General features: G+C 68.5%; 106 protein-coding genes and 1 tRNA gene (2 of these 107 cut by a window edge). 52 read left to right on the forward strand and 55 right to left on the reverse strand.

The genetic code is table 11. The features are described 5' to 3' along the window. Positions 1-29 carry the start of a preprotein translocase subunit SecG gene (gene secG, locus BLT45_RS10995; RefSeq protein ID WP_093299497.1) on the reverse strand. It extends 427 nt beyond the left edge of the window, so 29 of the gene's 456 nt are visible here — the first part of the coding sequence; it begins with the start codon at positions 27-29; its stop codon lies beyond the left edge, outside the window. Positions 30-86: 57 nt separating this feature from the next. Beyond that, complete coding sequence (gene tpiA, locus BLT45_RS11000; protein WP_093299500.1) at positions 87-845, reverse strand: triose-phosphate isomerase; 759 nt, start codon at positions 843-845, stop codon at positions 87-89. A gap of 106 nt (positions 846-951) precedes the next feature. On the opposite strand from tpiA, the gene BLT45_RS11005 reads away from it, so the two are divergent. Next, entirely contained in the window at positions 952-1,764 is an 813-nt protein-coding gene (locus BLT45_RS11005) for an SDR family NAD(P)-dependent oxidoreductase (protein ID WP_093299505.1), read from the forward strand. Between the two features lie 68 nt (positions 1,765-1,832). Here BLT45_RS11005 and BLT45_RS11010 read toward each other — a convergent pair whose 3' ends face one another. The 5 genes from BLT45_RS11010 to trpB form a co-directional block, all read right to left on the reverse strand. After that, entirely contained in the window at positions 1,833-2,771 is a 939-nt protein-coding gene (locus BLT45_RS11010; protein WP_093299510.1) for an isopenicillin N synthase family dioxygenase, read from the reverse strand. 76 nt (positions 2,772-2,847) lie between these two features. Beyond that, complete coding sequence (gene glmM, locus BLT45_RS11015) at positions 2,848-4,197, reverse strand: phosphoglucosamine mutase (RefSeq protein WP_093299515.1); 1,350 nt, start codon at positions 4,195-4,197, stop codon at positions 2,848-2,850. Continuing rightward, positions 4,194-5,087, reverse strand: a complete 894-nt coding sequence (gene accD, locus BLT45_RS11020) for an acetyl-CoA carboxylase, carboxyltransferase subunit beta (protein WP_093299519.1) — start codon at positions 5,085-5,087, stop codon at positions 4,194-4,196. The genes glmM and accD overlap by 4 nt, the downstream gene beginning before the upstream one ends. An 86-nt stretch (positions 5,088-5,173) precedes the next feature. After that, positions 5,174-5,971, reverse strand: coding sequence for a tryptophan synthase subunit alpha (gene trpA / locus BLT45_RS11025; RefSeq protein WP_093299523.1), 798 nt, complete (start codon positions 5,969-5,971; stop codon positions 5,174-5,176). Further along, the gene (trpB, locus tag BLT45_RS11030; RefSeq protein WP_093299526.1) at positions 5,968-7,179 is read right to left on the reverse strand and encodes a tryptophan synthase subunit beta; all 1,212 of its coding nucleotides are present in this window, start codon (positions 7,177-7,179) and stop codon (positions 5,968-5,970) included. Before trpB ends, trpA begins: the two co-directional genes overlap by 4 nt. Positions 7,180-7,275: 96 nt before the next feature. Here trpB and BLT45_RS11035 point away from each other — a divergent pair, with 96 nt between their 5' ends. After that, on the forward strand, positions 7,276-8,166 hold the full coding sequence (locus tag BLT45_RS11035; RefSeq protein ID WP_093299530.1) for a LysR family transcriptional regulator: 891 nt from the start codon (positions 7,276-7,278) through the stop codon (positions 8,164-8,166). On the opposite strand, the gene BLT45_RS11040 is transcribed toward BLT45_RS11035, so the two are convergent. The 7 genes from BLT45_RS11040 to prmB form a co-directional block, all read right to left on the reverse strand. Continuing rightward, complete coding sequence (locus tag BLT45_RS11040; RefSeq protein WP_093299535.1) at positions 8,163-8,795, reverse strand: phosphoribosylanthranilate isomerase; 633 nt, start codon at positions 8,793-8,795, stop codon at positions 8,163-8,165. The genes BLT45_RS11035 and BLT45_RS11040 overlap by 4 nt on opposite strands. A 22-nt stretch (positions 8,796-8,817) precedes the next feature. After that, positions 8,818-9,615 carry a tRNA pseudouridine(38-40) synthase TruA gene (gene truA, locus BLT45_RS11045; protein WP_093299539.1) on the reverse strand — a complete coding sequence of 266 codons (798 nt, stop codon included), beginning with the start codon at positions 9,613-9,615 and terminating at the stop codon, positions 8,818-8,820. 15 nt (positions 9,616-9,630) lie between these two features. Beyond that, the gene (locus tag BLT45_RS11050) at positions 9,631-11,334 is read right to left on the reverse strand and encodes a FimV/HubP family polar landmark protein (protein ID WP_093299543.1); all 1,704 of its coding nucleotides are present in this window, start codon (positions 11,332-11,334) and stop codon (positions 9,631-9,633) included. Positions 11,335-11,420: 86 nt separating this feature from the next. Beyond that, positions 11,421-12,446, reverse strand: a complete 1,026-nt coding sequence (locus tag BLT45_RS11055; protein ID WP_093299546.1) for an aspartate-semialdehyde dehydrogenase — start codon at positions 12,444-12,446, stop codon at positions 11,421-11,423. Between the two features lie 72 nt (positions 12,447-12,518). After that, positions 12,519-13,553, reverse strand: coding sequence for a 2-hydroxyacid dehydrogenase (locus BLT45_RS11060; protein WP_093301919.1), 1,035 nt, complete (start codon positions 13,551-13,553; stop codon positions 12,519-12,521). Beyond that, positions 13,546-14,649: a chorismate synthase gene (gene aroC, locus BLT45_RS11065; RefSeq protein WP_093299551.1), complete on the reverse strand. Its 1,104-nt coding sequence runs from the start codon at positions 14,647-14,649 to the stop codon at positions 13,546-13,548. Before aroC ends, BLT45_RS11060 begins: the two co-directional genes overlap by 8 nt. A 139-nt stretch (positions 14,650-14,788) precedes the next feature. Then, positions 14,789-15,718 carry a 50S ribosomal protein L3 N(5)-glutamine methyltransferase gene (gene prmB, locus BLT45_RS11070; RefSeq protein WP_093299556.1) on the reverse strand — a complete coding sequence of 310 codons (930 nt, stop codon included), beginning with the start codon at positions 15,716-15,718 and terminating at the stop codon, positions 14,789-14,791. A 135-nt stretch (positions 15,719-15,853) separates the two neighbouring features. On the opposite strand from prmB, the gene BLT45_RS11075 reads away from it, so the two are divergent. Both BLT45_RS11075 and asd read left to right on the forward strand, forming a co-directional pair. Then, positions 15,854-16,507, forward strand: coding sequence for an SCO family protein (locus BLT45_RS11075; RefSeq protein WP_093299561.1), 654 nt, complete (start codon positions 15,854-15,856; stop codon positions 16,505-16,507). Then, on the forward strand, positions 16,504-17,346 hold the full coding sequence (asd, locus tag BLT45_RS11080) for an archaetidylserine decarboxylase (RefSeq protein ID WP_093299566.1): 843 nt from the start codon (positions 16,504-16,506) through the stop codon (positions 17,344-17,346). The genes BLT45_RS11075 and asd overlap by 4 nt, the downstream gene beginning before the upstream one ends. Here the strand turns inward: asd and BLT45_RS11085 are convergent. Both BLT45_RS11085 and BLT45_RS11090 read right to left on the reverse strand, forming a co-directional pair. Next, complete coding sequence (locus BLT45_RS11085) at positions 17,322-18,017, reverse strand: lysoplasmalogenase (protein ID WP_254771864.1); 696 nt, start codon at positions 18,015-18,017, stop codon at positions 17,322-17,324. The genes asd and BLT45_RS11085 overlap by 25 nt on opposite strands. A 3-nt stretch (positions 18,018-18,020) precedes the next feature. Next, positions 18,021-19,601, reverse strand: a complete 1,581-nt coding sequence (locus tag BLT45_RS11090; protein WP_093301923.1) for a transglycosylase SLT domain-containing protein — start codon at positions 19,599-19,601, stop codon at positions 18,021-18,023. Positions 19,602-19,670: 69 nt separating this feature from the next. Between BLT45_RS11090 and BLT45_RS11095 the strand changes: the two genes are divergently transcribed. From BLT45_RS11095 to greB, 3 genes are read left to right on the forward strand one after another with little or no spacing between them, the layout of a single operon-like run. Beyond that, positions 19,671-21,239 (forward strand): helicase HerA-like domain-containing protein, encoded by a 1,569-nt coding sequence (locus BLT45_RS11095; protein ID WP_139188002.1) that lies wholly within the window; start codon positions 19,671-19,673, stop codon positions 21,237-21,239. Positions 21,240-21,249: 10 nt separating this feature from the next. Beyond that, the gene (locus BLT45_RS11100) at positions 21,250-21,648 is read left to right on the forward strand and encodes a copper resistance protein NlpE N-terminal domain-containing protein (protein ID WP_093299586.1); all 399 of its coding nucleotides are present in this window, start codon (positions 21,250-21,252) and stop codon (positions 21,646-21,648) included. A 1-nt stretch (position 21,649) separates the two neighbouring features. Beyond that, entirely contained in the window at positions 21,650-22,153 is a 504-nt protein-coding gene (greB, locus tag BLT45_RS11105; RefSeq protein ID WP_093299589.1) for a transcription elongation factor GreB, read from the forward strand. 3 nt (positions 22,154-22,156) lie between these two features. Here greB and BLT45_RS11110 read toward each other — a convergent pair whose 3' ends face one another. After that, complete coding sequence (locus BLT45_RS11110) at positions 22,157-22,984, reverse strand: DUF3025 domain-containing protein (RefSeq protein ID WP_093299594.1); 828 nt, start codon at positions 22,982-22,984, stop codon at positions 22,157-22,159. Beyond that, a complete protein-coding gene (gene rimO / locus BLT45_RS11115; RefSeq protein WP_093299600.1) occupies positions 22,981-24,342 on the reverse strand; it encodes a 30S ribosomal protein S12 methylthiotransferase RimO in 1,362 nt (453 codons plus the stop codon). The genes BLT45_RS11110 and rimO overlap by 4 nt, the downstream gene beginning before the upstream one ends. 140 nt (positions 24,343-24,482) lie before the next feature. Between rimO and BLT45_RS11120 the strand changes: the two genes are divergently transcribed. Then, entirely contained in the window at positions 24,483-25,142 is a 660-nt protein-coding gene (locus BLT45_RS11120; protein WP_093299605.1) for a dienelactone hydrolase family protein, read from the forward strand. Continuing rightward, a complete protein-coding gene (locus BLT45_RS11125; protein WP_093299608.1) occupies positions 25,139-25,546 on the forward strand; it encodes an HIT domain-containing protein in 408 nt (135 codons plus the stop codon). Before BLT45_RS11120 ends, BLT45_RS11125 begins: the two co-directional genes overlap by 4 nt. A 4-nt stretch (positions 25,547-25,550) precedes the next feature. On the opposite strand, the gene BLT45_RS11130 is transcribed toward BLT45_RS11125, so the two are convergent. The 3 genes from BLT45_RS11130 to apbC all read right to left on the reverse strand — a co-directional run bounded on the left by BLT45_RS11130 (position 25,551) and on the right by apbC (position 27,689). Continuing rightward, a complete protein-coding gene (locus BLT45_RS11130) occupies positions 25,551-26,087 on the reverse strand; it encodes an RDD family protein (protein WP_093299613.1) in 537 nt (178 codons plus the stop codon). 28 nt (positions 26,088-26,115) lie between these two features. Continuing rightward, complete coding sequence (gene dcd, locus BLT45_RS11135) at positions 26,116-26,688, reverse strand: dCTP deaminase (RefSeq protein ID WP_093299617.1); 573 nt, start codon at positions 26,686-26,688, stop codon at positions 26,116-26,118. 95 nt (positions 26,689-26,783) lie between these two features. Then, a complete protein-coding gene (apbC, locus tag BLT45_RS11140; protein ID WP_093299622.1) occupies positions 26,784-27,689 on the reverse strand; it encodes an iron-sulfur cluster carrier protein ApbC in 906 nt (301 codons plus the stop codon). Between the two features lie 208 nt (positions 27,690-27,897). Here apbC and BLT45_RS11145 point away from each other — a divergent pair, with 208 nt between their 5' ends. The 7 genes from BLT45_RS11145 to rnfB all read left to right on the forward strand — a co-directional run bounded on the left by BLT45_RS11145 (position 27,898) and on the right by rnfB (position 40,214). Further along, complete coding sequence (locus tag BLT45_RS11145) at positions 27,898-30,747, forward strand: TonB-dependent receptor plug domain-containing protein (protein WP_254771865.1); 2,850 nt, start codon at positions 27,898-27,900, stop codon at positions 30,745-30,747. Between the two features lie 335 nt (positions 30,748-31,082). Next, positions 31,083-33,989 carry a TonB-dependent receptor domain-containing protein gene (locus BLT45_RS11150; protein ID WP_093299632.1) on the forward strand — a complete coding sequence of 969 codons (2,907 nt, stop codon included), beginning with the start codon at positions 31,083-31,085 and terminating at the stop codon, positions 33,987-33,989. A 133-nt stretch (positions 33,990-34,122) separates the two neighbouring features. After that, complete coding sequence (locus BLT45_RS11155) at positions 34,123-36,108, forward strand: alpha/beta hydrolase family protein (RefSeq protein ID WP_254771866.1); 1,986 nt, start codon at positions 34,123-34,125, stop codon at positions 36,106-36,108. 251 nt (positions 36,109-36,359) lie between these two features. Beyond that, positions 36,360-37,061: an SEL1-like repeat protein gene (locus BLT45_RS11160; protein WP_093299637.1), complete on the forward strand. Its 702-nt coding sequence runs from the start codon at positions 36,360-36,362 to the stop codon at positions 37,059-37,061. A 93-nt stretch (positions 37,062-37,154) separates the two neighbouring features. After that, a complete protein-coding gene (locus BLT45_RS11165) occupies positions 37,155-37,595 on the forward strand; it encodes a DUF2147 domain-containing protein (RefSeq protein ID WP_093299641.1) in 441 nt (146 codons plus the stop codon). A 119-nt stretch (positions 37,596-37,714) separates the two neighbouring features. Further along, on the forward strand, positions 37,715-39,778 hold the full coding sequence (metG, locus tag BLT45_RS11170; protein WP_093299645.1) for a methionine--tRNA ligase: 2,064 nt from the start codon (positions 37,715-37,717) through the stop codon (positions 39,776-39,778). Further along, on the forward strand, positions 39,738-40,214 hold the full coding sequence (rnfB, locus tag BLT45_RS11175; protein ID WP_093299650.1) for an Rnf electron transport complex subunit RnfB: 477 nt from the start codon (positions 39,738-39,740) through the stop codon (positions 40,212-40,214). Before metG ends, rnfB begins: the two co-directional genes overlap by 41 nt. Positions 40,215-40,230: 16 nt before the next feature. Here the strand turns inward: rnfB and BLT45_RS11180 are convergent, their stop codons facing one another. The 6 genes from BLT45_RS11180 to BLT45_RS11205 form a co-directional block, all read right to left on the reverse strand. Continuing rightward, a complete protein-coding gene (locus BLT45_RS11180; protein WP_093299655.1) occupies positions 40,231-41,154 on the reverse strand; it encodes a TraB/GumN family protein in 924 nt (307 codons plus the stop codon). A 23-nt stretch (positions 41,155-41,177) separates the two neighbouring features. Next, positions 41,178-42,110, reverse strand: a complete 933-nt coding sequence (locus BLT45_RS11185) for a DUF1684 domain-containing protein (protein ID WP_093301932.1) — start codon at positions 42,108-42,110, stop codon at positions 41,178-41,180. 7 nt (positions 42,111-42,117) lie between these two features. Further along, positions 42,118-43,923, reverse strand: coding sequence for a DNA mismatch repair endonuclease MutL (gene mutL / locus BLT45_RS11190; RefSeq protein WP_093299658.1), 1,806 nt, complete (start codon positions 43,921-43,923; stop codon positions 42,118-42,120). 65 nt (positions 43,924-43,988) lie between these two features. Further along, positions 43,989-45,524 carry an N-acetylmuramoyl-L-alanine amidase gene (locus tag BLT45_RS11195; protein WP_254771868.1) on the reverse strand — a complete coding sequence of 512 codons (1,536 nt, stop codon included), beginning with the start codon at positions 45,522-45,524 and terminating at the stop codon, positions 43,989-43,991. Positions 45,525-45,611: 87 nt separating this feature from the next. Then, positions 45,612-46,094, reverse strand: coding sequence for a tRNA (adenosine(37)-N6)-threonylcarbamoyltransferase complex ATPase subunit type 1 TsaE (gene tsaE / locus BLT45_RS11200; RefSeq protein ID WP_093299667.1), 483 nt, complete (start codon positions 46,092-46,094; stop codon positions 45,612-45,614). A gap of 41 nt (positions 46,095-46,135) precedes the next feature. Then, positions 46,136-47,608, reverse strand: a complete 1,473-nt coding sequence (locus BLT45_RS11205; RefSeq protein ID WP_093299672.1) for an NAD(P)H-hydrate dehydratase — start codon at positions 47,606-47,608, stop codon at positions 46,136-46,138. Positions 47,609-47,675: 67 nt separating this feature from the next. Here BLT45_RS11205 and queG point away from each other — a divergent pair, with 67 nt between their 5' ends. Continuing rightward, entirely contained in the window at positions 47,676-48,755 is a 1,080-nt protein-coding gene (queG, locus tag BLT45_RS11210; RefSeq protein ID WP_093299675.1) for a tRNA epoxyqueuosine(34) reductase QueG, read from the forward strand. Positions 48,756-48,770: 15 nt separating this feature from the next. On the opposite strand, the gene pgi is transcribed toward queG, so the two are convergent. The 6 genes from pgi to pcnB all read right to left on the reverse strand — a co-directional run bounded on the left by pgi (position 48,771) and on the right by pcnB (position 54,300). Further along, the gene (pgi, locus tag BLT45_RS11215; protein ID WP_093299680.1) at positions 48,771-50,282 is read right to left on the reverse strand and encodes a glucose-6-phosphate isomerase; all 1,512 of its coding nucleotides are present in this window, start codon (positions 50,280-50,282) and stop codon (positions 48,771-48,773) included. Between the two features lies 1 nt (position 50,283). Then, positions 50,284-50,664, reverse strand: a complete 381-nt coding sequence (panD, locus tag BLT45_RS11220) for an aspartate 1-decarboxylase (RefSeq protein ID WP_093299685.1) — start codon at positions 50,662-50,664, stop codon at positions 50,284-50,286. Positions 50,665-50,756: 92 nt separating this feature from the next. After that, complete coding sequence (panC, locus tag BLT45_RS11225; protein ID WP_093299688.1) at positions 50,757-51,599, reverse strand: pantoate--beta-alanine ligase; 843 nt, start codon at positions 51,597-51,599, stop codon at positions 50,757-50,759. Between the two features lie 36 nt (positions 51,600-51,635). Continuing rightward, entirely contained in the window at positions 51,636-52,448 is an 813-nt protein-coding gene (panB, locus tag BLT45_RS11230) for a 3-methyl-2-oxobutanoate hydroxymethyltransferase (RefSeq protein WP_093299691.1), read from the reverse strand. A 17-nt stretch (positions 52,449-52,465) separates the two neighbouring features. Beyond that, a complete protein-coding gene (gene folK, locus BLT45_RS11235) occupies positions 52,466-52,957 on the reverse strand; it encodes a 2-amino-4-hydroxy-6-hydroxymethyldihydropteridine diphosphokinase (protein WP_093299695.1) in 492 nt (163 codons plus the stop codon). Next, entirely contained in the window at positions 52,954-54,300 is a 1,347-nt protein-coding gene (gene pcnB / locus BLT45_RS11240) for a polynucleotide adenylyltransferase PcnB (protein WP_254771905.1), read from the reverse strand. Before pcnB ends, folK begins: the two co-directional genes overlap by 4 nt. A gap of 83 nt (positions 54,301-54,383) precedes the next feature. Between pcnB and BLT45_RS11245 the strand changes: the two genes are divergently transcribed. The 3 genes from BLT45_RS11245 to BLT45_RS11255 all read left to right on the forward strand — a co-directional run bounded on the left by BLT45_RS11245 (position 54,384) and on the right by BLT45_RS11255 (position 56,653). Then, a tRNA-Glu gene (locus BLT45_RS11245) sits at positions 54,384-54,458 on the forward strand. 156 nt (positions 54,459-54,614) lie between these two features. Further along, a complete protein-coding gene (locus BLT45_RS11250; RefSeq protein WP_093299701.1) occupies positions 54,615-55,280 on the forward strand; it encodes a response regulator transcription factor in 666 nt (221 codons plus the stop codon). After that, complete coding sequence (locus tag BLT45_RS11255) at positions 55,277-56,653, forward strand: ATP-binding protein (protein ID WP_093299705.1); 1,377 nt, start codon at positions 55,277-55,279, stop codon at positions 56,651-56,653. Before BLT45_RS11250 ends, BLT45_RS11255 begins: the two co-directional genes overlap by 4 nt. Positions 56,654-56,660: 7 nt before the next feature. On the opposite strand, the gene BLT45_RS11260 is transcribed toward BLT45_RS11255, so the two are convergent. The 4 genes from BLT45_RS11260 to BLT45_RS11275 form a co-directional block, all read right to left on the reverse strand. Further along, a complete protein-coding gene (locus tag BLT45_RS11260; RefSeq protein WP_254771869.1) occupies positions 56,661-57,776 on the reverse strand; it encodes an MBL fold metallo-hydrolase in 1,116 nt (371 codons plus the stop codon). Further along, on the reverse strand, positions 57,769-58,323 hold the full coding sequence (locus BLT45_RS11265; protein ID WP_093299710.1) for a GNAT family N-acetyltransferase: 555 nt from the start codon (positions 58,321-58,323) through the stop codon (positions 57,769-57,771). The genes BLT45_RS11260 and BLT45_RS11265 overlap by 8 nt, the downstream gene beginning before the upstream one ends. 32 nt (positions 58,324-58,355) lie before the next feature. Then, the gene (locus BLT45_RS11270) at positions 58,356-59,162 is read right to left on the reverse strand and encodes a MipA/OmpV family protein (protein WP_093299715.1); all 807 of its coding nucleotides are present in this window, start codon (positions 59,160-59,162) and stop codon (positions 58,356-58,358) included. 78 nt (positions 59,163-59,240) lie between these two features. Beyond that, complete coding sequence (locus tag BLT45_RS11275; protein ID WP_093299719.1) at positions 59,241-59,858, reverse strand: response regulator; 618 nt, start codon at positions 59,856-59,858, stop codon at positions 59,241-59,243. A gap of 244 nt (positions 59,859-60,102) precedes the next feature. Between BLT45_RS11275 and BLT45_RS18355 the strand changes: the two genes are divergently transcribed. From BLT45_RS18355 to BLT45_RS11315, 8 genes are all read left to right on the forward strand, one after another. Then, a complete protein-coding gene (locus BLT45_RS18355) occupies positions 60,103-60,552 on the forward strand; it encodes a helix-turn-helix transcriptional regulator (RefSeq protein ID WP_175455823.1) in 450 nt (149 codons plus the stop codon). Positions 60,553-60,606: 54 nt separating this feature from the next. Next, on the forward strand, positions 60,607-61,206 hold the full coding sequence (wrbA, locus tag BLT45_RS11285) for an NAD(P)H:quinone oxidoreductase (protein ID WP_093299729.1): 600 nt from the start codon (positions 60,607-60,609) through the stop codon (positions 61,204-61,206). Between the two features lie 91 nt (positions 61,207-61,297). Further along, positions 61,298-61,954, forward strand: coding sequence for a hydrolase (locus BLT45_RS11290; protein WP_093299733.1), 657 nt, complete (start codon positions 61,298-61,300; stop codon positions 61,952-61,954). Between the two features lie 12 nt (positions 61,955-61,966). Next, positions 61,967-62,425, forward strand: a complete 459-nt coding sequence (locus tag BLT45_RS11295) for a DoxX family protein (RefSeq protein WP_093299738.1) — start codon at positions 61,967-61,969, stop codon at positions 62,423-62,425. 88 nt (positions 62,426-62,513) lie between these two features. Beyond that, positions 62,514-64,370, forward strand: coding sequence for an amidohydrolase (locus tag BLT45_RS11300; protein WP_093301942.1), 1,857 nt, complete (start codon positions 62,514-62,516; stop codon positions 64,368-64,370). Beyond that, the gene (locus tag BLT45_RS11305; RefSeq protein WP_175455874.1) at positions 64,367-66,007 is read left to right on the forward strand and encodes an MFS transporter; all 1,641 of its coding nucleotides are present in this window, start codon (positions 64,367-64,369) and stop codon (positions 66,005-66,007) included. Before BLT45_RS11300 ends, BLT45_RS11305 begins: the two co-directional genes overlap by 4 nt. Next, on the forward strand, positions 66,004-66,234 hold the full coding sequence (locus BLT45_RS11310; RefSeq protein WP_093299748.1) for a XapX domain-containing protein: 231 nt from the start codon (positions 66,004-66,006) through the stop codon (positions 66,232-66,234). The genes BLT45_RS11305 and BLT45_RS11310 overlap by 4 nt, the downstream gene beginning before the upstream one ends. Beyond that, complete coding sequence (locus BLT45_RS11315; RefSeq protein WP_056881147.1) at positions 66,231-66,389, forward strand: DUF1427 family protein; 159 nt, start codon at positions 66,231-66,233, stop codon at positions 66,387-66,389. The genes BLT45_RS11310 and BLT45_RS11315 overlap by 4 nt, the downstream gene beginning before the upstream one ends. Positions 66,390-66,452: 63 nt before the next feature. Here BLT45_RS11315 and BLT45_RS11320 read toward each other — a convergent pair whose 3' ends face one another. Further along, complete coding sequence (locus BLT45_RS11320; RefSeq protein WP_093299752.1) at positions 66,453-67,160, reverse strand: pirin family protein; 708 nt, start codon at positions 67,158-67,160, stop codon at positions 66,453-66,455. A gap of 305 nt (positions 67,161-67,465) precedes the next feature. Here BLT45_RS11320 and fdxA point away from each other — a divergent pair, with 305 nt between their 5' ends. Continuing rightward, positions 67,466-67,789, forward strand: a complete 324-nt coding sequence (fdxA, locus tag BLT45_RS11325) for a ferredoxin FdxA (protein ID WP_056881145.1) — start codon at positions 67,466-67,468, stop codon at positions 67,787-67,789. 69 nt (positions 67,790-67,858) lie between these two features. Here fdxA and BLT45_RS11330 read toward each other — a convergent pair whose 3' ends face one another. After that, positions 67,859-68,353, reverse strand: coding sequence for a hypothetical protein (locus BLT45_RS11330; protein WP_093299756.1), 495 nt, complete (start codon positions 68,351-68,353; stop codon positions 67,859-67,861). Between the two features lie 15 nt (positions 68,354-68,368). Further along, positions 68,369-69,277 carry a 4-hydroxy-tetrahydrodipicolinate synthase gene (gene dapA / locus BLT45_RS11335; protein WP_093299761.1) on the reverse strand — a complete coding sequence of 303 codons (909 nt, stop codon included), beginning with the start codon at positions 69,275-69,277 and terminating at the stop codon, positions 68,369-68,371. 183 nt (positions 69,278-69,460) lie between these two features. Here dapA and BLT45_RS11340 point away from each other — a divergent pair, with 183 nt between their 5' ends. From BLT45_RS11340 to BLT45_RS11365, 6 genes are all read left to right on the forward strand, one after another. Then, complete coding sequence (locus BLT45_RS11340; protein ID WP_093299764.1) at positions 69,461-70,021, forward strand: glycine cleavage system transcriptional repressor; 561 nt, start codon at positions 69,461-69,463, stop codon at positions 70,019-70,021. A gap of 2 nt (positions 70,022-70,023) precedes the next feature. Beyond that, positions 70,024-70,509 (forward strand): peroxiredoxin, encoded by a 486-nt coding sequence (locus BLT45_RS11345; protein ID WP_093299769.1) that lies wholly within the window; start codon positions 70,024-70,026, stop codon positions 70,507-70,509. A gap of 130 nt (positions 70,510-70,639) precedes the next feature. After that, positions 70,640-72,037, forward strand: a complete 1,398-nt coding sequence (locus tag BLT45_RS11350) for a PhoH family protein (protein ID WP_093299774.1) — start codon at positions 70,640-70,642, stop codon at positions 72,035-72,037. A 15-nt stretch (positions 72,038-72,052) separates the two neighbouring features. Next, a complete protein-coding gene (locus tag BLT45_RS11355; protein ID WP_093299779.1) occupies positions 72,053-72,739 on the forward strand; it encodes a YoaK family protein in 687 nt (228 codons plus the stop codon). Between the two features lie 37 nt (positions 72,740-72,776). Further along, positions 72,777-73,586 carry a bifunctional hydroxymethylpyrimidine kinase/phosphomethylpyrimidine kinase gene (gene thiD / locus BLT45_RS11360; RefSeq protein WP_093299784.1) on the forward strand — a complete coding sequence of 270 codons (810 nt, stop codon included), beginning with the start codon at positions 72,777-72,779 and terminating at the stop codon, positions 73,584-73,586. Further along, complete coding sequence (locus BLT45_RS11365) at positions 73,583-74,434, forward strand: alpha/beta hydrolase family protein (protein WP_093299788.1); 852 nt, start codon at positions 73,583-73,585, stop codon at positions 74,432-74,434. The genes thiD and BLT45_RS11365 overlap by 4 nt, the downstream gene beginning before the upstream one ends. Positions 74,435-74,443: 9 nt before the next feature. On the opposite strand, the gene BLT45_RS11370 is transcribed toward BLT45_RS11365, so the two are convergent. Beyond that, positions 74,444-75,499, reverse strand: a complete 1,056-nt coding sequence (locus BLT45_RS11370) for a diguanylate cyclase (RefSeq protein ID WP_093299792.1) — start codon at positions 75,497-75,499, stop codon at positions 74,444-74,446. Positions 75,500-75,610: 111 nt separating this feature from the next. After that, positions 75,611-76,627 carry a UDP-glucose 4-epimerase GalE gene (gene galE / locus BLT45_RS11375; protein ID WP_093299797.1) on the reverse strand — a complete coding sequence of 339 codons (1,017 nt, stop codon included), beginning with the start codon at positions 76,625-76,627 and terminating at the stop codon, positions 75,611-75,613. 216 nt (positions 76,628-76,843) lie between these two features. Here galE and tviB point away from each other — a divergent pair, with 216 nt between their 5' ends. The 8 genes from tviB (at position 76,844) to BLT45_RS11415 (ending at position 87,726) form a co-directional block, all read left to right on the forward strand. Next, on the forward strand, positions 76,844-78,133 hold the full coding sequence (gene tviB / locus BLT45_RS11380; RefSeq protein WP_093299802.1) for a Vi polysaccharide biosynthesis UDP-N-acetylglucosamine C-6 dehydrogenase TviB: 1,290 nt from the start codon (positions 76,844-76,846) through the stop codon (positions 78,131-78,133). 25 nt (positions 78,134-78,158) lie between these two features. Continuing rightward, positions 78,159-79,166 (forward strand): NAD-dependent epimerase, encoded by a 1,008-nt coding sequence (locus BLT45_RS11385; RefSeq protein WP_093299806.1) that lies wholly within the window; start codon positions 78,159-78,161, stop codon positions 79,164-79,166. Between the two features lie 96 nt (positions 79,167-79,262). Then, positions 79,263-79,883 carry an XrtA/PEP-CTERM system exopolysaccharide export protein gene (locus tag BLT45_RS11390; protein ID WP_093299811.1) on the forward strand — a complete coding sequence of 207 codons (621 nt, stop codon included), beginning with the start codon at positions 79,263-79,265 and terminating at the stop codon, positions 79,881-79,883. Beyond that, positions 79,883-81,475: an XrtA system polysaccharide chain length determinant gene (locus BLT45_RS11395; protein WP_093299817.1), complete on the forward strand. Its 1,593-nt coding sequence runs from the start codon at positions 79,883-79,885 to the stop codon at positions 81,473-81,475. The genes BLT45_RS11390 and BLT45_RS11395 overlap by 1 nt, the downstream gene beginning before the upstream one ends. A gap of 9 nt (positions 81,476-81,484) precedes the next feature. Further along, a complete protein-coding gene (locus BLT45_RS11400; protein ID WP_093299822.1) occupies positions 81,485-82,252 on the forward strand; it encodes a P-loop NTPase family protein in 768 nt (255 codons plus the stop codon). A gap of 20 nt (positions 82,253-82,272) precedes the next feature. Beyond that, positions 82,273-83,574: an outer membrane beta-barrel protein gene (locus tag BLT45_RS11405; RefSeq protein ID WP_093299827.1), complete on the forward strand. Its 1,302-nt coding sequence runs from the start codon at positions 82,273-82,275 to the stop codon at positions 83,572-83,574. A gap of 10 nt (positions 83,575-83,584) precedes the next feature. After that, positions 83,585-85,444, forward strand: a complete 1,860-nt coding sequence (locus BLT45_RS11410; protein ID WP_093299832.1) for a heparinase II/III family protein — start codon at positions 83,585-83,587, stop codon at positions 85,442-85,444. A 260-nt stretch (positions 85,445-85,704) separates the two neighbouring features. Next, positions 85,705-87,726: a heparinase II/III family protein gene (locus tag BLT45_RS11415; RefSeq protein WP_139188003.1), complete on the forward strand. Its 2,022-nt coding sequence runs from the start codon at positions 85,705-85,707 to the stop codon at positions 87,724-87,726. 9 nt (positions 87,727-87,735) lie between these two features. Here BLT45_RS11415 and BLT45_RS11420 read toward each other — a convergent pair whose 3' ends face one another. From BLT45_RS11420 to BLT45_RS11460, 9 genes are all read right to left on the reverse strand, one after another. Then, positions 87,736-88,656, reverse strand: coding sequence for a glycosyltransferase family 2 protein (locus BLT45_RS11420; RefSeq protein WP_093299838.1), 921 nt, complete (start codon positions 88,654-88,656; stop codon positions 87,736-87,738). 2 nt (positions 88,657-88,658) lie between these two features. After that, positions 88,659-89,450: a glycosyltransferase family 2 protein gene (locus BLT45_RS11425; protein WP_139188004.1), complete on the reverse strand. Its 792-nt coding sequence runs from the start codon at positions 89,448-89,450 to the stop codon at positions 88,659-88,661. Beyond that, positions 89,447-90,643 (reverse strand): hypothetical protein, encoded by a 1,197-nt coding sequence (locus tag BLT45_RS11430; RefSeq protein ID WP_254771870.1) that lies wholly within the window; start codon positions 90,641-90,643, stop codon positions 89,447-89,449. Before BLT45_RS11430 ends, BLT45_RS11425 begins: the two co-directional genes overlap by 4 nt. A 90-nt stretch (positions 90,644-90,733) precedes the next feature. Then, on the reverse strand, positions 90,734-91,375 hold the full coding sequence (locus BLT45_RS11435) for a polysaccharide deacetylase family protein (protein ID WP_175455824.1): 642 nt from the start codon (positions 91,373-91,375) through the stop codon (positions 90,734-90,736). A gap of 28 nt (positions 91,376-91,403) precedes the next feature. Beyond that, entirely contained in the window at positions 91,404-92,549 is a 1,146-nt protein-coding gene (locus tag BLT45_RS11440; RefSeq protein WP_093299844.1) for a glycosyltransferase, read from the reverse strand. 7 nt (positions 92,550-92,556) lie between these two features. After that, entirely contained in the window at positions 92,557-93,903 is a 1,347-nt protein-coding gene (locus tag BLT45_RS11445; RefSeq protein ID WP_093299846.1) for a phenylacetate--CoA ligase family protein, read from the reverse strand. Beyond that, positions 93,900-95,453: an oligosaccharide flippase family protein gene (locus BLT45_RS11450; protein WP_093299849.1), complete on the reverse strand. Its 1,554-nt coding sequence runs from the start codon at positions 95,451-95,453 to the stop codon at positions 93,900-93,902. Before BLT45_RS11450 ends, BLT45_RS11445 begins: the two co-directional genes overlap by 4 nt. Then, positions 95,450-96,745 carry an O-antigen ligase family protein gene (locus BLT45_RS11455; protein ID WP_093299852.1) on the reverse strand — a complete coding sequence of 432 codons (1,296 nt, stop codon included), beginning with the start codon at positions 96,743-96,745 and terminating at the stop codon, positions 95,450-95,452. Before BLT45_RS11455 ends, BLT45_RS11450 begins: the two co-directional genes overlap by 4 nt. A 22-nt stretch (positions 96,746-96,767) precedes the next feature. After that, entirely contained in the window at positions 96,768-97,829 is a 1,062-nt protein-coding gene (locus BLT45_RS11460; protein ID WP_254771871.1) for a polysaccharide deacetylase family protein, read from the reverse strand. A gap of 192 nt (positions 97,830-98,021) precedes the next feature. Here BLT45_RS11460 and BLT45_RS18360 point away from each other — a divergent pair, with 192 nt between their 5' ends. From BLT45_RS18360 to BLT45_RS11485, 6 genes are read left to right on the forward strand one after another with little or no spacing between them, the layout of a single operon-like run. Beyond that, positions 98,022-98,693, forward strand: a complete 672-nt coding sequence (locus BLT45_RS18360; RefSeq protein ID WP_175455825.1) for a J domain-containing protein — start codon at positions 98,022-98,024, stop codon at positions 98,691-98,693. Between the two features lie 26 nt (positions 98,694-98,719). Further along, positions 98,720-99,331 carry a class I SAM-dependent methyltransferase gene (locus tag BLT45_RS18365; protein WP_175455826.1) on the forward strand — a complete coding sequence of 204 codons (612 nt, stop codon included), beginning with the start codon at positions 98,720-98,722 and terminating at the stop codon, positions 99,329-99,331. Beyond that, positions 99,324-100,499 carry a glycosyltransferase gene (locus tag BLT45_RS11470; RefSeq protein WP_093299858.1) on the forward strand — a complete coding sequence of 392 codons (1,176 nt, stop codon included), beginning with the start codon at positions 99,324-99,326 and terminating at the stop codon, positions 100,497-100,499. The genes BLT45_RS18365 and BLT45_RS11470 overlap by 8 nt, the downstream gene beginning before the upstream one ends. A gap of 28 nt (positions 100,500-100,527) precedes the next feature. Beyond that, the gene (locus tag BLT45_RS11475) at positions 100,528-102,588 is read left to right on the forward strand and encodes an NAD-dependent epimerase/dehydratase family protein (protein WP_175455827.1); all 2,061 of its coding nucleotides are present in this window, start codon (positions 100,528-100,530) and stop codon (positions 102,586-102,588) included. Continuing rightward, positions 102,572-103,714 carry a GNAT family N-acetyltransferase gene (locus BLT45_RS11480; RefSeq protein ID WP_093299864.1) on the forward strand — a complete coding sequence of 381 codons (1,143 nt, stop codon included), beginning with the start codon at positions 102,572-102,574 and terminating at the stop codon, positions 103,712-103,714. Before BLT45_RS11475 ends, BLT45_RS11480 begins: the two co-directional genes overlap by 17 nt. Then, positions 103,711-104,805 (forward strand): GNAT family N-acetyltransferase, encoded by a 1,095-nt coding sequence (locus BLT45_RS11485; protein WP_093299867.1) that lies wholly within the window; start codon positions 103,711-103,713, stop codon positions 104,803-104,805. Before BLT45_RS11480 ends, BLT45_RS11485 begins: the two co-directional genes overlap by 4 nt. 10 nt (positions 104,806-104,815) lie before the next feature. On the opposite strand, the gene BLT45_RS11490 is transcribed toward BLT45_RS11485, so the two are convergent. The 3 genes from BLT45_RS11490 to BLT45_RS11500 all read right to left on the reverse strand — a co-directional run bounded on the left by BLT45_RS11490 (position 104,816) and on the right by BLT45_RS11500 (position 108,073). Further along, positions 104,816-105,445 (reverse strand): GNAT family N-acetyltransferase, encoded by a 630-nt coding sequence (locus tag BLT45_RS11490; protein ID WP_093299870.1) that lies wholly within the window; start codon positions 105,443-105,445, stop codon positions 104,816-104,818. Beyond that, positions 105,442-106,950, reverse strand: coding sequence for an oligosaccharide flippase family protein (locus BLT45_RS11495; RefSeq protein WP_093299872.1), 1,509 nt, complete (start codon positions 106,948-106,950; stop codon positions 105,442-105,444). Before BLT45_RS11495 ends, BLT45_RS11490 begins: the two co-directional genes overlap by 4 nt. Positions 106,951-107,038: 88 nt before the next feature. Next, on the reverse strand, positions 107,039-108,073 hold the full coding sequence (locus tag BLT45_RS11500) for an acyltransferase family protein (RefSeq protein WP_175455828.1): 1,035 nt from the start codon (positions 108,071-108,073) through the stop codon (positions 107,039-107,041). Between the two features lie 92 nt (positions 108,074-108,165). Here BLT45_RS11500 and BLT45_RS11505 point away from each other — a divergent pair, with 92 nt between their 5' ends. Genes BLT45_RS11505 through BLT45_RS11515 form a run of 3 tightly spaced genes read left to right on the forward strand, consistent with a single transcriptional unit; the run spans position 108,166 to position 112,349 of the window. Further along, positions 108,166-109,353, forward strand: a complete 1,188-nt coding sequence (locus BLT45_RS11505; RefSeq protein ID WP_175455829.1) for a glycosyltransferase — start codon at positions 108,166-108,168, stop codon at positions 109,351-109,353. Between the two features lie 33 nt (positions 109,354-109,386). Further along, the gene (gene asnB, locus BLT45_RS11510; protein WP_093299880.1) at positions 109,387-111,369 is read left to right on the forward strand and encodes an asparagine synthase (glutamine-hydrolyzing); all 1,983 of its coding nucleotides are present in this window, start codon (positions 109,387-109,389) and stop codon (positions 111,367-111,369) included. A gap of 35 nt (positions 111,370-111,404) precedes the next feature. Next, entirely contained in the window at positions 111,405-112,349 is a 945-nt protein-coding gene (locus BLT45_RS11515; protein ID WP_175455830.1) for a class I SAM-dependent methyltransferase, read from the forward strand. Between the two features lie 10 nt (positions 112,350-112,359). On the opposite strand, the gene BLT45_RS11520 is transcribed toward BLT45_RS11515, so the two are convergent. Further along, positions 112,360-112,393, reverse strand: partial view of a PQQ-dependent sugar dehydrogenase gene (locus tag BLT45_RS11520; RefSeq protein WP_093299883.1) — the final stretch only. It continues 1,199 nt past the right edge of the window; the window shows 34 of its 1,233 coding nt (coding positions 1,200-1,233); its start codon lies beyond the right edge, outside the window — the gene reads right to left on this strand; the stop codon is at positions 112,360-112,362.

The following is a 112,393-nucleotide window of genomic DNA, read 5'->3' on the forward strand; positions in this document are numbered from 1 at the left end:
TACACCACATTAAGGATCAACATCCACATCGGATTCAGTCTCGACCGGTTGAGTCGCCAGGCCCCCATGGGCCGGCGTTGCCGGGGTCACCCCCGGCCGGCCGCCGCTTGCGCGATGGCCAGGAAATCCCGGGCGACCAGGGAAGCGCCGCCCACCAGCCCTCCATCGACATCGGGCTGCGCAAACAGTTCCGCGGCGTTGTCGGGCTTCACGCTGCCCCCGTACAGGAGGGTCAGTGAATCGGCGATTCTAGCATCGCGCGCGGCCACTTCGCCACGGATGAACGCATGCACCGCCTGCGCCTGCGCCGGCGTGGCGGTCAGGCCGGTACCGATCGCCCAGACCGGCTCGTACGAAATCACCGCGTCGGCGAACGCCTGCAGGCCGGCGGCGTCGAACACGGCCTCCAGCTGCTTGAGGATGCGGAACTCGGTCTGGCCGTCCTTGCGCTGCTGTTCGGTCTCGCCCACGCACAGCACGGGAATCAGGCCGGCGTTCTTTGCGGCGACGAACTTGCGCGCCACGAACTCGCTGCTCTCGTCGTGGTACTGGCGGCGCTCGGAATGGCCGACCAGGCCGTAGCGCGCCCCCACGTCGACCAGCATGGAAGCCGAGACTTCACCGGTATAAGCGCCCTTTTCGTTGCTGCTGACGTCCTGCGCACCGAACGCGACCCCGCGGTCGCCGTAGTCTTCGATCAGCTCGCCCAGGTAAGGCAGCGGCGGCAGGACCAGCAGGTCCACGCCGTCCAGCGGGAGGCCGGCGACCAGCTCGTCCATCAGCGCGGTGGCGAACCCACGGTTGCCGTGGAGCTTCCAGTTCCCAGCCACAAGCTTGCGGCGCATAAGACCAATTCCTGTCCAGTTCGGGCCGCGCAGTCTAACGGATGTTGGCCGGCGGACCTACCCGCCACGGTATCGTGCAGGCGGACCACCCATGCCCGGACCGCCGATGACCGACACCTTCCCTGCCCCGACTTCCGGCCACGCCCTCGTCACCGGCGCCTCCAGTGGCATCGGCGAACAGATCGCGCGCGAGTACGCGCGGCGCGGCGTGCCCCTGGTGCTGACGGCACGCCGCGCGGACCGCCTGCAGGCGCTGGCGGACGAACTGGCGGCGCAGGTGCCCGTCGAGGTGATCGCCTGCGACCTGGCGGACCCCGCCGCGCCGGCCACCCTCGTGGCCGAACTCGAACGCCGCGGCATCGCGGTGCGGATCCTCGTCAACAACGCCGGCTACGGTGTGCCGGGTCGCTATCGCGCCAGCGAGTGGGCGGTGCATGCGGCCTTCCTGCAGGTCATGGTCACGGCCGTCGGCGAACTGTGCTGGCGCCTGCTGCCCGCGATCCGCGCCAGCGGCCAGGGCCGCATCATCAACGTGGCCTCGTTCGCCGCGCTGATGCCCGCGGCGGAAGGCCAGACGCTGTATGCGCCGGCGAAGAGCTTCCTGCTCAAGCTGAGCGAGGCGCTTGCGCTCGAGAACGCCGATCGCGGCGTCCACGTCACCGCGCTGTGCCCGGGCTTCACCTATTCCGAATTCCACGACGTCACCGGCACCCGTGCCCGCATGCAGGTATCGCCGACGATGTGGCTGCAGGCCACCGACGTCGCACGTGCCGGCATCGACGGCAACGAGCGTGGCGAGGTGCTGGTGGTGCCGGGCTGGCGATACCGGCTGATGCACGCGATCGTGAAGCTGCTTCCTCACCGGGTCGCGCTGGGCCTGATGGCGCGCAATTCGCGCAAAGTGCGTCCGCTGAATTAACGGGTCCGGAAACGCACGACGCCGGCAAGCCGGCGTCGTGGGACAGCATGAGCGCGTTGCGCGCCGGCTTATTTCAGCTTGATCTCGCGCAGGCGCTCTTCCAGGTAACCCTGGGCGGTGATCGGCTCCGGATAGCGCGAGGGATTTTCGGCCGTGATCGTCGATGGCAGCACGTCGATCAGGAAATCCGGATTCGGGTGCAGGAAGAACGGCACCGAATAGCGCGGCTGGCGCGCCTGTTCGCCCGGCGGGTTGGTCACGCGATGCGTCGTCGACGGATACACGTGGTTGGTCAGGCGCTGCAGCATGTCGCCGATGTTGACCACGATGGTGTCGGCGTCGGAGGTGAACGGCACCCATTCGCCCTGCTTGGAACGCACTTCCAGGCCCGCGGCACTCGCGCCGACCAGCAGCGTGATCAGGTTGATGTCCTCGTGCGCGCCGGCGCGTACGTTCGGGATGTCGTCGGCGGTGATCGGCGGGTAATGGATCGGACGCAGGATCGAATTGCCCGAGTTCGTCTTGTCGACGAAATAGTCCTCCGGCAGGCCGATGTGCAGCGCCAGCGCCGACAGCACGCGCGAACCCAACTGGTCCAGCGCCTGGTACAGGCCGTACCCGTGCTCCTTGAAACCGGGGACCTCGACGGGCCACAGGTTCGGCGGCATGACGTCGCGATACTTCGACTCCTCGGGGATCTCGCGGCCGACGTGCCAGAACTCCTTCAGGTCGAAGTGCTTGGAGTCCTTCGCGGTTTCCACGCCGAACGGCGTGTAGCCGCGCGCACCACCGCCGCCGGGCACGTGGTACTGCTTCTTCACCTCGTCCGGCAGCGCGAAGAAACGCTTGAACACGTCGTAGGCCGCATCGATCTGCGCCTGCGGGATGCCGTGGTTGCGGATGCCGGCGAAACCCCACTCGCGATAGGCCGCGCCCAGCTCGGCGACGAAGGCTTCACGGTCGGTTTCGAAACGGGTGATGTCCAGCGTGGGGATACGGGCGCTCATAGGGGTCTGCTCCAACAAGGATGTCGCACGGGGACGCCATTGGAACGCCCCCGCGCCAGTGATTCATTGATCCGGCTCAAGCCGCGGCGGCGGCCCGCACGGCGTCGGCCAGGGTGTCCAGCGTGCTGCGCACCAGCGCATCGTCGTCGGCCTCGACGGTGACGCGCACGACCGGCTCGGTGCCGGAGGGTCGCAGAAACGCGCGACCGCGCCCGGAAACCGCGGCCTGCGCCTGGGCCAGGGCGGCCTGCACGCTGGCGGCCTCGGTCGGCTTGGCGCCGTTGGCCAGCTTCACGTTGATGGTCTTCTGCGGCAGCATCGTCAGCCCGTCGAGGGCCTCGCGCAGCGTCTGCCGGCGACGGCGCAGCGCTTCCAGCACCTGCAGCGCGGCGATGATGGCATCGCCCGTGGTGGTGCGGTCCAGGCACAGCAGGTGGCCGGAGGCTTCGCCGCCGAGCACTGCGTTGCCTTCGACCAGCGCCTGGTGCACGTAGCGATCGCCGACCTTGGTACGGACGAACGGGATCTCGAGCTTGCCCAGCGCGCGCTCGAGGCCGTAGTTGGTCATCAGCGTGCCGACCACCGGGCCACGCAGGCGGCCACTGGCCTGCCAGTCGCGCGCCAGCAGGTAGATCAGCTGGTCGCCGTCCACGGGCACACCCTCGCCGTCCGCCATCAGCACGCGGTCGCCGTCCCCGTCGAAGGCGATGCCCAGGTGGGCGCCGGTCTCGCGGACCTTCGCGGCCAGGTTCTCCACGTGCATGGAGCCCACGCCGTCGTTGATGTTGATGCCGTTGGGTTCGACCCCGATCGTGATCACGTCGGCGCCCAGTTCGCGGAACAGCAGCGGCGCGATGTGGTACGTGGCGCCATGCGCGCAGTCCAGCACCAGCTTCAGTCCCTTGAGGTCGAAGCGGCGCGGCACGCTGGCCTTGCAGAATTCCATGTAGCGGCCGACCGCATCGCGCGTGCGGATCGCCTTGCCGAGCTTCTCGGACTCGGCGGTGAAGAACGGCGCGTCGATCGCCGCCTCGATGGCCAGTTCGGTGGCGTCGTCCAGCTTCTCGCCTTCGGCCGAGAAGAACTTGATGCCGTTGTCGTGGTGCGGGTTGTGCGAGGCGCTGATGACGATGCCCGCATCGGCGCCGAGGGTACGTGTCAGGAACGCCACGCCCGGCGTGGGCATCGGGCCCATCAGCTGGACGTCGGCACCGGCGGCGACCAGCCCGGCTTCGAGGGCGGCTTCGAACATGTAACCGGAAATGCGCGTGTCCTTGCCGATCACCACCACCGGCCGCGCGTCGCCCGCCTTCTCGCACAGCACGCGCCCCAGGGCGTTGCCCAGGCGCAGCACGAAGTCGGCGGAGATCGGGCTGGTGCCGACCCGGCCGCGGATGCCGTCGGTACCGAAATATTTGCGGCTCATGCGGTCACCAGTTCGCTGTCCTGCGGCTTGGGCTGTTTCATCAGCAACGCCAGCAGGTCGGCGAGGCGGTCACGCATCTCGCGGCGGTCGCAGATCTGGTCTATCGCACCGTGCGCCACCAGGAACTCCGAACGCTGGAAGCCTTCCGGCAGCGTCTCGCGCACGGTCTGTTCGATCACGCGCGGGCCCGCGAAGCCGATCAGCGCTTCCGGCTCGGCCAGGTTGATGTCGCCCAGCATCGCGAAGCTGGCCGACACACCGCCGGTGGTGGGATGCGTCATCACCGAGATGTACGGCAGGCCCGCCTCGCGCAATTTACCCAGCGCGGCCGAGGTCTTGGCCATCTGCATCAGCGAGAACAGGCTCTCCTGCATGCGCGCGCCGCCGCTGGCGGAGAAGCACACGAACGGCGAACCGATCTCCAGCGCCTTCTCTGCACCCAGCGAGAAACGCTCACCGACCACCGAGCCCATCGAGCCGCCCATGTAGGCGAAGTCGAAGCAGCTGGCGACCAGGTCGCGTCCCTTCAGCTGGCCCTGCAGGGTGATCAGCGCATCGCGCTCGCCGGTGCTCTTCTGCGCGGCCTTGATGCGGTCGGCGTACTTCTTCTGGTCCTTGAACTTCAGCACGTCGGTCGGGCCCAGCGCGGCGCCGATCTCGCGGGTGCTGCCCGGGTCGAACAGCGCCGCCATGCGGGCACGGGCGCGGATCGGCATGTGGAAGCTGCACTTCGGGCAGACCTCCAGGTTCTCTTCCAGCTCCGGCCGGTACAGCACCGCGCCGCAGCGATCGCATTTTTCCCACAGCCCCTCGGGGACGCTGCGTTTGCTCTTGCCCGCGTTGCCTTCGGTGCGGATGCCCGACGGCATCAGTTTGCTGAGCCAGCTCATGCGTGGTCTTGCTGCCTGCCCCGGAGGGGCCCAATGGATTAGCGCGGCAGTTTAGCTCAGTCGTCCATGCACAACCGTACGGTGGCTCAGCCGTCCAGCGCCGCCCGCAACGGCGCCAGGAAGGCGGCAGCCCGGGCAGGCGCGTCCGCACCCGCCTCGGCCAGCGCCGCCACCAGCGCACTGCCCACCACCACGCCGTCCGCATCGGCCGCCATGGCCGATGCACTGGCCGCGTCCTTGATCCCGAAGCCGGCCACGACCGGCGCACGGGACCCCTGCCGCAGCTGCTTCAGGCGCTCGCCCGCCGCGCCGATGTCGAGGCGGTCGGAAGCGCCGGTGACGCCGGCGAAACTGACGTAGTAGAGGTAGCCCTGGGCGGTGTCGCACAGCATCTGCAGGCGTCCGGCCGAGGTCGTCGGCGAGGCCAGCGCGATCAGGGCCAGCCCCTCGCGGTTGAAGGCCGCACGGGTCTCCTCGGCCTCTTCCGGCGGCAGGTCGACCAGCAGCACGCCGTCGACGCCGGCCGCGACCGCTTCCTTAGCGAACCGCGCGGAGCCATGGATCTCCACCGGATTCAGATAGCCCATCAGCACAATGGGCGTGCTGTCGTCCTGCTGGCGGAACACCTCCACCGCCTCCAGCACGTAGCGCAGCCCAGCGCCGCGCGCCAACGCACGCTCGGAGCTGCGCTGGATCACCGGGCCATCGGCCATCGGATCGGAGAACGGCACGCCCAGTTCGATCACGTCGGCGCCCGCATCGACCAGCGCATGCATCACCGGCACCGTGGACTCCAGCGACGGATCGCCGGCGGTGATGAACGGCACCAGTGCCTTGCGGCCGTCGGCCTGGAGGGTGGCGAACTTCGCTTCGAAACGGCTCACAGGCTGATCCCCTCTCGCGCGGCGATGGTGTGCACGTCCTTGTCGCCGCGGCCGGACAGGTTGCACAGCACCAGCTGGTCCTTCGGCAGCTCGCGCGCCAGCTTGATCGCCTGTGCGACGGCATGGCTGGATTCCAGCGCGGGCAGGATGCCTTCGGTGCGGGTCAGGCGATGGAACGCGGCGAGCGCTTCTTCGTCGGTCACACCGACGTATTCGGCGCGCCCGCTGTCCTTCAGGAAGGCGTGCTCGGGACCGACGCCCGGGTAGTCCAGGCCGGCAGAAATCGAGTGGGTTTCGATGATCTGCCCGTCGTCGTCGCAGATCACGTAGGTGCGGTTGCCATGCAGCACGCCGACGCGGCCGGCGGCGAGCGACGACGCGTGGCGTCCGGTCTCGATGCCGTCGCCCGCGGCTTCGGCACCGACGATGCGCACGCCGGGATCGTTGAGGAAGGCATGGAACAGGCCGATCGCATTGCTGCCGCCGCCGACGCAGGCGGTGATCGCGTCGGGCAGGCGGCCGTAATCGGCCAGCATCTGCGCCCTCGCCTCGCGGCCGACGATGGCGTTGAAGTCCCGCACCATGCGCGGATACGGGTCCGGGCCGGCGACGGTGCCGATGATGTAGAACGTGTCGTGCACGTTCGTCACCCAGTCGCGCATCGCTTCGTTCAGCGCGTCCTTCAGCGTGGCCGAGCCACTGGTGACCGGTACCACGGTCGCGCCGAGCAGCTTCATCCGGTAGACGTTGATCTTCTGCCGCTCGATGTCGGTCGCGCCCATGTAGACCACGCATTCCAGTCCCAGCCGCGTGGCGACGGTCGCGCTGGCGACGCCGTGCTGGCCCGCGCCGGTCTCGGCGATGATCCGCTTCTTGCCCATCCGGCTGGCCAGCAGCGCCTGGCCGATGGTGTTGTTGATCTTGTGCGCGCCGGTGTGGTTCAGGTCCTCGCGCTTCAGCAGGATCTGCGCGCCCCCGACTTCGCGGCTCAGGCGCTCGGCGTGATAGATCGGGCTGGGCCGGCCGACGTAATGCTTGAGGTCCTTGTCGAAGGCGGCGATGAAGGCCGGGTCGACGCGGGCGGTGTCGTAAGCGGCCGCCAGTTCCTGCAGCGGGCCGATCAGGGTCTCGGCGACGAAGCGTCCGCCGTGGCGGCCGAAGTGGCCCCGGGCATCAGGGTAGGCGTGGTAGTCAGGAACGGACGACATGGCGAAGCTCGAAACGGGACGATGCCTCACGTTATCGCACACATGCCATCAGGAATAGCGATGTTTCCGGGACGACCTGTGAGATAAACTCACATCATGTCCCGTCCGCTCCCGTCCCTCAATGCCCTCCGCGCCTTCGAGGCCGCCGCCCGCTTGGGCAGCGTCAGCCAGGCGGCCGACGAACTGCACGTGACCCACGGCGCGGTCAGCCGCCACCTGCGCGCCCTGGAAGATGCCTTGGGCCGGCCCCTGTTCGTCCGCGACGGCCGCGGCCTGGCGCTGACCGCCGATGGCCACCGCCTGCGCGACAGTGCGGGTGAGGCCTTCGGGGTGCTGCAGGCGGGCTGGAGCGCCCTCCAGCGGGGCCCGCGCGCGACTGCGCTCGTGCTCGGCTGCCCGGGCAGCCTGCTGGCCCGCTGGGTGATCCCGCGCCTGGAACGGCTGGCCCACGACCTGCCCGACCTGACCCTGCACCTGTCCGCGCAGGAAGGCCACATCGACCTGGCCGCCACCGGTCTGGATGCCGCCCTGCTACTGGGCGAGGCGCCCTGGCCATCGGGCTGGCAGGTCTGGCCGCTGGCCCCGGAGTGCATCGGCCCGGTGCTCAGCCCGCGCCATGCACGGTTCGAAGCCTTGCGCGATGCTCCGCCGCGCGCGCTCCTGGACGAACCGCTGCTGCACACCGCCTCGCGGCCGCAGGCCTGGCCGCGCTGGCTGGGCGCCCAGCACCTGCCGGACGCGCCGCGTCTGGGTACCGGCTTCGATCACCTGACCTACCTGCTGGAAGCGGCGGTCGCGGGTCTCGGCGTCGCCATCGCACCCCGCGAACTGGTCCAGGCCGATCTCGACAGCGGCCGGCTCGTCGCGCCGTGGGGGTTCACCGATACGGGCGGGACCTGGGCGTTGTGCGCGGTGCGCGGCGCTCCCGACCCGCGCCTCCCCCTGCTGGCCGACTGGCTGCGCCGGGACCTGCTGGCCGCAGGCTAGCCGCGGGTGTCGGCGATGCGGACCGCGTCGACGAAGCGCCGCATCTTCTCCGCATCCTTCTCGCCTGGCGCCGTCTCGATCCCGCTCGACACGTCCACGCCCCAGGGGCGCGCGGTGCGCAGCGCCAGCGCTACGTTGTCGGGTGTCAGGCCGCCGGCAAGGAGGCAAGGCCGTTCGGTCGCCACGGGCATCTGCCGCCAGTCGAACCGCTGGCCGCTGCCGCCCTGCTCACCCGCCGCATGGCCGTCGAAGAGGAAGCCGCTGGCGTTCGGATAGGCGGCCAGGCTGGCGAACGCGCCCTCGCCCTGCCCACCCATCGCGATCGCTTTCCAGAACGGACGGGCCAACGACGCGGCGAACGCATCGTCTTCGGCGCCATGGAACTGCAGCACGTCCGGCTGCAGCGATTCGACGATCTGTTCGATCTCGTTGCGCGGGTTGTCCATCACCAGCGCGACGACGCCGATTTCCTCCGGCACCAACTCGCGCAGCATGCGCGCCTGGCCCAGCAGCAACCGGCGCGGGCTGCGGGGCGCGAACACCAGGCCGATGTAGTCCACGCCGAGTTCGACCGCCAGGCGGACGTCTTCGGCGCGGGTCAGCCCGCAGAACTTGATGCGCGTATGCATGGCGGCAGGGTAACCCGCCGGCTCAGGCGGCGGGGGCCGGCAGGGTCACTTCGGCCGGCAACGCCCACTCGGCCGGATACAGCGGGCTGACGAAGACCAGCCCGTCCGGCGGCGCGGTGGGCCCGGCGACGGTACGGTCGCGCCCGGCGAGCAATTCCGCGATCCACGCCTCGGGGCGCTCGCCGCGGCCCACGACCAGCAGCGAACCGACGATGTTGCGCACCATGTGGTGCAGGAACGCGTTGGCCTGCACCTCGACGACCACACGCTCGCCCTGCCGCGCGACCGAGATCGCGTGCAGGTTGCGCATCGCGTGCGGCGACTGGCAATGCACGGTGCGGAAGGCGCTGAAGTCGTTCTCGCCCAGCAGCACCTGCGCGGCGCCATGCATCGCGTCGGCATCGAGGGGCATCCGTTCCCAGCTCAGGTACTGGCGCTCCAGCGCCGGCCGCGCGAGGCGGTTTACCAGCGTATAGCGGTAGCGGCGCGCGCGCGCCGAGAAGCGTGCATGGAAATCGTCGGCGACCGGCTGGCACCAGCGTACGCAGACCGCCGGCGGCAGCCGCGCGGTCGCCCCGAGCAGCCAGCTGCGCGGCGTGCGCGCGACGTCGCTGTCGAAATGGACGACCTGGCATTGCGCGTGCACGCCGGCATCGGTGCGGCCGGCGCAGATCGTGTCGACCCGCGCATCGGCGACCGATGACAGCGCATTCTCGAGCGCCGCCTGCACGGTGGTGTCGTCCGGGGTGCCGGACTTGCTCAGTCGCTGCCAGCCCAGAAATCCGCCGCCGTCGTATTCGACGCCCAGCGCGTAACGCATCAGGACTTCACCCGGTCATCCGATCTCGCGCAGCAGCTGCAGCGCTTCGTCGCGTGCGCCGGCATCCGCGCCAGCGGCGACTTCGTTGAGCAGGTCGCGGGCCGTGGCCACGTCGCCGAGATCGAGGTAGGCGACGGCCAGCTCCAGCCGGTCGCGCCCCGCGGGTGCCGTGGCAGGTGCGGGCGACGCGGCGGGCGCGCCACCGGAATGCCAGGTGGGTCCGGATGCTTTCGCGGGCGCAGGTGCGGGCTTCGGCGCCGGCTTGGCGGGTGCGGCGGCGGGCACGATGACCGGCGCCAGCACGGGCGTCGGTTCGGGCGCCGGCTCGGGCGCCGGCTCGGGCGCCGCCTGCGCAGCCACGGGGGTTGGCATGACGGCCGCCAGCTCGGCAGCGCGGCTGGACGAAGGCGTGTCGCCGAGCACGGTGCTTTTCGGAACCGGTGCGAGGCGGCTGCGGCGTTGGGAGAAGCCCCAGGCCAACGAACCGACCAGCAGCAGGCCGAATCCGCCCCAGGCCCATACCGGCACGCCACCCTCGCTGCCCGAGGCCTGCGCCAGGCGTTGCTGCGCCGCGGCCAGGTCGCTGTCCTTCATCGCCAGCAGTTGTTCCTGCTGGGTCTTCAGTTTCTCGAGCTCGGCGACCTGGGTGCGCAGTTCCTGCACTTCGGCATCGCGCGCGGCCAGGTCTTCCTTCGATTGCTGCAGTTGTTCGTTCGCCAACATCTCGCCCTCACCGCCGGCGCTCACGCCGGACTGCGTTCCAGAACCCGACGCGCCTGCGGCGGCGGGCGCGATTTCCAGGCGCGCGTCGGCGACCGGCGCCGTACGCGGTGCCGTCGGCGCGGCGGCCGGCGCGACCACGGCGGCCGGCTGCGGAATCGGCGCGCGTGCGCGTCGCCACTCGGCGATCTGGCTGCGCACCAGCGCAGCCGCCTCGTCTTCGAGGATGGTCTGCGCTTCGGCCGATTCCGGCACGCGCAGCACCGCGCCCTGCTTGAGCAGGTTGATGTTGCCGTTGATGAAGGCCTCGGGATTGGCGCGCAGCAGCGCGACCATCGCCTGATCCAGGGTGTAGCCCTGCGCGCGCGCCAACGGCGCTGCGACCTGCGACAGCGACTGCCCACGACGCACCGTCAGCGCATCGCCCGGCGCGAGTTGCGGGGCGGGTGCCGCCGCGACCGTGGGCGTGGGCGCAGGACGTGTCGGAGTGGCTTCAGGCGTGGGCGGCGCGGCCGGAGTGGGTTCCGGGGTGGCCGCCACGACCGGTTCGACCGGGCGCGCGATGGTGTCCGACGGCGCGGCGACCGGCGCATCGATCACCGGCTGCTCTGCCGCGGCCAACGTGCCCGGCGTGCTGACCAGCGCGGAGTACTCGCGCACCAGCCGACCCTGGCCCCAGTCCACTTCGATCAGGAAATTGACCGCCGGCACGTCCACCGGCGTGCGGCTGGTGACGCGCACGACCGGGCGGCCGGCTTCGTCCAGCGCGACGCTGAAGTCCAGTTCGTTGACCAGGCCTTGCGGGCGCGGAAGCCCGACGCGCTCGAACGTCGTCGGCGACGCCAGCCGCGCACGCAGCTGCTCCAGCTCGCCCGGCTCGCTGGAAATGATCGGAATCTCGGCCAGCAGCGGCTGGCCGGGTTGCGATTTGACATTGATCTCCCCCAGGCCGAGCGCGAGGGCGGCATTGCTCAGCAATGCCAGCCCCAGCCCGATCATGCCGGCCAGGCGGAGTCTTGCCGTCCGAGGTCTGTGCTTCGGTTTCACGGCCCTTCCCCATGTTTCCCGAGCACGACTATAGCCGCTCAGCCGCCGTTCGCCACCAGTTCGGCCAATTGCACGGCGTTCAGGGCCGCGCCCTTGCGGATGTTGTCGGCGACCACCCACAGGTTCAGGCCGCGCGGATGCGAGAAGTCCTCGCGGATGCGGCCGACGAAGACCGGGTCGCGACCGGAGGCGTGGGTGACCGGCGTCGGGTAGCCGCCCGCCTTGGGCTCGTCGACGACTTCCACGCCGGGCGCGGCACGCAGCAGCTCGCGGGCCTGCTCGGGGGTGATCTTCTTCCGGGTCTCGACGTTGACGGCTTCGGAGTGGCCGTAGAACACCGGCACGCGCACCGCGGTGGGGTTCACCTGGATGCTGTCGTCCTCGAGGATCTTGCGCGTCTCCCAGACCAGCTTCATCTCTTCCTTGGTGTAGCCGTTGGGCAGGAACTCGTCGATGTGCGGGATCAGGTTGAACGCGATCTGCGCCTGGAACTTCTTCGGCTCGATGTCCTGGAACGCCAGCAGCTGGGCGGTCTGCCGGCCGAGCTCCTCCAGGCCGGAACGGCCGGCGCCGGACACCGACTGATAGGTGGCCACGTTGATGCGTTCGATGCCGTACTCGCGGTGGATCGGCGCCAGCACCGGCATCAGCTGCATGGTCGAGCAGTTTGGGTTGGCGATGATGCCGCGCGGACGGTTCTTCGCCGCATGCGGGTTCACCTCGGACACCACCAACGGCACGTCGGCGTCGTAGCGGAAGGTCGAGGAGTTGTCGATCACCACCGCACCGGCGGCGGCGAACTTCGGCGCGTATTCCTTCGACACGCCACCGCCTGCGGAGAACAGGGCGATGTCGACGCCGGTGGGGTCGAACGTCTCCAGGTCGAGGATGTCGACCTTCTGGCCCTTGAAGTCGACCTGGGTGCCGGCGGAGCGCGCCGAGGCCAGCAGGACGAGCTTGGCGATGGGGAAATCGCGCTCGGCGAGGATGGACAGCATGGTTTCGCCGACGGCGCCGGTGGCGCCCACGACAGCGACGGTGAAGCTACGGTTCTGGTTGCTCATGATGGGTTCGCGAGATGGGAGATTGAAGACAGCGGACAGGAAGGCTGTGTTCGGGGAACCTGCGGCCGCGCCTCAGGCTCCCTGTCGTTTGGCGATGGTGATGCCGGCGGTGGCAGCGAGCGCGTCCGGATTCACCGGCGTCGGCGGACGGCCGGCATCCGGGCCTTCGCCGAGCGCGGCGATCAGGTTGTCGACGGCCAGCGACACCATCGCGCGGCGCGTGGCCAGGCTGGCGCTGGCGATGTGCGGGGTCAGCACGACGTTGCGCAGGGCCAGCAGTTCCGGGCGCACGGCAGGCTCGCCCTCGTACACGTCGAGGCCGGCGGCAGCCAGGCGACCGTTCGCCAACGCATCGGCAAGTGCGACTTCGTCGACGATGCCGCCGCGGGCGATGTTCACCAACGTGGCGGTGGACTTCATCTTCGCCAGTGCGGAAGCATCGACCAGATGGTGGACCTGGGGCGAATACGGCAGCACCAGGACCACATGGTCGGCCTGGGCCAGCAGATCGTCGAAGCCGGCGTAGGACGCGCCGCACTCGTGCTCGACGGTGTCCGGCAGGCGGCTGCGGTTGTGGTACAGCACGCGCATGCCGAAGCCGCGCGCGCGGCGGGCGATGCCCTGCCCGATCCGCCCCATGCCGACGATGCCCAGCGTGCTGCCATGCAGGTCCGCGCCCAGCAACGTGCTGAACGACCACTGCTGCCACTGGCCTTCGCGCAGCCAGCGCTCGGCTTCGGTGATGCGGCGCGCGGTGGCCATCAGCAGCGCGAAACCGAAATCGGCCGTGGTTTCGGTGAGCACGTCCGGCGTATTGGTGGCGACGATGCCGGCCGCGGTCAGTGCGGGGACATCGAGGTTGTTGTAGCCCACGCCGACATTGGCGATTGCGCGCAAGCCGGGGGCACCCGCGATCTGCGGCGCACCGATCTTCTCGTTCAGCGTGACCAGCGCGCCGGCGCTGTCGCGCAGCGCCTCGGTGATGGCCGCAGGGCTGTGTTCGGTGACGACGTCCGTCGCGTGCACGTCGAAGTGCACCGCCAACCGCCCGACGAGATCGTCGAACAGTGGCTGCGACACCCAGACGCGCGGCCGCGACTCAGCCATCGACGCTGCCCGGGACATGCGGCGGCACGTCGCCGACATCGCCGCATTGCGCGCGGTGGCGCAGCGCCTGGTCCATCAGCACCAGCGCCATCATCGCCTCGGCGATCGGGGTGGCGCGGATGCCGACGCACGGGTCGTGGCGACCGGTGGTGATGACGTCCACCGTGTTGCCGTCCACGTCCACGGTCGCCCCCGGCAGGCGCAGGCTGGACGTCGGCTTAAGCACGATGGACGCGGTGACCTGTTGTCCGGTCGAAATGCCGCCAAGGATGCCGCCGGCATGGTTGGACAGGAAGCCTTCCGGCGTCATCAGGTCACGATGTTCGGTGCCCTTCTGGGTGACCGCCGCGAAGCCGTCGCCGATCTCCACGCCCTTCACCGCGTTGATGCTCATCAGCGCGGCCGCGAGTTCGCCGTCCAGCTTGCCGTAGATCGGTTCGCCCCAGCCGGGCGGCACGCCATCTGCCACGACATTGACGCGCGCGCCGATGGAATCGCCCGACTTGCGCAGCGCGTCCATGTAGGTTTCCAGCGCCGGCACCTGCGCGGCGCAGGGCCAGAAGAACGGATTGTCTTCCACCGCGCTCCAGTCGAAGCCCTCGGGGGTGATCGGACCGAGCTGCGACAGGTAGCCGCGCACGCTTACGCCGAAGCGTTGCAGCAGCCACTTCTTCGCGATAACGCCGGCGGCCACGCGCATCGTGGTTTCGCGCGCGGACGAGCGACCGCCACCGCGCGGGTCGCGGATGCCGTATTTCTGCCAGTAGGTGTAGTCCGCATGCCCCGGACGGAACTGCCGCGCGATGTCGGCGTAATCCTTGCTGCGCTGGTCGGTGTTGCGGATCAGCAGCGCGATCGGCGTGCCGGTGGTGCGGCCCTCGTACACGCCGCTGAGGATCTCGACCTCGTCGGCCTCGCGGCGCGCGGAGGTGTGCCGCGACTTGCCGGTGGCGCGGCGCTCCAGGTCGTGGCGGAATTCCTCCGGCGCGATCTCCAGCCCGGGGGGGCAACCGTCGACGACGCAGCCGATCGCCGGTCCGTGCGATTCGCCGAACGTGGTGACCGTGAGGAGTTTTCCGAAACTGTTGCTGCTCAAGCGCCGCTCCGCGGATGGGAACTATCGGTGCCGGGTCTTCAAGCATCGCATACCGGCTGCCCTATTGTGCAGTGCGCCAACGCCGGCCGCGACGGTTGCAGGCGCAACCGCTGCGCGCGCGGCGCAGGATCCGGCGGCGTTATTTCCGGGTGGCGGCGAGCGCGGTGATGCGCGCGTTGTGGCGGATCAGCTCCGCGCATTCGACGGCGAAAATGCCCATCTGCCCCACCTTGAATTCGATCCAGGCGAACTCGACGTCCGGCAGCAGTTTCACCAGCGCGTGCTCGGATTCGCCGACCTCGCAGATCAGCAGGCCGTCCTGGCTCAGGTGCAGAGGCGCGTCGCGCAGGATCTTCAGCACGAGGTCCAGACCGTCGTCGCCGGCGCGCAGGCCGAGTTCCGGCTCGAAGGAATACTCCTTCGGCAGCGCGTCGGTCTCGTCGTTGGTGACGTAGGGCGGATTGGTGACGATCAGGTCGTAGTGGCGACCCGTGAGGCCGGCGAACAGGTCGGACTTCACGAAGTGCACGTTGTCCGCGTGCAGGCGCGCCTTGTTCTCGGCCGACAGGGCCAGCGCGTCGTCGCTGATGTCGACGCCGTCGACCTGCCAGTCAGGGTGGTAGTGGCCCATCGCGATGGCGATGCAGCCCGAGCCGGTGCACAGGTCGAGCGCGCGGTTGACCTCGCGACCGCCCAGCCAGGGCTCGAAGCCGGCCTCGATCAGCTCGGCGATCGGCGAACGCGGCACCAGCGCGCGCGCATCGCTCTTGAAGCTCAGCCCGGCGAACCAGGCTTCCCCGGTCAGGTAGGCGACCGGCACGCGCTCGTTCACGCGGCGCTCGAACAACGCCAGCACCTGTGACTTTTCCGCCAGGGTAACGCGCGCCTGGCCGTAGGACGGGCCCAGGTCCGGCGGCAGGTGCAGCGTGTGCAGGACCAGGAAGGTCGCCTCGTCCAGCGCGTTGTCGTAGCTGTGGCCGAAGGTCAGGCCGGCGGCGTTGAAACGGCTGGCGCCGTAGCGGATCAGGTCGATGATGGTATGCAGTTCGGCGGCGACGTCGGCGGTCATGGCAAGGCTTGTGAAGACGCCGGGACGGCGAAGGCCGCCGATTATAGGGGCTGCCCCGGTATCATGGCCGCCTTACCGCCGCGCCCATGCGGCCCCGGCCCGCGGGCCGTGCCCTCCTTCGTGGGAACCCCAAGCATGTTCAACAAGAAGATCGGCCTCATCCTCGTCCTGGCGCTGGCCGCCGGCCTGGGCCTGCTGGCCGCGCAGAAATTCTTCGGTCCGGTGACCCCGGCCGCGCAGTGGCCCGCCACCGAGGCGGTGACCCTGTTCCCGCAGGCGCGCCCGCTGCCGCCGTTCTCGCTGCGCCAGTCCGACGGCACCCAGCTGGCCGACGGGGAGCTGAAAGGCCACTGGACCCTGGTCTTCCTCGGCTTCACCTTCTGCCCGGACGTCTGCCCCACCACGCTGGCCGAACTGGCCCAGGCGCAGGCGCAGTGGAAGGACCTGCCCGACTCCACCCGGCCGCGCGTGCTGTTCGTGTCGGTGGACCCGGAACGCGACACGCCCACCCGCATCGGCGAGTACGCGCATGCCTTCCATGCGGACACGATGGCCGCGACGGCCGACGTGCCCACGCTGGAAAATTTCGCCAAATCGCTCGGCTTCGTGTTCATGAAGGTGCCCGGCAAGGGCTTCGAGCAGAACCCGAACGACTACAGCATGGATCACTCCTCCGCGATCGGCGTGCTGGACCCGCAGGGTCGGCTGGCCGGCCTGATCCGCCCGCCGTTCCAGCCCAAGGTGATCGCGGCTGACATGCGCGCGCTGACCGAGGCCTCTTCGAAATGAGCCTGCTGACCTCGCTGACCTACGTCCTGCCGCACCGTTTCCTGTCCTCGCTGGCACGCCGACTGGCGTACTCCACGTCGCCGGGCACCAAGCAGTGGCTGATCGACACGGTGACGAAGAAGTTCGGCGTCGACCTGTCCGAAGCGGCCGATCCCGACCCGCGCGCCTATCCCAGCTTCAATGCCTTCTTCACGCGCGCGCTTAAGCCCGGCGCCCGCGTGGCCGATGCCGATCCGCGCGCATTGCTGATGCCGGCCGATGGCCACATCAGCCAGTGCGGCCCGATCGAGGACGGCCGCATCTTCCAGGCCAAGGGGCAGTCGTTCACCGCGGCCGAGCTGTTGGGCGACGCAGAAGCCGCAGAACCGTTCCGCAACGGCCTGTTCGCCACGGTCTACCTGTCGCCGCGCGACTACCACCGCGTGCACATGCCGTGGACCGGCACGCTGCGCGAGACCGTGCACGTCCCCGGCCGGCTTTTCAGCGTGGGCACCGCCGCGGTCGCGCATGTGCCGCGCCTGTTCGCGCGCAACGAGCGCCTGGTCTGCCACTTCGACACCGACTTCGGCCCGATGGTCTCGGTGATGGTCGGCGCGCTGCTGGTCTCGGGTGTGGAAACGGTGTGGAGCGGCGAGGAAATCCCGGCCTACGGCACCGCGATCACCCGCAAGGACTACCGCGGCAAGGGCATCACGCTGGAGCGGTTCGCGGAAATGGCGCGCTTCAACTACGGCTCGACCGTCATCGTGCTGCTCCCGCCGGGCGTGGCAACGCTGGCACCGGAACTGCACGCCGAATCGCCGGTGCGCTTGGGTCAGCGGCTGGCGACGCTGGCCTGATCCTGATCGACCACCACCCGCACTGATCGCGCGATGCACCCCTGCGCGACCCAGTAGGTCGCCAGCACCCAGACGCTCGCCATTGGGATCGGTGCGCTAAACCGGTCGAGTGCGAGCAGCGCATCCGAGGTGACGAAGAACGCGCCACCGACCGCCGCGATGCGGGTCGATGCGTCGGAGTGCTCGCGCCACACGCTCGCCGCCTGCGCCGCCATGCCTGCCAACGCGACGACGTAGACGATCACCGGCAGCTTCAGTTCGTTCGGCAAGCCTGGCCACAGTCTCGCCAGCACCAGCGACGCCACGACGGCATAGACCGCGACAGGCCAGCGTACGCGCCACCACCCGCCGCGCCGGCGCAAGGCCACCAGATAGGCGAGATGGGCCAGCAGGAAACTGCCCAGGCCGAAGACGAAACCGTCGAACGGCAGCATCAGGAACACGTCGCCTGCCGTGGACAACACCAAGCCGATGACGATCCAGTGCCTGTATCGCCCTGCTACGCCCGGCTGACGCCATGCCAGCGCCAGGACGAGCAACGTCGTCAGTGGCTTGAAGACGTAGTGAAGGCCCCGCAGGCCTTCGACCTCGGCCCCCAGGATCGCCAATGCCGCGCTGGCGGCGATGGCGAGCATCCATCCGATGCGGTGGCCGTCCCTGGGCGTCGTCATCGGCTATTTCTTGCAGCTTTCCAGCGTGAGTTCCTGTCCGGGTCGCACGGCGTAGCCCGGGGCCTTCAGGTTGTTCGCGCGCGCCAACTTCTTCTGATCGCACTGGAAGCGCTTCGCGATGCGTCCCAGCGTGTCGCCCTTGGCGACACGGTAGTCGCGCGCCTGCTTGGCCTTGGGTTCGGCCGGCTTGGGCTCGCCGGTGGCGACCGTGGTCGGCACGCCGGCCACGGGCGTCACATCGCCCACGGCGACATTGCCGGTGAGCTGCGTGCGGCGGATGGCGGCCGCGGGGTCGGCGCTGACCAGGGTACGCGCCAGTTCGGCACGCGGCCCGCTGACGCAGTAGCGCGCGTAGAGACCAGCGATCCGCGCGTTCGCGTTGAGCAGGGTACCGGCCGGAATCCAGGTTTCCGCCTGGTAGCGGGGATTGAGGTTGCGCAGCGTGCGCATGTAACCCTCGCGCGTACCGCCGTTGCCGAGGCAGATGGTCAGCTCGTAGATCGAGGCGTCGCGCGCCAGCTTCAGGGTCGCCGGCTGCGCGTTGACCTTCGGGAACTCCAGCCCGTACTGGCGCGGGTGCAGGAACAGCCACGCCGCCGCGATGACCATGGGCACGTAGTCGCGCGTCTCGCCCGGGAACTGGCTGTAGACCACGTCGTCCCAGAAACCGAGGCCGCTGTTCTCGCGATAGACGCGCGCGGCACGGCCTTCGCCGCCGTTGTAGGCGGCCAGCGCCAGCTCGATGTTGTTGTTCAGCCCGCGCATGCGCTCGTTGATGTACGCCGCGCTGGCCTGTCCGGAGGCATAGGGGTCGTAGCGCGTGTCGAAGCCGCTGGCGTCGCGGCCGAGCCCGAAGCGGGCGCCGGTGTTGAACATGAACTGCATCGGGCCTGCGGCGCCCGCGCGCGAAGTCGAGTGCACCTTGCCGTTGGATTCCTTGGCCATGATGCCGAACAGCAACGCCTCGGGCAGGCCGCTGCGCTCCCACGCCGGATACAGCTCGGCGCGCATGTTCTGGTAGTTCTCGTAACTGTCGATCAGCGCGGGGCGCATGTCGGTCAGCCAGCGCCGGATGCCGGCCTGGATGGCGGGGTTGTACTCGACCATGCGGTCGAAGGCGTGCCGCTGGTCGTTGAGCAGGGCGGCGGTGCGTGCGGTCTCCGGCACGGCGGTGCCGACCGGCGTCGCGTGATCGGTGCCGTCGTCCAGCGCGTCGATCGCCTCGCCTTCCTCTTCCGCATCGGCCGTCCGCCCATCGGCGTTGTCCTTCAGCAAGCGCTTGTAGCTCGCCAGCAACGTATGCACCTGGCAGCCGCGCTGCTTGATGCAGGCGTCCAGCACGTCCTCCATGTCCTCCAGCGCTGCATCGCTCTCGGCGGCGCCACGCGGGTCGCTGTTGGCCACCAGCACCAGGCCATCGCGGTAGCGCTTCTCGGCGGCCGCCATGCGCTGCTCGAGCGCCTCCACCGCGGCGCGGTCGCGGGCGGAAACGCGCTGGGCATGGGAGACGGGCGATACCAGCAACAGGGACAGGGTGGCCACGACGGGCCAGTAACGCAGGCAGGCGGGAACCGCGAAGGACATCAGGTAGGCATCCAAAGTGTGAGTCGGGAGGGTAGCCCCGGCCGCGCGCCGCGGGCAAGGTCGGGCGTCATGGAATGTTCCACCGCCGCTCATCTCCTGCCGCTAGAATCGCGGCATCACCACGCGAGGTCGAACATGGATCCCATCCTGCTGGGCAAGGGCGTCACCGACGACATTCCGGTCACCCTGCAGCCGAAGTTCGGCAACCGCCACGGCCTGGTGGCCGGCGCCACCGGTACCGGCAAGACCGTGACCCTGATGACCCTCGCGGAAGGCTTCTCGCGGATGGGCGTGCCCGTGTTCATGGCCGACGTGAAGGGCGACGTGGCCGGTCTGGCCGCCGCGGGCGACGGCAGCGAGAAAGTGCTCCAACGCGCGAAGGACATCGGCGTCGCCGACTATGCGCCGAGTGCGAATCCGGTCGTCTTCTGGGACCTCTACGGCAAGCTGGGCCACCCGGTCCGGACCACCGTCAGCGAGATGGGCCCCACCCTGCTCTCGCGCATCCTGGAATTGAACGACACCCAGAGTGGCGTGCTCGACATCGTGTTCAAGCTGGCCGACGACCGCGGCCTGCTGCTGCTCGACCTGGAAGACCTGCGCGCGCTGCTGGGCCTGGTCGCTGCCGAACGCAAGGACATCTCCACCAGCTACGGCCTGGTCAGTACGCAGTCGGTAGGCGCGATCCAGCGTGCGCTGCTGCGGCTGGAGCAGGAAGGCGGCGAGATGTTCTTCGGCGAGCCGGCGCTGGAACTGGCCGACCTGATGCGCACGAATACAGACGGCCGCGGCGTGATCGGCATCCTGGCCGCGGACCAGCTGATCCTGAAACCGCGCCTGTATTCCAGCTTCCTGCTGTGGCTGCTGTCGGAACTGTTCGAGACGCTGCCGGAAGTCGGCGACCTGGACAAGCCCAAGCTCGTGTTCGTGTTCGACGAAGCGCACCTGCTGTTCGACGACTCGCCGCCGGCACTGCAGCAACGCATCGAGCAGGTCGTGCGCCTGATCCGCTCCAAGGGCGTGGGCGTGTACTTCTGTTCGCAGTTCCCGGACGACGTGCCGGACAACATCCTCGGCCAGTTGGGCAACCGCGTGCAGCATGCGCTGCGCGCCTTCACCCCGCGCGACCAGAAGGCGGTGAAGACCGCCGCCGAAACGTTCGTACCGAACCCCAAGCTCGACGTGGCCCAGGCCATCTCCAAGCTCGGCACCGGCGAAGCGCTGGTGTCCACGCTGCAGGACAAGGGCATCCCCTCGCCCGTGCAGCAGACGCTGGTATCGCCGCCGCGCTGCCGCATGGGCGCCATCAACGAGGCCGAACGCCAACAGGTGCGCAACGGCAGCCCCGTCGGCGGGAAGTACGACACCCGCGTGGATCGTGAGTCCGCCGCGGAAATGCTGGCGCAGCGCGCCGAGGCCACGACGCAGGCGGCGCAGGCGCCGCCTGCGAAGACCGAACAGGACGACCCGGACGCCGGCGGTTTCGGCCAATCGGTGAAGGACGCCGTGTTCGGTACCAAGCGACGCCAGGGCATGATCGAGACGATGGCCAAGCAGACCACGCGGACCATCGGCACCAAGCTGGGCAACCAGATCGTGCGCGGCATCCTGGGCAGCATCTTCGGCGGCCGCCGTTGACCGCACGCGCATGAAGTGGCTTGTCCTCCTGCCGGGCATCGCCGTGTCGCTGGCGGCTTCGGCCGCCAACCCGACGCCGACGACCTTCGCCGGCCCGTTTTTCGGCAGCCTGCCGTCTGCGACCTGCGTGATGCAGGACGTGTGGCTGGACCTGCGCGCTGACGGGCACTACATCCTGCAGGCGCACTGCCAGGACGACCTGCAGGCCGCGCCGACGCGGACCGGGCGCTGGTCGGTGACCTGGAACGGGACCTGCGTGCAGCTCGCGCCGGACGACGATCGGCCGGCACAGGAGTTCGCCATCCACGACGACGACCTGCTGGTGCTGACTGCCGGCAGCTGCGTCGAGCCCATCGAAGATCCGCGAGGGCGCACGCTGCGACGCGCGGCTACCGCGGGGGCTCGCTGAGGTGTCGCGCTGGCGCCCGCCGGGCGAGAAAAGCACCGCCCTGATCACCCGCGAAGGCCACGACCGCTTGAAGGCCGAGCTGGACGACCTGTGGCGCGTCAGGCGCCCGGAGGTGGTGAAGGCGCTCGCCGCCGCCGCCGCCGAGGGCGACCGCTCAGAGAACGCGGAGTACACGTACCGGAAGAAGCAACTCGGTGAGATCGACCGGCGCGTGCGCTACCTCAGCAAGCGCCTGGAAGTGCTGCGGGTCGTCGACACCGCACCCAGCGATCCGGACGCCGTGTTCTTCGGCGCCACCATCGAACTGGAGAACCTCGCCAGCGGCGAGGCCTCGCGCTACCGCATCGTCGGCCCCGACGAGACCGACGCTGCCCGCGGCTGGATCAGCATCGACTCGCCGATGGCGCGTGCGCTGCTGAAGAAGCGCATCGACGACGAGTTCGCCGTGGAGCTGCCGGGCGGCATCACCCAGTTCATCCTCGTGGATGTCAGCTACGCGGACTGATCCTCACGACGGCCGCGGGTAGACGCGACCTTCCCTCCGCGGCCGGAAATAGTCTTCCTGCGCATAGAACGCCTCGCTCTGCCCCGCGTGCCAGCCCGGGATACCGGCCAGCGGCAGCGGCCGCAGCGTGGAGGGTGTGGTGAGGACCGCACCGGTTGAAATCGACTCGGACGCGCGCGCGACCGCGTCGGGCGAATCGTCGAGCACGACCACGCACTTCCCGACCAACAGCCGACCCGGCACCAGCATCTGCTCCATCAGTGCGTGCCCCACCACCGCAGCGATCGCGATGTCGCCGTTGCGCCAGCGTGCGGCATTCGCATGGAACAGCGCCGTCCATTCGTGGCGGTCCCACAGGTCCAGCAGCATCGGGGCACGCACCTGCACGATGACGCCGCTTTCATCGAACTGGGTCAGCGCCTGCTGCGCGGGACTGCGCTCATGTGTGCCCATCGCCGCGATGTGCCGGCACTGCCGCTGGTTGAGGGCCTGCTTGAGGGCCGGGTGACGCATCCAGACCAGTGCGTTGAACAGGTCGTGCCAGTTCTCCGCCCGGGTGGCGATGCGCCCCTGGGCGATGCGGGCTTCGTAGTGCAGTCCGTCGGCGAGCACGGCTGCGTCCTGCTTCACGAAGCCCGGTCCCGACGACGGCATCCGCGCATTGAGGGCGTCGATGTCCGGCCATCCCGGGGCCGTCATCAAGTCCAGGTACTCGTCGTATCCGTCGAACACCGGATGCCGGAAACACACGGCATCCACGTGTCCGCGCAGGGGTGCGACGAAGCGACGCCGGCCCTCGCCGGCGTGGGCGACCGTCGCTGGCGCGGTCACAGCACCTTGACGTCGAGCGGCCTGCCCGCCGTTTCGACGATGGCGTCGCCGAACAGGTCGTGTTCGTCGCTCTCGGTGATCTCCACGTCGACGAACTGGCCCACGCGCAGGCCGGCTTCACCGCCGTTCTGGATATGCACCAGGCCATCGATCTCCGGCGCATCGGCCTTCGAACGCGCCACCGCGATGTCGTCCTCGATCAGGTCCACCAGGCACTGCTGCACGGTGCCGATCTTGGCTTCAAGGCGCGCAGCGGAGATCTCCGCCTGCTTCTCCATGAAGCGCGCCAGGCGCTCCTGCTTGAGCTCTTCCGGCACCGGGTTGGGCAGCAGGTTCGCCGCCGCGCCTTCCACCGGCGAATAGGCGAACGCGCCCACGCGATCCAGTTGCGCTTCGTCGAGGAACTGCAGCAGTTCTTCGAACTCCTGGTCGGTCTCGCCCGGGAAGCCGACGATGAAGGTCGAGCGCAGGGTGATGTCGGGGCTGATCGAACGCCAGCGCTTCACGCGCTCCAGCGTCTTTTCGACGGCGCCGGGACGCTTCATCAACTTGAGGATGCGCGGGCTGGCGTGCTGGAACGGGATGTCGAGGTACGGCAGCACCTTGCCTTCGGCCATCAGAGGAACGACGTCGTCCACGTGCGGGTACGGGTAGACGTAGTGCATGCGCACCCAGGCATCGAGTTCGCCCAGGCCTTCGCACAGTGCCTTCATGCGCGTCTGGTAGGCCTTGCCTCGCCACTCGCGCTCGGCGTACTTCACGTCCACGCCGTAAGCCGAGGTGTCCTGAGACACCACCAGCAGCTCCTTCACGCCGCCGCGCACCAGGCGCTCGGCCTCGCGCAGGACGTCGTCGACGGGACGCGACACCAGGTCGCCACGCATCGACGGGATGATGCAGAAGCTGCAGCGGTGGTTGCAGCCTTCGGAGATCTTGAGATACGCGTAGTGCCGCGGCGTCAGCTTGATGCCGTAGTCCGGGACCAGGTCGACGAACGGATCGTGCTTCGGCGGCAGCGCGGTGTGCAGCGCCTCCATCACGCTCTGGTAGTCCTGCGGGCCACTGATCGCGAGTACGTCCGGATACTGCTCCCGGATCTGCTCCGGACGCTTGCCCAGGCAGCCGGTGACGATGACCTTGCCGTTCGCGTTCATCGCCTCGCCGATCGCGTCCAGCGATTCGGCCACCGCGGAATCGATGAAACCGCAGGTGTTCACCACCACCACGTCCGCCGCGTCGTAGGTCGGCACGATGTCGTATCCCTCCACGCGGAGCTGGGTGAGGATGCGTTCGGAATCGACCAGGGCCTTCGGGCAGCCGAGGCTGACGAAGCCCACCTTGGGGTTCTGCAGGGACATGGGAAGTACGGCGGCGGCGTGTACGGGGCCGCGGATTATAGCCTCCGCCCGCCGGCGTCCCCGCCCGGGCCGTTCAGCCTGCACGCAGCCCTTCCGCGGGGCGTCCTACACTGTGCCGCCGTCACGACCGGACCGAACGCATGGGCCAGTGGATCCCCTTCGACTCTCCGCACGGCCGCATACACGCCTGGCGCGCCGACCCCGAGGGAGCCCCGCGCGGCGCGCTGGTCGTGGTGCAGGAGATCTTCGGCGTGAATCCGCACATCCGGACCGTCGCGGAGGGCTTCGCCCGGGAGGGCTATGTCGCGCTGGCGCCCGCGTACTTCGACCCGATCGAACCTGGCATCGAACTCGGCTACGACGCCGACGGCATCGCACGCGGGAAAGCCCTGATCACCGCATTGGGGCTGGAGCGCGCAGCCGACATCACCCGCGCCGCCGCCGACACGCTCATGGACCAGGGAAAGGTGGGCACCGTGGGCTATTGCTGGGGCGGCACCGTCGCCCTGCTGGCCGCCCTGCGACGGGGCCTGCCGTCCGTCAGCTACTACGGTGCGCGCAACCTGCCTTTCCTCGAGGAAACGCCGAAGGCGCCGGTGATGTTCCACTTCGGCGAACGGGACACCTCCATCCCGCCGGCGATGGTGCAGGCGCATCGGGACGCGCTGCCGCAGATGGAGGTCTTCACCTACCCCGCCGGCCACGGCTTCAACTGCGACCTCCGCGCCGATTACGATCCCGTGAGCGCGCGCCTCGCACGCGAGCGCACACTCGACTTCTTCGCACGGAACCTCGCATGACCGACTTCGCCCTCGACCCCCGCCTGGCTGCCGACAGCGTTTTCATCGCCGACGGCCCGCTTTCGCAGGTGCGCCTGATGGATGACACGCGTTTCCCCTGGCTGGTGTTGGTGCCCCGGGTCAACGGCGTCAGCGAATGGCTGGAACTGGAAGGCGGCCAGCAGCGCCTGCTGCTTGCGGAGATCAACCAGGCCGGGCAGCTCCTTCGCGCGCAAACGGGCGTGCAGAAGCTCAACATCGGTGCGCTCGGCAACATCGTGCGGCAGTTGCACATCCACCTGGTGGGACGCCACGAGGGCGACGCCGCATGGCCCGGTCCGGTGTGGGGCAGCGGCAGCGCGGTGCGTCATGAATCCGCGGCGCTGCAGGCCGCGTTGGACGCCTGGCGCCAGCGCCTGGCGTGACGCGTCAGGACGCCTTGACGACGCGCGTGCCGGCGATGAGATCGTGCAGGCAGCGTTGGTCGGCGCGGAAGATCATGAGCGAATCGACCAGCACGTAGATCAGGCCGAGGCAGGGAAGATTCGCGATCGCGTGCGTGGGCAGGTAGCGCTTCAGCAACAGGTCCGCCAGCGCGGGTTTGTTCCCCTGCAGGTCAACGATCTTCAGCGACAGCAGCTTCTTGCCCCAGGTCTGTCCCGTCATCTGCAACGGATAGCCCTGGATCAGCACGAAGAGCACGAATCCCACGACCGCCCACATCAGCGTGGTGCCCAGCGGCATCAGGCCGAACCCGCCCGAGCGTCCCGCTTCGAACGCGGCTTCCCAGAAGCCGCCCATGAACATCAGCGGCACCATCAACACCAGGGCGATGACGCCATCGATCAGCACCGCGACCAGGCGCAGCGCGCGGTCGGCCGGATCGAGTCCGCTGACGGATGAGGACGCAAGCTCAGCGTCGGGGCTGCGATAGGGATCCTGCGGCATTGGTGGCGGTGCGTGCATCGTGCGTCCTTGCGTTGCGTCGGAGGAATCAGGTGCGCGGCAGCGTCACGCCGGTCTGGCCCTGGTACTTGCCGCCGCGGTCCTTGTAGCTGGTCTCGCAGACGTCGTCGGCATCGGACTGGAAGAACAGCATCTGCGCCACACCCTCATTGGCGTAGATGCGCGCCGGCAGCGGCGTGGTGTTGCTGAACTCCAGCGTCACGTGCCCCTCCCATTCCGGTTCCAGCGGGGTGACGTTGACGATGATGCCGCAGCGCGCATAGGTGCTCTTACCCAGGCACACCACCAGCGTGTCACGCGGGATGCGGAAGAACTCCACCGTGCGCGCCAGCGCGAAGCTGTTCGGCGGGATGATGCATTCGTCGGCCTCGATGTCCACGAAACTCTTGGGGTCGAAGTGCTTGGGGTCGACGATGGTGGAGTTGATGTTGGTGAACACCTTGAACTCGCGCGAGCACCGCACGTCGTAGCCGTAGCTGGAGGTGCCGTAGCTGACGATGCGCTCGCCGTTGGCCTGTTTCACCTGCCCCGGCTCGAACGGCTCGATCATGCCCTGCTGCTCGGCCATGCGGCGGATCCAACGGTCGCTCTTGATGCTCATGCAAATCCTGGTCTGGTGGGGCGAAGGCCGCGCGGGTGGCGCGCGGCGGACGGGGAATTGTAGGGCGGGCCCCGGCCCGCCGTCTGCGGCGGTCGCTAGACCAGCGAGGAGACGATGGACAGCGGCGCGCGCGGACGTTGCGCCAGGGTGGCGGCCATGACCCGCGCCGTCTGCCGGTAGGCCTGCGCCACCGCCGAATCGGGCGCGGCGACCACGACCGGCTGGCCGGCGTCGCCCTGCTCGCGAATGACGATGTCCAGCGGCAGGGAGCCCAGCAGCGGCACGCCGTACTGCGCGGCCATGCGCTCGCCCCCGCCCTGGCCGAAGAGGTGCTCGACGTGGCCGCAGTGGGAGCACGTATGCACGGCCATGTTCTCGACGATGCCCAGCACCGGCACTTCCACCTTCTCGAACATCTTCAGCGCCTTCTTCGCATCCAGCGTGGCGATGTCCTGCGGCGTGGTGACGATGACCGCGCCGGCCACCGGGATTTTCTGGGCCAGGGTCAGCTGGATGTCGCCCGTGCCCGGGGGCAGGTCGATCAACAGGTAGTCCAGGTCGCCCCAGAGCGTGTCGTTGAACAGCTGCATCAGCGCGGAAGTGGCCATGGGGCCGCGCCAGATCATCGGCGTGTCCTGGTCGACCAGCAGGCCGATGGACATCGCCTCCACCCCGAACGCCCGCATCGGCTCGATGGACTTGTTATCCGGACTGTCGGGACGCCCGGACAGGCCCAGCATGGCGGGAAGGCTGGGACCGTAGACATCGGCGTCCAGCAGCCCGATGCGCGCGCCTTCGGCTGCCAGGGCCAAGGCGAGATTGACGGCGGTCGTCGACTTCCCCACCCCACCCTTGCCCGATCCGACCGCGATGACGTTGCGGACGCGGGGATGGGGGGACAGGGTGCCTTGGACGGCGTGGGTGCGGGGCCTGTCATAAACAGTCTTGATATCAGTCACTTGTGAAGCTCGGGTGTCGTTCGAATCGCACCATTGTCTCATTCAGGCGCGGTGACGCTGACCTCAAGCGAACCTGAACGAACCCAGCGCACTCATGACTTTTGGTCATGCAGAGGAAAGAATAATGTGTTATGCGGATTACATTAATTTCATGTTAACGTCGAATGCAGGACGCCCTTGTGCGGCCTGGATCACGGATTGATCCGCTTCGGGGTCGCTTCTCGTTCGGATTTTTAGGGGATTCACCAACATGAACTACGGAAACGCGAAAGCGCTCCGTCGCAGCCGTCTTTGCGCGGCATTGATTGCGGCGATTGCGCTGCCGGGCGCAGGCCATGCGCTCGCTCAGAACGCTGACAGCCAGACCCAGGCGCCCGCGCAGGGCGAAGCCAGGACCCTCGACAAGGTGACGGTGACGGGTTCCCGCATCGCGCGTTCGCAGGTGGAAGGTCCCTCGCCGGTCACCGTCATCAGCGCCGAGCAGATCGAGGCAGAAGGCTTCGTTAGCGTCAACGACGCGCTGAAGACGCTGACCCAGAACTTCGGCGCTGTGCAGAACGAATTGAACTCCGCCGGCGGCTTCACGCCGAACGGCAGTCCGGTCAACCTGCGCGGCCTCGGCCCGGGCCGCACCCTGTTGCTGATCAACGGGCGCCGTGCCGCCGATTACCCCTTTCCGTACAACGGACAGAGCAATTTCCAGAACTTCGGCAACATCCCAACCGCCGCGGTCGATCGCATCGAACTCGTCGCCGGCGGTGCGTCCGCGATCTACGGATCCGACGCCGTGGCAGGTGTCGTCAACGTCATTCTGAAGAAAAATTACGAAGGCAACGTCCTGCAACTGCGCACGGGCACCACCACCACCGGCGGGGGCGACTACCTCGACCTGCAGTGGGTCGGCGGCAAGACGGGCGACAATTGGTCGATCACCTACGCACTGCAGAAGTTCAACGACGAGACGGTATACGCCTACCAGCGCGACTTCATGGACTCGCGTGCTGACAATCCGCTGCCCGATGCCGACCTCGGCCCCGTCCCGGTATCCACGCTGCGCATCAGCCGTACGGGCACCAACACGCCGAACACCTACATCGCACCGCCGACAGGCGCATGCGCGCGTTTTGGCGGCGAATACGTGGATTACACATTCCGCACGCGTTACACCGCCCCCAACCCCCAAGCCGGTCAGCTCTATACGCTGGGCAACGCCTGCGGCTACTGGACGGACGTAGGCTACCAGTCGATTGCGAACGGCAACGACGACTATGCCGGCTATCTCTTCGCCAACCTGGATCTTTCCAATGGCATCGAGCTTTGGACGAGCGCCCAGGCCTACTATTCGAAATCGGACCTGACGGGTGGTCTTGAAGCAATTCTCGGTCCGCACACGGACGGCGTCGGCGTCACCCAGACGTTCTTCGCAACGAACCCCACGATCAATTCCAACGTCACCACGCAGCGCATCCTGACTCCGCAGGAAGTAGGCGGCATCGAGGCCACGCAGCAGAAGTTCACCGAAAAGTCGTTGGACGTCGCAGTAGGTGCACGCGGCACATTCGGCGAGCGGTTCGACTGGGACTTCACCCTCGGCCGCGCGGACTACAAGGCGGATCGCACCCGACCGCGTCTGGATGGTTCCGCCGTGACGGAGTGGTTCTTCGGCCAGCGCCTCAACACCACCGGCACGCCGCGCTACCTGATCAATCTGGATCGCTGGTACACCCCGCTAACCCCCGAGCAGTACCGCAACATGTCGTCGATCCTGAAGTACGACGCGCATTCCTGGGTCAACCAGGCCAGCTTCGTGCTCTCTGGCGATCTGTTCGAACTGCCGGCCGGTCCGCTGGGCTTCGCGGCGGTCGTCGAAGGCACGAGCCAAGGCTACAAACTGCGTTCGCCTGAGGGCATCCTTCCGACGAACCGCACCGTCTACAACCTGACCGGCACCAACGGTGGCGGCGAACGTGACCGCTACGCGATCGGTGCGGAGTTCCGCATCCCGGTGTTCAGCATGCTCAACCTCAGCGTGTCGGGCCGCTGGGACAAGTACGACGACATCACCAATGTCGATGACGCCAAGACCTGGGGCGCGGGCCTCGAGTTCCGTCCGCTGGATAGTTTGCTTTTCCGCGGCAACTACGCCACCAGCTTCAAGGCCCCGGATATGCACTTCGTCTACAACGAAGGCAGCGGCAGCTTCTCCAACGTACTGGATACGTACCGTTGCTTGAATGCGGGACTTGTCGCCGGATCGTCGACGTGCGCCACGACGACGTATACGTACTCGATGTTCGCGACCAGCATGGGCGAGCCTACGTTGGAAGAGGAAGAGGGCAAGTCCTGGTCGGCGGGCCTGGTATGGGATATCACGGACTCTCTGTCCATTTCGGCGGATTACTACGACATTCGCCTGGAAGGCGCCGTCACGACGTTGAGCAGCACCTTCATCATCGACGCGGAAGGTGGCTGCCGCACCGGCTTGACGCGCAATCGCAACCCCTACCAATTCGCGCTGGACTCGGCGTTTTGCCAGGAGATCCTGAGCCGCGTCACCCGTACGGCAGCCCCGGGCGAGCCGACGGACCGCGTCACCGGCATCCGCAGCGGCCCGGTCAACCAGGCCTACCAGCGCGTGACCGGTATCGACGCCGAGGTCAACTGGCGTCTCGATACGGATCGCCTTGGCGACTTCCGTTGGCAAGTGGCGTGGACGCATACGCTCAAGAGCCAGCGCCAGACCTTTGCGACCGATGCGTTGGAAGAGGATTGGCGTGACGATTTGACCAACTTTGACTTCCGCAGCCGCGTGCGGGGCTCGGTGGGTTGGTCGCGGGATGACTGGTCGGCGAACGTGTTCGCGACGCGCTACGGCTCCTTGCCGAACTGGCAGGAAACGGGTCGCATCGCCCCATACATCGTCTGGAACGTGAATGTCGGCAAGGAAATCACCGAGAACCTGGACCTGACGCTGTTCGTGAACAACGTCTTCAACAAGTTCCACCCGGAAGACGCGGGCTACAACACCTACCCCTACTTCTGGCGCGCCTACAGCCCCATGGGCCGCGAGATCTCGGCGCAGGTGGAGTACAGGTTCTAAGCATCACCCTCGCTATCGCAACACAAGCCCGGTGGCGACACCGGGCTTTTTTTCTGCCCGAGAGGCCCCCGGGCAGCAGTCTCAAACACTAATGAGACCACCGGGACCCAGTTAAGCCAAGTACGAAGCGTGACGGCACGCATGTCTCGCGAAGCGCAAAAGGCCAAATTTGTGACTTTCGTCACTAAAAATTCAGTAATTTAAATAACATCTCCATATGCTAGGCCCCTTCACGACGTGTTAACGTCGGGTTACGAGGACGTTCATGTGCGACCTGACTGAGGGACCAGTCCATTGGGCCGCATCCATAGACAGCTTTAGGGGATTCACAACACATGTCAGTTCGCCACACGAATGCGCTCAAGCGCAGCCGCCTGAGCGCCGCATTGTTCGCGGCCATCATCCTTCCGACCGCCGCCAGCGCCTTTGCCCAGGAGGCCGCGTCCAGCGACGCATCCCAGCCGACCTCCACCTTGGACAAGGTCACGGTCGTCGGTTCGCGCATCAAGCGCACCGAAGTCGAAGGCCCTGCGCCCGTCGTCGTCATTTCGCGCGACCAGATTGATCGCGAGGGCTTCCAGACGGTCGGCGACATGCTGCAGACCCTGACGCAGAACACGACGGGCTCCTTCACAGGTGATCTGGCCGTCACCGGCTTCACTCCGAATGCCCAGGTGGTCAACCTCCGCAACCTCGGCCCGGGCTACACCCTGACCCTGATCAACGGTCGCCGCCCCGCCCAGTACCCCCAGCCCTACAACCGCGACAACAATGTCGTGAACGTCCGTGCGATCCCGTCCGCGATGGTGGAGCGCGTGGAAGTGCTGACGGGCGGCGCATCCGCCATCTACGGTTCCGACGCCGTCGCCGGTGTCGTGAACATCGTGCTGCGCGAGAACTTCGACGGCACGATGATCCGCGGCACCGTCGGCACGACGGTCGCAGGCGGCGACTCCGCCAAAATCGAACTGAGCGGCGGCCGCACCGGCGAGCGCTGGAGCACCACGTTCGGCGTGCAGGCCGGTGTCGAGGAGCCCATCTGGGGCTACCAGCGCGACTTCATGGCCGACACCCGCAATGGTCCGCTGGGCGCGCAGTTCACCAACCCGGCGCTGTCGCTGGCCGCGCTGCGCATCAATACCGCGAACAGCGCCCTGACGACCAGCGTCTACTATCCCGGCCAGGAAGTCTGCGATCGCTTCGGCTACACGACGGTCACGACGGCCGCGCGCGGCACCTACTGCGGTGGTTTCACCCAGTCCGCCTCACGCACCATCACCAACTCCGACAAGTATTTCGCCCTCTACAACCACTCGACCTTCGACATCACCGACAACACGCAGCTGTTCGGCAGCGTCAATGTCTACAAGAGCGATGCCGAGTCGAGCTCGGGCACCGAGTTCTGGTCCACGTCCTCCAGCCCGTTCAATCGCACGCAGCCGACTGCGCTGTCGCCGCTGGGTAGCCAGCTGCCTGGCTACTACGACGCGAGCCTCGGTCAGTTCACCTTCCTGCAGCGCGTCTTCAATCCGTTCGAACTGGGTGGCAACGAAGCCGCCACCACCATGTACGACGAGCTGACGTGGGATGCGCTCATCGGCGTCAAGGGCACCTTCGCGGATCGTTTCGACTGGGAAGCCACCTTCTCGCACGGCCGTTACGAGTACGAAGCCGACCGCCCGCGCCTGCTCGCCAAGGCGGTGCACGACTACTTCCTGGGCCCGCTCCAAGGCTGGCGCGCATCGCCGCAGGGCACGCTGTATCCGATCTATTCGCTGAACCTCGAGCACTGGAACAACCCGATCACGCCTGCGATCTACCAGTCCCTGTCGACGCGCGCGGTCAACACCGCGGTCACGACGTCCAGCACCGCCAACTTCAACGTCGCCGGCGACCTGTTCGAACTGCCCGCCGGTGCGGTGAGCTTCGCCGCCGTGCTGGAAGCCGGCCGCCAGACGTTTGATCTGAACAGCGATCCGCGCACCAGCGCAACGCGCCCGTACGACGACCAGACGATCTTCAACCTGAGCAGTTCCGGCCGCACGTACGGCGAGCGCAACCGTTATGCGCTGGGAACCGAGGTGCGCGTGCCGATCCTCGACAGCCTGACCGCCAACCTGGCGGGTCGCTACGACAAGTACGACGACATCACCGCGGTCGATGACGCCGTCACCTCGATGCTGGGTCTGGAGTGGCGCCCCTTCAGCAACCTGCTGCTGCGCGGCTCGTACGCCACGAGCTTCCGCGCTCCGGACATGCAGATGGTCTTCGCGGAAGGCGCCGCATCGTTCGCCGCCGCCGTCGACCAGTACGCCTGCCGCGCAGGCGTGGGTGTGGCCAGCGCCCTCGGCCCGCGCTCGCTGGGCGTGTGCCAGACGACGCCGTCCGATCCCACGGTCTACACCATCCAGACCGCCATCGCAGGCAACACGCTGCTGGAAGAGGAGAAGGGCACGTCGATTGGCTACGGCTTCGTGTGGGACATCGTCGACGACATGTCGCTGTCGGTCGACTACTACCGCATCAAGCTGGAAGACCAGGCGCTGAACCTGCCGCCGGCGACGCTGCTGGCCGACGAAGCCAATTGCCGCATCGGCAGCTACGCCAACGGCACGCCGTTCGAGTATGGATCCAGCTCGGTCTATTGCCAGAACGTCTACAACCTGATCCAGCGCGCGGGCGGCACGACCGATGGCCCCATCCAGCGGGTGAATTCGGCGTACATCAATGCTTCGCTGACCGATACCAGCGGCATCGATGCCACGTACAAGTACCGACTGGACACCGATCGCATCGGCACCTTCCGCCTCGATCTGGGTTACTCCATTGTGCTTACCAACAAGTACAAGCAGAGCGACGACGACCAGTTGATCGACTACCGCGACACCGCCAGCCTGTACAACTCGCGTAGCCGCGCCCGTGGCTCGTTGAACTGGACGATCGGCGACTGGTCGACGACCGTGTTCGGCGTTCGCTACGGCACGGTCCGCAACGCCGCCGGCGCGGACTTCACCAACGCAGCGGGCGTCTACTCGCCGCTGCGCCTGAAGCCGTACATGCTCTACAACCTGGCGGTCGAGCGTAAGTTCGGCGACAATGTCCGCGCCACGCTGCAGGTGGCGAACGTGTTCAACAACCAGTACCGCTACGACTCGAGCCAGGGTTACCCGTTCTTCAACGCGTACAACGGCTCCGACCCGTACGGTCGCCGCTTCAACCTGTCGGTGGCATACTCGTTCTGAGTACCGATGGATGCTTCACCAAGGGCCCGGTCTTCCGGGCCCTTGCTTTTGGGGAACCGCAATCGGGCCGGGGAAGCGGCCCGTGGCGCCAACAACACAGTCCGGGCATGCGATGCGCACCGGCAGGACCAGAATGGAGAAGACGATGTCACCGATTCGAGGGGTAGTGGCTCTCGCCTTCCTTGCTTGCGCGCCGTTTGCCGCGGCCGGCAAGGATGTCCAGCCGATCAAGGATTTCGTCGAACATCCGTCATTCGGAAGCGCGAAGATCTCGCCGAAAGGGGAGTACCTGGCCATCACGGTTGATCGGGGCGACCAGGACGTCCTGACGGTGATGAGGACCAGCGACCTGAATATCCTCAAGGTCAACATCCTCCCGGACAAGAAGAGCGTCGGAAGCTTCTACTGGACCAGTCCCGACCGCCTCATGTTCAATGCCGTGCGGAAGATGGGCGGCTACGCGCAACCGTTCGCGACGGGCGAGTGGTACGCCGTGAACGCGGACGGCAGCCAGCCCCGCCCCCTCATCTTCTACGGCACCCGCGACGCCACCCAGCGCGGCAAAGCCGTAGGCGCCGAGCGCTTCAGCCTGCTCGACACGCTGACGCAGGACGACGAGAACGTGATCATGCAGGTGACTTCGCCGCGCTCGGTCGACGGCTCGGGCACCGAGATCGTACGCATGGACACCGTCAGCGGCCGCCGCACTTCACTGGGCCGCGCACCGAAGGAGAACTGCAGCGTCGCCCTGGATGCGGCCAAACTTCCACGCTTCGCGGTCTGCTATTCCAGCAAGAACGAAGATGGCGAATTCGACGAGCGCACCGAGCTCTATCGACGCGACGACAAGGCGTGGACCCTGGTCAATGCTTCCCGGTCCGACGGAAAGCACCTGGACATCATCACCACCACCACCAATGGCACCGTCTATGCCTCCCAGGACGACGGCAAGGCACCGGCCGCGGTGGGCACGCTCGATACGGCTACGGGCGAATTCAAGTTGCTTTTCCAGGACCCTGTCGCGGAAGTCTCCGACTACATCTGGTCCACGGACGAGAGCACGCTGATCGGTGTCGTGACCCAAGCCGGCGCGCCCGCGATCAAACTGCTGGACGAGACCCATCCCGATGCCGAGACCTACGCATCGCTCGCGGGGGCCTTCGAGGGCCAGATGGTCGACTTCTCCAGCTATACGCAGGATGGGAAGAAAGTCATCGTCAGCGTCTATAGCGACAGCAATCCAGGCGAGCTTTATCTGTACGATCGCGACGCGGGCAAGGCCCGCTTCCTGATGCAGCGTCGTCCACAGCTGGACAAAGCCAGGATGGGGTCGGTAAAGCCCTTCAATGTCGCGACAAGGGATGGCAAGCGCGTCTATGGCTACTTGACGCTCCCCCATGGCTCGAACGGCAAGAACCTGCCGCTCATCGTGAACCCGCACGGCGGCCCGATCGGTCCGCGTGACAATTGGGCATTCAATTGGGAAACCCAATTGTTGGCCAGCCGCGGCTACGCGGTGCTGCAAGTCAATTACCGTGGCTCTGGCGGATTCGGGAAAGCGTTTCGGGATGCGGGCCATACGCAATGGGCGCAGGGAATCCAGAACGACATCCTCGATGCTACGCAATGGGCGATCCAGAACGGTTACGCCAACAAGGATCGCGTCTGCATCTACGGCGGCAGCTTTGGCGGCTATTCGTCGCTGATGGCACCGATTCGCGCGCCCGGCGTATTCAAGTGTACCTTCGGCTACGTCGGCGTCTACGACATCGACATGATGTTCAAGAAGGGCGATATTCCGGAAACCGAATCCGGCCAACGCTTCCTGCGCCGAACCCACGGCACCGATGCCAAGGTCTGGGCGGAGAACTCGCCAGCCAAACGCGCCGGCGAAGTCAAGATTCCGGTCTACCTCGCAGCGGGAGCCAGGGACGTGCGCACGCCACCCGAGCAGACCGAGCTGATGAACAAGGCGCTGGTCGCTGCGGGGAATCCACCGGAAGGCATGATCATCCAATCCGGCGAGATGCACGGTTTCTACGACGTGGAGAATCGCATCAAACTCTACGAGGCGATGCTGGCGTTCTTCTCGCGCCACATAGGCGATGATGCGAACTGAATCTGTGCCACGGGGCCGCAAGGGCGCGCCCCGCTACCCTGGAGCATCATGACTTCCGGTAGAGGCCAGCCCATCCATGATGTCGCAGCATTGGACGACACCCAGGATCGGGTATTGAGGAAGGAACCATGAAGCGAACGGCAGCCACACTCGCTCTCCTAGGACTGACAGCAGCGCTCCTTTCATTCCCCGCGATCGCTCAGCGGAGCGGAGGCTCGAAGCCCCCTCCGGATCCCACCGCGGATCCGGTGATGCTGTCGGCAGGCTTCCTCAGCGCCCATCCCGACCTGCGGTATCGGTTGCTAGGCCTCAACAAGATGGAGCAAGGCGAGCACGAGGACGCGTTCCGCTTTTTTCAACGTGCCGCGTACTACGCCGACAAGCCCTCGCAGGGGATGGTCGCGGAGATGCTCTGGAATGGCCAGGGCACGCAGAAGGATCCCGTCCTCGCTTACGTGTGGATGGACCTGGCGGCGGAACGGGGCTACTCCGGTTTCCTCGGCTTGCGGGAGCGCTACTGGAAGGCACTGAATGAAGCCGACAGGACGCGCGCCATCGAAGAAGGCCAGACGCTCTACGCAAAGTATGGGGATGCGGCGTCGCAGCCTCGGCTGGCCCGCGTACTGGGCCGGGAGAAACGACGCATGACGGGCAGTCGTACCGGGTTCACCGGCAACCTGAAGATCTACGTGCCGGGTCCCGGCGGCATCGAGCAGATCGACGGGTCCAAGTTCTACGACGAGCGTTATTGGGACCCGAAGCAGTATCAGGCATGGCATGACAGCATCTGGATGAAACCGCGTGTAGGCCAGGTCACCGTGGGCGAAATCGAACAGGCGCGCGAACAGACGCCCGCCTCACGTATTCCAGACACCGTCCCCGAGATCGACGCCCAGGAACCCGAGACCCCCGAGACGGACGAAACCGGCCTCGGCTCACGAAAGGACGGCTGAACGGGCGTCTTCCATACGCTGGCGGATGCGGTATAACTGCCGCATCCCGTCGGCGTGGCCGGCGGGCCTGACCTACATCCCTGGGAGGGGAACATGCGCAAGACCCTGATGGCCGCCTGCCTGGCAGCCCCGTTGATGGCCCTGTCGCTGGTGGCCTCCGCCGCCGATCCGGTGGTGGGTCGCTGGAAGACCATCGACAGCGAGACCGGCAAGCCCAAGTCCTATGTCGAGATCACCCAGGCCGCCAACGGCGCGATCAGCGGGCGCATCGTCGAGCTGATCAACCCGAGCAAGCCGAACCCGACCTGCGACAAGTGCAAGGACGACCGCAAGAACAAGCCGATCACCGGCATGGAGATCATCCGCGGCATGAAGGCCGAGGGCGGCGGCGACTACGCCGGCGGCACCATCCTCAAGCCCGACGAAGGCAAGGTCTACAAGTCGAAGATGGAACTGCTGGACGGCGGCAAGAAGCTCGAGGTCTCCGGCTGCATCGCCTTCATCTGCAAGTCGCAGACCTGGATCCGCCAGTAAGCGTCGCGCTCACGCGTTCCCTGCGGGCCCGGTCATGCCGGGCCCGCTGCGTTATGGACCCCGAAAAGGCCTCCTGCCGCGCCGTGCGATAATCGCGATCCCCCGTCACGAAGCCCCTCATGAGCCGCACCGCCCTCGTCACCAACGCCCTGCCCTACGCCAACGGCCCCCTCCATCTGGGCCATTTGGTGGGCTACGTCCAGGGCGACATCTGGGTGCGCGCGCGGCGGATGCGCGGGGACACGGTGTACTTCGTCTGCGCCGACGACACCCACGGCACGCCGATCATGCTCGCGGCCGAGAAGGCGGGCGTATCGCCGGAGGCGTTCATCGCGAACATCCAGGCCGGCCACGAGCGCGACTTCGCGGCCTTCGGCGTCGCCTTCGATCATTACGACTCGACCCACTCGGCCGCAAACCGCGAACTCACCGAGTTGTTCTACCAGCGCCTGGACGCCGGCGGCCACATCGGGCGCCGCACGGTGGCGCAGTTCTACGATCCGGCCAAGGGCATGTTCCTGCCCGACCGCTACATCAAGGGCATCTGCCCCAATTGCGGCTCGGCGGACCAGTACGGCGACAACTGCGAAGTCTGCGGCGCCACCTATGCGCCGACCGACCTGAAGGAACCGAAGTCGATCCTGTCGGGCAGCACGCCGGAGATCCGCGATTCGGAGCATTACTTCTTCGAGGTCGGTCGCTTCGAGGCCTTCCTGCGTGAGTGGCTGGCCGGCGACGTCGCCGTGCCGGGCGTGAAGGCTAAGCTGCGCGAGTGGCTGGATGCCGAAGGCGGCCTGCGCGCCTGGGACATCTCCCGCGATGCGCCTTATTTCGGCTTCGAGATCCCGGGCGCGCCCGGCAAGTATTTCTATGTCTGGCTCGATGCGCCGATCGGCTACCTGAGCAGTTTCCGCACTCTCTGCGCCAAGCGCGGTCTCGACTTCGAACCGCACCTGGTCGCGGGCACCGACGTCGAACTGCACCACTTCATCGGCAAGGACATTGTCAATTTCCATGGCCTGTTCTGGCCGGCCGTGCTGCAGGGCACCGGCCATCGCGCGCCCACGCGTCTGCACGTCAACGGTTACCTGACCGTGGACGGGGCCAAGATGTCGAAATCGCGCGGCACCTTCATCATGGCGCGCACCTACCTGGACACCGGGCTGGAACCGGAAGCGCTGCGCTACTACTACGCGGCCAAGTCTTCCGGCGGCGTGGACGATCTCGACCTGAACCTCGGCGATTTCATTGCCCGTGTTAACGCGGATCTCGTCGGCAAGTTCGTCAATCTGGCCAGCCGCTGCGCCGGCTTCATCGACAAGCGCTTCAGCGGCCGGCTGGCCGACGTCCTGCCCGATCCGGCCATGTACCAGCGCTTCGTCGACGGCCTCGGCCCGATCGCGGACGCCTACGAGCGCAACGAACCGGCCACGGCGCTGCGCCTGACCATGGCGCTGGCCGACGAGGCCAACAAGTACATCGACGAGACCAAGCCCTGGGTCATCGCCAAGCAGGAAGGTGCCGACGCCGAACTGCAGGCCGTCTGCACGCAGGGTTTGAATTTGTTCCGCGTGTTGGCCGCCGCGCTCAAGCCGGTACTACCGCGCACGAGTGCCGAAGCCGAGGCCTTCCTCGGCGCGCCCGTCGAGACCTGGGCGGACGTCGCCGCGCCGCTGCAGGCGCACGTCATCCAGCCCTACTCGCCCCTGTTCACCCGTATCGACCCGAAACTGATCGACGCCATGACCGACGCTTCCAAGGACACCCTCGCCGCCACTCCCGCGCCTGCCGCTCCCGAGAAGAAGGCGGAGGTCAAGTCCGCTGCGCCGAACGAGGCCAAGGACGCCGGCGGCACCATCGGCATCGAGGATTTCGCCAAGCTCGACCTGCGCATCGGCCAGGTGCTGGAGTGCGGGTTCGTGGAAGGGTCGGACAAGCTGTTGCGCTTCCTGCTGGATGCCGGCGATCTCGGCCAGCGGCAGATCTTCTCCGGCATCCGCGCGAGCTATGGCGAGCCCGAGGCGCTGGTCGGCCGCAAGGTCGTGTTCATCGCCAACCTCGCCCCTCGCAAGATGCGCTTCGGCCTGAGCGAAGGCATGATCCTGTCGGCCGGTTTCGACGGTGGCGCGCTGGCGCTGCTCGATGCCGACAGCGGCGCGCTGCCCGGCATGCCGGTGCGCTGACGCGCGATCCGTCACTACGACGATGGACGCCACCCTCGTCGAACGCCTCGACCGCCTGTTGCCGCAGACCCAATGCGGCCAGTGCGGTTTCGATGGTTGCCGCCCGTATGCCGAAGCGATGGCGCGCGGCGAGGCCGGGATCGACCACTGCCCGCCCGGCGGCGATGCCGGCGCGCGTGCGCTGGCGAACCTGCTGCAGGTGCCTGCGCGTCCCTACGACCGCAGCCGTGGCACGCACGCGCCGCCGATCGTGGCGATGGTGGTGGAAGAAGACTGCATCGGCTGCACCAAGTGCATCCAGGCCTGCCCGGTGGACGCCATCATCGGCGGCGCCAAGCACATGCACGTGGTCATCGACCCGCTCTGCACGGGATGCGAGCTGTGCGTGCCCGCGTGCCCGGTGGATTGCATCGTGATGGTGCCCGCGGCCTCCTGAGACGCCGCGGCCACGGTCAGCGCGCGCCTGCCCCGCACGCGGAACAGATGCGTTCCACCTTGTAGCCGCGCTCGCGCAGCTTCTCGACCACGCCGTCCTCGCCGAGCAGGTGCAGGGCGCCCACCACCACCAGCGCATCGTCGTCGCCGGGCTGGGTGAGGATCCGCTGGATCTTGGGCACCCACGCGTCGTTGCGGTCCACGTTGATGCGCCGATACAGGCGCGGGTATTGGCGCTTCATGTCCGCCGCCATGCCGGTCCACAGGCCTTCGGCGTCGCCACGACGCCAGGCCTGGTGCAGGCGCTCGGTCTCCACCGATCCCTTGTCCGCCTGGTCCAGCGACTCGACGATGAACTGGCGCTGCTCCGCGGCCTCCATGCCGTCGAGCACACCGATCTGTTCCTGCGCGATCTCAAGGCCCGCCGTGGGCTTGCCCGCGGCCTTGGCCTTGTCCATGAAGTGGTTGTCCAATCCCAGCTTCGGGTCCAGGCCTTGCTTGGTCATCTCGACGATGCTGATCGTCAGGCCGACGAACCAGGGCTCGAAACTGTTGAACGCCACCATCGGCATGCCGTTCTTGCCGGCCCAGGTTTCGAGCCGCTTCCAGGTCGTGGCATCCAGATCCTGCTGCAGGGTCTTGCCATCGGTGCGCAGCGCCGCCTGCAGCATCAGCTGCTGCACGGCCGTGGACTGCATTTCTTCCGGCGCCAGTTCGAACATCAGCCGTTCCGCATCGTCGAACGCCGCCTCCACATCCGCCGACAGCGGGTAATCGCTCTGCCGCAGCAGGTGGAACGAGCCCAGCAGGTACACCGTGTTGTCCTTGTCCGACACCTTCCACAGCAGCGGCACCGGCGCGGCAGGCGCCTTGGCGGTATCGGCCGCCAGTACGGAGGCGCTGGCGAGCAGGCCCGCCACGACGAGGGATTTCAGCGGCATGCGCAATGTCATCGATTCCTTCCTCAGAGCACTTTGATCGGTTTGGCGTACGCCTTCTCGCCCGCATCGACCAGCAGGTCCAGGCGGTTCTCGGCCGGCGGCAGCGGACACGTGGCGTACGGCGTGAATGCGCACGGCGGGTTATAGGCGCGATTGAAGTCCAGCACCACCTTGCCGTCGCGCGGCGCCTCGGCATCGAGGAAGCGACCGGCCGGGTAGCTGCCATGGCCGCTGGTGCGGTCGGCGAGCACGAAGAACAGCGGACCGTCAGGCGACCCGAGCGCTTCCATCCGGAACGTCTTGCCGTCGCGTTCGAACTCCACCGCGCCCGGATTGGGCGATTCGTTGGCCACGCCGATCACGTCGACGATGGTGAGCGTCTTGCCCGGCGGGTGCGGAATGTAGCGGCCTTCGACGCGCCAGCTCTCCAGCGCAGGCCAGTAGTCCAGGCCGACGAACTGGGTGCGCGATTCGGCATCGGCGTATTTGACGCGCAGGGCATGGCGGCCGCCGCGCTCGATCACCGACAACGCGCCCTTGCCTTCATCGAAGCCGATCACGCCCGGCGTCGCATCGCGATCGCTCTGCAGCTCCACCCTGCCCTTCAGCGGTTCGCCGTTGAGCGTGAGGTCCACGCCGCGCTCGGGCGTGAAGAAGATGCGGCCGTCCTGCTGCGCCAGCATGCCCATCTTCGGCGGCCCGACGACCAACTTGATACCGCTGGCGGGGCTGCTGCCGATGAAGTGCGATTTCAGCTCGATCCAGTGCAGGCCCACCAGACTGGTCCAGCCATCCGGTGCCAGCAGTTCGTTCTTGCGCGTCGCGCGCCAGGCCGTGTTGTCGGCGAGGAAGCGGGCATCGACGACCTTGCCGGCTGCGCCGGCCTTCTCGTCCGCACCGCCACACCCCACCAGCAACCCCAGCAGCATGGCCATCCCCAGCCATCCTGTCTTCATCCCCATATCAACGTCCTCGCAGGAACCAGCGGTCGATCTCGTTCAAGGAAAAGCGCGCCCAGGTCGGGCGGCCGTGATTGCATTGCCCGGAGCGCTCGGTGATCTCCATCTCGCGCAGCAGGGCGTTCATCTCGGGCAGCGTCAGGCGCCGGTTCGCGCGTACGGCGCCATGGCAGGCCATCGTCGACAGCAGTTCGTCGCGCGCCGCGGCCACGCGACGGCTCTCGCCGTGCTCGCGCAGATCGGCCAGCACGTCGCGCAGCAAGGCTTCCGGATCGGCGTTGGACAGCAGCGCCGGAATGCTGCGCACGCTGAGCGACTGCGGCCCGGCGCGGGTGATGTCGAAGCCCAGCAATGCGAGCGTGGCGGCTTCGCGTTCGGCCACGTCGGCCTCGCGCTCGGCGACCGACAGTACGCGCGGGACCAGCAACGGCTGGGCGCGCAGGCCGATGCCGTCGTGCGCCTGCTTCAGCTTTTCGTAGCCGATGCGCTCATGCGCGGCATGCATGTCGACGACGATCAGTCCGTCGGCGTTCTCGGCCAGGATGTAGATGCCGTGCAGCTGCGCGATGGCGAAACCCAGCGGTGGCACGCCCTCCGGATCGTTCGCCGGCATCACCGGCAGCGAGGGCGCGGAGTAGCCCGCCGCCGCGCCCGGCATTGCATCCGGCGCCGACGCATAGAGCGCCGCGTAGGCGGCCGGCGCTTCCGCCACCGAGAGCCCCAGCGGCGACTGCTGCGTCGGCATCCACGCGGACGTCATCGGCGTAGCGGCGCGCTGCACGAACGGCGATGCCGCAAGATCCTGCGGCACGGTGCCGGCGCGCGTTTCCGCCAGTGCATCGTGCAACGTGCGGTAGACGAAATCGTGCACCAGCCGGGTGTCGCGGAAGCGGACTTCGTGCTTGGCCGGGTGCACGTTGACGTCGACGCGCGTGGGGTCGAGTTCCAGGAACAGTACGTACGCAGGCTGCCGGCCATGGAAGAGCACGTCCTGGTACGCCATCTTCACGCCATGCGCGATGTTGCGGTCGCGCACCGACCGGCCGTTGACGTACACGTATTGCTGGTCGGCGCTGGCGCGCGAGTAGCTGGGTTGCGCGATCCAGCCATGCAGGCGCAGCCCGGCCGCGGCATGGTCCACGCGCAGCGCGCTGCGGGCGAAGTCCTCGCCCAGCGTTTCATCCAGGCGCGCGAGGGATTCGAGTTCGTCCGCCTTGTAGCGCCGCGACGGCCGGCCGTTGTGGGACACGCGCAGCTCGATATCGGGGCGCGCCAACGCCAGCGAGCGCAGCCATTCCTCGATGTGGCTCATCTCCGTGCGTTCCGCGCGCAGGAACTTGCGCCGCGCCGGCACGTTGTAGAACAGCTCGCGGACTTCCACCGTGGTGCCGACCGCATGCGGCTTGGGCGACACCTCGCCGAGCTTGCCGCCGTCCACCTGCAGCGAGGCGCCGTGCGCGTCCTGCGGCCGGCGCGACGTCAACGAGAACCGGCTGACCGATGCGATCGATGGCAGCGCTTCGCCGCGGAACCCGAGGGTGGCCACCGCTTCCAGGTCGTCGAGCGAGGCGATCTTGCTGGTGGCGTGCCGCGACACCGCCAGCGGCAGTTCCTCCGGCGCGATGCCGCCGCCGTCGTCGCGGATGCGGATCAGGCGGACGCCGCCCTCTTCGAGGTCGATATCCACGCGCCGGGCACCGGCGTCGAGCGCGTTTTCCACGAGCTCCTTGACGACGGACGCGGGGCGTTCGACGACTTCGCCGGCGGCGATCTGGTTGATCAGGGTGTCGGGGAGCTGACGGATCGGCACGTGCTGGCGGCGCAGGCGCGCCGTCTCGGGGATTCAGCCGTGATGATAGCCGAGCGAACGCGCGATCAGGGCGCGCCGGCGGCCCCACCCGCCGCAACACTGCGTGCTTCGGCCTCGGCCTGCGCGCGGGCCGCGAACAGCGTGCCCGGCGGGGGCTGGCGGGTGAAGTAGGACTGGATGCCGTCCAGCACCGCGCCCGCCACCTTGCGCTGATGCGCGGGATCGAACAGGCGCTTTTCCTCGTCCGCATTGGAGATGAAGCCCGTCTCCACCAGCATGGCCGGCATGTCGGAGTTGCGCAGCACTTCGAAGTTGGCGAACTCGATCTGCGGCTTGTGGGTCTTGCCCAGGTCCTTCAGCGAGGTCAGCACATGCCCGGCCGCGTCCTGCGAGGCCTTCATGTGGCCGCTCTGGGCGAGGTCGAGCAGCACGTTGGACAGCGTGTCCTTGGTCAGCCGCACGCCACCGACCAGGTCGGAGGCGTTTTCCTTGTCGGCCAGCCAGCGCGCGTGCTGCGAGGACGCGCCGCGCAGGGACAGGACGTACACCGACGAACCCCAGGCACTGCGGTTTTCCGCGGCATCGGCGTGGATGGAGACGAACATGTCCGCCTTGGCCGCGCGCGCCTTGCGGGCCCGCTGCGGACGCTCGACGTAGACGTCGGTGTCGCGGACCAGATAGGCCTTCATGCCGGGCGTGGCGTTGATCTGCCGCGCCAGCTCCTTGGAGATGGCCAGCACCGCGTGCTTTTCGTAGCGGCCGCTCGGGCCGATCGCGCCGGGGTCCTGGCCGCCGTGGCCAGGATCGATGGCGATCACCAGCGGGCGCATGCCGGCGGTGACGACGGGCGATGCCTTCGGTGTCGCCGCAGCCGTGTCCGACGCGACGTTCGCGGCAGCCGAGCCCGGCATCGGCGTCGGCTGGCCGGTGGCGATGGTGTAGGTCGGCGGCGGGCTACCGGCGTCAGCCGGCACCACGGTGGCCGTCGATTGACCGTTGAGGATGGCCTGGGGCGAAGGCGACGCGCTGACCGTGGTCGACGGCGGCGTCGCGGCAGGCGCTTGGCCTGCCTGTGCGACCTGCGCTGTCAGCAGCGCGGTCGCGCGCGCGGCGTCGGCCTGGGCCTGCGATGCGGATGTCGGGGTGGGCGGCGGAGCCGTCGTCGAGGGCGCGCTCGCGACCGCCTGCGTCGACGCCGCGGGTGCGGCGCCATCGCCCGGCCATTCGATCACCAGGCGCGAGGACTCGCCGGCCTGCTCCATGCGCGGATTGAGCGCGGCCACGGGCGAAGCGAGGTCGAAGACGATGCGCAGCGTGTTCGGATCGGGCTGCCCGGTCCGCACCGCGCGCACGATGCCGGCAGGCGCCGGCAGCCGCAGCCCTGCACGCGCCTTCGACGCCGGCAGGTCGACGACGAGGCGATCCGGGCCTTTCAGGCTGAGGGTCTTGTACTGCCCGGCACCCGCCAGTTGGATCTCCGCGCGGGTGCCGGTAGCTCCCTGCGCGATGCTCACACCGGTGACTTCGCCGGCCCACAGCGATAGCGGCAGCACGGCCAGCAGGCCCGCGAGGGCGGCGCGCAGCGTAACGGTGGTGGGCATCCCCGGGCTCATGCCGCGGATTCAAGCACCATCAGGTCACGAATGCAAGGTGTTTTCCCTTAATAATCCGCAACCTGGAAGCTGTTCCTAACCAGTCTGGGCAACTGATGCCTGCAACTGGCCTTCCGCCGCGACCCGCGCAAGCCAGCGCTCGCCCTCCGGGGAACCGGCTTCGCAGACGGCCGCGCGCCCGCTGTCCTCGACCTGCAGGGATACCACCAGGTCGGCCGGCGGCAGCGAGGCGCCGCCGCGTTCCGGCCATTCCACGAGCCAAAGCACTGCAGCCCCCTCGTCCAGACCGAGGAACTCGAGTTCGCCGGCATCGCCGATGCGGTAGAGGTCCAGGTGCCAGGCCTCGCCGCCCGCCACCGGATAACGCTCGACCAGCGTATAGGTCGGGCTGCGGATCGCACCGGCCACACCGAGCGCACGCAACAGCGCACGCGCCAGCGTCGACTTGCCCGCGCCGAGATCGCCGCGCAGGTGCACGACGGCATGCGCGGGACGCGTGCGCGCGAGTGCCTGACCCAGGGATTCGGTGGCGTCGCTGTCGGCAAGGAACAAGTGCATGCCGTGATTCTAAGCGCTGGCGCCGCGGCGCGCTTCCGCGCTCAGGGATTGGCGAGGCGGCGCAGGTGCGGCATCAGGTCCGAAGGCAGCAATCCACGCTGCCCATCCCACGCGGCGGCGTCGCCGGCCAGTGCATGCAGCAGCGCGCCGGCGCTGGCGGCATCGAAGGCCGACAGGCCCTGCGCGCGCAATGCGGCGATCACGCCGGTAAGCACGTCGCCCATCCCGCCCACCGCCATGCCGGGATTACCGGCATCGATCACCTGCAGCACTCCGTCGGGCGCGGCCACGATCGTGCCCGCACCCTTCAGCACGACCACGCATGCATGGCGCTGCGCGATGGCGCGCGCGGCGTTGAAGCGGTCCGACTGGATCTCGGCCGTCGTGCAGTCGAGCAAACGCGCGGCTTCCCCGGGATGCGGCGTGAGCACCGCATCGTGCAGCGCCTGCGGCGTCGATGCCAGCAGGTTCAAGGCATCCGCATCGACGACGAGCGGACGTCCGCTGCGCAATGCCTGCTGCAGCAAGGCGCGTGCCCAATCGCCCTGCCCCAGGCCAGGCCCGATCGCGATGACGCCGGCGCGCGCGAGCATCGGCGCCAGATCTTCCGACGATTCGACGCCGCGCACCATCGCTTCCGGACGACGCGCGAGGATCGCGCTGACATGCACGGCGCGCGTCGCCACGCTCACCAGCCCGGCCCCAGCGCGCAGCGCGGCGTCCGCGCACAGCGCGACCGCACCGCCGCTGCCGTCGTCGCCACCGATGCACAGCACGTGGCCGGACTCGCCCTTGTGCGTATTGCGACGACGCGGCAGCAACCAGAGCGCCAGCGCATCCTGGTCGAGCAGCGACGCATGCGTCTGCACGCCATCGAAGGCTTCGGCGGGCACGTCGAGATCGTCCAGTGACAGCACACCGGTGTATTCCAGCGCGTCGCCGGTATGCAGGCCCGCATGCCGGGCGATGAACTGCAGCGTGCGCGTCGCCACCACCGCCACCCCGGGCACGCCGCCGCGGTCGGCATCGACGCCGCTGGGAACGTCCAGCGAAAACACCGGCACGGCCTGGGCGTTGATGGCATCGATCAGCGCATGCGAGCCGGCCTCCGGAGCGCGCGAAAAGCCGATACCGAACAGCGCATCCACCACCAGACCGGCCACCGGCAGCGCGCCATCGAACAGGGTCACGCGTCCACCTGCGGCCACGTAGTCGGTGCAGGCGCGCTGGGCAACGGGGTTGGCCGGTCCGTGCTCGTGCAGATGGACCACGTCGACCGCGCGCCCCGCACGATGCGCATGCCGCGCCAGCACGTAGCCGTCGCCGCCGTTGCTGCCGGGGCCGCACACCACGACGATGCGCTGCGCATCGGGCCAGTGCATCAGCACATGCCGCCACGCCACCTGCCCCGCCCGCTGCATCAGCGTGTAGCTATCGCCCCCCAGCAGGCGCGTGGCATGCGCATCCAGCGCCCGCGCGGCAAGGGTGGAGTACAGGGGCACGGTGCCTGACATGCGCGGATTCTAGGTCCGGCCCGGGTTGCGCGAAAGTGAACACCGGCGACCCACCTATACTTTGCGCATGCCCGTGCCCGGACCGCCCTCGCCTCTCCCCGCCCCCGCCGCGCTCGCCGAGCGCGTGCGCGCGCTGGCTCGCGAATTCGGTTTCCAGCGCTGCGGCATCACCGGTATCGAACTGGGCGAAGACGAGCAACACCTGCGCGACTGGCTGGCCCAGGGCCTGTACGGCTCGATGGACTGGATGGCGCACCACGGCGACAAGCGTTCGCGCCCGCAGGAGCTGATCCCCGGCACGCTGCGGGTGATCTCGGTGGGCCTGGACTACGGGCGCAACGACAGCGACGATGCCTGGAACACCCTCGCCGACGGCCGGCGCGCCTACGTGGCGCGGTATGCGCTGGGGCGCGACTACCACAAGCTGATGCGCAACCGGCTGCAGAAACTGGCCGAGCGGCTGCAGGAGGAGTTCGGTGCATTCGGGCACCGCGTGTTCGTCGATTCGGCGCCGGTGCTGGAGCGCGCGCTCGCGCGCAACGCGGGCTTGGGCTGGATCGGCAAGCACACCTGCCTGATCGACAAGGATGGCGGGTCGTGGTTCTTCCTCGGCGAGATCTATGTCGACCTGCCGCTACCGGTCGACGCGCCGGCGACCGCGCACTGCGGCACCTGCACGCGCTGCATCGAGGTCTGCCCGACGCAGGCGATCACCGCGCCCTACCGGCTGGACGCGCGCCGCTGCATTTCCTATCTGACGATCGAGCACGAAGGCGCGATCCCCGAGGAACTGAGGCCCGCGATCGGCAACCGCATCTTCGGCTGCGACGACTGCCAGCTGGTCTGCCCCTGGAACAAGTTCGCCCAGCGCACCGACGAACCGGACTTCCGCGCGCGCAACGATCTGGACGTCGCGACGCTGCCGCAGCTGTTCGCGTGGAGCGAAGAGGAATTCCTGCGCCGCACCGAAGGCTCGGCCATCCGCCGCAGCGGCCACGAACGCTGGTTGCGCAACATCGCCGTCGCCCTCGGCAACGCGCCCACGACGCCCGACGTGCTCGCCGCACTGGCGAGCCGCCGGGACGATCCTTCAGCCGTGGTGCGCGAGCACGTCAACTGGGCGCTGGACCGGCACGCGCCCCTTTAGCACGCCACGTCGGCGTCAACCGCGCGCGGCGATCTCGGCGAGCAACGCGCGCGTGACCGGGTCCTTCGCCTCGGTTTCGCCTTTCAGCGCCGGCAGCAAGCCGTTCGCCAGCTGCTTGCCGAGCTCCACGCCGAACTGGTCGAACGCATTGATGCCCCAGAGCACCGACTGCGCGTAGACGCTGTGCTCGTACATCGCGATCAGGCCGCCGAGCGATTCGGGGGTCAGCGCGTCCAGCAGGATCATCGTGCTCGGGCGCCCGCCGGCGTAGCTGCGGTGCGGATCGTCGCTGGCCTGGCCGTTCGCCAGCGCTTCGCTCTGCGCCAGCAGGTTGGACATCAGCGCCAGGTGGTTCTCGCCGTAGGGATCGTCGTTGCGCACGGTGCCCACGAAATCCAGCGGCACGATCTGCGTGCCCTGGTGCAGCGCCTGGAAAAAGCTGTGCTGCACGTCGGTGCCCGCACCGCCCCACCACACCGGCACCGTGTCGACGCCTACGGGGCTGCCGTCCAGCATCACCGACTTGCCCAGGCTCTCCATGACGAGCTGCTGCAGGTAGGCCGGCAGCAGGGCCAGGCGCTGGTCGTAGGTCATCACGCCCTGCGCGGCGTGGCCGAGCACGTTGCGGTTCCACACCGCGGTGAGGGCGTGGCGCACGGCGATGTTGTCGGCGAGCGGCGTTCCGATGACATGCGCGTCGAAGGCCGAGGCACCCGCCAGCAGGCGTTCGAAGCGATCGAACCCGATCGCCAGCGCGATCGGCAGGCCCACGGCCGACCACAGCGAATAACGGCCGCCGACCCAATCCCACATCGGCAGCACGCGCGCGGCATCGATCGCGAACGAGGCTGCGGCGCGCTCGGGATTGGCGCTGACGGCATACAGGCGATCGCTACCGCCCAGCCAGTCGCGCAGGATGCCGCCGTTGAGCAGCGTCTCCTGGGTGCCGAAGGTCTTGGAAATCAGGATCGCCGCGGTACGCGCGGGGTCCAGCGGGGCCAGCGTCCGCTGTGCCGCCGCGCCGTCGACGTTGGACAGGAAGTGCACGCGGAAGCGCCCGGGCAGCGGATCGCGCAGTGCGTCGGCCACCAGCCGCGGCCCGAGATCTGAACCGCCGATGCCGACGCTGACGATGTCGGTGATGCCGCTGGCTTCCAGCTGCGCGACCAATGCTGCCATGCGCTTGCGCACTTCGAGTGCACTGGCGTGGGCCTCGCGCGCGACAACCGCATCGGAAAGCTGGCCACGCAGCGCGGTGTGGAGTGCCGCGCGCCCTTCGGTGACGTTGACCTTCTCGCCATCGAACAGGCGACGGAACGCGCCCGTGAGGTCGGCGGCCTGCGCCTGCGTGAGCAGGGTCTGCACGGCCGGCGCGTCGTACGACTGGCGCGCGAAGTTGAAGTACAGCGGACCGCTACGCAGGGTGTGCGCGGCGACGCGGTCGGGCTCGCGCGCCAGCAACTCGCCCAGAGTGGAGCCGCGCAGGCGCGTGGCGTGGGAGTGCAGCGCGTCGAAGCCGTTGCTCATGTCAGGCCGCCTGCTTGGGGATGCTGCGGTTGGTGTGGGTGATGCGGTTCTGGCCGTCCACGTACACCAGGGTCGGCTGGAACTGGTCGGCTTCCTGCTCGCTCATCGATGCGAACGCCGCGATGATGATCAGGTCGCCTACCTGCACGTGGCGCGCGGCGCCGCCGTTGAGCGACACGATGCCGCTGCCCTCGTCGGCACGGATCGCATACGTCGAAAAGCGCGCGCCGTTGGTGACGTCCCAGATGTGCACCTGTTCGAATTCGCGGATGCCGGTGGCGTCCAGCAGCAGGCCGTCGATGGCGATGGAGCCTTCGTAGTTCAGCTCGGAATGGGTGACGGTCGCGCGGTGGATCTTGGTCTTGAGCAGGCTGAGGTGCATGGGGGCGGAATCTGGATCGGGACGCGAAGTTTAGCCCTTCGCGCCCGGCGCGGCGTGCACGGCCGTGCACCACCGTGTCGCCACCGCCGCGGTCAGAATTCCAGGTTGTCGATCAGCCGCGTGCGGCCCAGCTTGGCCGCGATCAGGGCGACCCGCGGCCCCTGCTCGCCGTCCACCGGCTCGCTCAGGTCGGGGCGGCGGACCACGGTGTAGTCCACGACGTACCCGACCTCGGCGAGTCGCCGCGCCGCGTCGGCTTCCACCTGCGCGCGCGACTGCCCGGCCAGCAGTCCGTCGCGCATGGCGATGAGCACCTTGCGGATCTCGGCGGCGCGCGGACGCTCGTCCGCGGACAGGTACTGGTTGCGCGAGCTCATCGCCAGGCCATCGGGTTCGCGCACGATGCTGCCAGCGAGGATCTGGACGGGGAAAGCCAGATCGGTGACCAACTGACGGATCACCGCCAGCTGCTGGTAGTCCTTCTTGCCGAACGCCGCCACGTCGGCCTGCACCTGGTTGAACAAGCGGCCCACCACCGTACACACGCCATCGAAGTGGCCAGGACGATGCGCGCCTTCCAGCACACTGCTGACACCGGGGACGTGCACCCGGGCCGCCAGCTCGACGCCGAAGGGATACATCGATTCGACCGTCGGCAACCACAGGACATCGCACCCGGCGCCTTCGAGCCCGCTCATGTCCGCTTCCGGCGTGCGCGGGTAGCGGGTGAAGTCTTCGTTGGGACCGAACTGGGTCGGGTTGACGAACACACTGGACACCACGCGGTCGGCGTACTGCCGCGCCAGCATCACCAGCGAGTAGTGGCCCGCATGCAGGTTGCCCATCGTCGGCACGAAGCCGACCCGTAAACCCTGCTGCTTCCACTCCCTGACGCGTGCGCGCAACGCGTCAAGTTCGGTAATGGTCTCGATCATCGTGGCCCCTGTGGCGTGTCGGTGCGCGCGGCGCGGTCAGTAGGAGTGGGCGTCGTCGGGGAACGCCCCGCTGCGCACCGCGTCGGCATAGGCACGCACCGCGCCCGCCACCGAACCGCCTTCGGCCAGGAAATCCTTGACGAACTTCGGCCGGCGGTGGCCCGTGTCCAGGCCGAGGAAATCGTGCAGCACCAGCACCTGCCCGTCGCAGCCGGGGCCGGCGCCGATGCCGATGGTGGGGATGGCGAGGTCCGCGGTAATGGCCGCGGCCAGCGGCGACGGCACGCATTCCAGCACCAGCAACTGCGCGCCGGCGTCGGCCACGGCACGCGCATCCGCACGCAGCTTCGCGGCAGCCGAATCGCCCCGGCCCTGCACCTTGTAGCCGCCGAACGCGAGCACCGACTGCGGGGTCAGCCCGAGGTGCGCGCAGACCGGGATGTCGCGCTCCACCAGGAAGCGGATGACGTCGAGCTTGTGGCCCGCGCCTTCGAGCTTGACCATCTCCGCACCCGCCTGCAGCAGGACGATGGCGGCATCGAGCGCACGCTCCGGCGTGGCGTCGGACTGGAACGGCAGGTCGGCGACCAGCAGCGCGCGATCCAGGCCGCGGGCAACGGCACGGGTGTGGTAGACGATGTCGTCCACCGTCACCGGCAGCGTCGAGTCGTGCCCCTGCACCACCATGCCCAACGAATCGCCGATCAACACGAGGTCCACGCCGTTGCGGTCCAGCACGCGGGCGAAACTGTTGTCGTAGGCGGTCAGCATCACCAGCTTGCGACCGTCGCGCTTGGCGTCAGCGAGGGCGGGGACGGTCCAGGGCTTGCTGTCGGCGTGCGTGCTCATAGCCCTGCATTATCCACTCATAACGGATGGATGTTGGACATTTCGAGTCCGGACACAGCATCCCGCGCATCGCCGTAACCGGGGATACGGGCGTCGGGAAGCACCTCGAGCAGCGGCACGAGCGCGAAGGCGCGTTCATGCAGGTGCGGATGCGGCACATGCAGCCCTGCCTCGTCCACGACGGCATCGCCGTACAGCAGCAGGTCCAGGTCCAGCGTGCGCGGACCCCAGCGCTCGCCGTCGGCGCGCTGCCGCCCGAACGCCGACTCGACCGCGAGCAACCGTTCCAGCAACGCCCGCGGGGCGAGTGTCGTGTCCACCAGGGCGACGGCGTTGATGAAATCCGGCTGGTCTTCGCGCCCCCATGCGGGTGTGCGGTACAGGCGCGACGTGCGCAACACCTCGATGCCATCGCATGCCGCCAACGCATCGAAGGCGCGGCGCAGCGTGTTGGCGGCATCCCCGAGGTTGGCCCCCAGGCCGATGCAGGCCCGGACGCGGGAGGTCATTCGGCCTGGGACGCCGCACCGCGGCGGCGGCGGCGACGGCGGCGCTTGGACGGAGCCGCGTCGTCACCCTGCAGGTCATCGCCGGGCGCACCGACACCGAGCGCGGCGGACAGTTCGTCGCCCGACTGGGTCTGTGCTTCGCGCCAGAACGCGACGTCCTCGGCATGCTCCGGCGACGCTTCCAGGCGCAGCACGAGGAAATCGAACGCGGCGCGGAATCGCGGGTGCGACAGCAGGCGGACGACGCGCTTGCGCTGGCGGTTGCCGAAGCGCGTCTGCAGCAGCCAGATCTCCTGCATCGGCAGCGAGAAGCGGCGCGGCAGCGCGATGGTGTTCAACTGGTGCAGGGTCACGCGGTCGGCCGCGCGGCGTTGCGCTTCTTCCGCGTGCACGCCGGAAGCCTGCAGGCCCATCAGCGCACGGCAGTACGCCGGCCACAGCAGCAGGGCGAACAGGAACGCCGGCGACACCGGCTCGTCGTTGGCCACGCGCTGGTCGGTGCCGGCCAGGCCGGCGACCAGCATGCGGCGCAGCGCGCCGCTGCGGTTGGACGCCAGCGCCGCCGCGGTCTCCGGCAGCAGCACCTTCAACAGGCCGAAGCGCTCCAGTCCCTCGAAACTCGCCACCGCGTGGCCGGACAGGAACAGCTTCAGGATTTCCTCGAACAGCCGCGCTGGCGCGGCCTCGGCCAGCAGCGGCGCCAACGGCGCGATCGGCGCCGCGGTGTCGGCCTCAATCTCGAAGCCCAGCTTGGCCGCCAGGCGCACCGCGCGCAGCATGCGGACCGGATCTTCGCGGTAGCGCAGCTCCGGATCGCCGATCAGCTTGAGCTGGCGCGCCATCACGTCCTCGAACCCGCCGACGTAGTCGCGCACCGAGAAATCATCGATGGCGTAGTACAGCGCGTTGGCGGTGAAGTCGCGGCGGACCGCATCGTCCTCCACCGTGCCGTAGACGTTGTCGCGGACCAGCCGACCATTGTCCATCTCGCGATCGCCGCTGCCGTCGTCGCTGTTGGCGCGGAAGGTGGCGACCTCGATGATCTCGCGCCCGAACACCACGTGCGCCAGGCGGAAGCGGCGGCCGATCAGGCGGCAGTTGCGGAACTGCTGGCGCACCTGCTCCGGCGTGGCGTCGGTGGCCACGTCGAAGTCCTTGGGGTGGCCGCCGACCAGCAGGTCGCGCACCGCGCCCCCCACCAGATAGGCCTGGAAGCCGGCATCCCGCAGGCGGTAAAGCACACGCAGCGCGTTCGGGCTGATGTCCTTGCGCGAAATGGTGTGCTGGTCGCGCGGGATGGTTCGCAGAGCGGTGGCGGGCGTAATAGCGGCAGTTCCATGCAGGAGGGTAAAGCGGTCGGCGGGATGGATTGCCCTGAGCCTGACCGCCGCCTATACTAATCCGCTACGCCGGTTTCACCAAAAACGCTCCCTTCGTCTAATGGTTAGGACGTGGCCCTCTCAAGGCTAAAATAGGGGTTCGAGCCCCCTAGGGAGCGCCATCCGGCTGAGGCTGCGGGTTGAGATCCGCAGCATGGTGAACCACCAAGACCCCGCCCCGGCGGGGTTTTGTGTTTGCGGACCCGGGCACGGACGCATTAAAGACGGTTTAATCGCGTCGACCTAGCATGGTCGCCCCACCCTGACGAGGGCCGCCCGTGTCGCGCCTGCTCCTGGTTGAAGACGATCGCATGCTCGGCGACGCGCTAGCCGCCGCGCTGGCGCAGGACGGCTGGTCCATCGACCGCGCCGAGGATGCCGCCGCCGCGCGCCTTGCGCTGGTGGACCACGGCTATACCGCCGTCCTGCTGGACCTGGGCCTGCCCCGCGGGTCCGGCCTGGACGTTCTGGCCGCCCTCCGCCAGCGCTACGACACGACGCCCGTCCTGATCATCACCGCGCGCGACCAGCTGAGCGACCGCGTGCGCGGCCTGGATGCCGGGGCCGACGACTACATCGTCAAACCGTTCGAAGCCGGCGAGCTGGGCGCGCGGCTGCGTGCCGTGGTCCGCCGCACGCAGGGGCGCGTGGCCCCCGTCCTGCGCCATGGCGACATCGTGCTGGATCCGGCCGACCGTTCGGTGCGCCAAGGCGACCGCCCGGTGCGGCTCGGTGTGCACGAGTACCGCACGCTGCTCGCGCTGATGGAACGTCCGGGCCGGGTGATCGCGCGCGAGACGCTGGAGTCGCTCGTCTACGGCGGCGATGGCGCGATCGAAAGCAACACCATCGCGGTGTACATCCACCAGTTGCGCAAGAAGCTGGGCGACGGCGTCATCGCCACCGTGCACGGGTTCGGGTACCGCCTGGGGGACGCCGAATGAGCCATTCCCTCAAGTCCAAACTGCTGCTCGCGGTGATGACACCCCTCGCGCTGGGCTGGGGCTGCTGGCTCGGCGGGCAGCACTTCCAGATGACGCGCCAGCAGAAAGGCCATGACGACCTGTTCCTGCAGGAGGTCAGCGAGCAGATCCTGCTGTCGATGCCCGCCAACCTCACCGCGCTGGGCGATGGGCCGCGCCTGCGCCTGCCGACGCGCCCGAGCGTGGCCGGCCGCAAGTTCGACACCTTGCGCTACCAGGTGTGGATCCTCGGACGCGACAAGCCGGTCGTGCTGTCCGATGGGGCGCCGATCCAGCCGCTGAAGGCGGACTTCAAGCCCGGCTTCATGGTGACCGAGGTGGCCGGCGAACCTTGGCGCGTCTACGCGGTCACCGACGCCGGCGGACGTATCCAGGTGCAGTCCGGCATGTCGTTGTCCGCGATGCGCGCCGAGCTCGCTTACTGGGTGAAGGTCAGCGTGTGGAGCGGGATCGTCATCCTGCTCATCCTCGGGATGACGGTCGGCCTGGCCATCCACTGGAGCCTGCGCCCGATGAACCGGCTGCGCCGCGAGATGGCGCAGCGCGAAGCGCACGACCTCGCCCCCCTGCCCTCCGCCGGCCTGCCGCGCGAGATCCGGCCGCTGGTGGATTCTTTCAATCTCCTGCTGGAGCGCCTGTCCGAGGCGATGCGGGGCGAACGCCAGTTCCTCGCCGACGCCGCACACGAACTGCGTACCCCGTTGGCGGCATTGCTGACCCAGACCCAGGTGGCGCTGCGCGCCGGCTCGCAGGCGGACGCGCGCGCGGCCCTGGAACCGCTGGTCCAGGGCATCCAGCGCACCTCGCGGCTGGCGCAGCAACTGCTGGATTCGGCGCGCGTCGACGCTTCGCCGTTGCGCGAAGAACAGCCGACCGTGCAGCTGCCCGACGTGGTGACGATGGTCGCGCGCGAGTTCGAATCGATGGCGGCGCGGCGCGGGCAGACGATCAGCGTGCATGCGGAGCCCGCCAGCGTGCGTGGCGATCTCGACGACCTCGGCATCCTGGCCCGCAACCTGATCGACAACGCGGTGCGCTACTGCGGCGAGCAGGGCCGCATCGAGATCGCCTGCGGGACCGAAGACGGCGGCCGCACGGCCTGGCTGGCGGTGCGCGACAACGGCCCGGGCGTACCGTCCGAGGAGCGCAACCGGATCTTCGAACGGTTTTTCCGCGGCAGCCACGGCAACGGCGAGCGCGGCAGCGGCATCGGCCTGTCGCTGGTGCAGCGGATCGCGCACGCGCACGAAGCGTCAATCGAGGCGGGCGACGGCATCGCCGGTCGCGGCTTCGGCTGCCGGGTGCGCTTCACCGCCGCACCCGACAACCCGTGACGGCCGATTATTCGGCGCGCCACCACGGCTGCGTGCCTTCGGGCTGGCGGATCGCCAGGGGCGCGCCGATCACGGGCGTGGCGATGTCCACGCCAGCGCCCTGCGAAAGCGAATACAGGGTTTCCATCGGCTCGCTCCACCCGTGGAAGGCCAGGTCGAACGTGCTGTTGTGGATCGGCACCAGCCAGCGCCCGCGCAGGTCCAGGTGCGCCTGCAGGGTCTGCGCCGGCAGCATGTGCACGTCCTGCCAGCGACGGTCGTAGGCACCGCACTCCAGCAGGGTCAGGTCGAAGGGCCCGAAGCGATCGCCGATGGTGCGGAAACCGTCGAAGTAGCCGGTATCGCCACTGAAGAACACCTTGGCGTCGTCCGCCTGGATCACCCACGACGCCCACAGCGTCTTGTTGCGGTCGAACAGCGTACGCCCGGAGAAGTGCTGCGACGGCGTGGCGGTGAACTGCACGCCATCCACGTCCGTGTGCTCCCACCAGTCAAGCTGGCGGATCCGTTCGCGTGGCACGCCCCACCGCACCAGGCGATCGCCGACGCCCAGCGGCGTCAGGAAGACATCCGTCTTCGCCGCAAGCGCGATGACGGTCTCGCGATCCAAGTGATCGTAGTGGTCGTGCGACAGCACTACGGCAGACAGGTGCGGCAGGTCGTCCAGCGACAGCGGCGGCGCATGGAAGCGCTTGGGTCCGGCCCATTGCACCGGCGATGCGCGCTCGGCGAACACCGGATCGGTCAGCCAGAAGCGTCCCTGCAGCTTGAGCAGCACGGTGGAGTGGCCCAGGCGGTACACCGTGCCATCCGGCGCCTGCGCCAGCTGTCCGGGCGACAGCGGCTGCACCTGGATCGCATGTGCGGGCACCGTGCCCTTCGGCTTGCCGCCGACCAGGAAATCCCACCAGAGCTTGCTGGTCTGCCGCCAGCCCAGCGGCTGCGGCTTGCGCTCGTTCTGGAAGCCGTCCTCGCCGTATTGCGGCGACTGGGGGTAGGCGAGCGTGCTGCAGCCCGATGCGCCGGCATACGCCGCCGCCGTGGCCGACACGCAGACCGCGGCGGCCATGCGCCGCCAGCGACGGCGCATCGGTCGCGCCTTCGGTTCGATCAGATCATTCATCGCGCAGGGTCCGCAGGGAGGTCGGGAACACGTACTGGATCATGGTGGCGGCCGCGGCCTGTCCGGGCAGCGCCAACGCGCCTTCCTGCGCCAGCGGCACTTGCCAGCGCAGGTCGATGCAGCCCAGTTCATCGGCCATCGCGCGCGCGGCGTCGAACAGGGCCGAGGCCGCGCCCGAGGGCCGTGCGTCCACCGACACGAACAGCGATTCCAGGTTGAAGTAGTACGCACGGTCGATCATCGAAAACCCGACGGTGCCGAACGCATACCCCTGCGGCACGCCATCGCGCTCGGCGATCCACGCCCACGCGCGCAGCGGCGCTTCGAACAGGGCTTCCATCAGTTCGAGCACGCGGCCGCCGGCGCTGCGCTGGGCACTGGCGCCGGCGGGAAGCTCCGCCATGTGGCGGTCGCAGACCTGCATCAGCGCGGCGGCCTGCGCGCGGGTCACGCGATGGACGCGGACCTGGGGCGCCGGCGCGATGGCACGGATCGCAAGAGGATTGACGGCCGCATCGCGGCGCCGGGGGGATACGGTCAATGACATGGAGATCTCCTCATGAGCAATGCGGGCATCGCCTAGAAGCCGCGCGACACGCCGATGAACAACGACGCCGCCTGGTCCTTGCCTTCTTCCACCAGCGGGCTGTCGCGCAGCGCGTCGGGCAGCGCGCGGTATTCCACGTTGCCGAGCAGCGCCCAGCGTTTCGCGAACGGATGGACGACGGTGACGCTCGCGCGCGGCGTGGTGACCGCGCCCGGGCGGTAGGCGACCACCCCGCGTGCGATTTCCTCGTCGAGCGTGCCGTAGTAGTAGTCGGCCATGTCGTCCGACAGGCGCACTGCGCCCACCGACGGGATCACGTGCGTGCGGCCCCATGTCATCGGATAGCTGTAATCCAGTGCTACGGCGTAGCCGTCGCTGGTGCCGGTGACGTCGCCGCGCACATCGAGTTCCAGCTTGCCGGCCGTGCCTTTCCAGCTGGCGGCCATGCCGATGTCCACACTGTCGTCGCGGTCTTCCAGCAGGTTCCGGTCGACGCCGCGGCGGGCAAGCTCGGCCACGCCGAAATCATCCGCGTCGATGCCGTCCAGCCGGCCGGCGACGAACGCGCGCACTTCGAAACGGTCGTCGGAATGCAGGCGATAGCCGAACGCGGCGCCGCGCAGGTAGAAGCGCTCGCCGTCGTAGGCGATGTTGGGGTAGAGACGCGTGCGCGTGCCTTCGCCGGCGTACTCGCTGTCGCGGTGGACGACGGCCAGGCCTGCGCTCCAGCGCGAGGACACCTGGTCCAGGGCCTTGGCATCGGTCCGTTCGACGACCTGTGCCGTGGCGGACAGGGGAAACAGCAACAACAGGGGCGTGCAGGCGCGCAGCGCACTCATGGGGGCCTCGGGCGGGGGAACCGGGTATCCGGCCACGCCATGCTCCCGCAGGCTCTTTAAGAACTCCTTAAGCCCGTTTCAGAGCTCGATGATGCCCCGGCGGACGGCGATGGTGACCGCATGGGTGCGGTCGTTGGCGGCCAGCTTGGCGAGGATGTTCTTCATGTGCGCCTTCACCGTCTCCTCGGAAATGCGGAGCAGGTGGGCGATGCGCTTGTTGCCGTTGCCGTCGGCGACCTGCCGCAGCACTTCGATCTCGCGCGAGGTCAGCGCATCGTCGGAGGCATGCTCGGCGATACCGGCGGCGATCTCCGGCGGAATGCGGCGACGGCCGGCGTGCACGCTGCGGATGGTGTCCACCAGTTCGCGACGCAACATGCTCTTGAGCAGGTAGCCCGACGCACCGGCCTTGAACGCGCGCAGCGCCTGCGCATCGCCCTGGTACGTGGTCAGGACGACGATCCTCGCATCGGGAAACTCGCGATGGATGGCGCCGATGGCGTCCACCCCGCCCATTTCCGGCATCTGCAGGTCCATCAGGGTGACGTCGGGACGGCACTCCCGGAACACGTGGAGCGCTTCCAGGCCATTGGCGGCCTCGCCCACCAGCTCCATGTCGGACTGGCCTTCGACCACCGCCGCGATGCCTTCGCGCAGCAGGGGATGGTCGTCGACGGTGAGGATGCGGATCGGCATGGGGACGGTCTGGACGGGGGAGCCCGGCGGCGCTGTCGCATCACGATACGGGCGCCTTCCTCGCACAGGCAACTACGCGACGCACGCCCGCTCCCGCCCACCCCCATTCGAGGGAGTCGGAGCCTGCCCCGATAGGGGTTCCTGCACCCGAACTTCGCGCCGCACCATGATCCCTGGCCTGCCCTCCCCCGCACTGCGCTCTGCCGGCAGGCCCTTCCCGCCATCGCCGCTCGAGGACACCGCCGTGGATGCCTCCCCGTCCCTGTTCCTGCACGAGACCGTCGCGCTCCCGCCTGTTCCGTTCGCCATCGCCCCCTGGACCGACCGTGATCCGCAGGCCGCATCGCGCGGCCTCAGCCCACGCGCGCTGGCGCGGGCGCTGGACTACATCGAGCGCCACATCGGCGACACGATCACGCTCGCCGACATCGCCAGCGCCGCCTGCATCAGTCGTTTCCATTTCGCCCGCCTGTTCCGCATCAGCACGGGCCGCAGCCCGATGGAGTTCGTGCTGGCCAAACGGATCGCGCTGGCGAAGGAACAACTCGCGCGCGGACCGCAGAAGATCTCCGCCACGGCGGCCTCGCTGGGCTTCTTCGACCAGAGCCATTTCACCCGCACCTTCCGTCGGATGACCGGCTATTCCCCGCGCGAGTTCTGCCACCTGCACGCGCCGGTAACCCGCACGGCGTGACCCTGCATGCCGCCGCCGCACCGTGCGGTGGCCCCCTACCCCAGGAGTTCCGCGATGGCCAAGGTCCTGATCCTCTACTACTCCGCCTACGGGCACATCGAGACCATGGCGAATGCCGTGGCCGAGGGCGTGCGCGCCGGCGGCGCCAGCGTCGACATCAAGCGCGTGCCGGAACTGGTGCCGGAGGACGTGGCGAAGAAATCGCACTACAAGCTCGATCAGCCCGCACCGGTGGCCACCATCGCCGAACTCGCCGACTACGACGCCATCATCGTCGGCACCGGCACGCGCTTCGGCCGGATGGCCTCGCAGATGGCCAACTTCCTGGACCAGGCGGGCGGCCTGTGGGCCAAGGGCGCCCTGCACGGCAAGGTGGGCGCGGCGTTCACCTCGACCGCCACCCAGCATGGCGGCCAGGAAACCACGCTGTTCTCCATCATCACCAACCTGCTGCACTTCGGCATGGTGATCGTCGGGCTGGACTACGGCTTCGCCGGGCAGATGAAACTCGACGAAGTGACCGGCGGTTCGCCCTACGGCACCACCACGATCGCCGGTGGCGACGGCTCGCGCCAGCCCACCCAGAACGAGTTGGACGCCGCCCGCTACCAGGGTCGCCGGGTCGCCGAGACCGCGATCAAGCTGCACGGATGACGGCCGCGGGCAGCGCGCACGCCGATGCAAGCCGGCGTGCGTGTCGGCGCGCGACAGTGGCGCGATTTCTCCTTCAAGCCTGGAGCCCGACATGCCTACCGCCTCCCCCGCCGCCGGCAAGACCCTGCTGACGCCCACCGACCACACGCTGATCCTGATCGACCACCAATCGCAGATGGCGTTCGCCACGCACTCCATCGACGTCGCCATGCTGCGCAACAACGTCGCGCTCGTCGCCAAGGGCGCGGCCGGCTTCGGTGTATCGACGCTGCTGACGACCGTGGCCGAGAAATCCTTCTCCGGCCCGCTGTTCCCGGAAATCCCGGAAGCCTTTCCCAACGCGAACGTGCTCGACCGCACCACCATGAACTGCTGGGAAGATGCCGCCGTCATCGCCGCAGTGAATGCGTCCGGCAAGGGCCGCGTGGTGCTCGGCGGCCTGTGGACCAGCGTCTGCATCGTCGGGCCGGCGCTGTCCGCGCTCGACCAAGGTTTCGAGGTCTACGTGATCGCCGACGCTTGCGGCGACGTCACCGCCGAAGCGCACGAACGCGCGATGCAGCGCATGATCCAGGCCGGCGTACGGCCGCTGACCAGCGTGCAGTACCTGCTGGAACTGCAGCGCGACTGGGGTCGCAGCGCGACCTACGACCTCACCACCGGCATCGCCAAGCTGCACGGCGGCGGCTACGGCCTGGGCATCCAGTACGCCAAGAGCATGTTCGGCGCCTCCGAAGGCGGCCACTGACGGGGCGCGGCGATGGTCGCCCATGCCGCGTCTTTCGAACGCCCGCACGCCACGTCGGCCGGGCTGCTGATCCTGCGCCTGGCCGCAGGCGGCTTCCTGCTGCCGCATGGGCTGGGCAAGCTGCTGGGCTGGTTCGGCGGGCCCGGCATCGCCGGGTTCGCAGCCGAACTCCAGCACTTCGGCCTGCCCTCTGCAGCACCGTTGCCGTTGCTGCTTGCCGCGCTGCAGACCGCTCTCGGTCTGTTGGTCGTCGTCGGTGCGTTCACGCGCATCGCGGCGCTGGGCTCGGCGGCGTTCCTCGGCGTCACCGTCGCCTTGAACCTGTCGCATGGCTGGTTCTGGATGCACGGCGGCATCGAGTATCCGGTGCTGTGGTTGCTCGCCAACCTCGCGGTCGCGCTGACCGGCCCAGGTGCCCTGTCCTTCGATGCCTTGCGCACGTCGCGCGCACGGAACGCGCATGGCCGTTGACGATACGCGCCGCCACCTGCTGAAGACCGTGGCGGCCGCCGCCACGCTCGCGGCGCTGCCCCGCGACGCCCGCTCCGGAGAATCCCGCATGGCCGACCTGATCCTGCGCAATGCGCGCATCACCACGCTGGATGCGGCGCAACCTTCGGCCAGCGCGATCGCCTTCGCCGACGGACGCGTACTGGCAGTGGGCGACGAGGTCCACGTGATGGCGCACGCCCGCGACGCCACCCGCGTGATCGACGCCGGTGGCCGCCGGCTGGTGCCGGGCCTCAACGACAGCCACACCCATCTGATCCGCGGCGGCCTGAACTACAACCTGGAACTGCGCTGGGACGGCGTGCGCTCGCTTGCCGATGCCATGGCGATGCTGAAGGCGCAGGTCGCCGTCACCCCGGCGCCGCAATGGGTGCGCGTGGTGGGTGGCTTCAGCGAATCGCAGTTCGCCGAGAAACGTCTGCCGACGCTGGAGGAGTTGAATGCCGCCGCGCCCGATACGCCGGTCTTCATCCTGCACCTGTACGACCGCGCCCTGCTCAACCGCGCCGCGCTGCGCGCGGCGGGCTACACGAAAGACACGCCGAACCCGCCCGGCGGCGAGATCCAGCGCGACAAGGCCGGCAATCCCACCGGCTTGCTGCTGGCCAAACCCAATGCATTGATCCTGTACGCCACGCTGGCGATGGGTCCCAGGCTGCCGGCGGAGTATCAGCTCAACTCCACCCGGCATTTCATGCGCGAACTCAACCGGCTGGGCATCACCTCGGTGATCGACGCCGGCGGCGGTTTCCAGAATTACCCGGAGGACTACCGGATCATCGAGCAGTTGCATGCCGACGGGCAGCTGACGGTGCGCATCGCCTACAACCTCTTCACCCAGAAGAAGGGCGAGGAACTGGCCGACTTCCAGCGTTGGTCGACGATGGTCAAGCCCGGCCACGGCGACGACCTGCTGCGCCATAACGGCGCCGGCGAAATGCTGGTGTTCTCGGCAGCGGACTTCGAGGATTTCCGCGAGCCACGCCCCGACCTGCCGTCGACGCTGGAAGGCGAACTGGCGAACGTGGTGCGCTTCCTCGCCGAACAGCGCTGGCCGTTCCGCATCCATGCCACCTACGACGAGAGCATCACCCGCGTGCTCGACGTCTACGAGCAGGTGAACCGCGAGGTGCCATTCGACGGACTGCACTGGATCGTCGATCATGCGGAAACCATCTCGCCACGCAACATCGATCGCGTGCGCGCGCTCGGCGGCGGCATCGCCATCCAGCACCGCATGGCTTACCAAGGCGAGTTTTTCGCAGCGCGCTACGGCAAGGACGCGCTGCGGCACACGCCGCCGGTGCGGCGAATGCTGCAGGCTGGCGTTCCCGTGGGCGCCGGCACCGACGCCACCCGCGTCGCCAGCTACAACCCGTGGGTGGCGCTGTACTGGCTGGTCAGCGGGCGCACGCTCGGCGGCCTGAAGATGTACGGCGACGACAACCGGCTGGAGCGCGAGGAAGCGCTGCAGGTGTGGACGCACGGCAGCGCGTGGTTCTCGACCGAGCAGGACCGCAAGGGGCGGCTGGCGCCCGGCCAGTTCGCCGATTGCGCGCTGTTGTCGGCCGACTATTTCGCCGTCGCCGAGGAGGACATCCCCGACATCACCAGCATGCTGACGGTGGTGGGTGGCCGCATCGTGCATGGCGCCGGGCCGTTCGCCCCGCACGCGCCCGCGCTGCCCGCGCCGATGCCCGACTGGTCGCCGGTCAACCGCTTCGGCGGTTACCAGGGCGGCACGCTCGCACAAGCCAGTGCGGCGCTGGCGCAGGCACACGGTCCGGCGTGCCGTGTACACACGCACGACCACGCCGGCCACCACCATGCCGTACACCACACCGTGCCGACGCGCGACCTGCAGGCGTTCTGGGGCACGCTCGGCTGTGCGTGCTTCGCGTTCTGACCATGTCCGCGCCCGCTGCGAACGGCCCCTGGTCCCCGCTCGGACAGCCGACCTTCCGCGCGCTCTGGCTCGCCATCCTGGTCGGCAACGTCGGCACGTGGATCCACGATGTCGCCGCCGCATGGGTCATGGCCGAAACGACGAACTCGCCGCTGATGGTTGCCGCCGTGCAGTCTGCGACCACCTTGCCCGTCGTCGTGTTGGCCATCGTCGCCGGCACGCTGGCCGACATCGTGGACCGGCGCCGCTACCTGATCCTGGCGCAGCTGTGGATGCTGCTGGTCGCCAGCACGCTGGCCGTGCTCGCGCACATGGACCGGCTGGGCCCGTGGATGCTGGTCGCGCTGACGTTCGCGCTCGGCATCGGCGCGGCGATGGCGATGCCGGCGCAACAGGCCACCACGCCGGAACTCGTGCCGAAGCCGATGCTGGGACCGGCGGTCGCATTGGGTTCGCTGAGCATGAACATCGCGCGCGCCATCGGGCCGGCGCTGGGCGGGCTGATCGTCGCGCAGGCCGGCATCGCGTGGGCGTTCGCCGTCAACGCGCTGACCTTCTGCGGCGTGGCCGTGGTGCTGTGGCGCTGGCGCCGCGCGCCGACCGCATCGGTGTTGCCGCCGGAGACCTTCGGCGTCGCCCTGCGCGCGGGGTTGCGCTACGCCACGCGCGCCAGTGTGCTGCAGGCGGTATTGGTGAAGGCCGCGTGGTTCTTCACCTTCGCCAGTGCGTTGACGGCGCTGTTGCCCATCGTGGTGAAGCAGGATCTGCACGCCAGCGCCGGCACTTACGGTCTGCTGCTGGGCTGCATCGGCGCGGGCGCCATCGGCGGGGCGATGCTGCTGCCAGGGTTGCGCACGCGCGTGGATCCGGACCGCATGGTGCTGTGGGCGACCCTGGCCTACGCCGGCTGCATCCTCGCCATCGCCCTGCTGCGCTGGGTGCCGGTGCTGTACAGCGTCGCCCTGCTCGCGGGTTTCGCTTGGATCGCCGTGCTCTCCTCGCTGCAGATCGCTGCGCAGACCGCGGTCCCGGCCTGGGTCCGTGCGCGTGCGCTCTCGTTGTACATCGTGGTGTTTTCCGGCGGCATGGCGGCCGGCAGCCTGGGTTGGGGCTGGCTGGCGCAGCAGTTCGGCACGCCGCATGCGCTGCTGGCGGCCGCGATAGGAACGGCGGTGGCGGCGATCGCAGGCGCGCGCTTCCGCCTGGGCGACGCCGCGCGCGTCAACGTCACGCCATCGGGCCACTGGCCGCAGCCGGTGGTCGCCGCGGACCTGCACGACGACCGAGGGCCGGTGCTGGTGACGATCGAGTACCGCGTCGACCCGGCCCGCCGCCAGGATTTCCTGCATCGCCTGCAACCGCTCGGGCACGCGCGTCGCCGCAACGGCGCGCTGCAATGGGGCGTGGCCGAGGACAGCACGCAATCGGGCGTGTACCTGGAATATTTCGTCGACGCGTCGTGGCGCGAGCATCTGCGCCAGCACGAACGCGTGACCGAAGACGAGCGCGCCCTCCAGGACGCGCTGCTGGAGACGCTCGCCGATCCCACCCAGCGCCCGCAGGTACGCCACTTCATCGGCGGCGCGCCGGGCACGGCGCCACCGGACGCGCCGTCGACGCATGAGGGCCTGGCATGAACGGGAAATTCGTCGCCGGGCTCCTGCTGGGCTTCGGCATCGGTTTCGGATGCCGCGCCTTCGGCGTGCCGGTGCCCGCACCGCCGGTGCTCGTCGGCGCCCTGCTGGTGGTGGCGATGACCAGCGGCTACATGCTGGCCGACCGTGCGCTCACCCGACGCGAAGCGCAGCATCGACGCGATTGCGGCGGCCCCACCGGGCAGACCTCGCGAAGCGACCCGCCATGATCACCGCGCTCGTCGGCATCGCGCTCGCCCTCGCCATCGGCATCGCCTGCCGCTGGCTCGACATCCCGGTGCCCGCGCCGCCGCGCCTGCAGGGCGCGTTGCTGGTGGTGGCGATGACGGCGGGTTTCCTGGCCGCGGACCGGCTGCTCGGCTGACGGCCACCCGCAAACGAAGAAGGGCGCGACAAGCGCGCCCTTCGATTCGCCGCGTGGCGATGTTTACTGCATCGTCGGCAGGTCGAACACCAGCACTTCGGCGGCGATGCCGCGCTCGATGCTGACCAGCGGCTCGCCGCGGTACATCAGCGCATCGCCGGCCTTCAACGCCTGCCCGTTGACGGTCGCTTCGCCGCGCGCGATGTGCACGTAGCCGAGCCGACCTTCGGCCAGGCGCAGTTCCGCCTTCTCGCTGCCATCGAACAGGCCCACGTACATGCGGGCATCCTGGTGGATGCTCACCGAGCCGTCGGCGCCGTCGGGACTGATGGCCAGGCGCAGGCGGCCCTGCTTGTCGGTGGCCGGGAAGGACTTCTCCTCGTACGACGGCGTCACGCCCTGGCGGTCGGGAATGATCCAGATCTGCAGGAAATGCGTGGTGCCCGAGTCGCTGTAGTTGAACTCCGAGTGCTGCACGCCGGTGCCCGCGCTCATGCGCTGCACGTCGCCCGGCACGATGCTCGAGCTGTTGCCCATCGAATCCTTGTGGCCCAGCGCGCCTTCCAGCACGTAGCTGATGATCTCCATGTCGCGATGGCCGTGCTCGCCGAACCCGCGGCCGGCGGCCACGCGATCCTCGTTGATCACGCGCAGGGGGCCCCAGTGCACGTGCTTGTCGTCGAAGTAGTTCGCGAAGGAGAAGCTGTGCCAGGAATCCAGCCAGCCGTGGTTGGCATGGCCGCGCTCGTGGGCAGGACGCAGGGTGATCATGGCGGGAACTCCTTCAGTGGTGGACGTGGCGCACAGCATGATCTTCGACATAAATGGAATAAATAAGTCAATAACTAACTGATTGTTCCATTTATGTGATGCATGGCTGCCGAACCATGCCAGCGACCACCCTGCCCGATCTCGACGCGCCGTGTCGTGGAGGTCCGTGCGCGGCACGCGGCCATCTTCGGTGGCGCGCCATCGCGTCGCAGTGAACGCGCACGACGCCGCGGACGGGAATTCCTCTCACCCCCACCGGCCCCGTGCATTAAACTTGCGCGGTTTCCGTTCGAGCCCCTGTCTTCATGCCCTTCGTCGTCACCGAAAACTGCATCAAGTGCAAGTACACCGACTGCGTGGAAGTCTGCCCGGTGGACTGCTTCCACGAAGGTCCGAACTTCCTGGTGATCGACCCGGACGAATGCATCGACTGCACGCTCTGCGAGCCGGAGTGCCCGATCAACGCGATCTACCCGGAAGACGACGTGCCCGCGGGCCAGGAAGGATATGTCGCGCTCAATGCCGAGCTGTCCAGGGCGTGGCCGGTCATCACCACGCGCAAGGACCCGCTGCCGGACGCCAAGGAATGGGAAGGCAAGCCGGACAAGTTGCCGCTGCTGGAGCGCTGATCCGGATCCGCGATGCAACGAAAAAGGGCGCCGATGGCGCCCTTTTCGTTTCCGTCGATGCCGGCGGGATCAGCCGGCGAGCTTGGCCTTCAGCGCCGCCAGCAGCTTGACCGCCGCCGGGCTGGTGGCCGGCAGGCCGCGCGGATCCACCGCGGACACATAGGCGCCGGCGTCCACGGCGCTCACGCGCACCAGGAAGCTCGCGCCTTCGTAGCTCACGTCGTAGGTGCCCAGCAACTGCGCGCGACTGGCGATGGTGGCGCCGTCGATGCCCGCCAGGGCCTCGCCCACGCGGGTGAACGCGTCGTCGCGGCTACCCGCCACGGTGAAGCCACCCGACGCTGCCGCGGGCCTGGCGGCGGTAGCGGCCGGACCGACGTTGGGTACCTGCATGGCGCCGCTGGTGTTCGGCACGTTGAGATCCGGCGGCACTTCCAGCGGACGGGCTTCCGGCGCCAGCGCGTAGTCGCCCTTGGCGTCCTTCTTGAACCACGAGCAGCCGGCAACGGACACGACCAGCAGCACCAAGGCAAGCGGACGCACGAGTGAAGACGAAAGACGCATGAAATTCTCCTGGGTTCAGGCCGCGATCGTACCGCGGTTGGATTGTGCTTCCAGCGACTGGGCCAGCGTGGCCAGCCTGTCGGCAGTGGGGACATGGGGGGCGGACAGCGGCAGCAGGGGCAGGCGCAGGCCCTGGCCGATGCCCTGGCGCTGCAGCAGCGCCTTCACCGGGATGGGATTGGATTCGATGCCGAAGAAGGCGTAGTGATCCTGCAACTGCTGGTCCAGCGTGGCGACCGCGTCGGCATGCCCGCCGCGCGCCAGGTCGCACAGGCGACGGAACGTGCGCGGCAAGGCATTGGAGCCGACCGAGATCAGGCCGTCGGCGCCGGCCAGCATCGCGCGGCCCGCGGTCGGGTCGTCGCCGCTGAGGATGGCGAAGCGTTCGTTCCGCAGCGCCAGCAACGCGGTCATGCGCTCGGGCTCGGCGCGCGCTTCCTTGATGCCGATGATGTTCGGATGATCCACCAGCTCCGCGACGGTCTCCGGCAGCAGGTCGCAGCCGGTGCGGCCTGGCACGTTGTAGAGCACGACGGGCAACCCGCCCTGGTCGGCGACGGCGCGGTAGTGCGCCACCAGGCCTGCCTGGGTCGGCCGCACGTACGGCGGCGTGACCACCAGCGCCGCGTGCGCCCCGCCTTCCGCGGCGCGCCGGGTGGCGGCGATGGTCTTGGCCGTGTTCATCTGCCCGGTGCCGGCCAGCACCGGCAGCGCGCCGCCCACCGTCTCCACGGCGATGCGCAGCAGCGTGTCGTATTCCTCATCGGAGAGCGCGGCGGCTTCGCCCGTCGAACCGGCCACCACCACGCCCTGCGTGCCACCGTCCGCCTGCTGTTTCAGCAGCGCTCGCCAGGCGTGCAGGTCGAGTTCGCCCGACGCCAGGAACGGCGTGGCCAGTGCGGTGATGCTGCCGGAAAGGTGCAAGGGAATGGCTCTCGGTGGAGGGATCCGGCGCTCCGGCAGCGCAAGTAAGCGCGGTTATCCCGGAGTGCCCGCAATGTCGGCCGCATGTTACTTGCGGCCTCAAAGGGCGGGCAAGTATGCTGCCCACGTCGCCGGGCCAGCGCCCGGCCGCCATTCAGCCTCGCTGCAACGCCGGACGCACCTTTGACCGATTCCTCGCCCCGGCCTTCGCCGACCGAAAACCACCTCCTGATTACCGCCTACACGACGCATCCGGAGTCGCCGCTTCTGTCGGTGACGCGCCGGATCGCGGACAGCGGCTGCAATCTGGTGGACGCGCGTCTGTCGACGGTGGGCCGCGACGTGTCCGTGACGGCGCTGGCGACCGGCTCCTGGGACGCGGTGGCCAAGCTGGAGGCGATGCTCTCGCGCCTGGAGCGCGACGAGGGCCTGAAGCTGGTCTTCTACCGCACCGGCCCGAAGGTCGTGCAGTCGAACCTGCTGCCCTACATCGTGGAAGTGGTGGCGGCGGACAAGCCGGGCATCCTCTTCCAACTGGCCGATTTCTTCGACCGCCAGGGCATCACCATCGAGAACCTGCAGAGCACGCGCTACCGCGCGATGCAGACGGGCGCGGAGATGTTCTCGGCGCAGGTGACGATCGGCGTGCCGGCCAACATGCACATCGCCGCATTGCGCGACGATTTCCTTGAATTCTGCGACCACCTGAATCTGGACGCGATCATGGACCCGATGAAGTTCTGACGATGACGGCCAAAGGCGCGAAAGCACTGACCAAGTCCGTCCTCAAACTGCCGCTGGCCCTGTCCGGCGGCGAGACCGCCACCCTCGCCGACTACGCAGGCCAGTGGCTGGTGCTGTACTTCTATCCGAAGGACAGCACGCCGGGCTGCACCACCGAGGGCCTCGACTTCAACGCGCTGCTGCCGAAGTTCAAGAAACTCGGCGCCACCGTGCTGGGCGTCTCGCGCGACTCGGTGAAATCGCACGACAACTTCTGCGCCAAGCAGGGCTTCAGGTTCCCGCTGGTCAGCGACGCCGACGAAGCGCTGTGCAAGGCCTTCGACGTCATCCACGAGAAGAACATGTACGGCCGCAAGGTGCTGGGCGTGGTACGCAGCACCTTCCTGATCTCGCCCGACGGCCGCATCGCGCAGGAATGGCGCGGCGTGAAGGTCGCCGGCCACGCCGAGGCCGTGCTTGAAGCCCTGAAGGCCCACCAAGCCCAGTGACGAAATCCTCTTCCACCCCGACCACCATCCCGCGCCGCGGCGGGTCATGGTGGCGCGCTGCTGTGCGCGTTTCCGCGGCACCCGTTGTTGCGTCATGTGTTCACACATCTTCCTCCATGAGGTTGCCTGAATGACCCGTAGCAAGCGTATCTATGTGTTGGACACGAACGTGCTGATGCACGACCCCACCGCGCTGTTCAAGTTCGAGGAGCACGATGTCTACCTGCCGATGCAGGTGATCGAGGAACTGGACAACGGCAAGAAGGGCACGTCGGAAGCGAGCCGCAACGCGCGGCAGGTCAGCCGCTTCCTCAACGAACTGGTCGAAACCTCCGGCCTGGACAACCTGGCCGCGGGCATCCCGCTGATCCAGCCCAACAGCCTGCAGCTGCGCGGCACGCAGAGCGCCGGCCTGCTGCGCTTCCAGACCAGCCACTTCGAAGCCGGCAAGAGCTTCGGTGCGGTCATCCCCGACAACGCCATCCTGGGCGCGATCCTGGCGCTGAAGGAGCAGACGCCCGAGATCCCGGTGGTGTTCGTCTCCAAGGACATCAACCTGCGGATCAAGGCCGCGATCGCCGGCATCGTGTCGGAGGATTACGAGAACGACCGTGCGCTGGACGATTTCAGCCTGCTTTACACCGGCGCCGATCCGCTGCCCGAGGATTTCTGGCAGCGCTACGGCAAGGACCTGCGCTCCTGGACCGACAAGGGGCGCACGTACTACGAAGTGACGATGGAGAAGGATGCGGGCTGGTACCCCAACCAGTTCCTCTACCTGCCCGGCGACGACGAGTCCGAGTTCCGCGTCGCGCGCGTGGAAGGCGACAAGGCCACGCTGCAGATCGTCGACGATTTCCGCAGCGGCCAGCATGCGGTCTGGGGCATCGCCGCGCGCAACCGCGAGCAGAACTTCGCCCTCAACGCACTGATGGACCCGGACGTCGACTTCGTCACCCTGCTCGGCACGGCCGGCACCGGCAAGACGCTGCTGGCGCTGGCGGCGGGCCTGGCGCAGACGATGGACCAGCAACGCTATCGCGAGATCATCATGACCCGCGCCACGGTGAGCGTCGGCGAGGACATCGGCTTCCTGCCCGGCACGGAAGAGGAAAAGATGACGCCATGGATGGGCGCGTTGACCGACAACCTGGAAGTGCTGACGCACAACCAGGAAGGAGGCGCCTGGGGTCGGGCGGCGACCAATGACCTGCTGGCTTCGCGCATCAAGATCCGCTCGATGAACTTCATGCGCGGGCGCACGTTCCTGAGCCGCTACCTGATCCTGGACGAAGCCCAGAACCTCACGCCCAAGCAGATGAAGACGCTGATCACGCGCGCGGGTCCGGGCACCAAGATCGTCTGCCTCGGCAACGTGGAGCAGATCGACACGCCCTACCTGACGGAGACGACGTCCGGCCTGACCTACGCGGTGGACCGCTTCAAGAACTGGGCGCACAGCGCGCACATCACGCTGCGTCGCGGCGAGCGCTCCCGCCTGGCGGACTACGCGTCGGAAGTGCTGTAGCCGGTCGGCGGCGACGTGGGCCTGCACCTTCCCCGCTGGGTATGGATCGGCGCCGTCGCGCTGGCCTGCGTGGCGGGGATGGTCAATGTCATCGGCTACCTGGGCTTCGAGCACCAGGCGGTCAGCCACCTGACCGGCACCACCAGCCTGCTGGGTGCCGCGCTTGCGCACGGTGACCTGCGCGCGGTGATGCACCTGTGGGGCATGCTGATCGCGTTCTGCCTGGGCGCCATGCTCAGCGGCCTCATCATCCAGGATCAGACGCTCAGGCTCGGGCGCCGCTACGGAGCGGCGCTCGCACTGGAGGCGCTCCTGTTGCTCGTGGCGATCCCGTTGTTCAAGCAGGAGCAGATCTGGGGCGCATTGCTGGCCGCCACCGCGTGCGGCCTGCAAAACGCCATGGTGACCACGTACAGCGGCGCGGCGGTGCGCACCACCCATCTCAGCGGCATGTTCACCGACCTCGGTATCGGCCTGGGCCACCTGTTGCGGGGTATGCCGCTACAGGTACGGCGGCTGACGCTCAGCGGGCTGATCATCAGCGGCTTCCTCGGCGGCGGCGTGCTCGGCGCACTGCTCTATCGGCAGTTCGGCTACGACGCCCTGCTCGCGCCGGCCCTGTTGACCGGACTGACAGGCACGGGCTACGTGGCGTACCGCCAATGGCGGTCGCCGGGAACGGGGACGGAAACGGGCGCGTAGACCGACGACCGCGCCGTCGCGATGGCACAATCCGCGCATGACGCTCCCCTCCGTGGTTTCCGCACTCACCATCGCCGGCTCCGATTCCGGCGGCGGCGCCGGCATCCAGGCCGACCTGAAGACCTTCGCCGCGCACCGCGTGCACGGACTCTCGGTGATCGCCGCGCTCACCGCGCAGCACACCCGTGGCGTGACGGCGGTGGACGTGCCTTCGATGGATTTCCTGCGCGCGCAGCTCGATGCCTGCTTCGACGACTTCGACATCCGTGCGGCCAAGCTGGGCATGCTCGCCACCGCCGAGGTGATCGGCGTGGTCGCCGATGCCCTGCGCGACCACCGGCCTGCGACGATCGTGGTCGATCCGGTGATGGTGGCGACGAGCGGCGCGAAGCTGCTCGAAGACAGCGCGCTGCATGCGCTGCGCACGCAGCTCCTGCCCTTGGCGCACGTGGTGACGCCCAATCTCCCCGAGGCCGAACTGCTGCTCGGCCGGCCGATCCCCGACATCGCCGCCATGCGCGGCGCCGCGCAGGATCTGCTCGCCTTCGGCGCACGCGCCGTGTTCCTCAAGGGCGGCCACCTGCCCGGCGGCGGCGACGTGGTGGACCTGTATGTCGACCACACGGGAACGACGGAAACCTCGCATCTCCGGCTGGAGGTGGAGGCGCACGGAACGGGCTGTACCCTGGCGTCCGCCATCGCCGCACGCTGCGCGCTGGGCATGCCGATGATGCAGGCCTGCCTGGCGGCCTCCGACTACGTGCATGCGGCATTGCGCGGCGGCTATCGCCCCGGCCGCAGCGACATCCTCGTGCTCGACCACTTCGGAGCGGCGCCCGACGCATGAACACCTTCGACATCGACATCGCGCCGCTGGAGATCCCGTTGCGCTCGCCGGATGGGCATGGCTATACGCTGCTCGCGCGCATCCCGGCGACCGCGACCTCCGCGCTGCTGTGGATTCCTGCACTGGGCGTGGCGGCACGCCACTACCTGCCGTTCGCGGACATGCTGGCGGCGCGCGGCATGGCGGTGTTCGTGCACGAATGGCGCGGCAACGGCAGCAGCACGCTGCGCGCGGGGCGCCGCGAGGATTGGGGATACCGCGAACTGCTCGGCACCGACCTGCCGCTCAGCCACGCCGAGGTGCAGCGGCGCCTGCCCGGCCTGCCGCACCTGATCGGCGGCCACAGCCTGGGCGGCCAGCTGGCGGCCTGCCACCTGGGCGCCGAACCCGCGGCGTTCGACCGGCTCTGGCTGGTCGGAAGCGGCACGCCGCACTGGCGCACGTTCCCGGGGCTGCGCGGCCATGCGCTGCCGTTCTTCTACCAGTTCGCACCGTGGCTGGCGCACGCGTGCGGCGCACTCCCCGGTCGGCGGCTCGGCTTCGGCGGTGATGAGGCGCGCGGATTGATCCGCGACTGGGCGCGGGTCGGCCTCAGCGGACGCTACCGCGCCGCGGGTTGGCCGGCCGACCTGGAAGCCGGCATGCGTCAGGTACGGACACCGATCGACGGCGTGCTGTTCGATGACGACTGGCTGGCGCCGGAAAGTTCGCTGCGCGCGCTGATGGCGAAAATGCCGGAAGCACCCACGCGCGTCGAGATCCTGCACCATGCCGCGCTCGGCACGCGTGCGGACCACTTCGCCTGGATGAAGCAGCCGCAGGCCGTCGTCGACGCCTTGCTGGCCTGACACCCGCGCTCAGCAGCCTACGACGATGCAGTCGCGGCCCTGCGCCTTGGCGCGGTAGAGCGCGCCGTCCGCGCTGTTGATCCAGTCCGACACCGAGGCGATGCCCGGATGCGGTTCGGACAGGCCGATGCTGACGGTGCAGCGCAACCCGCGGGCGGAAAAGGAATACGCCGCCACCTGCCGACGCAGACGCTCCGCGGCCACGATCGCTTCTTCCCAGCGCGTGTTCGGCATGACGATGCCGAACTCGTCGCCGCCGTAGCGGCCGCCGGTATCGGTGTCGCGCAGGCAGGCCTTCAGCAGGCGCGCGAACTCCTCCACCACCTCGTCACCGATGGTGTGGCCGTAGCCATCGTTGATGTCCTTGAAGCGGTCGATGTCGATCAGCACCAGCACGGCGGGCCGCGTCAGCCGCTGGTAGCGCTGCAGTTCGGCGGTTGCGGCGTGCAGCCACTGCTGCCGGTTCATCAGGCCGGTGGCGGCATCGAAGCGCGCCATCTTCTCCAGCAGGTCCTTCTGCTGGCGCGCCTTGCGCGACAACGAATGGGTGGCGAGGCCGATCGCCATCGGATAGATCGCCAGGAACGGCAGGCAGGCCAGGACGACCGGATAACTGGTGTACGGATCGAACGCGAACCCCCACGCCGCGCTGGCGGCCAGGCAGGTCAACGCCATCGCCCCCAGCGTGCGTCGTGCGAAGCGCGCGCCGCCGATGATGATCTTGTCCATCGTCAGCATCACCGCGAGCAGCATGCTGGGCAACGCATCGAAGTGCATCGCGGCGATCCAGAAGCCGCCCATGGCCGCGTCGAGGGTCAGGTTCTGGAACTCGGCCTGCAGCGGCTCTTCCTGGTGCGCCTTCACCCGCAGGTAGGCCAGATGCGGCCAGAGGAATGCGTTGACCGCCAGCAGGACCCACAGCGACGGCGGCGCGCCGTGCTCCCAGAGCACCGCCGCCACGCAGAGCCCTCCCAGCCCCAGCCCCAGCGCACGCATGCGGTACATGCGCAGGCCGTAGCGTGAGCGGTTCTGTTCCGCCATGTCGCGCGCGGCATCGATGGGCAAGCGGATCCAAGGGCAATGGGTTGGCCGGATTCTCGGCCAATCGCGTCCACCGCACCAGCCTGCGACGCCGGGTCGCACGCTGTGTTATGCCAACCCGATCACATCGCCGCGTCAGGCGGCGGGATACCCCTGCGGGTTCAGCGACTGCCAGCGCCACGCATCCTGGCACATGGCCTCCACGCCCAACTCCGCCCGCCAGCCGAGCGTTCGCTGGGCGAGAGAAGGGTCGGCGTAGACTTCGGCGACATCGCCGGGACGCCGCGCGACCACCTGGTAAGGGATGTCGCGCGCGGCGGCTTCGGCGAAGGCCTTCACCAGTTGCAGCACGCTGACGCCCTGCCCGGTACCGAGGTTGACGGTGAGGTTGCGGCGCTCGCGCGCGACGAAGTCCAGCGCGTCGGCGTGCGCACGCGCCAGGTCCATCACGTGGATGTAGTCGCGCACGCCGGTACCGTCCAGCGTGGGCCAGTCGCCGCCGAAGACGCTCAGGCGCTCGCGCCGCCCCACCGCCACCTGGCAGATGAAGGGCATCAGGTTGTTGGGAATGCCGCCCGGGTCTTCGCCGATCAGCCCCGAGGCATGCGCGCCGACCGGGTTGAAGTAGCGCAGGTTCACCGCATGGAAATCGGGATCGGCGCGGCACAGGTCGCCGATCAGCTCTTCCATCACCAGCTTGGTGCGGCCATAGGGATTGGTGACTTGCAGATGCGCATCCTCGCGCACCGGCACGCTCGCGGGGTCGCCATAGACGGTCGCGGAAGAGCTGAACACCATCCGCTTCACGCCGGCCTGCTGCATGCCGTGCAGCAGGTTGAGGGTGCCGCCGATGTTGTTGTGGAAATAGTCCAGCGGCCGCTCGCAGGATTCGCCGACCGACTTCAACGCGGCGAAGTGCACGACGGCATCGAAGTGCTGGCGGGCGAAAAAGCCGGTGACCGCCTCGCGGTCGCGCAGGTCCAGCGGCTGGAACGGGACCGGCTGGCCCGTGATCTGCTGCAGGCGCGCGAGCACGCCCGGCGAGCTGTTGCTGAAGTTGTCGGCCACCACCACATCGTGGCCGCGCTCGACGAGCACCACGTAGGCATGCGCGCCGATGTAGCCCGCGCCACCGCACAACAGGATCCGCATCTCGACTCCCCGGTCGTGTCGACGTCCCTTCCTGTGGACGATCACTGGAGGAATACGCAAGCCGCGGCGCAATCAGGCCAACGATGCGCCGCGTGTCCTGCGTTCGACGGTTTGGACGTTGATCGGCAGGACACGGGGCACGGACCGGGGAACGTCCGTACCGCGCCACCGTATAGACTCTTCTACTAGCGACACCTACAGGGGATTTCCACAACGATGAACGCTCCACTGCCCACCCTGGACCAGGCCAGGATCGCCGTGATCGGACTGGGGTACGTCGGCCTGCCGTTGGCCGTGGCCTTCGGCCGCAAGTACCCCACGCTGGGGTTCGACATCAACGGCAAGCGCGTGGCGGAACTGCGCACCCATCACGACCACACGCTGGAAGTCTCTTCCGAAGAATTGCGCGACACGCCGCAGCTCGAGTTCAGCGACGATCCGGCAGCCTTGGCCCGGTGCAATGTCTTCATCGTCACCGTGCCCACCCCGATCGACGACTACAAGCGCCCCGACCTGCGGCCGCTGGAGTCGGCCAGCCGCGCGCTGGGCAAGGCCATCGGCAAGGGCGCCGTGGCGATCTACGAATCCACGGTCTACCCCGGCGCCACCGAAGAGGCCTGCGTGCCGATCATCGAGCGCGAATCGGGCCTGACCTTCAACCAGGACTTCTACGCGGGCTACAGCCCCGAGCGGATCAACCCGGGCGACAAGCAGCATCGCCTGGAGACGATCATGAAGGTCACCTCCGGCTCCACGCCGGAGGTCGCCGACTTCGTGGATGCCCTGTACGGCAGCATCATCACCGCGGGCACGCACAAGGCCAGCAGCATCCGCGTGGCGGAAGCGGCCAAGGTGATCGAGAACACCCAGCGCGACGTCAACATCGCGCTGATCAACGAACTGGCGCTGATTTTCCACCGCCTCGGCATCGACACCCACGAGGTGCTCGAGGCCGCCGGCACCAAGTGGAACTTCCTGCCGTTCCGCCCCGGCCTGGTCGGCGGCCACTGCATCGGCGTGGATCCGTACTACCTGACCCACAAGGCGCAGCAGATCGGCTACCACCCCGACGTGATCCTGGCCGGGCGCCGCATCAACGACGGCATGGGCAGTCACGTGGCGCGCCGCGTGGCCAAGCTGATGGCCCGCCGCAACCTGCCCACGGCCGGCGCGAAAGTGCTGGTGCTGGGCCTGGCGTTCAAGGAGAACTGCCCGGACGTGCGCAACACGCGCGTGGTCGACATCGTCGCCGAACTGCGCAGCTACAACGCGCAGGTGGACGTGCACGACCCATGGGTCAGCGCCGACGAGGCCAAGCACGAATACGGGCTCGATCTGGTGGCGGAGCCACAGGCGGGCCAGTACGATGCGGTGATCCTCGCCGTGGCGCACAAGCAGTTCAGCGAGCGCGGCGCCGAGGGCATCCGCGGCTTCGGCAAGCCGGGAGCGGTGGTGTTCGACGTGAAGCGCACCCTGCCCCGTCACGCCGTGGACGACTGCCTGTAATCCCTTCCTCCCCCAGGAGTACCTGATGCGCGTACTGGTCACCGGCGCCGCCGGCTTCATCGGCTCCCACCTCAGCGAGCGCCTGCTCGCCCGCGGCGATGAAGTGCTGGGGTACGACAACCTCAACGCGTATTACGACCCCACCCTGAAGGAAGCCCGGCTCGCCCGGCTGACGCCGAAGGAGGGCTTCAACTTCGTGCGCGGTTCGCTGGAGGACCGCGCCGCGCTGGAAGCCGCGTTCGACGACTTCAAGCCGCAGCGGGTGGTGAACCTGGCCGCGCAGGCGGGCGTGCGTTACTCGCTCGAGAACCCCCATGCCTACGTCGACAGCAACATCACCGGCTTCCTGAACATCCTCGAGGCCTGCCGCCATCGCGGCATCGAGCACCTGGTCTACGCGTCGTCCAGTTCGGTCTATGGCGCCAACCGCAAGCTGCCCTTCGCGGTGGAGGACAGCGTCGACCACCCGGTCAGCCTGTACGCGGCCAGCAAAAAGGCCAACGAGTTGATGGCGCATACCTACAGCCACCTGTTCAACCTGCCCACCACCGGCCTGCGCTTCTTCACGGTGTACGGGCCCTGGGGACGGCCGGACATGGCGCTCTTCCTGTTCACCCGGAAGATCCTGGCCGGCGAACCCATCGATGTGTTCAACCACGGGCGCCACACCCGCGACTTCACCTACATCGACGACATCGTCGAAGGCGTGATCCGCACCCTGGACCGCGTCCCCGGCGCCGACCCGGGCTACGACCCGCTGGCGCCGACCCCGGCCAGCTCGCTGGCCCCCTACCGGGTCTACAACATCGGCAACCACCAGCCGGTGGAACTGCTGCGCTACATCGAAGTGCTCGAGGAATGCCTCGGCCGCAAGGCGGAAAAACGCCTGCTGCCGCTGCAGCCGGGCGACGTGCCGGATACCTATGCGGACGTGGAAGCGCTGAGCCGCGACACCGGCTATTCGCCCTCGACCCCGATCGAGACGGGCGTGCGCCGCTTCGCCGAGTGGTACCGCGCGTTCTACCAGGCCTGAGGCCCGCGCGCCGGGGCGCCGTTCAGGCGCCCGCATTGGCCGGATTCCCCTGTCGCCCCCGTTGTAGTGGGCATCAGCAGATACAGGGGATCCTCGATGAAACGCGTCTTCACCGGCCTCAGCGCCCTCCTTCTGACCGTGTTCCTGGCGTCGTGCGCGACGTCGTCCGGCAGCGAGAGCGCTCCGCCCACCACCAGCACGCTGGCCACCGATGCCTACCACATCGGCGTCGACGACATCGTGCAGGTATCCGTGTGGCGCAATCCGGAGCTCGGCATCACCGTGCCGGTGCGCCCCGACGGCATGATCTCGGTGCCGCTGGTGGGCGACGTCGCCGCAGGCGGCCGCACGCCTGCCGAAGTCTCGAAGGACATCCAGGAACGCCTGGCCACCTACGTGCGCGACCCCCAGGTCGCGGTGATCCTCACCGACCTGCGCAGCCATGAATACCTCTCGCGCGTGCGCGTCACCGGTGCGGTCCGCCAGCCGGTCTCGCTGCCGTTCCGGCCCGGCATGACCGTGCTGGACGCCGTGCTCGCCGCCGGTGGCGTCACCGAGTTCGCCGCCGCCGACCGCTCCGACCTGCACCGCAAGACGCCCGAGGAGACCCGCACCTACGCCGTGCGCCTGGACCGCATCCTCAACCGCGGCGACCTGAGCACCAACTACACCGTGTCGCCGGGCGACGTCATCACGGTCCCCGAGCGTACCTTCTGATGAGCCAGAGCAACCTTCCCGCACGGCGCGGTTATTCCGCGCCGGCCGCGCCGTCCAGTGCCCTTTCGCCGAACGACCTGGCGCCCATCCTGCTCCGCGAGGCGCGCCGCCACCGCGTGGCGCTGGTCGGCATCTTCGCCGCCGTCGCGCTGCTGACCCTGGTGGTCGGCCTGCTGGTGCTGCCGAAGAACTACACCGCCTCCACCACGATCCTCGCGCAGGAAAGCGACATCATCCAGCCGCTGCTGGAAGGCCGCGCCGTGGCCACCGAAGTCGTCGACCGCGCCGGCATCGCCCGGCAGGTGATCTACAGCCGCAAGGTGCTGGAAGACGCGATGAAGACCGGTGGCTGGCTGGAAGACAAGCCCAGCGCCATCGAGCAGGACCGCCTGATGGAGCAGATCAAGGGCCGCATCGCGATCACCAGCCCGCGCCCGAACCTGATCCAGATCGCCTACCGCGACAGCGACGCCAAGCGCACCTACGACGTCACCGAGCGCCTCGGCGACATGTTCATCAAGGAAAGCCTGGCGGCGAAGGAACGCGAGAGCCGCGAGGCCTACGAGTTCATCGACAAGCAGGTGCAGGACTACCACGCCAAGCTGCTCGAGGCGGAAGAGCGCCTGCGCCAGTACCGCTCGGCGAACACCGACGCGCAGCCCGGTAGCGCCACCGACGCCAACACCCGCATCAGCGCGCTGCGCACCACGGTCGAGCAGACCCGCATGTCGCTGCTGGAACAGCGTTCGCGCGAAGGCGCGATCGCTTCGCAGCTGTCGGGCGAGTCGGCGGTGACGGCCGTGCAGACGCGCGAGAGCCTGTACCGCGGCCAGCTGCTCGAGCTGCAGGGCCAGCTGGACCGGCTGCTGCTGAACTACACCGAGCAGCACCCGGACGTGGTCCGTGTGCGGCACCAGATGGCCGACCTGCAGCAGGCCATGACCAACGAGCAGAACCGCCGCGCGTCCGCCCCTCAGGGCGCCAGCCCGTTCGACGAAGCGCAGATGAACCCGCTGTACCAGGAACTGCGCAGCCAGCAGGCGCAGACCCGGCGCGAAGTGGCCGCCACGGCCTCGCGCATGTCGATCGCGGAATCGATGCTCGGCGACGAGCTCAACCGCAGCCGCCGCATCGCCGATTCGGAAAGCGCGCTCGCCGAGCTGACCCGCGACTACGAGGTCAACCGCGACATCTACCAGGACCTGCTGCGCCGTCGCGAGAACGCGCGCGTCTCGATGCAGCTCGACCGCGAGGAACGCGGGCTGACCCTGCGCGTGCAGGATCCCGCGACGATGCCGCTGCGGCCGACCGGCCTGCGCTTCATGCACTTCGCGATCGGCGGCCTGCTGATGGCCGTGGGCATCCCGCTGGGCCTGCTGTTCCTGCGTGCACGGTTCGATCCCCGCATCCGTTCGGCGCAACAGCTGCAGCGGATGACCGACCGTCCCCTGCTGACCGTCGTGCCGACCTACCACTCGCCGCGTGATCGCCGGCAGGAACTCAGCCGCAACGCGATGAGCGTCGGCATCCTGGCGCTCGTCATCCTCGCGTACGGGCTGGCCTTCGGCCTCAAGCAGCTTGCTGCCGCCTGAGGCCCTGCCATGAACCCATACGCCACCATGGAAAAGCCCGTGACCCCGGACAACGAACGACTGCACGGCGTGCCCCACCGCGCCGAACCCTCCCGCTCGCTGGCCCTCATGGACGAGCCGAAGGCACTGACGCCGCGCGAGCTCGAGGAGCGCCGCGTCATCCACCGCAACGATTCGGTCCGCGAGCAGGCCGACGCCTTCCGCGAACTGCGCACGCGCCTGCTGACGCTGGGCGGCGAACGCAATTTCGTCACCCTCGTCGCGCCGGTCTCGCACGGCTGCGGCGGCAGCTTCGTCGCCCGTAACCTCGCGGCGGCGTTCGCCTTCGACGACACCAAGAGCTCGCTGCTGATCGACTGCGATGCGCTGCATCCCACCCAGCACACGGCCCTGCACGTCGACGCGGGCCACGGCGGCCTGATCGACTACCTCGAGGACTCGGACGCCGACCTGGCCCGCATCCTGTACCGCACCGGCGTGCCGCGCCTGCGCCTGATCCCGAGCGGCCGCCAGCGCGAAATGACGGGCGAAGCGTTCAGTTCGTTCCGCATGCGCGCGATGGTCGACTCGTTGCGCAGCCGCTATCCGGACCGCTACCTGGTGCTGGACAGCCCCTCGGTGCTCGGTTCGCCCGACGCGCGCATCCTGTCCGAACTGGCCGACCTGGTGGTGCTGGTGGCCGGCTACGGCAAGGTCACCCCGGACAAGCTGGAGAAGGCCATCGGCAGCTTCCCGGCCGACAAGGTGGCCGGCGTGGTGTTCAACGAAATCCCCTGAGAACGCCAAGGAGCCCCGGCATGCGACCTTCCCGCCTCCGCATTTCCGCCCTCGCGGCGTCCGTGCTGGCCGCGTTCTCCGGCCACGCGGCCGCCGCCCGCGTCGACTACACCGTCGACCTGGGCATGGAGCGCAACAGCAACGTCACGATGGCGCCGAGCGATCCGATCGAGCAGCGCTACCTGCGCGCCGGCCTGGGCTTCAGCATCACCGAGAACGTGTCCGCGCTGCAGTTGAACCTCGATGGCCGTGCGGAGTATCGCGACTACGAGGACGACATCTTCGCCGACACGGTCGACGGCACGCTCTCCGGGCGGATGAACTGGGTCGCCATCCCCGAGCGCCTGTTCTTCCTGGTCGAAGACAACCTGACCGTGCAGCCGGTCGACTCGCTGGTCCCCGACGGCCCCGGCAACCGCCAGCAGGTCAACGTGTTCTCCGCCGGCCCCACGCTGCTGTTCAATTGGACATCATCGCTGCACGGCCAGGCCGAGCTGCGCTACGTCAACAGCCACGCGGAAGTGACCGACGAGTTCAACTCCCAGCGTCTCGCCAGCGCGGTGCGCACCATCAAGGAGCTGAGCCCCACCAGCCGCGTGTCGCTGAACCTGCAGGCGCAGCGCGTCGACTTCGACGATGACGTCGTCGCGCGCGACTACAACCGCTACGACCTCTACGGTCGCTACGTGCGCGAACTGGCCAATTTCCAACTGGGCGCCGACCTGGGTTATTCGCGCATCGACTACCGCCAGGGCGAATCGCGCTCCGAACCGCTGCTGCGCGCCGACGCCGAATGGACGCTGTCGCCGCGCAGTCAGCTCACGGCAGTGGTCTCCAGCCAGTTCTCCGACACCGCCACCGACGCCCTGGCCGGCATCCAGTCCGAATCCACCGTGCCGGTGAACGTGCTGACCGGCGACGCGGTGGTGAACGCATCGCCCTACGAGGTCCGCGGTCTCGACCTGGGCTACAGCTTCACCGGCACCCGACTGAACCTCTCGCTGACGCCGTTCGTGCAGAAGCGCGACTACGTCGAGTCGGACGAGTTCGACCAGAAGACGCGGGGTTCGCGCTTCGACCTGCACTGGTTGATGCGGCGCGGCCTCTCGCTGGGCAGCTACGCCACCTGGGAGCGCCTGGATTACACCCAGCTCGGACGCGAGGAAAAGACGACGCGCGTCGGCGCGAGCTTGGAGTATCAGTGGGTGCGCCGGTGGTCGGTGCGCCTGCATGCCGAGCGCTACAAGCGCGAGAGCACCGAAGTGAACCAGGACGTGGCGCAGAACATCGTCTACCTGAGCGTCGCCTACTCCAACCGTTGAGGGCCCCGGCATGCGCGCCTCGCCTTCCAAGCTGAAGACCCACGGCATTCCCAGCGCGATCCTGCTCGGATTCGCGCTGGTGGCCGCCGCCATCGGCCATTGCGGCGCGGCGGACGCGCCCGAAAGCACGGCGCAGCCCGCCGAGAAAGCCGCCACCGCCCCGCCACCCGCCGCCACACCGACGGCAGCCGCCGCTCCGGCCGTCGCGACCGGGGTGGATCAGCTGAAAATCGACCTGTCCTCCGTCGACCGGCGGTCGCCGGCCTTCGGCCGCTTCCGCGGCTGGGTCGACAGCGCCGTCTCCGGCAGTCCGGGGTACGCCTTTTCCGCCAGCGATGCCGCGCTGATGGCCCTGTCCGGCGGCGGCGACAAGTACTGCAAGCTGGCCGTGCGCATGGTCGAACAGGAAGTCGCCGAGGCCGAAAGCGCGATCGCGTCGGGCGGCCGCCCGGCCATCTCCGGCGACTCCTACCTGGAAGTGGGTCCACGCATCGCCGACCTGGCGATGACGCTGCATGCGTGCCGTGCCGGCATCCCGCCCGAGCAGCAGCAGCGGTGGTCGGCCTACGCGGAACAGGCCGTCTGGAACGTCTGGAACCCGGCGCGCGCGCAATGGGGTGGCCGCACCCACGCGTGGACCGGATGGTCGATCGACAACCCCGGCAACAACTATTACTTCAGTTTCATCGAAGCCACCATGTACTGGGCGCTGGTGAGCGGCAGCCCGACATGGATGGAAGACCTGCGGCAACGGCGCCTGCCCCCGCTGAAGGCCTATTACGCCGCCCTCCCCGGCGGCGGCAGCCGCGAGGGCACCGGCTACGGCGCCGCGCAGATGCGCCTGTTCGGCCTCTATCGGCTGTGGAAGGACAGCACCGGTGAAGACCTGGCCGCCGCGAGCACGCACGCGCGCGACAGCATTCCCTACTGGGTGCACGCGACGGTGCCGACGCTGGACCGCTTCGCGCCGATCGGCGACCAGGCGCGCAGTTCGGTGCCGGAGCTGTTCGACTACCACCGCCGGCTGGTGCTCGAGGCGCGCCAGTCCACCACCGACGCCGACGCGCTCGCGCTCTCCTCCTGGTGGCTGCGCAACATCTCCGTCCCGCGCATGGGCCAGGGCTTCAACTCTCGCTATGACCTGCTGGCGGCCGGCGATGCGGACGACGCGCCCAAGGCGCTGGTCTATTACGCCGAAGGCGCCGGCCACCTGTTCGCCCGCACGGACTGGGGCAAGGACGCCATGTGGATGTCCTTCGTCGCCGGTCCCTACAACGAGAGCCACGCGCACCAGGACCAGGGCGGCTTCACCCTGTTCGCGCGCGACTGGCTGGCGGTGACCGAGAACATCTGGACCCACAGCGGCATCCAGCAGGGGACGCCGGTGCACAACGTGGTGCGCTTCGAGCGTGCGAACCCCGATGCCCAGCAGTGCGCCGCGCCGCGCGGGGATGCCGTCGTGCACCAGTGCGAGTCCACGCGCTCCCGCTCGAAAGTGACGGTCACGCCGCGCCCGGACGGCGGCGTGACGGCCGTCGCCGACCTGACCCCGGTGTACCGCGACAACCCCGCGCTGCAATCCTGGCAGCGCCGGATCGACTTCGGCGGCCGCAAGCTGCTGGTGCGCGACGATTTCCGCCTGGGCGCGGGTACCCGTGCGATCTTCCAGGTCAACGTGCCCGAGCGCCCCGTCGTCCAGGGCAACGAGGCCACGGCCGGACGCCTGCGGATCCGCGTGCTCGAGCCGGCTAACGCGACCCTTCGCGTGCACACCTGGAGCGACGACGATCCCCAGGAATTCCGTCGCGGATGGCGGGTGGACGTGGCCGGCGGCCAGGACGGATACACCGTCGAACTCAGCGAAAAATGATCCCGGTCACGGTGCGGCCCGGTCCCGTGCCGGCCAGCGGGCAGGCCATCACACTCCCGTGAATTCCCCTGCCGTCAGCTGAACAGTTTCACGTTTCTGTGACCCAAGGCGTCCGTTTTTGAAAATGCCCCACGTTATGATCCGCCCGCCGTTGCGCGGATCGCATGTAGCGAGGGGGCGCTGCAGCGGGTAGCCACCAGCCTCAGGGCTGTCGTCTTCCATTGTCTATTGCGCGCGGTTTTCTTGCCAGGAGAACCCCTTTGTCGCGCACGTCCGTCCCCCCCCGTACCGCCCGCCGTCTCCCGATCGCCCTCTTCCTGGGCGCTGCCGCGCTCACCACGTTGACCGCCGCCAGCGCCGCCGGAGGCTTGCTGGGCCTGCGCGCCCAGGCCTTCGCTTCCGCTACCTGGGATCGGGCGGAAGACGATTTCGCCGACCTGCGTGACGTAGGGCGCGACAACATCGTCCGCTTCTGGACGCGCACCACCTCCTCCGCAAAGGTTGCCCGGCGCGCACGCGAGCGCAGCGGGTTTGCGCCTTCCGTGATGAGCGAGGCCGGATCGACGGGCGCCTTCGGCATCCGCACGCCGGTCGCCGGCGTCGACGCCACCCCCGTCCTGAGCAGCGGCGGCCACGTCAGCGCGAACAACTCCCGCCCCCGGGTGGTCAACCTGCCCCTGCCGGTGCCGCCCATCGACAAGAGCTCCGCCGCCTACACCCGCTTCAAGGGCTGGGTGGATTCGGCGGTCGCCGGCAGTCGTGGCTACGGCTTCAGCGCCGCCGAAGCGGCCCTGATGTACCAGCTCTCGCCCGAGGCCAAGTACTGCACGCTGGCCATCCAGATGGTCGAAGAGCAGGTGACCGCCGCCGAGTCCGCCATCGCCGGCGGCGGCCGTCCCGCCGTCGCGGGCGACTCGTACCTGGAAGTCGGCCCGATGATCGCCGACGTCGCCTCCACCCTGACCGCCTGCGCCGGCAGCATCACCTCCAGCCAGCGCACCCGCTGGTCGGCCTATGCCGAGCAGGCCGTGTGGAACGTCTGGAACTACAACAGCGCGCAATGGGGCGGCCGCAGCCACCCGTGGTCGGGCTGGTCGGTGACCAACCCGGGCAACAACTATTACTACAGCTTCGTCGAAGCGACGATGTACTGGGCCTTGGCCACCGGCAACAGCACCTGGTTCAACTTCCTTCGCGACAACAAGCTGGCGGCGCTGCAGACCTACTTCGCCCGCCTGCCGGGCGGCGGCAGCAGCGAAGGTACCGGCTACGGCACCTCGCACATGCGCCTGTTCTCGCTGTACCGGATCTGGCGCGACGCGACCGGCATGGACCTGGCCAACGCCAACAGCCACGCGTCCGACAGCATTCCCTACTGGATCCATGCGACCGTCCCGACGATGGACCGCTTCGCGCCCATCGGCGACCAGGCGCGCAGTTCGGTGCCGGACATCTACGACTACCATCGCCGCCTGGTGCTCGAAGCGCGTTCGGTGGCGACCAACCCGGTGGTCCAGAACCAGGCGACCTGGTGGCTCAACAACATCTCGATCGCCCGCATGGGTTCGGGTTTCAACTACCGCTACGACCTGCTTCCGGTGGGTGCGACGGCGACCGTCCCGACCGACCTGATCTACCACGCCCGCGGCACCGGCCACCTGTTCGCCCGCACCGGCTGGACCCGCGACGCGATGTGGGTGGCGATCGTCGCCGGCCCGTACAACGAGAGCCACGCGCACCAGGACCAGGGCTCGTTCACGCTCTTCTCGGGCGACTGGCTGGCGGTCACCGCCAACATCTGGAGCCGCAGCGGCATCAACCAGGGCACCGATGTGCACAACCTGGTGCGCTTCGCCCGCAACGGCACCGTGGCCCGCCAGTGCGAGTCCACCACGAAGGCCTCGACGCTGTCGGTCACGCCGGGCTCCGGCGGCGCGTTCACGGCCGACGCCAACCTGACGCCGTCGTTCTGCAACGCCGACGCCGTGACGAATTGGCAGCGCAACTTCAATTTCGCCAATCGCCGCCTGACCGTCCGCGATACGTTCTCGATCACCAGCGGCACGACCGCGACGTTCCAGGTGAACGTGCCCGTGCAGCCGACCCTGGTCAACAGCCGTGAAGCCACGGCGGGCCGCCTGCGCGTGCGCGTGCTGGAACCGGCGAACGCGACGATCAACTCGAACTTCAGCAGCGGCAAGTACGTCGAGGACGGGGCCCGCTTCCGCATCGACGTGCAGGGCGGCACCACCGGTTACGTGGTCGAGCTGAGCGAGATCTGACCTGCCCGGTCAGGAGGACAGCGAACGCCGCCCGCCTGCGCGCAGGCGGCGCCGCATGTCCAGCAGCTGCGTCGGCACATAGCTGACCGACATCAGGCCGATGCGCTCCAGCGTGGGGCGCTCGAACAGGGCACGCGCCAACAGCTGCCGCGCAGGCATCGGGCGACGCGCGTGGATCAGGTGGCGCGCGAAATCGGTACGGATCGCCCGCAGTTTCCAGCGTATGTCGCGGTCGGACAGTCCGAGCAGCGCGCCCAGCTGTTTCGCGTTGCGGATCTCGGCCATGGCGCACCGCTCGATCCGGCTGGTCAGGCTGCCCTCCGCCGGCGTGTAGTGTCCGACCAGGCCCGGGCTGGCGCGCACGCGCCAACCGGCGTGGGCGATGCGCAGCCACAGGTTGTAGTCCTCCGCGCCTACAAGCTCGCGCGCTTCGAAGAAGCCGCCCAGGCGCTCGAACACGCTCCGGCGCACCACGGTCATCGATGTGCAGATCCGGTTGGCGCGCCACAGGTGCTCGAAGTCCATCTCGGCGGGCAGCGACATCCGATCCAGGCGCGCGGCGCCATGCAGCAGACCGACATCCGCGTCTTCCGTCAGCGCCAGTTGCGCCTGCATCTTGTGCGGCAGCCAGCTGTCGTCCGCATCGAGGAAAGCGATCCACTCGCCACCGGTCGCGCGGACGCCGGCATTGCGCGCGGCCGCGGGTCCGGCATTCTCCTGCTGGAGCAGCGTCACCCGACCGCCGTAGCCGGCGACGACGCGGGCGATGTCCTCGCGATCCGGCGATCCGTCGTCGACCACGATCACGTCACGCGCGGGCAGGGTCTGCGCCATGACGCTGTCCAGCGCATGCGCCAGCGTGGAGGCGGCGTTGAAGGCCGGGATCACGACTGTGTAATCGGCGACCGTCGCGGGGGAAGACGGTGCCATGGTCAGGCGGGCCTCGAAACGGGACTTCGCTTCAGCAGCGCGTGCGCCATGTAATGCAGCATGCACCAGGCCGACCGTGGCCAGTTCAGCCGCTCGATCTCGCGGTAGATGCGCCACTGCCAACCGGCCGCGCGCAGCTTGTTCGACGATACGGAACCGCCGCGCACCAGGTAGTACGCCAGCGGGCGGCCCTCCGGCACGCGTTCGGCATGGCCGGCGCGGCGCACGCGGTCCAGCCAGAACACGTAGTCTTCGTGGCCCATCTTCTGGAACGCCACGTCGCCCAGCGAGCGTTCGTAGATGCCGGTCAGGTTGCCGATGCGGTTGCTGTAGAGCATGCCCGCGTAGTCCACGCGCTCGGGCGGCACGACCATCGTCAACGCACGGCCATCTTCCGCCACCCGCTGATAGGCGGTGTAACAGACGCGGGCGCCGGTGCGCGCCATGTGCGCGAGCTGGATGGCCAGCTTGTCGGCGTCCCACCAGTCGTCGCTGTCGAGGAAGGCGACATGCGTGCCACGTGCCGCCTGCAACCCGCGGTTGCGCGCCGCCGCGACACCGCCATTGGCCTGGTGCACCGCGACCACGCGCGGGTCGCGCTCGGCGTAGGCCTCCATGATCGCGGCGGATCCGTCGCGCGAGCCGTCGTTCACCAGGATCAGCTCGACGTGCCGGTGGCTCTGCCCCAGCACGGAGTCGATCGAACGCGCCATCGTGGCTTCCGCGTTGTACACGGGCATCACCACGCTGACGAAGGGCGGATCGACGGCCGGCAGCGGCACGGCGGCGTTCATGCGGCCGCCTGCGCCTGCCGTCCGCCCGCCCACGACGCGCGCGGCGCCGGCAGGTGGAAATCGCGGTAGTCGCCGGGATTGCCCTGCTTGCCCGCCTCGGCCGCCTTCACGATGTTGTAGGCCTCGCGCGCGCTGACGTAGTGCAACACGTACTTCTGGCCATCGTTGTAGGCGGACTCCAGATAGTCGTGCATTGCATCCACCGGCGGACCCAGCAAGGTGTCGATGTCGCCTTCCTGGGTGCCGTGCGTGTGGATCTTCACGAAGACCCATTCCGGCCGCCCCTGCACGTGCACGCCGGCCTGGACCCACGCGTCGACGCGTTCGGGCGTGGGCGGCTGGCCCTTGCGCACGTCGGCGTTCTCGATGCGCGGCATCAGGCCGAAACGGCGGTCCTTCCAGTTCAGGCCCAGCGGGCCCTGGATCAGCATCAGGTCGCCGCTCGCCTCTCCGCCGACGCGCACCGGCACGCCGGTGTCGTGCGACTTGGGTGCGTGGGCATCGTCGGTGGCGTAGTAGATGCTGTTGATCGTGCGCGTCTGCGTGTCGCTCGGCGCGGACGGCAACGTGAAGTCGGCGTAGCACCCCAGGTCGCGCAGCAGGATCAGTTCGTTGTCCAGCCCGCACCAGCGGCCATCGGGACGCGAGTTATCCAGGCACCAGTTGCCGTGGATGAAACCGAAGCGCAGCTCGCCGGTGGCCGGGTCGCGCGGCAGCGCACCGTGGCGCTCGTGCAGGACGCGGCAGAAGCGCGCCATGCCCTCGTTGAAGTTGGCTTCGGTGTCGTTGTCGTGGTGCAGGTGCACTTCGATCTCGCCATAGCCGTCCGCGCAGAGGGCGGACAGCTTGTCGAGGTACTCGGGAACGTACTCTTCTTCGGGATAGAAGAAGCTGTGCTGAGGCGGCCGCCCGTCGGCATCGCGGTGGCGGCCGGCCAGGGTGCGGTAGTCGCGGCACCAGCGATCGACGCGCTCGCGCTGCTTGGCTTCATCCGCGCCGTGCCACATCGGCTCGAAGTGGTCGACGAAACAGAACATGACATGCACCGGGCCCGGCGTCGCCGTCACCCGCGGCCTGCGCAGGTAGCTGCCGATCCAGATCTCCATGTTGCGCGAGCGCAGCAGCTTCCACACGGCCAGCGCCGCGACCGCGAGGATCGCCACCGGAACCGTCAGCCACACCAGAATGTTCAAGCGTCCCCCTTGCTTTTCCGGCGTGTGCTCACGCCTCCGTCACCCACGAGAACGCGGCAACGGCGGCGTACCGGCCAGCCGGGCGGGGATTCAGTGCAGGTGCGGCAGCGCGCGCAGGTCGAAACCCTGCGCCTTCCAGGTGGGAATCAATTCCCGCAACAGCGTAAGCGAGTGTTCGCTGTCGTCATGCATCAGCACGATGTCGCCGCCGCGCGGGGGCACGCGCTGGATGGTCTCCAGCAGTTCGGGCACGGGCCGCCGGCTGTAATCCAGGCTGTCGTAGGACCAGTAGTCGATCCGGTGACGGCGGCTCACCAGGCGCGCCAGCATGGGGAACGTGAGCACCCCGCGCGGGGGCCGGAACGCGTGCCGAGCGCGGCCATCGATGCCGCGCAACAGTTGCTCCGTGCGCTCGATCTCGTCGAGCTGCTGCGGCAGGGTCAACGCATCGAAGATCGGATGCGAGTAGGAGTGATTGCCGAGCGTATGGCCTTCCGCGGCGATCCGGCGCGCGAGCGCGGAATGGCGCTCCACCTCGCGGCCGATCAGGAAGAAGCTGGCCTTGGCGTCGTGCTCCGCCAGCAGGTCGAGCAGCGGCGGGGTGAATTCCGGATGCGGGCCGTCGTCGAAGGTCAGATACAGGGTCTTCCCGTCCTCCGCAGGGCCTTCCGTCGCCAACCAGCCGTTCGGCAGGAAGCGCAGCAGCTTGAGTCGTCGCGGGCGTGGATTCATGGGGAAAGCATGTGGGGAAAGAAGCGGCTCACGACAGGCGTCCCTGCATGGCCATGGTGCACGAATCGCAATCCGGCGGATCGTAGAGGCCATGGTAACGCTCGGCCATGGTCCGGAACGAGGCTTCCGCCTGTGCCCAGGACTGGCCCGCGCGACCCATCCTCCCCGCTTCGTCGCCTCCACGCAGCAGCGCGATCAACGCCGTCGCGAGGGCGGCCACGTCGGCCGCCGGCACCAGCCGTCCATTGACGCCATCGCGGACGATCTCGCGGTTGCCGCCCACATCGGTGGCCACGATCGGCAGCCCGGCCGCGCAGGCTTCGAGCAGCGCGATCGAATAGCCCTCGCTGGCCGACGAGAGCGCGAACACATCCATGCCCGTCAGCAACCGCGGCACGTCGTGGCGGTCGCCCATGAAGCGCACGGCATCCGAGATCCCCGCCTGCTCGGCCTGCGTCTCGAGCGCGGCCCGCAGGGGACCGTCGCCGACGACGGCGAGCACGGCCTCCGGCACCTGCATGCGCACCTTGGCGAACGCGCGGAGCAACAGCGCGTGATCCTTCACCGGCTGCAACCGACCGACCGTGCCGATGATGCGGCTGCCCGCAGGCCAGCCCAGCTCGGTGGCGAGCGCCTGGCGTCCCGCGGTATCGGCCGGCTTGAAACGGTCCAGGCGGATGCCGTTCGGCACCGACAGCAGACCGCGCTGCGGTTGCACGCCCTCCGCGGCAAAGCGTTCCCGTGCCGCTTCGCACACGGCGACGGCGTAGTCGGTGAACCGCATGCTCTGGCGGTAGAGCCATTCCTGGCGACCGCTCTTCACCCGGCCGCCCATGCCATGCCGCGTATTGATCCGGCACTTCAACGGCAGGCCCAACGATGCGATGACCGCGTAGTAATGCGCCATCGCGTTGTGCGTATGGAGTACGGCGTCCGGCGACTGCCGGATCAGCGCGCGCGCGCGACGCAGTGCGCGCAGGTCCAGCCCGGGGCGCTTGCCACAGGCATCCACGCGCACGCCGCTGGCGAGCAGTTCCTTCGCCAGAAGGCCCAGTTTGAACAGGCAGATCACCCGGCACTGGTGTCCCGCTTCGCGCTGGCTCGCGATCAGGTCCACCACGGTGCGCTCAAGGCCACCGCGATCCAGGTTCTCGACGAAATGCACGATCTCCACGCTCGCCCTAACTCCCAAGTTCAGACACGGTGACACGCTGCTTGCCGGTCGGCGTCAGCGGGATTTCGTCCGTGAAACGGAAATCCAGGGCGACGCTGTCGCCCACCACCTTGACCAGCTCGCGCCGGACAAGTTCGATCACCGAGGGATCGAATCCCTCGTCGCGCACGATCAGGATCTCGAAGGCGTCCAGGCGCTTCTGCACCACCTGGTAGCGGCGGATGCCCGTCGCGGCCAGGAAGGCGTAGACGATGTACTCGCCCGGCACGAAGCGTCCGTCCGGGGTGCGCAGCGCGTCCAGCTTGCGCCCGTCCACGCTGGCCAACCGGGGCAGTCCGCGACCGCACGCGCAGCGACCATGGCCCGGCGTGGCCAGGTCGCCGTTGACGTAGCGCAGCAGCGGCATGCCGTAGTTGTGCAGGTCGCTGACCACGAGTTCGCGGGAACCGTCCGTGCCGGCGTCGTCGCCATGGCCCAGTTCCACCACCAGGTGGTCGGCGTTCACGTGCAGGCCGTCGCGGTGTTCGCACTCGGCGGCGATCAGCATGAACTCGCGGCAGCCGTAGGTGTTGTAGGCCGGCGCGCCGAAGGCCTGCTCGATGCGCTGCTTCTGCGAGGCGTGCAACGCCTCGGCCGCGCCGAGGATGCGCGCAGGCGCGTGTATCCGGCGGCCGGAGGCGATCAGCCAGTCCGCCATTTCCACGATCGGCGCCACGTACGACACGATGGTTTCGGGACGGAAGCGATCGATGGCATCGGCATATTCGGCCATGCGCGCGCGGTCCATCTCGAAGGCGTTCAGCATGCACCGGTTGAACGCGCTGTGGTACAGCCGGTCCTTGCGTTTCTGGGCACCGATGGGCGTACCCCACAGATAGAGCGTGCGCTGGCCAAGGCGGGCGCCCGCCCAACCGTAGCCGCGCCACATGACCGCCACGCGACGCTCGTAGCTTTCGCGCGTGTAGCCGAAGCGCAGCGGTTCGCCGGTGGAGCCGCCGGTGGTCTTGTACAGCAGCCCGTCCTTGTACGACGCCGCGATCAAGCGTTCGAAATTGGCGCGGATCGTGGGCTTGTCGAGCACGGGCAGGCGCGAGAAATGCGCGCGGTCGCGGATGTCGTCCGGCGCCGAGATGCCGAGCGCGGCCCATGTCTCGCGGTAATAGGGCACGTGATCCCAGCAGTGGCGGATCAGCTGCTGCAGCTTCTGCCACTGCAGTGCGTCGATCTGCTCGGGGTCAAGCCATTGCTGGCGCTCGTACTCGCGCAGGTAGGCCAGCGTCTTGCGCCCGCGCATGCCCGACTCGTAAGCCGGGAACAGCACATGGCGGAACAGCGGCTCGTACAGCCCGGTCATGAGATCCCCTCCCCTGCGCGATCGTGCGCCCACGCGAGCAGACGCGCGCCTGCGCGCGGACGGCTCGCGGCGAATCGGCCGTGCAGCAGCTGGAGATGCCCGATGTCGTCGCGCGTCCAGCAGCGCAGCAGCAGCGTGAACAGCGCGTACGACACCACCAGCAGTACGCCGCCCAGCAGCACGGCCGCCCATGGCACCAGATGCCCGCGCAGCGGCCACGCCAGCGCGGCCGCCAGCGCACCGGCCAGCAGCACGCGGCCCAGCGCGCCCCAGGCCGGTCGCGCATGGCTGACCTTGACCGCGAGCGAAATGTACAGCGTGGCGTTCACCGCGGCCACGATCAGATAGGCGGCCACCGCACCCACCAATGCGTAGTGGGCGATCAGCACGGCGGCCAGCGTCAGCTTCAGCACGCCGGAGGTGGCGGCCAGCACCAGGATGCTGCGCTGGCGGTCCGCACTGACCAGCAGACTCGACGCGCCCTGCGCCATCGTCGTCATGCAGGTGGCGAACAGGCAGGCGGAGAACAGCGGCCCTGCGGCCCAGTATTCGCGGCCGTACAGCAAGTGGATGACGTCGTCGCCGAACACCAGGCCGAACGCCATCAACGGCACCGCCAGCAGGGACAGGTAGTGGGTGGTGCCGACGAACCGCCGCGCCGCGACTTCACGGCCCTGGCTCAGCGCGCTCGCCATCATCGGCAGCAGCAGCGCGCCGAAGACGCCCGGCACCAGCGCCGCCGCGCCGACCGCGAGCTGGTACGCCACCTTGAACTGGCCGGCGTCGTGGCTGTCGGCGTACAGGTTGAGGAACATCACCTCCACCTCGCTGGCGACCAGGAAGCTGACCGACACGGTCAGCGCCGTCCAGCGCATGTGGTGGCTGATCCGCGCACGCAGCGTCGGCGGCAGCACCACGCCGGGCTGGCGCGGCGGCAGCAGCGGGCGGATCTGACGCAGCGACATGACGTAGAACACGATGCCCGACAGCGAGAACACCGCCAGCAGCCACTCCACCGGCGCATCCAGCTGCCACGCGGCGATCACCAGCAGCAGGTTGATCGGGGTGGAGACCAGGGCCACGATCGCCGTCGCGCGGAAGTTCTCGAACCCCTTCGCCACGCCGATGTTGAACATGTACGACGAGCGCAGCGCCACGCCGACGATCAGGAAGCCCAGCAGCAGCGTATGGTTCATGCCGGGGGCGATGTGGTCACCGGCGAAGATGAACAGCGCGGCGCCCGCCAGCAGGACGAACAGCATGAACACCCGCTGCGCCTTCCGCAGGTAGCTCAGTACGTAGGGAATCTGCTCCAGGTGGCCCGAGCCGCGCAGTTCGGCGACGAACTTGATCGCGGCACTGGCGGTACCCGAGTTGGTGGTCGCCACGCCCATGGCCACCAGCCAGATCACCAGGCTGTAGGTACCGAAGCCGTCCGGCCCCAGGTGGCGGGCGATGATGATGGACGTGAGCATGCCGAGTACGTACTCGGTGTACATGCCCACCGAGGAGAACAGGGTGTTGCTGAGCGTGCGCGATCGTTCGTTCATGCCATCGCCAACAGGACCTTGACGGTCACATAAAGACCGATAACGCCAATTACGGCGTAGGCGGGCCAACGAATGATGTCCTTCTCCAGAGAGAAGGCCGGAAGACTGGGATAGGTGTTGCGCATGCGGGTGTAGTGGCCGACGACCATCGCCACCAGCAGGTACAGGATCACGACGTAGCTGCGGCTCAGGAAGAACGCCGCCGTGAAGAACCCGACCAGCGAGATCAGCATGCACAGGCTCAGCGCCTTGTCGGTGCGCCACTCCTTCAGCGCGACCTCGTCGGGCACGTCCATCGGCACGTCGTCGATGATGTCGTCCTCGCGGTTGACGATGGCCAGCATCATCCGGAAGCAGTAGCCCACGATCGCCAGCCACACGGTGAAGCCGACGATGCCGGTTTCCGCCAGCACCAGCACGAAGGAGTTGTGCGCGGTCAGCTCGTGCAGGTCCGAGTAACCGCCCGCGCCGATGCCGAAGACCGGGCTGCCGATGAACATCTGGATGCCTTCGTACCAGGATTCCACCCGGCCCATCGCCGATGCTTCGGAGACGTCCATTTCCTGCATGCGCGACGGCAGCATCATCAGCCCGCCCAGCGCGCCGGCACCCAGCAGCCCCGCCCAGAACATGCCGCGCGTGCGCCAGACGTAGACGCCGAGCATGGCGACGAGGGCCAGCAGCGTGCCGCGCGAATTGGTCAGGTAGCAGCCCCAGACCAGCAGCACGATCGCGGTCCACCAGAACAGCCGCTTCAGGCCCAGCCAGCCGCCGCGCGTACTGAGGTAGAACGCCATCGGCAGGCACATCACGAACAGCATGCCCAGGTCGTTGGGGTCGTTGAAGATGCCCACGTACTGGATGCGCGTGCCCTGCGACAGTTCCACACCGGTCCAGCCGATGCCCGTGCTGGCCTGGTCGATGCCGTGCACCGCCAGCACCGACGCGCAGACGACGAAGACGGACATGACCGCCTGCATGCGCGCGCGCGTGTCCACCGTATTCGCCAGCAGCACGTAGGCCAGCAACACCGGCGCGAACACGAAGAACACGAACAGTGCGCCGCCCGCCCAGCCGTTCACCACCTTGGACACCATGGCGATGAACAGGAATATCGGAATCAGCAGGAACTGGGGCTGGTTGAAGGACTTGCGCTGCGAGAACAGGAACAGGCCGGCCGCCAGCAGAAGGGCGATGGACTGCATCGGCGGACCCGGTGATTCGGCCACCGCCGGGTAGTCCTGGGGCCTGATCAGCACCAGGACGAGGTACACCAACATGAAAAAGAACATGATCCCCTGTCGCTCCCGTGCCTCAGCCTGTCCGCAATCGCGAGGCGTAGGTGAACAATTCCGGCATCGCCATCATGGCCTTGAACCACGGCATGTCCATGTGGCGTTCCACCGGCAAGCGGGGAAGCGAGAACTGCGTACGCGGCCCGAGTCGGCCGATGCCGGCCACGTAGCTGCAGGCCAGGCGGAAGCCGGCCGCGCGCACGGCTTCGACCGTATCGTGGTTGAACGCATCCGGACCACCCACCGGGTACGAGATGACCTGCACCGGCACGCCGAGTTCGCGCTCCAGCGTGTCCTTCGACCCCTGCACTTCGGCCACCATGCGCTCCAGCGGCAGCTTGGCCAGCATGCGGTGGTGCACGCCATGCGAACCGATCTCCATGCCACCCCGCTGCATCTCGCGCAGTTGGTCCCAGGTCATCGGCTTGCAGTCCGGGTGGCCTGCGTCGCGTGGGATGCCCCACGCCGTCTCGAGCCGGGCGACGAGCGCCGCCTGACCGTCGTCGTCGAGCAGTTTCAAGCGGTACAGCAGGTCGGCCGCCTGGCGCCGGCGTCCCGCCAGGTCGTCCTCGACCGTCCAGTCCACGTCAAGCTCGGGTACCTGCACGCGCGCGCCGGCCGGCGCCGAGCACAGCATGTGCACCAGCCAGTCGTACGCGTACGGCCGGCCCGAATCGATGTGCCCGGTGGAGACGAAGAACATCGCCGACATCCCCAGCTCGCGCAGGATCGGGAAGGCGATGCGGTAGTTGTCGTCGTAGCCGTCGTCGAACGTCACCAGTGCGGCGCCCTCGGGCAGCGGCTTGCCGCGCTCGACCAGGTCCAGCACTTCGTCGAAACGCATGGGCACGAAGGCCGTCTTCAGATGCCGCATCTGCTGGCGGAAGTCGTCCGCGGACGCGCTGATCAGTTCCGGATCGAAACTGAAACCCTGCGGGTCCTGCGACTCCAGCACACGGTGGTACGCCAGCACGCGCAGCTCGCCATGCGCACTCGGCCGCACGCGCTGCAGCAACGGCAGCGCGCCCAGCCGATGGCACCAGCGCGCCAGCAACTGCCGACGCCCTACGCGCGCAGCCACGCTTATCGATGAGCCCCTGGTCATCATCTTCCGCAACTTCGGCAACCTTGCCTGTGCCACTGGATACGCATAAAGCACCCGCCAGCGGCCAGTCCGCGGGCTGGCCGGATCGCCCCCCGGATCACGTATGAATGGGGAAAGCAGAAATCATGCGCCGCTAAGGCGTGGCAGCGATACAGGGGCGCGGCACAGATGTCGGACGATACCGACTTCGTCAGCATGTACGAAGAGTTGGGGCTGAATGCCGAATGCGGCATGGCCGCCTTCAAGCAGGCCTATCGCCGGCGGGTGGCCGTCCTCCATCCCGACACCCAGGGCGCGGCCTCGGACCTGCCGCGCCTGCAGCGACTGAATCGCCTGTACGAATCGGCCATGGAATTCCACCGCGTGCATGGCCGCCTGCCGGGCGCGCCGGCGACGGCGCAGCGACCGCAGGCCCCGCGCCTGGAGCGGATCGCCCCCGCGATGCCGATGGAAGACGACGGTTTCGAGCCTCCGCGTTCGCGCCGGCGCTACCTGCTGATCGGCGCGCTGCTGGCGGCCCTGCTGTACTGGCTGGGCGCGAACCGCACGTCGATCCCGACCCTGGACCCGGGCGGTCCCGGCGACAGCGCGTCCGCGGCCTGGCAGCCCCGGTCGCCGAAACAGCTCGAACTGGGCATGGACCTCGATCAGGCGCGCCGGATCCTCGGCGACCCGACGACCGAACACGCCGCGCGCTGGGAATACGGGCCTTCCTGGGTCGATTTCGAGTGCGGCAAGGTCATCGGCTGGTACAGCGCGCCCGCGCGGCCGCTGGAGGTGGGCCGGGACTCCGCGCACCAGGCGAGCGAAGGCCCACACGGCACGGCCACGTGCGGCTGAACGACGACGGCGAAGGGGACAGGGACATGTGGAGCGATACCGCCAAACTGCTGAGGAAGGCCCAGCGCCGCCTGTGGATGAAGTACGCCCTGCGCGGCGTGGGCGGCAACGACAACCACGCGCGGCTGGAACTGGCCTACCGCATGCCGGACCCCTGGAACATGGAATCGCCGATGGAGCGCGCGCGCTTCGAGGCCACCAACCGGGTGATCGAGCAGGCCTTCGGGCGCGTCGGCTCGGTGCTGGAGATCGGCTGCGGCGAAGGGCACCAGACGCAGTACCTGGCCAGGCTCAGCGACGAACAGTACGGGCTCGACGTCAGTCCCGCGGCGATCGAGCGCGCCCGCGTGCGCCTGCCGCAGGCCCACTTCGCCGCGGCCGACCTGTTCCAGCAGCCGTGGGGCGATGAGCGCCACCGCTTCGACCTGGTCACCGCCTGCGAAGTGCTTTATTACCTGAGCGATCCCGCCGCGACGATCGCCCGCATGCGCCATCTGGGACGCAGCGGCGTGGTGACGTTCTTCGCGCCGGCCTGCGGTCGTGTCGGTCCGCACGTCGAGGCCATTCCCGGCCTGCAGAAGACCTGGATCCACCATGGCGGCACCGCCTGGCTGATCGGCTGGTGGCGCGATGAGTGACCCCTCGGCCGCCCTGCGCGGGCGCGGCGTGGTGTATTTCGGCAACGACTGGAACGCGGAGAACCGCACCAGCAGCCATCACGTCGCCACCCGCCTGGCCCAGCGCATGCCCGTGCTCTACGTCGACTCGCCCGGCATGCGCGCGCCCACCACCTCGGGACGCGACCTGAAGCGCGCGTGGCGCAAGCTGACGGCCGCGCTCAAGCCGCCGGTGCAGGTGCGCGAAGGCCTGTGGCATTGCACCGTGCCGCAGCTGCCGTTCCGCCGCATCCCCGGTGTCGACGCCTTCAATCGCGTGTTCAGCCGCTGGGCCGTGCGCCGCGCCGTACGCAAGGCGGGCATCGGACGGTACCTGTCGTGGTTCGTCGTACCGCATCCGGGCTTCCTGGCCCACCGCCTGGGCGAGGACTTCTGCGTCTACTACTGCATCGACGACTACGCCGCGCATCCCGGCGTGGACGCCGAACTGATCGGCCAACGCGACGAGACGCTGAGCCGCGCGGCGGACCAGTTGTTCGTGGCACCGCCCGCCCTGCTGCCCGCCAAGCAGGCGCTCAACGCGACCACGACCTACGCGCCGCACGGCGTCGACCTGGACCTGTTCCTCACCGCGCGCGCACCGGAAACGCCCGTCGCCGAAGGCGCGCGAGGCCTGGCCGGTCCGGTGATCGGCTACATCGGCTCGCTGCACGAGTGGATCGACATCGAGCTGATCGCCTGGCTGGCGCAGGCGCGGCCGCAGTGGAGTTTCCTGCTGGTCGGCCACGCCGCCGCCGATGTATCGGCGCTGCGCGCGCTGCCCAACGTGCGCCTCGCCGGTCCGCAACCTTATGCCACGCTGCCGACGTGGGCGAAGGCGTTCGACGCCGCGATCATCCCGTACCGGATGAATCGCCAGGTCGCGAACGCCAATCCGCTGAAGCTGCGCGAATACTTGGCCACCGGCAAACCGGTGGTCAGCACGTACAACCCCGAGATCGCGAAGTTCTCCCAATGGGTCCGCATCGCCGAAGACCGCGAGGGTTTCCTCGCCGCGCTCGAGCAGGCCCTGGCCGAGGACAGCGACGCCGCCGCCGAGGCCCGCGTGGCCGCCGTCGCGGCGCAGACCTGGGACCGCCGCGTCGACGACGTGCTGGCCACGGTCGCGCGCGCGCTCGATGGCCGATGACACCCAATTCCATGATGATCCTTTCCCTATGACCCCACCCGCCTCCACCCGCCTGCGCGTCGCCCTCGTCGGCGCCGGGTATGTCGCCACCCATCACCTGGCCGCGCTCAAGCAGCTGGATTTCGTCGACGTGGTCGGCATCTGCGATCCGCAGCTGCCCGCCGCGCAGGCGCTGGCCGACCGCTTCGGCGTGAAGCGCGTCGCCGCGCGTCTGGACGAGCTGGCCGACCTGCAGCCGCAGGCGGTCTACGTACTGACGCCGCCCGCCTTCCATGCCGCCATCGCATTGCAGGCGATGGAGATGGGCTGCCATGTGCTGGTCGAAAAGCCGATGGCCGACACCGTCGAAGACTGCGAGGCCATGATCGCCGCGGCGCGCGCCCGCAAGGTCCAGCTGGGCGTCAACCACTCCGACCTGTTCGATCCGGTGCTGATGCAGGCCGTGCAGGCCGTGCGCGACGGCCGCATCGGCGACGTGGTCTCGGTGGAGATCGTGCGCAATTCGGAGTACCCCCCGTACGCCGGCGGTCCGCTGCCGGGTTCGGTCACCCAGGGCTCCTATCCGTTCCGCGACCTCGGCGTGCATGGCCTCTACACCGTCGAAGCCTTCCTCGGCCCGGTGCACGACCTGCGCGTGGACTACCAGGCGCGCGGCACCGATCCGAACCTGCACTTCGACGAATGGCAGGCGCACGCCCGGGCCCGCGACGGCGTGGGCCGCCTGCTGCTGTCGTGGAACGCGCGCCCGATGGAAAACCGCGTGTTCGTCCGCGGCACGCGCGGCGCCATCGAAGTCGACCGCTTCCTGCAGACCTGCCGCATCCATCGCGTGCTGCCGGGGCCGAAGTTCATCGGCATCGTCGCCAACGCGTTCTTCAGCGCGGTCAAGGATGTGTTCCGGGTGCCGTGGAACGTGGTGCGCTTCGCCACCGGCATGCTCAAGCCCTCGCCCGGCATCCGCCGCGGCGCCGTCGAGTTCGCCCATGCCGCGCGCGACAACGCCTCGCCGCCGTTCACCGGCGACGATGCGCTGCGCATCGCGCGCCTGCTGGAGCCCGCATGCGCCGCGCCGGACGCCGAGCGCATCGCCCTGCTGGAATCGCGCTACGTCGATCTGCCGCCCGCCGACGTGCTGGTGACCGGTGCCGCCGGTTTCCTCGGCAAGCGCGTCGTGGCGCGCCTGCGCGAACAGGGCAAGACCGTGCGCGTGCTGGTGCGCCGGCCGGTGGCCGCGTACAGCGCCGATGCCGGCATCCAGACCGTCGTCGGCGATCTCGGCGATCCGCGCATCGTCCACCACGCCGTGCGCGGCGTGCCGCTGGTCTACCACGTGGGCGCGGCGATGCGCGGCGGCCCGCGCGACTTCGAAGCGGGCACCGTCTGGGGCACGCGCAACATGATCGACGCCTGCGTGGCCGAAGCGACCGCGCGCCTGGTCTACGTCAGCTCGATGAGCGTGTTCGACCATGCCGGCCGCGATCCCGCGGCGGTGATGACCGAATCCTCGCCGCTGGAACCGCATCCCGAATGGCGCGGCGCCTACACCCAGACCAAGCTCTCGGCCGAACGCATGGTGCTGGATGCGGTCGCACAGCACGGCCTGCCCGCCGTCATCGTGCGGCCGGGCCAGATCTTCGGTCCCGGTGCGGAGAAGGTCACGCCGAACGGCGTCATCGGCCTGGCCGGCCGCTGGGTCGCCGTCGGCGATGGCGCGGTGGCGCTGCCGCTGATCTATGTCGACGACGTGGTGGATGCCCTGGTCTGCGCCGCGGAAGCACCGCTGCCCGCGCAGCGCGTGTTCAATGTGGTGGACACCTCGCGCGTCACCCAGCAGGACTACCTCGCGCGCTGCCGCCGCAAGCTGGGCGACGAGGTCAAGGTGGTGCGCGTGCCGCGCTGGACGTTCATGCTGCTCGGCTTCGGCGTGGAGCAACTGGGCAAGGTCCTGCGCCGCGACGTGCCGCTGACCCGCTACCGCGTGCGCTCGCTGCGTCCGCTCGCCAATTTCGATACCACCGCCGCGCGCACCGACCTGGGCTGGACGCCGCGCACCGGCGTGGAGAAGGGACTGGATGCGACGTTCGGCTGAGACCGGCGCAACCGCCGCACGCTGTGACGTGCGGGTCGAGCGTCTTCCCGCCCTGGATGTGCTGGAGGCGCGCTGGCGCGCGCTCGAGGCGCGCAGCCACGGCAGTTTCTTCCAGAGCTGGATCTGGATCGGCACGTGGCTCCGTACGCTGTGCCCGTTGCCGCGTGCGCGCCTGATGTCGGTGTGGCTCGACGGCGAATGCATCGGCCTGGGCATCGTGGTCGAGCAACGCCGGTTCTTCGCGCTGGGCCTCAAGCATGTCCGCCTGCACCAGGTGGGCGACCGCGTGGCCGACAGCATCACCATCGAGTTCAACGGCGTGCTGTCGCTGGCCGGCAGCGAGCACGATGTCCTCGCCGCCTGCGTGGCGCACTTCGAACACCGCGAACGCCACTGGCTGACGCTCTACCTGCCCGGCCTGGACATGGACGGCATCCCGCTGGAACGCTTGCGTTCGCCGCGGCTGCGCTTGCAGATGATGGCGCGGCCCACGCCCTACGTGGACCTGGCCAGCCTCAGGCTGACCCAGCAGGACTACGTGAGCACGGTGCCGGGCAGCAGCACCCGTGCGCGCCTTCGCCGCACCGCGCGCAAGCTGGCGGATCAGTTCGGCCCGCTCGCCTGCAGCACCGCGGTGACGCAGCCGGACAGGCTGGCGTTCTTCGACGAACTGGTCCGCCTGCACCAGGCGCACTGGGACGAGGACACCGGCGAGCACGGCGCGTTCGGCGACCCGCGCGTCATCGCGTTCCATCGCGCGCTGATCGCCGCCTCCACCTCGGAGGCCGGCGTGCACCTGATGCGGCTGGAAGCCGGTGACGCGACCGTGGGCTATCTCTACCACTTGGTCTGGCGCGGCACGAGCTGCTTCTACCAGGCCGGCATCGACTACCGCCAGGTGGGCCAGGCCGGCAGTCCCGGCCTGTTGCTGCTCGCCAGCGCCATCAACGAATTCCTTGGCAATGGCTTCGACCGCTACGAGCTGATGGCCGGCCATGTCGACTACAAGCGCTCGCTGGCGATGGCCGAAGGCCGCATGGGCTGGCTGTCGGTGGACCGGGTGGGTTGGCGCGCGCGCATCGTCGACCTCTACCGTCGCCGACGCGGCGACGAGATCGTGCCGTGAGCCTGCGCACGCGCCTGCGGCCGCTGGATGACCTGTCGAACGACGACCTGCGCGCCTGGGAGGCCTTGGCGAAGCGGTCGGCGGCCTCGGTGCCGTTCCTGCATCCGGGCTTCGTGCTCGCCGCCGCGCGCTGGCTGACGCCGGACGCGCCACCGGTCGTGCTGACCGTCGAGCGCGGCGACACGTTGATCGGCCTGACCTGCCTGCAACGGCGCGCACCGAATCTGTTCGTGCCGGTGCCGCATTGGCGCGCGTACCGGCACCCGCATGCGTTCCAATCCGGCGTGCTGCACCTGCCCGGCGAAGCCGCCGAGGTCGCGGGTGCCGTCGCCGCACGCATGCGCGAGGGCACCCTACGCGACCGCGCGATCGTGTGGCACAACGTCGCCGGCGACGGCGAACTCTGGGCTGCGCTGCGCGATCAGGCCGACCTGGCCTGGACGCAGACCGCGCTGTCGCAGCGACCGGTGCTGCGCCGCCATCCCGATGACGTGCCGGCAGCGGCGCGCGTCCGCGCCGCCACCGCCAAGGACCTGCGCCGGCGGCTGCGTCGCCTGCAGGAACGCGGCGACGTCAGCCTGCGCATCCTGCAGGGCGCGGACGCCGATGAAGCCGCCGCCATGCGCCACCTGACCCTGGAAGATGCCGGCTGGAAGGGCGAACGCGGCAGCTCGATGCTGGCTTCGGAAGGCGAGCGCACGTTTTTCCTCGAACTGGTGCCGCGGCTGGCGAGCAGCGGTGGCATGGTTTTCGTGGAAACGCTGTGCGGCGACCAGGTGGTGGCCAGCAGCAGCAACCTGCATTTCGGCAACGGGCTGAGCGGATTCAAGACCGGCTGGGATCCGGCGTTCGCCGCAAGCAGTCCCGGCAAGCTCAACGAATGGCACCTGCTGCAGGCGCTGGATGGCCAATGGCCGGACCTCGCGCTGTTCGACAGCCAGGCGCATGAGACGTCCTACATGGCCGAACTGCTGCCCGATCGGCAGCCGATGGTCTCCGGCATCCTGCATACGGGACGCCTGCACCGCATGGCGATGGCGGTCGCACGGCCGTTGCGCCCGCTCGCCTACCGGCTGGGGCACGACGACTAGCGCGCGCGGATCAGGCGATCTGCGCGTGGTGCCAGGCGATCTCTTCGGCCGACATGCGCAGATGCTTCTGGTCCGGCCTGAGCTGTGCGGGTGCCGGCAGGCCTTCCGGTGGCAGGCTGCGCCACCACCGCCCGCTGCCCACGCGCAGGCTGCGCACCGTGGCGAAGCGGCTGAAACCCATCGCCGCATGCGCGCGCAACGAAGGCCGGTTGGACACGCTCACGTCGGAGAAGTACTCCATCGGCGTGGACTCCACCGTCATCCCCGCACCCATCATCGCCAGCAACAGGCGACGGCCGCGCCGCTCGGGCACGACGAAGGCATCGCGCAGCCACACCTGGGTCTCGTTCAGCGGGATCTGCCAGGCGAACTCGTCCATGTAGCGCGGCACGCCGTGCAGCGCCCAGAACCAGGCGACGAGGTGCTCGTCCTCCTCGATCGCGAAGCAGCGCATGCCATGGTCGTAGCGCCGTTGCAAGCGCTCCGGCTTGCCGGACATGCCGTTGGCGCGATACGCCTCGACCAGTCGCGCCCGGTCGCCTTCGCGCATCTCCAGGAAGCGCTGGTTCTCCGCGAGCGCCAGCTGGCAGCTGGTCGCCGCGCGCCGGCGCAACAGCGCGATGGCGTTGAATTCGATCATGACGTGCCTTCCCCTTGCCGCGTCCTCAGCCCCGGGATCCGCAAACGGGACATCCCGATGCCCGCCAGCGCGTCCCCGACCAGGCCGCGCGCGAATCCCCACAGGCCTACACCATACACAACCACGCCGACCAATACCTCGGTGAGCAGTCGCCATGCCGCGTCCATCGACGCGCCCAGTGTCCAGCGCCAGGCGAGTACGGCCAGCACCATCACCGTGCCGGCCAGCGCGATGCGCGACAGCGCGCGGCCCAATCCTTGCAGGCGCAATCCATCGATGCGGCAGGCCTGCACGGTGAGCACCCACTGGACGAGCGCGGCCACGCCGATCGCCGCCGACGCCAGCAGCACGCCGCCCTTCGACAGCAGCCACAGCGCGACGATCAGGCTGGCCATCGTCGCGACCTCGATCCACATCAACCGGTGGTTGCGCGCATGCGCCGCCAGGAACGCCGACAGGATGAAGCTGCCCGAGCCCGGCAACGACGCGATCGCCAGCACGCTCAGCAGGGGCGCCACCTGCGACCAGGTCGCCGGCAACAGGGCCTCCACCAGCGTCGGTGCGCACACCGCGAGGCCGGCCGACATGGGAAACAGCACCAGCGCGGTGAAGGTCAGCGCGCGCACCATCAATCCCGGGCGCTCGGCGGGATCCGCCCGCACCACCGCCGGCATCATCACCGTGCCGACGTGGCCGCCCACGTAGACCGCCGGCAACTGCGCCAGGTTGAATGCCAAACCATAGCTGCCGGCATCGTGCGCGCCGACCAGGCGCAGCATCAGCGGCTTGTCCCAGTAGCGCGCGCCTTCGCTCAGCACCACTTCGCCGGTGATCGGCGCGCCGAAGCGCAGCAGGTCGCGCAGGCGCGCGAGGGGAATCTTCACCGGCGCCAGCCAGCTGCGAAGGCCGGTGGCGGACAGCGTCATGCCCGCGATCACCGTCGATTGCGCGATGAAGGCCAGGATCATCGACTGCCCGCCGAGCGTCGTGGTGCTGACCAGGGTCACCGCCACGATCGCGTAGACGATGTCGCCGAGCGCGGTACCGGCGGCGATGCGACCGAAACGCAGTTCGCGCGCGAGTAGCTTGTCGGGAATCGCGCCGATCCGGCGGATGCCGATGCCGAGCAACGCACCCGGCAGGTATTCCGCCACGCGTGGCGCCTGCAGCCACGATGCGAGCACCGGCGCGGCGAACCAGAGGGCCGCGATCATCATCAGCCCGGCGATCAGGTAGACCACGCTGGCGGCGAAGATCGCTTCGCGGCCCTGGTCGCCCTTCACCACCACGTACTGGCCGCAGCCCCACGCCGCCACCCAGTTGCCGGTCAGCGCGACCACGGTCGCCACCGTGACCTCGGCGACGATGTCGGGTGTCAGGTGGCGCGCGACCAGCAGCGTGCCCACCAGGCCGACGGCGCGTCCCAGCAGGCCACCGACGATGCCGTAGGCGGCCGAAGAAGCGATCCTGGCGAACAGGCCATGCGTTGCGGCGTCGGCGGTCATGCGCGACGGATATCGGAGCGGTGGGGCAAACGGATGTCCTTGTCGGCGACGGCTCGGGATGCGACGTGCGCCGCCTGGCAAGCATGCCTCATCGGTTGGCCAGCGTGTGCATGCGGGTGGCCTTCCAGTTGCCGCGGATCCATTCCATCGCCGGCCGTTCGACCAGCCGGTGCAGCAGCGTGGCCAGCGCCAGGGACAGCGCGGCCGCGCCGATGCAGGCCAGCCAGGCCGGCACGCCCGCGCGCTCCAGGTGGTGGATCACGACGAAGCCGATGGCCTGGTGGACCAGGTACAGCGTGTACGAGATCGCGCCGAGGAACGCGAAGAACCGGGTATCCAGGAACGCCAGCTTGCCGCGGATGAACAGCGCGAAGATCGCGCAGCACGCCAGCGCCACCGGCAGGAAGATCGGGCGCTCGCCGATGGCGATGGCGAGCAGCGCGCACAGCAGCATCACCAGGTTGAGCCGCCATTCGTCCGGGTAACGGTGCAGGCGGTAGAACAGGATGCCGATCGCGAAGAACGGGATGAAGCGCAGGATCATCAGTTCCCGCACCCAGTACGAAAAATGCCAGTGGTACTTCTCGCACAGGCCCTCGATGGTCGCCAGCACCAGCCAGCCGCCGATGATCCAGTGGATCCGCTTCAGCTGCCCGAGCATGTACCAGAACAGCATCTGCACGTAGAAGAACAACTCGATCTGCAGGGTCCAGTAGGAACCATCCAGGTGCTCGGCGCCCAGGATCTCCTGCACCATGGTGAAGTTGAGCAGCGCCTGCCCGGCGGGAAGCTGCTGCAGCGGAAGGCCGGCGGTGTAGACCACGCAGGCGGTCAGCAGCACCGCCACCCAGTAGGCCGGGAACAGGCGGGAGAACCGGGACACCACGAAATCCGCCGCCGATCGGGTCCGCTCCAGCGTCATGAAGATCACGAAGCCGCTGATCAGGAAGAACAGGTAGACGCCGTACTTCCCCGCCAGCAGGTCCACCGGCACGCCCTTGGCATGGCCGATCTGCTCCTCGTAACGCGTTGTGAAGTGGTAACCCAGCACGGCGACCGCGGCGATACCGCGCAGGGCATCCAGTTCCACCATCCGCGAGGGCGAAGACGTTTCGTGACCCATCCTATCCCCCTGCATCGGCATGACTCGGCTTTTACAACGCCAACCACGCCATGCGGCGGACAGTCCGGCGCCGCCGTCACCACGCTTCCCGCATGCGCATCCTGATCGTCACCTCCCAGTTCCCGATCGCCGGGGAACCCAACCGTGGCCGCCCGGTCTACCAGACCGTGCGCGAGCTCTCGCGCCTGGCCCAGGTGAAGGTACTCAGCCCGATCGCCACCTACCCGCGCTGGGCACAGCCGCGCAGCTACCTGTACCGCGCCGCCGACGCCGGCCAGGTCGCGCCGGGCTGCGACGTGGACTACGTCACCTACCCCGCCCTGCCCGCGCTGAGCCGCCCGTTCAACGGCCATCTTTCCGCACAGGCGCTGGCGCGGCCGGTGCGGGCGTTCGCACCTGACGTGGTACTGGCCTACTGGTTGTATCCGGACGGTTATGGCGCGATGCGCGCCGCACACGCGGCCGGGGTGCCATTCGTCGCGGGCGCGCGCGGTTCCGACCTGCGCGTGCGCGATGCGATCAGCCGTCGCCTGACCCAACCTGTAGTCCGGGCCGCGCAGCGCCTGCTGGTGGTGAGCGAAGACCTGGGACGTGTTGCGGTGAGCCAGTACGGCGCAGATCCCGAGCGGATCCGGGCGATTCCCAACGGCTGCGATGCCACCCTGTTCCACCCCGGCGATCGACGCGCGGCGCGCGAGGCCCTGGGACTGCCGCAGGAGGCGGAGATCGTTCTCTACGTCGGCCGCCTGGTGCCGGAGAAGGGCCTGCGCGAACTGCTGCACGCCACGCGCCGACTGGCCGCCACCCGGCCGCGGGCGCGGGTCGTGTTCGTCGGCGACGGTCCGATGCAGGCCGAACTCGCGGCGGCCCTGGTCGCCGAACCGGGCCTGCCGTTGCACCTGGCCGGCAGCCAGGCACCGGCGCAGGTCGCACAGTGGATGGTGGCCTCGGACCTGGTCACGCTGCCGAGCTATTCGGAGGGCCATCCCAACGTCTTGGTCGAGGCGCTGGCCTGCGGTCGTCCGGTGGTCGCGACGCCGGTGGGTGGCATCCCGGAAGTGGTCGACGCCGCCAGTGGCCTGCTGGTGCCGGCCCGCGATGCGGATGCGCTGGCCGACGCGCTGGCGCAGGCGCTCGACCGGCCCTGGGACGAAGCAGCGCTCGCACAACGTTTCTCCCGCGACTGGCAGCAGGTGGCGCGGGATACGCTGCTCGCCTGCGAAGAAGCGGTCGCCGGGACACGGCCGGCGCGCGCCGGCTACGCGGCCGATTCGGCCTGATACCAACACGGACACGGACAGGGGATACGGCACATGTGCGGAATCGCGGGTTTCATGGGTCCCGACGTCGTCTCGGCCAGCGCGCGCGACGCGCTGGAGCGGATGATCCATCCGCTGGCGCACCGCGGACCGGACGGCTTCGGTTTCCATGCGGCGCCCAGCATCGGCCTGGCGCATGCGCGCCTGTCGATCATCGACCTGTCCACCGGCGACCAGCCCATCCACAACCCGCGCCGCACGGTGTGGACGGTGTTCAACGGCGAGATCTTCAACTTCGTCGAGCTGCGGCAGATGCTGGAGGCCAAGGGCCACCACTTCTATACGCACTCGGACACCGAAGTGATCGTGCATCTGTACGACCGCTACGGCGAGGATTTCGTCCAGCACCTCAACGGCCAGTTCGCCATCGCACTGTGGGACAGCGAACGCCAGCGCCTGGTGCTGGCGCGCGACCGCGCCGGCATCCGTCCGCTGTACTACACGCGGCAACGCGGCCGCCTGTGGTTCGCCTCGGAAGTGAAATCGCTGCTCGCGGTGTTGCCCGAGTGCGCGCACCTGGAACCGCAGGCGCTGATGCAGACGCTGACGTATTGGGCACCGGTGGATCCGGAAACCCTGTACCAGGGCGTGCAGAGCCTGCCGCCGGGGCACGTGCTGACGGTCGAGCGCGACGGGCGCCAGCACATGCGCCGTTACTGGGACTGGACGTTCCCGGATGCGCAGGACACCTCGCCCGCGCGGTACCCGCTGACGCTGGAACAGGCCACCGCCGAGCTGCGCGAGCTGCTGGTGGACGCCGTACGCCTGCAGTTGCGCGCCGATGTGCCGGTGGGCGCCTACCTCAGCGGCGGCCTGGATTCGTCCGGCATCGTCGCCCTGATCCGTGGCTTCACCGATACGCCGGTGCGCACGTTCTCGGTGGCGTTCGAGGACGGCGAGTTCGACGAAAGCGAATACCAGCAGGCGATGGTGCGCCACCTCGGCACCGAGCACACCACCCTGACCTGCACCCGCCGCGACATCGGCGAGGCGCTGCCGCGGCTGATCCGCCACACCGAAACGCCGGTGCTGCGCACCGGTCCCATCCCGTTGATGCTGCTCGCCGGCAGCGTGCGCCGGCACGGTTACAAGGTGGTCCTGACCGGTGAGGGCGCCGACGAAGTGTTCGGCGGCTACGATCTGTTCAAGGAAGCGAAGATCCGCCGCTTCTGGGCGCGCCAGCCGGAGTCCCGGATGCGTCCGCGCCTGCTGCAGAAGCTGTACGGCTACCTGCCGAATTCGCCCGTCAGCAATCCCGCGTTCGCGCAGTCCTTCTTCGGCCAGGGCATGGAGCACCTGCACAGGCCGATCTTCGCGCACGTGCCGCGCTGGACGACGTCGCAGCGCGCGCTCGCCTTCCTCTCGCCGGAGCTGCGCGCCACGGCCATGCGCTGGGACGCGCTGGACGCCTACGAACAGACGCTGCCGCCGGACATGGCGCGCTGGAGCGACCTGGCCCGCGACCAGTACGTGGAAGCCAAATCGCTGCTGGCGGGCTACCTGCTGTCCTCGCAGGGCGACCGCGTGGCGATGGCCAATTCCATCGAAGGGCGCTTCCCGTACCTGGACCACCGCGTCATCGAATTCGCCAATCGCCTGCCGCCCAGCTTCAAGATCCGCGGCATGACCGAGAAGTACCTGCTGCGGCGTGCGCTGGCCGACCTGCTGCCGCCGGACATCGCGCAACGGACGAAACAGCCGTACCGCGCACCGGACAGCCAGAGCTTCTTCTTCGACGGCAAGCCGCTGGATTACGTGGCCGACCTGCTGTCGCCGGAGTCGATCCGCGAAGCGGGCTACTTCGACGCGGCCGCGGTGGGACGGCTGCTGGAAAAATGCAGGCAGGGGCGTGCCACCGGCTTCGGCGACAACCAGGCCTTCATGGGCGTGCTGTCGACGATGCTGGTGCACCGGCAGACGGTCGAGGCGCGCCTGGCGCCGGCCACCACCGCGCAGCCTTCCGGGGCGATCGCGTAACCACCTGCCGCGCGGCAGATCGAGGGGATCAAGGCATGGATTGGCGGGTCAAGGGCATCATCCAGAAGGTTCTCGGCACGTTGCCCGGCGGGCACACGCTGCATTTCCACCTGCAGCGGCGCTTCGGCGGCCTGCGCGATTTCGATGGCGAGCTGGCGTCCAAGGTGGACGACTGGGAGATCATGGTCGGCCACCTGCGCGATGCCGGCATCGTGCTCCCCGGCGTGCGCGCCTTCGAGATCGGCACCGGCTGGTATCCGACCTTCCCGTTCGCCTGCTATCTGGCGGGTGCGGCGCGCGTGACCACGTACGACCTCAACCCGCACCTGCGCATGGATTTGACGATCCGGTGCGCGGAGGTGCTCGGCGGCTTCCTCGACCGCATCGCGACCGTGGCGGGCACGCCGCTCGCGGAGGTCGAAGGCCGTCATCGGCGACTGCTCGATGCCCTGCGGAAAGGATCGGACCTGGAAGCGGCCAGCGATGGCGTGATCCACTATCGTGCGCCCGCCGACGCCACCCGCAGCCTGCTGCCGGACGGCGAGGTGGACGTGGTGTTCTCCAACAGCGTGCTGGAGCACGTGCCGCCGGAGGTCATCGACGCGATGTACGCCGAGTCGATGCGCGTGCTGTCGCCGCGCGGGGTGATGTTCCATTCGGTGAACTGCGGCGACCACTACGCGTACGTGGACCGCAACGTCCACCAGCTGAACTACCTGCGCTACTCCGACGAGGAATGGCAGCGCTGGAACAACGCCTTCCTCTACCAGAACCGTCTGCGCGCGCACTGGTTCGTCGACGGCGCGCGCCGGCACGGCTTCGACATCGATCTCGACACCCGCACCACGCGGGCGGAACGGATGAAGCAGCTGGCCGCCATGCCGGTGCATCCGCAGTTCGCGGACGTGCCCGCCGAACAACTCTGCATCACCAGCGTGGACTTCATCGCGCGCAAGCCGGCGTCGGCGACGGCCGGCTGAAGCCCGTGCGCTACGGCGCGCCGGCGGCCGGTGCCACCGGTGCG

Source organism: Pseudoxanthomonas sp. CF385 (genome assembly GCF_900104255.1).
Taxonomy (GTDB): domain Bacteria; phylum Pseudomonadota; class Gammaproteobacteria; order Xanthomonadales; family Xanthomonadaceae; genus Pseudoxanthomonas_A.

What these genes read in the sequence shown, in the direction of transcription:
- BLT45_RS11075 (WP_093299561.1), top strand. Translation starts at nt 15,854, where the DNA reads ATGTTCAACAAGAAGATCGGCCTCATCCTCGTCCTGGCGCTGGCCGCC.
- asd (WP_093299566.1), top strand. Translation starts at nt 16,504, where the DNA reads ATGAGCCTGCTGACCTCGCTGACCTACGTCCTGCCGCACCGTTTCCTG.
- dcd (WP_093299617.1), bottom strand. Translation starts at nt 26,688, where the DNA reads ATGAGCATCAAGAGCGACCGTTGGATCCGCCGCATGGCCGAGCAGCAG.
- BLT45_RS11330 (WP_093299756.1), bottom strand. Translation starts at nt 68,353, where the DNA reads ATGCGTCTTTCGTCTTCACTCGTGCGTCCGCTTGCCTTGGTGCTGCTG.
- BLT45_RS11160 (WP_093299637.1), top strand. Translation starts at nt 36,360, where the DNA reads ATGCTGTCGGCAGGCTTCCTCAGCGCCCATCCCGACCTGCGGTATCGG.
- BLT45_RS11120 (WP_093299605.1), top strand. Translation starts at nt 24,483, where the DNA reads ATGGGCCAGTGGATCCCCTTCGACTCTCCGCACGGCCGCATACACGCC.
- BLT45_RS11205 (WP_093299672.1), bottom strand. Translation starts at nt 47,608, where the DNA reads ATGTCAGGCACCGTGCCCCTGTACTCCACCCTTGCCGCGCGGGCGCTG.
- BLT45_RS11260 (WP_254771869.1), bottom strand. Translation starts at nt 57,776, where the DNA reads ATGAATGATCTGATCGAACCGAAGGCGCGACCGATGCGCCGTCGCTGG.
- apbC (WP_093299622.1), bottom strand. Translation starts at nt 27,689, where the DNA reads ATGAGACAATGGTGCGATTCGAACGACACCCGAGCTTCACAAGTGACT.
- BLT45_RS11295 (WP_093299738.1), top strand. Translation starts at nt 61,967, where the DNA reads ATGGTCGCCCATGCCGCGTCTTTCGAACGCCCGCACGCCACGTCGGCC.
- BLT45_RS11420 (WP_093299838.1), bottom strand. Translation starts at nt 88,656, where the DNA reads ATGGCACCGTCTTCCCCCGCGACGGTCGCCGATTACACAGTCGTGATC.
- BLT45_RS11400 (WP_093299822.1), top strand. Translation starts at nt 81,485, where the DNA reads ATGAACCCATACGCCACCATGGAAAAGCCCGTGACCCCGGACAACGAA.
- galE (WP_093299797.1), bottom strand. Translation starts at nt 76,627, where the DNA reads ATGCGGATCCTGTTGTGCGGTGGCGCGGGCTACATCGGCGCGCATGCC.
- glmM (WP_093299515.1), bottom strand. Translation starts at nt 4,197, where the DNA reads ATGAGCCGCAAATATTTCGGTACCGACGGCATCCGCGGCCGGGTCGGC.
- BLT45_RS11125 (WP_093299608.1), top strand. Translation starts at nt 25,139, where the DNA reads ATGACCGACTTCGCCCTCGACCCCCGCCTGGCTGCCGACAGCGTTTTC.
- BLT45_RS11005 (WP_093299505.1), top strand. Translation starts at nt 952, where the DNA reads ATGACCGACACCTTCCCTGCCCCGACTTCCGGCCACGCCCTCGTCACC.
- BLT45_RS11475 (WP_175455827.1), top strand. Translation starts at nt 100,528, where the DNA reads ATGACCCCACCCGCCTCCACCCGCCTGCGCGTCGCCCTCGTCGGCGCC.
- BLT45_RS11365 (WP_093299788.1), top strand. Translation starts at nt 73,583, where the DNA reads ATGAACACCTTCGACATCGACATCGCGCCGCTGGAGATCCCGTTGCGC.
- BLT45_RS11385 (WP_093299806.1), top strand. Translation starts at nt 78,159, where the DNA reads ATGCGCGTACTGGTCACCGGCGCCGCCGGCTTCATCGGCTCCCACCTC.
- BLT45_RS11405 (WP_093299827.1), top strand. Translation starts at nt 82,273, where the DNA reads ATGCGACCTTCCCGCCTCCGCATTTCCGCCCTCGCGGCGTCCGTGCTG.
- BLT45_RS11055 (WP_093299546.1), bottom strand. Translation starts at nt 12,446, where the DNA reads ATGAGCAACCAGAACCGTAGCTTCACCGTCGCTGTCGTGGGCGCCACC.
- tviB (WP_093299802.1), top strand. Translation starts at nt 76,844, where the DNA reads ATGAACGCTCCACTGCCCACCCTGGACCAGGCCAGGATCGCCGTGATC.
- panC (WP_093299688.1), bottom strand. Translation starts at nt 51,599, where the DNA reads ATGATCGAGACCATTACCGAACTTGACGCGTTGCGCGCACGCGTCAGG.
- panB (WP_093299691.1), bottom strand. Translation starts at nt 52,448, where the DNA reads ATGAGCACGCACGCCGACAGCAAGCCCTGGACCGTCCCCGCCCTCGCT.
- BLT45_RS18365 (WP_175455826.1), top strand. Translation starts at nt 98,720, where the DNA reads ATGTGGAGCGATACCGCCAAACTGCTGAGGAAGGCCCAGCGCCGCCTG.
- BLT45_RS11480 (WP_093299864.1), top strand. Translation starts at nt 102,572, where the DNA reads ATGCGACGTTCGGCTGAGACCGGCGCAACCGCCGCACGCTGTGACGTG.
- pgi (WP_093299680.1), bottom strand. Translation starts at nt 50,282, where the DNA reads ATGAGCAACGGCTTCGACGCGCTGCACTCCCACGCCACGCGCCTGCGC.
- BLT45_RS11495 (WP_093299872.1), bottom strand. Translation starts at nt 106,950, where the DNA reads ATGACCGCCGACGCCGCAACGCATGGCCTGTTCGCCAGGATCGCTTCT.
- BLT45_RS11350 (WP_093299774.1), top strand. Translation starts at nt 70,640, where the DNA reads ATGACCCGTAGCAAGCGTATCTATGTGTTGGACACGAACGTGCTGATG.
- rimO (WP_093299600.1), bottom strand. Translation starts at nt 24,342, where the DNA reads ATGTCCCTGCAGAACCCCAAGGTGGGCTTCGTCAGCCTCGGCTGCCCG.
- accD (WP_093299519.1), bottom strand. Translation starts at nt 5,087, where the DNA reads ATGAGCTGGCTCAGCAAACTGATGCCGTCGGGCATCCGCACCGAAGGC.
- BLT45_RS11185 (WP_093301932.1), bottom strand. Translation starts at nt 42,110, where the DNA reads ATGAAGACAGGATGGCTGGGGATGGCCATGCTGCTGGGGTTGCTGGTG.
- BLT45_RS11450 (WP_093299849.1), bottom strand. Translation starts at nt 95,453, where the DNA reads ATGAACGAACGATCGCGCACGCTCAGCAACACCCTGTTCTCCTCGGTG.
- BLT45_RS11150 (WP_093299632.1), top strand. Translation starts at nt 31,083, where the DNA reads ATGTCAGTTCGCCACACGAATGCGCTCAAGCGCAGCCGCCTGAGCGCC.
- BLT45_RS11505 (WP_175455829.1), top strand. Translation starts at nt 108,166, where the DNA reads ATGCGCATCCTGATCGTCACCTCCCAGTTCCCGATCGCCGGGGAACCC.
- BLT45_RS11165 (WP_093299641.1), top strand. Translation starts at nt 37,155, where the DNA reads ATGCGCAAGACCCTGATGGCCGCCTGCCTGGCAGCCCCGTTGATGGCC.
- BLT45_RS11315 (WP_056881147.1), top strand. Translation starts at nt 66,231, where the DNA reads ATGATCACCGCGCTCGTCGGCATCGCGCTCGCCCTCGCCATCGGCATC.
- BLT45_RS11145 (WP_254771865.1), top strand. Translation starts at nt 27,898, where the DNA reads ATGAACTACGGAAACGCGAAAGCGCTCCGTCGCAGCCGTCTTTGCGCG.
- BLT45_RS11130 (WP_093299613.1), bottom strand. Translation starts at nt 26,087, where the DNA reads ATGCACGCACCGCCACCAATGCCGCAGGATCCCTATCGCAGCCCCGAC.
- prmB (WP_093299556.1), bottom strand. Translation starts at nt 15,718, where the DNA reads ATGACCGCCGACGTCGCCGCCGAACTGCATACCATCATCGACCTGATC.
- BLT45_RS11050 (WP_093299543.1), bottom strand. Translation starts at nt 11,334, where the DNA reads ATGATCGGGCTGGGGCTGGCATTGCTGAGCAATGCCGCCCTCGCGCTC.
- BLT45_RS11410 (WP_093299832.1), top strand. Translation starts at nt 83,585, where the DNA reads ATGCGCGCCTCGCCTTCCAAGCTGAAGACCCACGGCATTCCCAGCGCG.
- BLT45_RS11345 (WP_093299769.1), top strand. Translation starts at nt 70,024, where the DNA reads ATGACGGCCAAAGGCGCGAAAGCACTGACCAAGTCCGTCCTCAAACTG.
- BLT45_RS11470 (WP_093299858.1), top strand. Translation starts at nt 99,324, where the DNA reads ATGAGTGACCCCTCGGCCGCCCTGCGCGGGCGCGGCGTGGTGTATTTC.
- tpiA (WP_093299500.1), bottom strand. Translation starts at nt 845, where the DNA reads ATGCGCCGCAAGCTTGTGGCTGGGAACTGGAAGCTCCACGGCAACCGT.
- BLT45_RS11100 (WP_093299586.1), top strand. Translation starts at nt 21,250, where the DNA reads ATGAAGTGGCTTGTCCTCCTGCCGGGCATCGCCGTGTCGCTGGCGGCT.
- BLT45_RS11320 (WP_093299752.1), bottom strand. Translation starts at nt 67,160, where the DNA reads ATGATCACCCTGCGTCCTGCCCACGAGCGCGGCCATGCCAACCACGGC.
- BLT45_RS11265 (WP_093299710.1), bottom strand. Translation starts at nt 58,323, where the DNA reads ATGTCATTGACCGTATCCCCCCGGCGCCGCGATGCGGCCGTCAATCCT.
- BLT45_RS11010 (WP_093299510.1), bottom strand. Translation starts at nt 2,771, where the DNA reads ATGAGCGCCCGTATCCCCACGCTGGACATCACCCGTTTCGAAACCGAC.
- BLT45_RS11455 (WP_093299852.1), bottom strand. Translation starts at nt 96,745, where the DNA reads ATGTTCTTTTTCATGTTGGTGTACCTCGTCCTGGTGCTGATCAGGCCC.
- BLT45_RS11425 (WP_139188004.1), bottom strand. Translation starts at nt 89,450, where the DNA reads ATGAACGCCGCCGTGCCGCTGCCGGCCGTCGATCCGCCCTTCGTCAGC.
- BLT45_RS11155 (WP_254771866.1), top strand. Translation starts at nt 34,123, where the DNA reads ATGGAGAAGACGATGTCACCGATTCGAGGGGTAGTGGCTCTCGCCTTC.
- BLT45_RS11445 (WP_093299846.1), bottom strand. Translation starts at nt 93,903, where the DNA reads ATGACCGGGCTGTACGAGCCGCTGTTCCGCCATGTGCTGTTCCCGGCT.
- BLT45_RS18360 (WP_175455825.1), top strand. Translation starts at nt 98,022, where the DNA reads ATGTCGGACGATACCGACTTCGTCAGCATGTACGAAGAGTTGGGGCTG.
- BLT45_RS11300 (WP_093301942.1), top strand. Translation starts at nt 62,514, where the DNA reads ATGGCCGACCTGATCCTGCGCAATGCGCGCATCACCACGCTGGATGCG.
- asnB (WP_093299880.1), top strand. Translation starts at nt 109,387, where the DNA reads ATGTGCGGAATCGCGGGTTTCATGGGTCCCGACGTCGTCTCGGCCAGC.
- BLT45_RS11490 (WP_093299870.1), bottom strand. Translation starts at nt 105,445, where the DNA reads ATGATCGAATTCAACGCCATCGCGCTGTTGCGCCGGCGCGCGGCGACC.
- BLT45_RS11500 (WP_175455828.1), bottom strand. Translation starts at nt 108,073, where the DNA reads ATGGGTCACGAAACGTCTTCGCCCTCGCGGATGGTGGAACTGGATGCC.
- BLT45_RS11255 (WP_093299705.1), top strand. Translation starts at nt 55,277, where the DNA reads ATGAGCCATTCCCTCAAGTCCAAACTGCTGCTCGCGGTGATGACACCC.
- tsaE (WP_093299667.1), bottom strand. Translation starts at nt 46,094, where the DNA reads ATGCACTTGTTCCTTGCCGACAGCGACGCCACCGAATCCCTGGGTCAG.
- metG (WP_093299645.1), top strand. Translation starts at nt 37,715, where the DNA reads ATGAGCCGCACCGCCCTCGTCACCAACGCCCTGCCCTACGCCAACGGC.
- rnfB (WP_093299650.1), top strand. Translation starts at nt 39,738, where the DNA reads ATGCCGACAGCGGCGCGCTGCCCGGCATGCCGGTGCGCTGACGCGCGA.
- BLT45_RS11085 (WP_254771864.1), bottom strand. Translation starts at nt 18,017, where the DNA reads ATGACGACGCCCAGGGACGGCCACCGCATCGGATGGATGCTCGCCATC.
- BLT45_RS11180 (WP_093299655.1), bottom strand. Translation starts at nt 41,154, where the DNA reads ATGCCGCTGAAATCCCTCGTCGTGGCGGGCCTGCTCGCCAGCGCCTCC.
- BLT45_RS11290 (WP_093299733.1), top strand. Translation starts at nt 61,298, where the DNA reads ATGCCTACCGCCTCCCCCGCCGCCGGCAAGACCCTGCTGACGCCCACC.
- queG (WP_093299675.1), top strand. Translation starts at nt 47,676, where the DNA reads ATGCCCGTGCCCGGACCGCCCTCGCCTCTCCCCGCCCCCGCCGCGCTC.
- BLT45_RS11035 (WP_093299530.1), top strand. Translation starts at nt 7,276, where the DNA reads ATGTCCCGTCCGCTCCCGTCCCTCAATGCCCTCCGCGCCTTCGAGGCC.
- BLT45_RS11390 (WP_093299811.1), top strand. Translation starts at nt 79,263, where the DNA reads ATGAAACGCGTCTTCACCGGCCTCAGCGCCCTCCTTCTGACCGTGTTC.
- BLT45_RS11195 (WP_254771868.1), bottom strand. Translation starts at nt 45,524, where the DNA reads ATGCCCACCACCGTTACGCTGCGCGCCGCCCTCGCGGGCCTGCTGGCC.
- BLT45_RS11310 (WP_093299748.1), top strand. Translation starts at nt 66,004, where the DNA reads ATGAACGGGAAATTCGTCGCCGGGCTCCTGCTGGGCTTCGGCATCGGT.
- thiD (WP_093299784.1), top strand. Translation starts at nt 72,777, where the DNA reads ATGACGCTCCCCTCCGTGGTTTCCGCACTCACCATCGCCGGCTCCGAT.
- BLT45_RS11040 (WP_093299535.1), bottom strand. Translation starts at nt 8,795, where the DNA reads ATGCATACGCGCATCAAGTTCTGCGGGCTGACCCGCGCCGAAGACGTC.
- BLT45_RS11435 (WP_175455824.1), bottom strand. Translation starts at nt 91,375, where the DNA reads ATGAATCCACGCCCGCGACGACTCAAGCTGCTGCGCTTCCTGCCGAAC.
- BLT45_RS11515 (WP_175455830.1), top strand. Translation starts at nt 111,405, where the DNA reads ATGGATTGGCGGGTCAAGGGCATCATCCAGAAGGTTCTCGGCACGTTG.
- trpB (WP_093299526.1), bottom strand. Translation starts at nt 7,179, where the DNA reads ATGTCGTCCGTTCCTGACTACCACGCCTACCCTGATGCCCGGGGCCAC.
- BLT45_RS11090 (WP_093301923.1), bottom strand. Translation starts at nt 19,601, where the DNA reads ATGTCCTTCGCGGTTCCCGCCTGCCTGCGTTACTGGCCCGTCGTGGCC.
- panD (WP_093299685.1), bottom strand. Translation starts at nt 50,664, where the DNA reads ATGCACCTCAGCCTGCTCAAGACCAAGATCCACCGCGCGACCGTCACC.
- BLT45_RS11275 (WP_093299719.1), bottom strand. Translation starts at nt 59,858, where the DNA reads ATGCCGATCCGCATCCTCACCGTCGACGACCATCCCCTGCTGCGCGAA.
- BLT45_RS11270 (WP_093299715.1), bottom strand. Translation starts at nt 59,162, where the DNA reads ATGAGTGCGCTGCGCGCCTGCACGCCCCTGTTGTTGCTGTTTCCCCTG.
- truA (WP_093299539.1), bottom strand. Translation starts at nt 9,615, where the DNA reads ATGCGTTACGCGCTGGGCGTCGAATACGACGGCGGCGGATTTCTGGGC.
- BLT45_RS11060 (WP_093301919.1), bottom strand. Translation starts at nt 13,553, where the DNA reads ATGGCTGAGTCGCGGCCGCGCGTCTGGGTGTCGCAGCCACTGTTCGAC.
- BLT45_RS11395 (WP_093299817.1), top strand. Translation starts at nt 79,883, where the DNA reads ATGAGCCAGAGCAACCTTCCCGCACGGCGCGGTTATTCCGCGCCGGCC.
- wrbA (WP_093299729.1), top strand. Translation starts at nt 60,607, where the DNA reads ATGGCCAAGGTCCTGATCCTCTACTACTCCGCCTACGGGCACATCGAG.
- fdxA (WP_056881145.1), top strand. Translation starts at nt 67,466, where the DNA reads ATGCCCTTCGTCGTCACCGAAAACTGCATCAAGTGCAAGTACACCGAC.
- folK (WP_093299695.1), bottom strand. Translation starts at nt 52,957, where the DNA reads ATGACCTCCCGCGTCCGGGCCTGCATCGGCCTGGGGGCCAACCTCGGG.
- BLT45_RS11095 (WP_139188002.1), top strand. Translation starts at nt 19,671, where the DNA reads ATGGAATGTTCCACCGCCGCTCATCTCCTGCCGCTAGAATCGCGGCAT.